We start from the raw sequence: 115,343 nt of genomic DNA, 5'->3' as shown, positions 1-115,343 counted from the left end.
GATGTGATGTTGTTTCATGGAGAGTAGAATGAAAAGCCCGTAGTAAACAATTTAGGGCGAAGTATAATTCCTCTTGTGAACAATTTTGTTCTTTTGTAGAAGTAGCTAAAATGAGGTCTTTTGTCAAAGATGAAAAATTGATGGTGGATTGTTTCATAGTTAACTCATCCTCTCGAAACTATTTTTATCATGTATATGCAGAATTGGACAAACTATGTTCTTTTTTATATGTAATTTCATGTACCGAAATGAAAGAACTTGCAATCATGCCGTTAAAATTGGTAAGATTGGGTATAATCAATAGATGGAGTATATTACATAAAGAGAGTTGAATGCTATGGGAGAAGTGCAACGTGAAAAAGTTGCTGTCATCATTGGACCAACAGCTGTTGGAAAGACGAAGTTAAGTATCGATCTTGCCAAAGCGTTGAACGGTGAAATTATTAGTGGTGATTCCATGCAAATCTATCGAACGATGGATATTGGGACTGCAAAGGTAACACAAGCAGAGATGGACGGAATTCCACATTATATGGTCGATATAAAAAATCCGGAAGATTCATTTTCTGTCGCGGAATTTCAAGAACGTGTTCGCAAACATATTCGAGAAATTACAGAACGTGGTAAATTACCAATTATAGTTGGTGGGACCGGTCTTTATATACAATCTGTTTTATTCGATTATCAGTTTACAGATGATGCTGGTGATGTGATATACCGAGAGCAAATGGAAAAGTTAGCTTTAGAACGCGGTGTGGAATATGTACATAAAAAATTGCAAGAAGTAGATCCGGAAAGTGCGGAGCGTATTCATGCAAATAATGTACGACGTGTCATTCGGGCGTTAGAAATTTTCCACACGACGGGTGAAAAAATGAGTGACCAAATTGAGAAACAAGAAAAAGAGTTACTCTATGATGTTTCATTAATTGGCTTGACAATGGATCGAGAAATGCTATACGATCGCATTAACTTACGAGTGGATTTGATGATGGAACAAGGCCTATTAGAGGAAGTAGAAGGTCTGTATAATAGAGGGATACGAGATTGTCAATCTATTCAAGCGATTGGCTATAAAGAAATCTATGATTATTTTGAGAATCGAGCCCCTTTAGAAGATGCGGTATCACAATTAAAGACGAATTCGCGTCGTTATGCAAAACGTCAATTAACGTGGTTCCGTAATAAAATGGATGTCACGTGGTTTGATGTTACAGACGGTGAAAAAACGTCAGAAATTTTACGATACATAGAAGGAAAGTTACAAGTAAAGTCGAATAATAGTAAGTAGAGAAAAAGAGGAGGATTCGACATGAAGCAATCAATCAATATTCAAGATCAGTTTTTAAATCAACTCCGTAAAGAAAATACGTTTGTTACGCTGTACTTATTAAATGGTTTCCAGCTTCGTGGACTAATTAAAGGATTTGATAATTTTACAGTCCTGCTGGAAACAGAAGGTAAGCAACAGCTTATTTATAAACATGCAATTTCTACATTTGTACCACAAAAAAATGTTTCAATTGAATTAGAATAGTAATGAATTATTGTACATAATAAAAAAAGAGCGAGTTTTGAAGTGACCCCTAAAAGTTAGACACGGTTATTTCATTAGGCAGCTTGATAAAAGTGAGTCCGGTATTGTACCGGGCTCATTTTTAATTTTGCCTTAATCCGTTTCGTATTATAATAATCTATATATTTTTCTAATTCTATTTTAAAGTGCTCTACATTTTCAAATTCTTTTATGTAGAGGAACTCCGACTTCATAATCCCAAAGAAATTTTCTATTACTGCGTTGTCGTAACAGTTGCCTTTTCGAGACATACTCTGGACGATAGCTCTTGATTCAAGTGTCCGGACGTACTGTCTCATTTGATAATGCCATCCTTGATCCGAATGCATCAGTAGCTGGTGGGTTTCAGGTAAACGTTCCAATGCTTTCTCTAACATGTCTGAAACAAGCGAATACGTCGGTCTAGAACCAATTGTATAGGTAATAATTTCACCATTATACAAATCTAATACAGGTGATACATACAGTTTTTCTCTCAAAACAATTTAAACTCTGTGATGTCTGTTACCCACTTTTGATTCGGTGCATCTGTATGAAAATTACGCTCTAAAATATTAAGTGCAATTCTACCGACTTTTCCTTTATAGGATTTATATTTCTTCATACGCACAACACACTTTAACCCAAGCTCTTTCATAATGCGCTGAACCTTCTTGTGGTTCACTTTCTGGCCACGATTCGTTAATTCATCACGAATGCGACGGTAACCATAACGACCTTCATTTTCCTCATAAATCGCTTTAATCTCAATTTTCAAATCGGCATCTACATCTGGACGATTCATTTTCTTTACTAAATCATAATACGTGCTTCGAGGAATAGTAGCTAGCTCCACGAGTGCCTTCACCGAATATTTATGCCTTAATTCATAGACTACTTGCGCTTTGTCTTGTTTTGTGATTTTTCCTTGTTTTGAACTAAGGCATTTAACTTTTTTAAGTACTCATTTTCCATCTCAAGCTGTTTAATGCGTGCTTCAAGTGCTTCGACTGACCCTTCAGCTAAAGGTTGTTTTAATTGTTTATTTGAATCTTTTTTCATGGATGGACGCCCCTTTTTCTTAGATTGAAGGGCATCAATTCCTTGTGTTTCGAGCTGTTTTTTCCAAACAGAAATCGTTGAAGGGGCAGGAATATTAAAGATAGCTGCCGTCTCAAATAAGGACATACCGTTTTCAATCATAAAGTTTAGTACGTCTAGTTTAAATTGTTGTGTGTAATTTGTACATCGTTTTAGAAAAGCTTCCAGACCATTCTGTTTATATTGGTTTACCCAATTCAAAATGATTGTGTCATTTATACCGAGCGATCTACCTATTTCTCGATAACTTTCATTTCCGTTCAAATAACGTAGAACGATTTGTATTTTTTCATTAGCTGTAAATTTAGCCATAGAAAAACTGCACCCCCAATTGTTAGACTGTGTCTAACAATTGGGGTGCAGTTCAGTTTCCTCGCTCTTTTTTTATTTGTCATAAACAATCTATGATGAAATTTAAGCGATTCTAAATACAGTAAGGCGGATGTTAGTATTTCCTGTCGCAGGGATCGTAATCTCATTAAGAGTAGATTGAACAGAAATTCTTGCACCAGCTGCTAATGTTTCGATTGTAGTAAATGAAAGTGAGTCGCCTATTAAATTTGAAGAGAAATTATCAGTTGCGACTGCTCCATTAATTGAAATTCCTACTCCGAGTGGAGCGCATCCTGGCGCAGTTGTAGAAATGGATACGCTAATTACATAAATACCACCGTTAATAACAGTAACTGTATCTGTGCCGTTGAAGATAATATTGTTTACGTTAATTGCAGTACTAAAAATAAAGTTATTAAATTGCAGTACTGTTTGCTGAATATTGTTTGTTACAACAATTGTTGCTATAGGGAAGCTAGGTCCAGTTGGCCCAGTAGGTCCGGTAGGTCCACCAGAAGGTCCAGTAGGTCCAGTAACTCCTATACCAGTAGCGCCGGTAGCACCCGTTGGTCCTTGAATGCCTTGAGGTCCGGTAGCACCCGTGTTACCTTGAACGCCTTGAGGTCCAGTGGCACCGGTAGCACCTGTGTTACCTTGAACACCTTGAGGTCCAGTGGCACCAGTAGCACCCGTGTTACCTTGAGCACCTTGAGGTCCAGTAGCGCCGGTAGCACCTGTGTTACCTTGAACGCCTTGAGGTCCAGTGGCACCAGTAGCACCTGTGTTACCTTGAGCACCTTGAGGTCCAGTAGCGCCGGTAGCACCAGTAGCACCCGTGTTACCTTGAGCACCTTGAGGTCCAGTGGCACCAGTAGCACCTGTGTTACCTTGAGCACCTTGAGGTCCAGTGGCACCAGTAGCACCTGTGTTACCTTGAACGCCTTGAGGTCCAGTAGCACCTGTGTTACCTTGAGCACCTTGAGGTCCAGTGGCACCAGTAGCACCTGTGTTACCTTGAGCACCTTGAGGTCCAGTAGCACCAGTAGCACCTGTGTTACCTTGAGCACCTTGAGGTCCAGTAGCACCAGTAGCACCTGTGTTACCTTGAACACCCTGAGGTCCAGTAGCGCCGGTAGCACCTGTGTTACCTTGAGGTCCCTGAGGTCCAGTAGGTCCAGGAGGCCCGCCAGAAGGTCCGGTAGGTCCGGTAACTCCTATACCAGTAGCGCCAGTGGCACCGGTAGCACCTGTGTTACCTTGAACACCTTGAGGTCCAGTAGCACCTTGAGGTCCAGTGGCACCAGTAGCACCTGTGTTACCTTGAACACCCTGAGGTCCAGTAGCGCCGGTAGCACCAGTAGCACCTGTGTTACCTTGAGCACCTTGAGGTCCAGTAGCGCCGGTAGCACCAGTAGCACCTGTGTTACCTTGAACGCCTTGAGGTCCAGTAGCACCTGTGTTACCTTGAGCACCTTGAGGTCCAGTAGCACCTGTGTTACCTTGAACGCCTTGAGGTCCAGTAGCGCCGGTAGCACCAGTAGCACCTGTGTTACCTTGAACGCCTTGAGGTCCAGTAGCACCTGTGTTACCTTGAACACCCTGAGGTCCAGTAGCGCCAGTAGCACCCGTGTTACCTTGAGCACCTTGAGGTCCAGTAGCACCTGTGTTACCTTGAACGCCTTGAGGTCCAGTAGCACCTGTGTTACCTTGAACACCCTGAGGTCCAGTAGCGCCAGTAGCACCCGTGTTACCTTGAGCACCTTGAGGTCCAGTAGCACCTGTGTTACCTTGAGCACCTTGAGGTCCGGTAGCACCAGTAGCACCTGTGTTACCTTGAGCACCTTGAGGTCCGGTAGCACCAGTAGCACCTGTGTTACCTTGAGCACCTTGAGGTCCGGTAGCACCAGTAGCACCTGTGTTACCTTGAGCACCTTGAGGTCCGGTAGCACCAGTAGCACCTGTGTTACCTTGAACGCCTTGAGGTCCAGTGGTACCGGTAGCGCCTGTGTTGCCTTGAACACCTTGAGGTCCAGTAGCACCTGTGTTACCTTGAGCACCTTGAGGTCCAGTAGCACCAGTAGCACCTGTGTTACCTTGAACGCCTTGAGGTCCAGTAGCGCCGGTAGCACCTGTGTTACCTTGAACACCTTGAGGTCCAGTAGCACCAGTAGCACCTGTGTTACCTTGAGCACCTTGAGGTCCGGTAGCACCAGTAGCACCTGTGTTACCTTGAGCACCTTGAGGTCCGGTAGCACCAGTAGCACCTGTGTTACCTTGAGCACCTTGAGGTCCGGTAGCACCAGTAGCACCTGTGTTACCTTGAACGCCTTGAGGTCCAGTGGTACCGGTAGCGCCTGTGTTGCCTTGAACACCTTGAGGTCCAGTAGCACCTGTGTTACCTTGAGCACCTTGAGGTCCAGTAGCACCAGTAGCACCTGTGTTACCTTGAACGCCTTGAGGTCCAGTAGCGCCGGTAGCACCTGTGTTACCTTGAACACCTTGAGGTCCAGTAGCACCAGTAGCACCTGTGTTACCTTGAACACCCTGAGGTCCAGTAGCGCCGGTAGCACCTGTGTTACCTTGAGGTCCCTGAGGTCCAGTAGGTCCAGGAGGCCCGCCAGAAGGTCCGGTAGGTCCGGTAACTCCTATACCAGTAGCACCGGTAGCACCTGTGTTACCTTGAATACCTTGAGGTCCAGTAGCACCAGTAGCACCTGTGTTACCTTGAGCACCTTGAGGTCCAGTGGCACCGGTAGCGCCAGTAGCACCCGTGTTACCTTGAGGTCCAGTGGCACCGGTAGCGCCAGTAGCGCCCGTGTTACCTTGAGGTCCGGTAGCGCCAGTAGCGCCCGTGTTACCTCGAGGTCCAGTAGCACCAGTAGCGCCAGTAGCACCCGTGTTACCTTGAGGTCCAGTAGCGCCGGTAGCGCCCGTGTTACCTCGAGGTCCAGTGGCACCGGTAGCGCCGGTAGCACCCGTGTTACCTTGAGGTCCAGTGGCACCGGTAGCGCCCGTGTTACCTCGAGGTCCGGTAGCGCCAGTAGCGCCCGTGTTACCTCGAGGTCCGGTAGCACCAGTAGCGCCTGCTGGTCCAGTAGGTCCGGTAGGTCCTTGAATGAACGAAGCAGAATTAACTAGAGCAGTTTGTAATGCTGCTATTAATTTAAGAAGCTCTTGAAGTGTGCAAGGGTCAATTCGGAATAATTTTGTAATGTATAGTAAATAGTTAATGAGATTTTGAAGCTCAATAAATACAGCGCTTGCTACAAAGGTTGGATTTCTTAATATAGTTATTAAGTTTTTAATAATAGCTAACCCTTGTGCTTTCAGGGAGGAAGTAGCGTCTAGTGAACAAATAAATTTACTTAGTAGGTTCAATGTATCGATTAGATCTTCAATATTTTGGGGAGATGGATTTGCAAAAAGTGTTGGGATTATTTTTGTTAAATCAATAATAATCGCACGAAATGTTCTAAGTTGAGCTTTAGTAATTGGGATTGATGGAGTATTTGGGATTCGTCCAGCGCTACTTGGAAAGCATGGTTTGGAGAATTTGTTTTGATTGTCGTTATAACGAGACATTAAATCTCTCCTTTCTCACGAAAATGTGAACGAAACTCATCATAGTAGATGCAGAAATTAGTTAAATGGTCATAGTAAAATCGTTTGTTTAAAGAAAAAATAGAAAAAACGCCTTACAATAAGGCGTTTTTTCTATTTTCTGCGTATTGATAATATCGCTTTAATGAAATTTTTGATTTGAATCCAGCGAGTTTTATAATTTCTGATTCAGGAGTTTCTTTTTTTATTAAGTTTAAAATATAGGTGTTACGAAAATGTTGTCCTGAAATTCCTTTACGTAAATTGGCTCTAGCCACTTCGAGGCGAATCATTTTTTGTATAGCAATTTCCGTTAATGCCTTTGGTGCATCATTTTCATATACCCACCTGTATGTTCCGCGGTTAAAATCAAATGCGACAAACAATGAATCATAACTATGATACTTAGGACGAACTGGTTCTGGGATACTTTTGTAATAATTATATAGTTGTTTTTTGTCTTCTTTTGCTAATGTAATTGTTCTTTCTACACCTGCGGTTGCTGGGATTGACAATGTGTTAGTTTCAAAGTGAACGTGATGCATTGTTAATGCTGTAAGTTCCTGTAAGGATAAACCGTAGTCGATCAATAGATTTAAAATAGCAATATTGCGATCCATTAATAAAGGGCGCACAGGAAGTTGTTTTTCTGAAAGTCCTTCTAATGAAGTGACTATATACTTTAATCTTTTTTCTTCATCAGGTGAAATGAAATCTTCGTTACGAAGTGTACGGTCTGGTTGAATAGATATTTCCATATTCTTCAATGGATTGGGAATGTTTAGAAAGTGATGCATTCTATTTAATACAGTAAATACACGATGCATCGTTTTTTCTGAGTAATGTCGATTCGTTTTTAAATCGGAAAAGTAATCTTCGTAGTCTTTTGTACAAAGTGTAGCCCATATATTACTGGAAGGGAGCTTTTTGTTTTTTTCTAACCAATGTCCGAAGTCTTCAACGTCATAAACATAACGTTTAATAGTTGAGGGTTTTCGGCCTTTATTCAATAAAAAAATAGAAAAGGCTTGTATTGTATCATGGAATTCCGTTGTCTCCATAGTCCCACCACCTTAATTATTTCTTATATTATAGCAAACTTTTCTGAAAATAGGCATTTACAAGGGGGACAGGAATAATAATATTTGGTGAGTGGATAAAGTGAAACTATAATCAGTGGGGATTTTGTTCATCCTCTGCGATTATTAGTTGAACCAATCGGGCATTTACGGGCGGTTATCTCCCGCTTAAATACCAAACGTTTGCTGAATGTCGAGGTGGGAGTCTTACTGCTCGCAAATAGCGGGATAAAATGAGGTGATTGTATGGAACAATCGATGCGAAAGAAAAACAACAATCAAATTAATATTGTGTTAAACCATCGAAAGAAAATTTCTTTGCCAGCCGCAGAAAATAAAACGGTAATTTCAAATGAAACTACAATTAAACATGAAATGCTGCAGAGAATTGAAGAAGAGATGGGGAAGCTTGTTGGGATGGATGATATAAAAAAGATAATAAAAGAAATATATGCTTGGATTTATGTGAATAAAAAAAGACAAGAGAAGGGATTGAAGTCTGAGAAGCAAGTGCTTCATATGCTGTTTAAAGGGAATCCGGGTACAGGGAAGACAACTGTTGCTAGAATGATAGGAAAATTGCTGTTTGAGATGAATATTCTATCGAAAGGCCACTTGGTTGAAGCTGAACGTGCTGATCTTGTAGGAGAGTACATCGGCCATACAGCTCAAAAAACAAGAGACTTAATAAAAAAAGCAATGGGAGGTATTTTGTTTATTGATGAGGCGTATTCTTTAGCTCGAGGAGGAGAGAAGGACTTTGGAAAAGAAGCAATTGATACGCTTGTAAAACATATGGAAGATAAACAACATGGTTTTGTATTGATTTTAGCTGGATATTCAAGAGAGATGAATCACTTTCTTTCATTAAATCCAGGGCTGCAATCTCGTTTTCCATTTATTATTGAATTTGCGGATTACTCGGTAAATCAGCTATTGGAAATTGGAAAGAGAATGTATGAAGATCGTGAATATCAGTTATCAAAAGAAGCTGAATGGAAATTTAGGGATCATTTACATGCGGTGAAGTATTCGTCGCAAATTACATCGTTTAGTAATGGGCGGTATGTACGGAATATTGTTGAAAAATCAATTCGTACACAGGCGATGCGGTTGTTGCAAGAAGATACGTATGATAAAAATGATTTAATTGGAATATCGAGTATGGATTTGATGCTCGAAGAGGAGACGCACAGTACATAAACTGTGCGTCTATTTTTGTGTATAAGTTCGTTTACTCTTTTTTTGCTTTTTCTTGGTGCGCTTTATGGAAGCGTTCCATTTTAGCGCTCTTTTCGTGTGCTGAATTAGGGTCGTGTCCAAATTGGTTTACTGAACTTTTTTGAGCTCCTTTATTAACGTGGTTTGTCATTTGTATTCACCTCACTTTAAAAATTAGTATAAACATTATATAAAGAAAAAATCGTTAGAAAAGAAAAACCTCTTTACGATATGTAAAGAGGTTAGATTGCTATTTATGCATTGAACGTTCTTTCGTTTCGATACGTCTGTGCGGTAAATGCCATTTGTAATGAATAGAAACCATGCGGAAGCAAACAATTAAAATGAATAAAATGTAAAGGGCCCAATCGCTAACAATAATTTGAGCGCCAATTAAGAAACCTGCTAAAATTGTCCAAAAGGCATATACTTCAGCTCGAAGAACGAGAGGTTTTCTGCGGGCTAAAAGGTCGCGAATGATACCGCCGCCGATACCAGTTAAAACAGCTGCCACGATTGTGGCACTAATTGGTAAATTTAATTTTTGAGCATATAATGCTCCTTGTACAGCAAATGCTGATAAGCCGATAGCGTCAGTGATATTTTCCCACTTTTTCCAATGTCTAATTAACTTATTTGGAAAAAGAAAAATAATAGTCATTGATAAAAGTGCGATTTGGAATAACATGTCTTGTTGCCAAAACGCGACAATCGGATAACCGATTAATAAATTACGAAGGGCACCTCCCCCAAATGCGGTTGCCATTCCTAAAATATACACCCCGAAAATATCATAATCCTCTTCCATTGCAACAATGGCTCCGCTTAGTGCGAAAGCGATTGTGCCTATGATGCTAAAAATCTCCCATGCCATGAATTTTCTCCCCCGCTAACTAGATGAAATGTGCTTCCTCTGCTATTATATTAGAAGGTTTAAATTTCGAAAAGGATGAGTGAACATATTTGATGGAAGAAAAAGAAAAAGTCATATTAGTAGGCTGTCAATTGCCGCAAGATGATGATGAAAAATTTATGCATTCCATGAAAGAGCTTGCATCACTAGCTAAGACTGCGAGAGCGGAAGTGTTAGTTTCAACAACGCAAAAACGACCAAAGTTTCATCCGGCAACTTACATAGGTAAAGGGAAATTAGAAGAGCTTACAATGCTAACTGAAGAATTAGAGCCGGATGTTATTATATTTAATAATGAATTAACGCCGAGTCAAATTCGGAATTTATCCTCAGTATTAGATGCGAGAGTAATTGATCGAACGCAACTAATACTAGATATTTTTGCGCAACGTGCGAAGTCGAGGGAAGGTAAGCTTCAAGTAGAATTAGCTCAGTTGCAATATACAATGCCACGTCTTATGGGGCAAGGGTTGTCCTTATCACGTCTTGGTGGTGGTATTGGAACGAGAGGACCGGGTGAGACGAAACTTGAGACGGATCGTCGTCATATTCGATCGCGTATTGATGAAATAAAGAAACAACTTGCAGTTGTTGTGGAACACCGAAAAAGATATCGTGAGAGAAGAAAAGACAATAAAGTATTTCAAATTTCATTAATAGGCTATACAAATGCAGGGAAATCGACACTGTTTAATAGATTAACGGAAGCTAATACGTTTGAAGAAAACCTTCTGTTTGCAACACTAGACCCAACGACGAGGAAGATGCCCTTACCTTCTGGTTATACAGTATTACTAACTGATACTGTTGGTTTTATACAAGATTTACCCACTTCATTAATTGCTGCTTTTCGTTCAACACTGGAAGAAGCGGGGGAAGCAGATGTTATTTTACATGTAGTTGATTCTGCGGATCCTAACTACATAGGGCATGAAAAAACAGTAAAACGATTATTATCAGAACTTGAAATTAATCATATTCCTATTATTACGTTATATAATAAAAAAGATGAATTACATCAAAACTTTATTCCGTTTCCGAAAAGTGATTTCTTAATGACTAGTGCTTTTGAAGAAAGTGATTTATTGCGTATAAAAGAAGCGATAGAAATGAAAATGAAGAAAGAAATGGATCGTTATCGAGTAGAAATCCCTCCGAGTGAAGGTAAGTTATTAACGCTTTTAAAGACGGAAACGCTATTAGCAAAGATGGAGTTTCTGGAAGATAAATTTGTATATGATTGTGCAGGGTATATTTTTACTCATTCATCGCTTAATGTGCAATTAAAGAGATTTTTAGTGGAAGAAGGAGAAAATAAAAATGTTTGATCGTTTGAAAAATGGAGAAAAAATTGCTCCAATCGTAAAAGAAGTAGAGAATCAGATTACAGAAGTACATAAACGTGCGGATGAAGTAATTGAAAGTAATCAGTTTCGTGTATTAGAAAGTTTTCGTAAACATAAAATTAGTGACTCGCATTTTATCCCGACGACAGGTTATGGTTATGATGATATTGGCCGTGATACGTTAGAAAAAGTGTATGCTGATGTATTTGGGGCGGAAGCTGGACTTGTTCGTCCACAAATTATTTCAGGTACTCACGCTATTTCTACAGCGTTATTCGGTATTTTACGTCCAGGAGATGAGTTATTGTACATTACTGGGAAACCGTATGATACGTTAGAGGAAATCGTTGGTGTGCGTGGGAAAGGTGTAGGTTCATTTAAAGAATATAATATTGGTTACAATGCAGTTCCGCTAACTGAAGGTGGGCTTGTTGATTTTGAAGCTGTTGCAGCAGCGATTCATAGTAATACGAAAATGATCGGTATTCAGCGCTCGAAAGGTTATGCTACTCGTCCATCGTTTACTATTTCTCAAATTAAAGAGATGATCGCGTTTGTTAAAGAAATTAAACCTGATGTTGTTGTGTTTGTAGATAATTGTTATGGGGAGTTTATTGAAGAGCAAGAGCCGTGTCATGTTGGTGCAGATTTAATGGCGGGTTCGCTTATTAAAAACCCAGGCGGGGGAATTGTAAAAACTGGTGGTTACATTGTCGGTAAAGAACAGTATGTTGAAGCGTGTGCATATCGTTTAACATCTCCGGGAATTGGTGCGGAAGCTGGAGCGTCTTTATACAGTCTGCAAGAAATGTATCAAGGGTTCTTCTTAGCGCCACATGTTGCAGGACAAGCGCTGAAAGGTGCAATTTTTACAGCTGCGTTTTTAGAAAAGTTAGGAATGAACACGTCACCAGCGTGGAATGCACCAAGAACAGACTTAATTCAATCTGTTCAATTTGATGATAAAGACCGTATGGTTGCCTTCTGTCAAGCGATTCAATATGCATCTCCAATTAATTCGCATTTTACTCCGTATGCAAACTATATGCCAGGTTATGAAGATGATGTAATTATGGCGGCGGGAACATTTATTCAAGGTGCAAGTATTGAATTGTCTGCTGATGGTCCGATTAGACCACCGTATGTTGCATATGTGCAAGGTGGATTAACGTATTCGCATGTTAAAATTGCGATTTGTTCTGCGATTGATGAATTGATTGAAAAGAATTTATTAACAATTTCTTAAAGGGGAGCTGTCGATATCGGCAGCTTTTTTCGTATAAAAGTAACGATTTATGCGATTAGAAAAAAGAATGAAAAAATTTATAAAAAAAACATGTAAGAAAAGCTAACATCTATTGACACTAAACATAACATGTTATAAAATGAGAAGCAGTTAAGGCGAAGGAGGAACTGAAAAATGAAAGAAGATAGACGTTCTGCCCCGCTGTTTCCAATTGGTATTGTTATGGATTTAACACAATTGTCTGCACGTCAAATTCGCTACTATGAAGAGCATAATCTTGTTTCTCCAACCCGTACAAAGGGGAATCGTAGATTATTTTCATTTAACGATGTAGATAAGTTGTTAGAGATTAAAGATTTGTTAGATCAAGGCTTGAATATGGCTGGTATTAAGCAAGTGTTACTAATGAAAGAAAATCAAACAGAAGCAGTGAAAGTAAAAGAAGAAACGAAAGAAATTTCAAAAACTGAGCTTCGCAAAATACTTCGAGATGAACTACAACATACAGGTAGATTCAATCGAACTTCATTGCGACAAGGTGACATTTCAAGATTTTTTCACTAAAGATAACTGATTCTGAAGGCGATTAGAGGGACTAAGGAGGAATTTATAATGTCTAGATACACAAAAGAAGATATTTTCCGTTTGGCGAAAGAAGAGAATGTAAAGTATATCCGTTTACAATTTACGGACCTTTTAGGGGTAATTAAAAACGTAGAGATTCCAGTGAGACAATTAACGAAAGCTCTTGATAACAAAATGATGTTTGATGGATCTTCGATTGAAGGTTTCGTACGTATTGAAGAATCTGATATGTATTTATATCCTGATTTAGACACTTGGGTAATTTTCCCTTGGACAGCTGAAAAAGGTAAAGTAGCTCGACTAATCTGTGATATTTACAATGCAGATGGCACTCCATTTGATGGAGACCCACGTAACAACTTAAAACGTGTGTTAAAAGAAATGGAAGCTTTAGGATTTTCAGACTTCAATCTTGGACCAGAGCCAGAATTCTTCCTATTTAAGGTTGATGAAAAAGGAAATCCAACATTAGAATTAAACGATAACGGTGGATACTTCGACCTTGCGCCGATGGATCTAGGGGAAAACTGTCGTCGTGATATCGTTCTTGAACTTGAAGAAATGGGATTTGAAATTGAAGCATCTCACCATGAGGTTGCTCCAGGGCAGCATGAAATTGACTTTAAATATGCAAATGCAATTCGCTCATGTGATGACATTCAAACATTCAAACTTGTTGTAAAAACAATTGCTCGTAAACATGGTTTACACGCAACATTTATGCCGAAACCACTATACGGTGTGAACGGTTCAGGTATGCACTGTAACTTATCATTATTTAAAAATGGTGAGAACGTATTCTTTGATGCAAACGGTGACTTACAACTAAGTGATGATGCTCGTCACTTCATCGCAGGTATTTTAAAACATGCACCAGCATTTACAGCGATAGCAAATCCAACTGTAAACTCATATAAACGTCTAGTACCTGGATATGAAGCGCCTTGTTACGTAGCATGGTCTGCACAAAACCGTAGCCCGTTAGTACGTATCCCTGCATCTCGTGGTATTAGTACACGCGTAGAAGTACGTAGTGTTGACCCAGCTGCAAACCCATATTTAGTAATGGCTACATTATTAGCTGCAGGTCTTGATGGAATTAAAAACAAATTAACTCCACCCGCTGCAGTAGACCGTAACATCTATGTAATGACAAAAGAAGAGCGCGAAGAAGCAGGTATCGTTGACTTACCAGCAACATTAGCGCAAGCGTTAGTTACATTACAATCTAATGAAGTAGTATGCGGTGCACTAGGAGAACACTTACTTGAGCACTTCATCGAAGCGAAAGAGATTGAGTGGGATATCTTTAGAACACAAGTTCACCAATGGGAACGCGATCAATATATGTCTCTATACTAAGAGGCTTGAACCCTTGATACAACTCGTATCAAGGGTTTTTTAATTCCCTATTATTACAATTTTATATGGTTGCAAAATGAAAAACAGCCACATAAAAGCCAATAATTAATAACAAGTAGTGATATCATAGAAAAATATTATCAGATAAATGTAAGTTTTATATAATTTGTGAAATGAAAAAGCCTTGATACTACGGTATCAGGGCTTTTTTAGTGAAGTTATTGGATATGTTAACTACTAGATAATGGATTGTTATTGGTTATTTTGAATCATGTTACTAAGAAAATCTTTTCAAAAGAATTGATCTTATCTTTTTTAATCACTTGTGCTATAACTTAATAATTCTTTACTGCCTTGTACAACGCGAGCGATGATTTTTATGTCCTCATCTGCAAGGCTATAAGTTTGTGGCTTGTGAATCAGATTATTACTCAATGATATTAACGTAATGATCTCAGTTATAACACAGTCTTATTCAGAATTTCGTTAGTTCATTTTCTAAATTTAGGGAATAAATATAGTTTAGTACCTTGCAATAAATAATACTAAATGGTATATTATGGATAAAACAGGTACCGTGTATTGAACAGTACTAAGATAGGAAAGGAGGATGACACTTGAACGTTCAGTTTAAAAAAGGTGTGCTTGAACTTTGTGTATTAGCACTTGTAAAACGTAAAGATAGTTACGGTTATGAACTTGTTCAGCAAATTTCTAATAAATTTTTAATATCGGAAGGGTCAGTATATCCTTTGTTACGTCGTTTGACGAAAGAAGGGTATTTTCAAACGTATTTAAAGGAATCTACGGAAGGGCCACCTCGTAAATATTATCAATTAACAGAGCAAGGGGAGACGCAATTTCATTTGTTAGTAACAGAATGGCGTGATTTTGCGAAAGGGGTACAAGAAATTATTGAAGGGGTGGAATGGGATGAGTAAAGAAGGGTTTCTTAAAGAATTATCAAGTTATCTTAGAAAGTTACCAGAGGAAGAGAGGCAAGATATTTTATTGGATTATGAAGAGCACTTTCAGTTTGGACTAGAAGAGGGGAAAACTGAATCAGAAATAATTCAGGGCCTTGGTTCTCCGAAAATAATCGCAAAAGAGTTACTTGCGATGTATCGCTTCGATGAAATGAAAAAAAATCCATCGACTTCAAATGTGACAAGAGCTGTTATGGCAGCGATTGGACTTAGTTTGTTTAATTTTATTATTGTGTTAGGCCCGTTAGTCGCAATTGTTGCTTTTATATTTTCTTTTTGGATTGGTGGTATTGCTAGTGTAGTAACACCATTTTTCGTTATTGGAAAAGTATTTATGGGTACTTTTATATGGTTGGATCTTTTCGTTAGTATAACGTTTGTTGGAGTAGGTTTATTGTTATGTATTATCGCTTTTTATAGTACAAAGTGGTTTAAGAGATTGTGTGTACGATATGTAATATGGAACTTCAAAATGATAAAAGGAGAGTAAATGATGAAAAAACTATTTTTAATCGCTATCGCTTGTATCATTATTGGAGTAATAGGAATTTCCCAAACATATGAAAAAGCAGTACAAACTGCTGAAAAAGGCGATAAAGAAGATGTAATTAAAAACGAAACATTAAAAAATATAGAAGTTAAGTTAGATGCCGGAGATATTGTTATCCAAAAATCTCCTGATTCTTCTTTTTATGTAAAGCAATCAGGAGATGTACGTAAACAAGAGATTCGTATTGCAGAAGATGGTGACACATTAAAAATTATTGGGGAAAGAGAAAAAGGTGCTTCATTTGATTTTTCTTTTTATGATTTTAGGTTTCAAACGTCTAAATTGACTCTCCTTGTGCCTGAACGCTCTTATCAAGATGTAAAAGTAAATTCATCTGCTGGACAAATCGAAATGAGTGATGTGAAAAGTGATAGCGTAAGTGTTAGAACACTTGCTGGAGAAGTAGAGTTGAAACAAGTAACGGCTAAGAATGTGGAAGGATCGACAAAAGCTGGTGAGGTGAACTTTAAGAAGGTATTAGGGAAAGTGACCGCAAAAACAACAAGTGGGGAAATAAATATTCAAGATCATGATTCCAAGTATAATCTAGAAGCAAGTTCAACTGCGGGAGATATAGATATTACTTTATCGGAAAAACCACAAGATGCGGTAATTACTGGGCAAAGTGCTGCCGGAGATGTAACAATTTTTAATGAAGAAAATAATAACGTAACAATTGGCAATGGTAGTAAAAAGATTAGCGGTAAAACGGCTGCGGGAGATGTGACGATTGAAACTCGTTAATAAGAAATAGAATGTATGGAAATCTATCAAAATACAAAAAAGAAGATAATTACCGTATATAAATAAGGTAATTATCTTCTTTTTATTATTTTTAATGTAAATCACGATATACGCCAATTACTTTCCCGATAACTGACACTTGTTTTAAAATGATAGGTTCTAATGAAGAGTTTTCTGGTTGTAGACGGAAATGGTCTTTTTCTTTATAGAAACGTTTAACAGTTGCTTCGTTATCTTCTGTTAAGGCGACTACAATTTCACCATTATATGCAGACTGTTGTTGGCGAACAACAACTAAATCTCCATCGAAAATACCAGCTTCAATCATACTATCTCCAGAAATACGTAACATGAACACTTGGTCTGCTCCAGCAACAATACTAGCTGGAAGTGGGAAATGTTCCTCTACGCTTTCAACCGCTGTAATTGGTAAACCGGCAGTAACTTTTCCGACAATTGGAACTTGAATAACAGATTGTGTTTCCGTATCCATTCGGTCTTCACCTAAAATTTCAATGGCACGTGGTTTTGTTGGATCGCGTCGAATGTATCCTTTTTCTTCTAATCGTGATAAATGTCCGTGCACTGTAGAACTAGAAGCGAGGCCGACTGCTTGACCAATTTCACGTACGGAAGGTGGATATCCTTTTTCTTGTACTTTTAGCTTAATAAAGTCGAGAATGTCTTGCTGGCGTTTCGTTAACTTTTCCATGTTTTCTAACACCTCGTTTTCTTTCATTTTTCTTATTAATAAGTATAACATGTGAAAAAACATTCTACAAACATAAGTTCGAACAAATGGCGGATTTATGTTACACTATAGGGAAATAATAGGGAGAAAGAGGGGTTCAAAATGAATGCAATTATTTATGCACGTGTGAGTACAACGAAAGAAGCGCAAGAAACATCATTATTACGTCAAAAAGATGAATTATTGCATTTAGCTGAGCGCTATCAAATGAATGTTACTAAGGTGATTGAAGAGCAGGCTAGTGGATATACAATTGAACGTGACGGTATATTAGAGGTGCTGGATACAATTCGAGACGAACAAATTGATGTGTTACTTATACAAGATGAAACGCGCCTTGGTAGAGGAAATGCGAAGATCGCATTAATGCATTGTTTACATAAAGAAGGCATAAAAGTATATACGCATACACATAATGGTGAATTACAATTGTCGGATTCTGATTCGATGGTATTAGATATTATTGGTATTGTTGAAGAATATCAAAGAAAGATTCATAATTTGAAAATTAAACGAGGTATGCAACGTGCAGTAGAAAAAGGTTATCGTCCAGAAAATAATTTAAAAAATCGTCATTTAAGTGTAGGAAGAGAGAAAAAAGAAGTGCCAATTGAGGAAATTGTACGTTTGCGAAAAAGTGAACTCACGTTTGAAGAAATTGCAGCAACATTACGTGGATTTGGTCATAATGTTTCAAAGGCGACTGTACATCGTAGATATGTAGAGTATACGAAGCAATTGCTTGATAAAGAAGAGTAACTATTGTATGATAATAATCAGTTTTGATTAGAAGGGGGATTCGAGATGATTAATCACGAACTCGTTGAACGCATTAACTTCTTAGCGAAAAAAGCAAAAGCTGAAGGTTTAACTGAAGAAGAGCAACGTGAGCGTCAATCGCTACGTGAACAATATTTAAAAGGATTTCGTCAAAATATGTTAAACGAACTTAAAGGAATTAAAGTTGTTAACGAAGAAGGTACAGATGTCACACCGACGAAATTAAAAGCTTTAAAAAAGCAAGATAATGCAAAATTAAATTAAAAGATGGGCGAAGCCCATCTTTTTTTATTTGTAAAAATCGTTATTTAATAACTTTCCAGTTGTTATTAACTGTTGCTTCTATCGTTTTATGTTCCAATATATAATTAGCGATAAGTTCAGACATATCTGTGGGTATATCTTTTACTACCGGTTTGTTTTGAAACATAAAGAAATTTCCCCCGCCACTTGCACGATAATTATTCATTACAACTTCATATTCTTCATTCATATTAAGAGGAGCACTGTTATGCTGTAAAGATTCTACTCTTTCACCAATTGGTTTTGAAATGTTTAATACATATGAAATCCCTTCCCACATATCATAATTATAATGTTGTGGTTTTGGTTCTATGTAGGTAGGACTTACGATGATGGATCCATCTGTTTTTAATGTGAAATAAGAAGCAGAGAGTTCAAGAGCGGCTTTTATATCAGCTCCAGTTATTCTAATTACTTTTAATGTGTTTGGATAAATATAATTAGAAACGATGTCACGCATTGTTACATGTTCCGGGAAACCTGGAGATGTATTATGGAACAAACTTGTACAAGAAATTGATACCTTAGCTATATCCATCTGTATTTTATTTATGAATTCGATAAAAGGATGATCGTGCAAACGAGTTTGCATAGCATCTGAAATTTGCATGTCCCCCTGAATGATTCCAATAGGTTGATCAAGCCACTTTTGTGTTTTCTCTTCGTAATCGGCTACCAATGAAAGTACATCTTGGTCCGCTTCAATTCCTTGTACAGATAATAATTCAGAAGAGCTCTCTTTTTTTACCCATTTACGTTTCGTTTTTTCGAATGTTACTTTTACTTTGCCGACTGAGTGTCCATTGCATCCGGTCTGTAAAATTGTTACACCGTTAGCCATTGTGTGAGAAATTTCTCGGTGTTGATGACCTGTTAGTAAAAGATCTATGCCTTCAATTTCATGGCACATTGCATATCCTTGGTTTTCACCTGTTAACACTTCAGTAGGTTCCCCGGTTTGTAAATCTTTTTCAAATCCACCGTGATAGGCTACGACTAATAAATCGGGTTTCTCATGTTCGCGAATATAAGAAACCCATTTTTTTGTAGTCTTTAATGCATCTTCAAATAGTAAATCTTTAATGTGATGGGCCTGTTCCCAATTTGGGATGTAATGTGTTGTTACCCCTAAAATAGCGATTTTTATATTGGATTCAATCTGTTTGATTAAATAAGGTTTTCCGAAATAAGGTTTGTTTATGTTTTTATCTAATATGTTTGCTGATAGGTACGGGAAGTTCGCAGTAGTCACAGCATTATTTAATATATTCATCCCGTAATTAAATTCATGATTGCCGATAATTGCAGCGTCATATTGTAAGTAATTCGCTAATAAGGACATTGGATTTTTTTTGTTTTTTTCGTATGTAACGTAATGATAAGTAAATGGTGTTCCTTGAATAAAGTCGCCATTATCAATTAAAAGAACGTTTGTATTTTGGGAACGTTCTTTTTTTATAAGAGTAGAAATTTTAGCTAAACCAAGTTCTGCTGGGGAGTTATCTTGGTAGTGAATAGGATAAACAGTGCCATGTATATCGCTTGTTAATAAGATGTTTAAAGTTACAGTTTGATTTTGTTCCAATATGACTCACCTTTTCTATTGTTATCTTCCAATTAATCATATCAAATATGTGAAGTGAATTTTGATGTGAATGTATAGAATGTGTAAAGATTCTGTAAATAACCAATTGTGTATCAAAATATGTGATATATTTCTTCATGTTTACGGAAGGTTATTTTATAACAAGAAAAATGGAGGCATTAATATGTTGAAAAAAGTTTTTGCAATGAGTACAACAGTTGTACTAGCGGCCGGATTATTAAGTGGCTGCGGGACGGAAGAGTCCAGTGCAAGTAAAAATGAAGATACGAAAAAAGGTTATGTACCAAAGACCTTAAATGTTCAATTTGTTCCTTCTCAAAATGCGGATACGTTAGAGGCAAAGGCAAAACCATTGGAAAAGCTATTAAGCGATAAATTAAATATTCCGGTAAAAGTTAGTATTTCAACGAACTACAATACAATTGTAGAAGCGATGGCATCTAAACAAGTAGATGTAGGATTTTTACCGCCAACAGCGTACGTATTAGCACATGAAAAGAAGGCTGCAAATGTAATTTTACAAGCACAACGTTTTGGAGTAGAGGATGAAACAGGAGCTCCTACAAAAGATTTAGTAGATTATTATAAATCTGAGTTTGTTGTTAAAAAAGACTCTAATATAAATAGTGTAAAAGATTTAAAAGGTAAAAAGATTGGTTATCAAGACGTAACATCATCAGCAGGGTATGTATGGCCTGCAGCTGTTCTATTAAAAGAGGGAATTGATCCGTTAAAAGATGTGAAACCTGTTACATTAAAAGGTCACGATCAGTCGCTTATTGCTCTTTTAAATGGTGACGTAGATGCAGCTGTTGTATTCCAAGATGCTCGTAATATTGTAAAAAAAGATTATCCGAATATATTCGAGCAAACGAAAATAGTGAAATTTACGGAGAAAATTCCAAACGATACGATTTCGGTACGTTCTGATTTAGATGAAGAGTGGAGCAAGAAATTACAGGATGCTTTCATTGAAATTGGAAAAAATGAGGAAGGCCGTAAAATCATTAAAGAAGTATATTCTCATGAAGGATATATTAAATCTGATGATAGTAAATTTGATATTGTTCGTGAATATGGAAAGACAGTGAAGACGCAATAATACATAGTGAAATGGCGGCTAGCTGGAAGGTGTGAGATTTCAGTTAGTTTGCCGTTTTTTAGTTATTGATAATACATTGAAAGTAGGTAAGCTGTGTGATAGAGTTTCGAAATGTTTCTAAAATGTATCCGAATGGCACAAGGGGATTGAATAATATAAATTTAAAGATTCAAAAAGGTGAGTTTATTGTAATGGTCGGATTATCCGGAGCTGGAAAATCTACACTTCTCAGATCCGTAAATCGTCTTCATGAGATTACAGAAGGAGAAATCATTATTGAAGGTGAGTCTATTACTTCTGCGAAAGGAAAAGGATTAAGGCGTATGCGCCGGGATATCGGTATGATCTTCCAAAGTTTTAACCTTGTAAAGCGATCAACAGTATTAAAAAATGTATTAGCTGGTCGTGTTGGATATCATTCCACATTACGTACAACGTTAGGTTTGTTTCCGAAAGAAGATGTGGAGCTCGCATTTCAAGCATTAAAAAGAGTGAATATTTTAGAAAAAGCATATGCGCGTGCTGATGAATTATCAGGAGGACAACAGCAACGTGTATCGATAGCTAGAGCATTGGCGCAAGAAGCAAAAATCATATTGGCAGATGAGCCTGTTGCATCGTTAGATCCACTTACGACAAAGCAAGTGCTAGATGATTTGAAAAAAATTAATGAAGATTTTGGAATCACGACAATTGTAAATTTACATTCTATTGATTTGGCTAGACAATATGCGACACGCATTATTGGATTACATGCAGGAGAAATTGTTTTTGACGGTTTAGTAGAAGAAGCAACGGATGAAAAATTTGCTGAAATTTATGGGGACGTTGCTCAGAAAAGCGAATTATTAGAGGTGGCAGTAAAATGAATGACGTGACGATATATTCAAATGAAATACCGAAGCCGCCGAGTAAATTGAAACATATGTTAACGTTTATTTTAGTTATTTTAATGCTGTGGAGTAGTAGTGTACAAGTAGATGCATCATTTTCAAAACTGGTAGACGGTTTTCCAAATATGGTAGATCTATTGAAAGAAATGGTGCCACCTGATTGGAGTTATTTTCAAGTTATTACAACAGCGATGTTAGATACAATACGTATGGCGATTATTGGGACGACCTTAGGAGCGATTTTAGCTATTCCACTTGCATTGTTTGCAGCAAGTAATGTGTTTACTAACACATTTTTATACAGTCTAGCTCGAATGATTTTAAATTTTATACGAACAATACCAGATTTATTATTGGCGGCTATTTTCGTAGCGATTTTTGGAATTGGGCCACTTCCAGGTATTTTGGCTCTTACTTTTTTTTCAATTGGACTTGTAGCGAAATTGTTGTATGAATCAATTGAATCAATTGACCCTGGCCCACTAGAAGCGATGACAGCTGTAGGGGCTACTAAGGTACAATGGATTGTTTATGGAGTCATTCCACAAGTAAAAGCACACTTTGTTTCCTATGTACTATATACATTTGAGGTGAATGTACGTGCAGCGGCTGTCCTAGGTTTAGTAGGAGCAGGTGGTATTGGACTATATTATGATCGTACACTTGGATTTTTACAATATCAACAAACTGCTTCTATAATTATCTATACCCTTATTGTTGTTTTGTTAATTGACTACATTAGTACATTGTTGCGGGAGAAACTATAATGAATAGAACGACGATGATTGTGCCAAAACCGAAGAAACCGAGTATATATCGCTGGATTATTTTAATAGCACTTACAGTTGTATATGTATGGGCCTTTTCAGGAGTACCATTAGAAGGGATAAAGGACACAGCAGGTGAAATCACGAAAGCAATTATGACAGGGATATTAAATCCAGACTGGTCGTATGTATCTTTGCCAGATGGTGAAGATTTATTACATGGATTAATTGATACGTTGGCAATTGCGATATTAGGTACATTTATTTCTGCATTTTTATCTGTTCCGTTTGCCTTTTGGGCGGCAACGAATATGAGTAGTGGAAAATTAACTTCAGGATCTGGGAAATTTGTACTTAGTTTTGTTCGTACGTTTCCTGAATTAGTTATGGCTCTTTTATTTATAAAAGCTGTTGGTCCAGGCTCTTTTGCAGGAGTATTAGCTTTAGGATTACATTCTATTGGAATGTTAGGGAAACTATATTCAGAAGGAATTGAAAACATAGATAAAGGACCGACGGAAGCGTTGCTAGCAACAGGAGCAAACCGTTTTCAAATACTTTGGTATGCAGTGTTACCACAAGTGTTACCAGATTTTCTATCGTATACGTTATACAGATTTGAAATTAATGTAAGATCCGCTGCGATTTTAGGGGTTATTGGAGCGGGAGGGATTGGTACACCTTTAATTTTTGCGCTGAGTTCACGGAATTGGTCTCGTGTTGGTATTATTTTATTAGGTATTATTTTAATGGTAATTATAATTGATTTGATTTCAAGTTCGATTCGGAAACGGATTGTTTAACTTATTTGAAAAGCATCGAAGTTAGATGCTTTTTTATGTTTTTAAAAACGTATTTAAAAAAGTAAGAATAGAAGAAAATTGTATAAATATACAGATAATTCTCTTTCTTTTTAAAATAAAAATAATGAAAAAGTATGTCATATTGAATGCCCATACATTCCCGGAAACATTGATTTTTTTATAAAAAATCAAAAAAATATCAACATATTTGTCGATACATGTTGTATAATCTTGCGTGGGAAGCTATCATATAAATGTATAAAACGTTTACTAATATAAGCGAAGGGAAGAATAGCATGTCACATTCAATCGAACAACTTTCTATCAACACGATTCGCACATTATCCATCGATGCGATTGAAAAAGCAAACTCTGGTCACCCAGGAATGCCAATGGGTGCAGCACCAATGGCTTATACATTATGGACTCAATTTATGAAACAAAATCCAAATAACCCAACGTGGTTTAACCGTGATCGTTTCGTATTATCTGCAGGTCATGGTTCAATGTTATTATACAGCCTACTTCACCTATCTGGTTATGATGTAACAATGGATGACTTAAAGAACTTCCGTCAATGGGGAAGCAAAACTCCAGGACATCCTGAGTACGGTCATACAGCTGGTGTAGATGCAACGACTGGTCCACTTGGACAAGGTATTGCAACTGCTGTAGGTATGGCAATGGCTGAAAGACATTTAGCTGCTAAATATAACCGTGATGCGTATAATGTAGTAGATCATTATACATACGCTATTTGTGGTGATGGAGATTTAATGGAAGGCGTTTCTGCTGAAGCATCTTCATTAGCTGCTCATTTACAATTAGGTCGCCTTGTTGTGCTTTATGATTCAAACGATATTTCATTAGATGGTGATTTAAATCGTTCATTCTCTGAAAGTGTAGAAGATCGTTACAAAGCATACGGATGGCAAGTAATCCGTGTTGAGGATGGAAACGATATTGAAGCAATCGCGAAAGCAATTGAAGAAGCGAAAGCTGACGAAAAACGCCCAACGCTAATTGAAGTAAGAACGACAATTGGTTTCGGTTCTCCAAACAAATCAGGAAAATCAGCCTCACATGGTTCTCCACTTGGTGTAGAAGAAACAAAATTAACGAAAGAAGCATATGCTTGGACTGCTGAGCAAGATTTCCACGTAGCAGAAGAGGTATACGACAACTTCCGTAAAACAGTACAAGATGTTGGTGAAACTACGCAAGCAGAGTGGAACACTATGCTAGGTGAATATGCACAAGCATACCCAGAATTAGCAAACGAATTCCAAGCAGCAATGAACGGTCAACTTCCAGAAGGTTGGGAGCAAAACTTACCAACTTATGAATTAGGATCAAAAGCAGCAACTCGTAATTCTTCTGGTGCTGTAATTAATGCAATTGCAGAGTCTGTACCATCATTCTTCGGTGGATCTGCTGACCTTGCTGGTTCTAACAAAACATACATGAATAACGAAAAAGACTTTACAAGAGATGATTACAGCGGTAAAAACATTTGGTACGGTGTACGTGAGTTCGCAATGGGTGCAGCAATGAACGGTATTGCATTACATGGCGGTTTAAAAACTTACGGTGGTACGTTCTTCGTATTCTCTGATTACTTACGTCCAGCAATTCGCCTTGCAGCATTAATGCAATTGCCAGTAACGTATGTATTCACACATGACAGTATCGCTGTTGGTGAAGATGGTCCAACACATGAACCAGTCGAGCAATTAGCAGCGCTTCGTGCAATGCCGAACGTTTCTGTTATCCGTCCAGCTGATGGTAACGAATCTGTTGCAGCTTGGAGACTGGCTTTAGAATCTACAAACAAACCAACTGCTTTAGTATTAACTCGTCAAGACCTTCCAACATTAGAAGGTGCAAAAGATGATACGTATGAAAAAGTAGCAAAAGGTGCATATGTAGTTTCTTCAAGCAAGAAAGAAACGGCTGATGTTATCTTACTTGCAACTGGATCTGAAGTAAGCCTAGCTGTTGAAGCTCAAAAAGCATTAGCAGCAGACGGTGTTGACGCAGCTGTTGTCAGCATGCCATCTATGGATCGTTTTGAAGCTCAAACTGCAGAGTACAAAGAATCTGTATTACCAAAAGCAGTAACAAAACGTTTCGCAATCGAAATGGGTGCTACATTCGGATGGCACCGTTACGTAGGTCTTGAAGGAGATGTGTTAGGTATCGATACATTCGGTGCTTCTGCTCCTGGTGAGAAGATTATGGAAGAGTATGGATTTACTGTAGAGAACGTTGTTCGTAAAGTAAAAGAAATGCTTTAATGATTTCAGAAAAATCTCTCCGGCATGGAGAGATTTTTCTATGTAAATGAGTTTTTTCGACAGAAAAAGTTTTTTATCTCTCCGCAGTCAGACAATCATTGCAAATTTTCTTATATATAATGAAGAGAAAAGGTTGTCCAGATTGGGAGGGGAAAAATGAAAACGTATGAATTGTATTTAATTCAAGAGGATATTGCGAAATCTTATTTTGGTCGTGAATATTTGTTTTTTGATTTATTTGCTCGATTTTCAGAATCTGGGTCCCTTTCGGAGAAAAAAGTGTTATATAAACAAATGATGTATATAACAAAACCATTACAAGTAATGAAAATTCATCATAAATTAGAACAAGCTTTGCGCGTTCTTGGTAAATATGATAGAACACATCATACACATACACTTTATACGGGAGCGGAGTACGGTGAAATAATGGTGAAACCGCACTATATTCGCATGAATACCTCTGGAAATGTCTCTATGGAAACGACTTTCTTTGAGGTGTTAAGAAAGTGTGAATTAACATTTTTAGCTATGGATTATGAAAATACAAAGTACGGATGGCTGAATCCTCTAAAACAAGTACGAACATATGTGTAAAAAATGTCGAATTGTATCTTGTCTTATTGAAAAGGTTTTAGTACACTGTAAGGTAGACAACATGAAGGAGGAAAATATATGCCAATTTGGTTAGGTATTCTAGTGGGCGTAGTAGCACTAGTAGCAGGCGTGGCGTTAGGATTTTTCATTGCCCGCAAATACATGATGAATTACTTACAAAAAAATCCACCAATTAACGAACAAATGTTAAAAATGATGATGATGCAAATGGGACAAAAACCTTCCCAAAAGAAAATCAATCAAATGATGAGCGCAATGAACAAGCAACAAATGAAATAAGCGCTAAAAGACACTCGCTAAGAGTGTCTTTCTTTTTGTTAGTTACAGTTTTTAAAACTTTTAAAAATTCTGTATTTTTGATAAACTGAAAACATCGCTCATTTTAAGGGAGGAGGAAAAAAATGAAAGTGTTTATGAATTTAGCGTGGTTTTTTAAACAAGAAAAACGAGCATACATAACCGGAATTATTTTATTATTTGGCGTTGCACTTTTAGAACTTGTAGCACCAAAAGTAATTGGAATCGTTGTAGATGAAATTAATGATGGAACATTGACGACCAATAAGTTACTAAATTGGGTTGTACTATTAGTAATTGTAGGTATTACGATGTACATATTACGTTACATATGGCGTATTATGATTTTCGGGTCTTCGTTAAAATTAGCTCGCCAATTACGAAAAAATTTATATGAACATTTTACAAAGATGAGTCCATCTTTCTATCAGTCAAATCGAACAGGTGATTTAATGGCACATGCGACCAATGATATTCAAGCGATCCAGCAAACTGCTGGAGCGGGTGTTTTAACGCTTGTTGATTCATTAGCTGTTGGGGGATGTGTACTCGTAGCGATGGGTTTTACAATTAGTTGGAAGTTAACATTGTTAAGTTTAATTCCGATGCCGATTGTAGCCATTTCGACAAATTATTATGGAACGTTATTACATAAAAGGTTTCATAAAGCACAGCAATCATTTTCGGAAATTAATGATAAAGTGCAAGAGAGTATGAGTGGAATGAAAGTGATTCGATCGCTTGGACAAGAGAAAGAAGATTTGCAGGCGTTTCGAAAAAAATCAGAAGATGTTGTGCATAAAAATGTGTTAGTTGCACGTATTGATTCGTTATTTGATCCGACAATCGCTCTTATCGTTGGATTTTCTTTTTTAATTGCAGTATGTTACGGATCGGTATTAGTTGTAAGAGGTGAATTAACAGTAGGTGATCTCGTTACATTTACGACATATTTAGGTACCCTCGTTTGGCCAATGTTAGCGTTTGGATGGTTGTTCAATATTATGGAGCGTGGGCGTGCTTCATATGACCGTGTAGAAAAAATTCTTTCACAAAAATCAGATGTAGTAAATAGAGAAAATGCTGTACATACGATAGCGAGCGGTAATGTTTCGTTTGCCGTTGATTCATTTTCGTATAAGAAAAATGAACTGTTACATTTAAACGATATTCACTTTGATTTGAAGAAGGGCGAAACGCTAGGAGTTGTAGGACGTACAGGTGCAGGGAAAACGACTTTATTAAAATGTTTAATCCGTGAGTATGATCATTTTAATGGTGAATTAAAAGTTGGGGAGCGAGATATTCGAGATTTAACACTTCATGGTGTCCGTTCTGCCATTTCATATGTGCCACAAGATCATTTTTTATTTTCAGCAAGTATTGGTGAGAATATCGCCTTTGGAAAGGCGGATGCTACATATAATGAAATTACCCAAGCTGCAGATATTGCTTGTATTCATAATGATATCCTCCAATTTTCAGAAGGATATGAAACATTAGTAGGGGAAAGAGGCGTTTCGTTATCTGGTGGTCAAAAACAGCGAATCTCTATTGCTCGTGCTTTATTAACAAATGCTGAAATTTTAATTTTGGACGATTGTTTATCAGCGGTAGATGCAAAAACAGAAGAGACAATTTTAAGTGCCTTAAAGAGGGAAAGAGCAGGGAAAACGACGATTATTACTGCACACCGATTAAGTGCAATTCAGCATGCCAATCTTATTCTTGTTGTTGATGAAGGTAGAATTGTACAAAGAGGTACACATGAGGAATTAATGAAGGAAAACGGCTGGTACAAGGAAATGTATGAAAGCCAGCAATTAGAAGCTTTAGTCGAGAAAGGAGGCGTATGATGGTAGAGAAGAAGCGAAGTGATTTAAGTAGATTGCTTTCTTATATGAAGCCATATAAAGGGTTGCTATCTTTAGCGTTTATCTTTTTAGTTGGTGCGACAGTAACGGAAATGATGGGGCCTTTTTTAATTAAACAATTCCTCGATGAACACCTAGTACCGCGGGATTTTGAACGATCAGCACTCGTTACTTTATTTGTAATTTACATAGTTGCTCATTTATTAAAAGTATTATTTACGTATTTAAATCTATTGTACTTTCAGAACATTGCTTTTAAGATTGTTCAAGATATGCGAGTTGAAGTATATGAACATGTTCAAAAGCTATCATTAAGTTTCTTTGATCGTACGCCAATTGGTACGCTCGTATCTCGTATAACGAATGATACGGAAGCGATTAAAGATTTTTATGTCAGTGTATTATCAACATTTGTGAAAAATGTAGTCTTTTTAGTAGGTATTTTAATAGCGATGTTTTTATTAGATGTAAAATTAGCGTTATTTTCTCTCGTATTAATTCCGATAATGTTCGCGATTATGGTATTATATCGCCGGAAAAGTGCAGCTTTTTATTTAGAAGTACGTAATCAACTAAGCGTGTTAAATGCAAAATTGAACGAGTCCATACAAGGAATGAATATTGTTCAAGTGTTCAGACAAGAAAAACGTATGAGAAAAGAGTTTGAAGAAGTGAATAATAAACATTATAGTGCAGGGCGACGTACATTGAAGTTAGACGCATTACTTTTACGACCAGCTACGGATTTAGTACATATTGTAGCTATTGCTTTAGTACTAGGTTTATTTGGGATTGATGCTTTAAAGAGCCCTGTTGAAGTAGGAGTTTTATATGCTTTTGTTAACTATATACATCGTTTCTTCCAACCTGTAAATGAGATGATGATGAAATTGTCCTTTTTCCAACAGGCACTTGTTTCGTCATCACGTGTATTTCATTTAATGGACGAGAAAGATTTAGCACCGGTTCAAAAAGGCAATGAGAATCCTCAAGTTGTGGATGGAGATATTGAATTTAAAAATGTTACTTTTTCGTATGATGGAAAGCGTGACGTTTTAAAAAATGTATCATTTCACGTGAAACAAGGGCAAATGGTTGCTTTTGTTGGGCATACTGGTAGCGGAAAAAGTACGATTATGAATTTGTTAATGCGATTTTATAATCTTAAGTCAGGAAATATTGTAATAGACGGTGTAGATTTAGAAAAATTTGAAGAACGAGAAATTAGAAAGAAAATAGGACTCGTATTGCAAGATGCATTTTTATTTGCTGGAAATGTAAAGCAAAATATTCGTATGTATAATGAAGAAATTACGGATGAAGAAGTAAAAGAAGCTGCTCGATTTGTGCAAGCGAATACGTTTATTGAAAAGTTACCAGAGCAGTATGAAACAGAAGTAGTAGAAAGAGGTGCAGCATTTTCAAGCGGTCAACGACAATTAATTGCTTTTGCTAGAACGATAGCAACGAATCCGAAAGTATTAGTATTAGATGAAGCAACAGCTAATATCGATACAGAAACAGAAGAGGCTATTCAAACAGCGTTGCAACAAATGCGAAAAGGTAGAACGACGATAGCCATTGCGCATAGGTTATCTACAATTCAAGATGCAGATCAAATTTTTGTGATGCATGATGGAGAGATAGTAGAAAGAGGAACACATCAAGAATTACTAAGTGAGCAAGGTTTGTATTATAATATGTACTTGTTACAAAATAAAGGGAGTTTGCAAAAGGCCTTGTAAATACAAGGTCTTTTTTATTTTGTATACAAAATATATTTACTCTTTGTTTCTATAGCATAAATGTCGTGTCCTCTTATGAAACTTGTACATATTGTATGTATACGAAGTAAAAAAATTGATAGGAGATTTTATATGCAAAACAGATCGAGTTCAAATGTTACGTTTATTGATGTGTCTCATTGGGAAGAGAATATTGATTGGAATGCAGTGAAGGCATCTGGAATTCCAGCAGCGTATGCAAAAGCGACAGAAGGTGTAAATTACATTGATCCTACTTTTACTAAAAATGTACAAGCAGCCCGAAGTGCGAATGTATTAATTGGTGCATACCATTTTGCACGTCCAGAACAAAATGATGCAATTTCAGAGGCGAAATATTTTGTGAGTATATTACAAAGTAACCAGACAGACTTAATGCCAGTTCTGGATTTAGAATCACCAAAAGATCCGAGTAATAGTAATTTAACTGGTAGCGCTATATCGAATTGGGCAAGAAGCTTCATAAATTATGTGAAACAGGCTACTGGAAAAGATGTAATGTTATATACAGGAGTTTGGTATATTAATGAGTTCGGAATTAGCGGATTAAGTGATATTCCACTTTGGATTGCTAAATACTCGAGTACACCGCCTGCTGATGCTGGTGGATGGACAGCGTGGACAGCATGGCAGTACACAGATTCTGGACAAATTTCAGGTGTAGGAAATTGTGATGTATCAGCTGCAGTTTCACTAGAAGCTTTACAAGGGAATGGAGCAAGTGGTGGAGGGAATGTTTCTCCGCCTAATAATGCAACTCCAGTGTACGGGGTTGCTATAATTAATGGAGATAATGTGAATTTGAGAAGTGGACCATCTTTGCAGTCTAGTGTAATTCGCCAATTGAATCGTGGCGAAACATATGAAGTTTGGGGAGAACAAGATGGATGGCTTTGTTTAGGGACAAATCAGTGGGTATATAATGATCCGAGTTATATTCAGTATAAACATTATGTGGCGACTATTACTGGTGATAATGTAAATTTACGTGACGCTCCATCATTAAAAGGAAATGTTATAAGACAGTTACATCATGGTGAATCGTATCGAGTATGGAGTAAGCAAGATGGATGGCTTTGCTTAGGGACAAATCAATGGATATACTACGATCCAAGTTATATTCAGTATGGTGTACAATAGAGTGAAAATAAAAGGTGCCCCGTCAGAGGTGCCTTTTATCCCGCATTAACTGGTGGTAAGACCCCCACCTCAAAATTCAGCGGAAGCAAAGAAGTTAGGGGGGATCAATTGCCAGTAAACGCCCGATTGGTTCAACTAATAATCAGTGGGGAAGGAACAAAACCCCCCACTGATTAAAGTTTCACTTTATTAAAAATATACAACTTTTACAAAGTCTATATCGAAACCATAGTATACTATAGTAGATATATTTTAAAAAAATAATAGAAAATGAAATAAAGGGGTAAAAATATGAATTATGTGCTAATAGGTGCGGTTTTAATATTATTAGCTGTAGTATTTGTGCTGTTTTATAAAAATAAACAGTTAGAATCAGAGAGTCAGCAAGTAGAATTTGAAAAGAAACAAGCAATTGAAACATATGAAAACGAAATTGCAGCTACGGTGATAGAGCATAAAGAACAACAAAATAATTTGAAAAATATGGAACAGAAAAAATACAATGATTTACAAGTAAGTGCAAATAGAGAAATTGAAAATATGCGTATGATGAAAAATCAATTAGCTATGCAACATAGTAAAGAACGTAGTGAAATACAAAATAAACATAATAACGAAATACATATGTTTCAAAAATTAATTGCAAATTTACGAGAATATACTAAAAACGGCGCTGAAATGAATACGTACGAAACATTACATTATATGAAGCGAGGATTCATAGAGCAAGGCATCATATTAGATGCTGAAATTGAAATCATGCCGAATGTTTTTATTAAAAATAATAGTGAAATAAACGATAATCGAATCCATCATCTCATCTTGTGCAAAACTGGTATTTATCTACTTGAGACGAAAGAATGGGAAGAGAAATTAATTCATGGTTTAACGAAAGAAAATGCTGGTATATATTCATTTATGATTGATGAAATGGGTAAGTATCAACAAGAAGTTGAAAAAGAAGAGACATTTGAATATATAGTAGGTAAAGATTCGTCAACTATGCAAGTGAAAAATGAAGGAAATCCAGTATATAAGGCGAAGAAACTATCTCAAATTTTATACAATTGTTTGAAAGAAATGCAGGCTAATAGTATAAAAGAAAAGGTAAAACCAGTTGTATATTTTTATAATGAAAATGGAAAAGAAATAATAGATCTTTCTAGTGAGGAAACACCTAGATTAAAAGATCGGGAGCAAATTGTAACGTTCTTCAGAAATGAAATCTTAGCAGGGAAAGTAGTATATACAGTGCAAGAATTAGAACAGATTCGAGAAATGATTAGCCGGATGAATTATATAGTGAGTTAAAAGGGGAGATCTCTCTGAACGCTATGCTACGTGGCATTTTGTATGTCTATTTTTGTTTGTATATAGTAATGTACATTCTATTTATATTCGTCATTGATATGGTCCATATACCCTTAAGTGTAAGGAGCATTTTTGTAGTATTCATACCATTTGTTTTATTAGTCATGATTCAAAGGGCTATTTTATATGTTTCTAAAAATCGTAATGAAGAAAAGAAGCAAATGTTGGGGGGGTAATAGTAGCACTCATACCATTAATAGTATGCACTGTACAACTAAGTGTAAATGAATATACATCAAAGTTTAATCAAAATAGATGGTTAAATCATGCAGATAAGCGGGTATATATGGTAGATGATCTATTACAAAAATATAAATTAATAGGGAAATCAAATGAAGAAATTATACAATTATTAGGGGCTCCAACGGAAACGAGAAGTGGGGAAGAAGGAGTTACCACTTTGTATTATCTTGGGACTGAACGTGGCTTTATTCCAATAGATAGCGAACAGCTTGTTTTCCAATTTGATAGAGGTGGAAAAGTCATGGAATATACGGTGCATAAAGATTAAAGAAACGTAGAGGGAAGCTATATGTTATAGCTTCTTTTTTATTTTTCAATATGTCACGGAAGGGGGAGAAGGTTTTTGAGTGGAATAAGGAATGAAAGCGGAGGTGATGCATATATATAGATGCATTGGGTGATTATTAGTCCGATTGGTGAGGGGTAATAATTAATAAGTACGGACAAAAACCCCACTCATTAAAGTTTCACTTTATCATATTGTATAAATGAAAAGGAGGTAAGACGGTGAAAGCAATCCCGACTGATGTCCTGAGTAAAGAATTGATGGAAAGAGAAGGAGTTATCTCTATTACAGTAAAGGAATTTGAAAAGATAGAAGTAGCTGGAGTGGTGGTCGCTGGTCCAGCAGTTATTTTGATTAATCAAGATTAAGTACATATCATTGAAATAAAAAGCATCCATCTAGGATGCTTTTTATTTGTATGTAAGGATAAATATGATGGATAATTGTGTTACTGGAGGGAAAGTCTGTGGCAATAATTATAACAATGTTAGTAATGGGTATTTTATTAGGATTTGTTGGAGCTGGAGGAGCTGGGTTTATTATCGCGATACTCACTTTAGTATTCCAAATCCCTATTCATGTTGCTCTTGCAACATCTTTAACTGCAATGGCATTTACGACATTATCAGGTGTTGTAAGTCATTACCGTGAAGGCAATGTTGCACTTATTATAGGCGGGATTGTTGGGGGATTTGGCGCAATTGGCTCTTATATTGGTTCTAAATTTGGTTCACTTATACCAGCACATCTTCTTCATTGGTTTACAGCTGGGATGTTATTTTTATCGGCAATTTTTATGTTTATTAAATTAATTATGTTCCAAAACAAAGAAAAGTCGTCTTTATATAAACATAAAGAGTTTTCCGTGAACTACTTGTTGAAATGTGTATGCCTTGGATTAGTTACTGGAATGATGGCTGGTTCATTTGGGATTGGTTCTGCACCGTTTATTCAACTTGGATTAATGGTTCTATTGGGACTTACGATTCAGCAATCTGTAGGGACAACAATGCTTGTTATATTACCGATTGCAATTGGAGGCGGGATAGGATATAGTTCGGAAGGATATTTAGATTATATATTGTTATTACAAGTATTGATTGGGACCATGTTAGGGGCATACATTGGCGCGAAGTTTACAAATTATGCACCGCGAACGCTTTTGAGGTTTTCGATGATTATGACACCGGTTTTAGCTGGTTGTATGCTATTGATGGAATAAAGTGAAATTATAATCAGTAGGGGGTTACTGCTTACAAATAGCAGGATAAAATTAATATAGCAAACTATTAATATATTTTACGAATGAATTATATAGGTAATTCATATTTCCCATATAAAAGGATTTGTTTTAATATTATGAGTGTAAAGTTCGAGTATTCGAAGTACTACTTGAATTATATCCCTATCCCTTTTCTAAAAATGCGAACAAGTTTTGCCCTATTCTATTCAATAGTTAATTGCATAGAAATATATTGTTCGATGACCATTATGGAACGTACATAATGGGAAAATCCCGATCCTTAAAGAGGATGCCCCTAATCTTCATGTGAAAATATGATCGGATATGAAAGCTGACCAATTTATGGTCAGCTTTCTTTTTGTTCGAAAATTATTTCTTCTTTAATTTCTGTTTGCAATAATACAGTTTTTCCGAAGCGACGTTTGCATTCCGCGCGCACTTTTTCAAGGGCTAGTAGCTGAGTAGTGGCGGGAACTGTGACAATAGCTTGGCGAGGTTTTCGATTTTCTTCACAAAAGACACATTCCACAACATAATTAGAAATCATATTTTCATCCTTCCAGTTTTAATTTCTAAGAAGGGATTGTCTATGAAGTTGATGTAATTTTTCGTCATTGTTTTATTATTTTCCTCTTTTTTTCAAGGGGAAAATAATAAAGAAGGCGAATTTTAGTAGGGGAGGGATGTTTATGGAGAGATGGATAGGTAGTGCAGCGGTATGTGTAAATGAAAAAAATGAAGTTTTAATGGTATTGCAGGGCAAAGAGGGAGAAGAAAAAAGGTGGTCTGTCCCAAGTGGAGGACTTGAAAAGGGAGAGACACTAGAAGAATGTTGTATCAGGGAAGTTTGGGAAGAAACAGGTTACAATGTGGAAGTTGTAAATAAAATATATGAAAAAGAGGGTATTACATACGGTGTTCCAGTGTATGTCCATTATTATTTTGTTAAACAAATAGGCGGTAATATGAAAATCCAAGATCCTGATGAGTTAATACATGAAATTGCTTGGAAAGGGATACATGAAGTTGAACAATTGTGTTTAGCTTTTCCAGAGGATTATGAATTGCTGTGCCAATATATAGATAAAGAAGCAAGTATGTAAATACTTGCTTCTTTAATGTATCCAAGATAAGAAAAGCGGAACGATAACTAAACTAGCGCCTGCTGTTAAAAGCATAGATAAACTTGCAATTGTTCCTTCCACAGGACCGATTTCGAATGCTTTTGATGTACCGGTTCCATTTGCGCTTGTTCCTAACATAATACCTTTTGCGATTGCTGTTTTAATACGGCAAATACGTATGAGAGAAGGGCCGAGCAATGCTCCTGTTAAGGCAGTTAAAACGACAAATACAGCAGTTAATTGTGACATACCACCAATCATTTCTGAAATAGCCATTGCGATTGGTGTTGTTACGATATGTGGCGCTAAACTATGTTCTAGTGATGAATCAATTTGAAAATAATTTGCTAGTAGTGCTGAAGTAATGACTGATAAAAACGAACCGACAATGACATTAAGTAAGATAGCCATTCCATGTTTCTTTAATAAATCAAAGTATTTATAGATTGGCCATGCAAAAGCAACTGTTGCGGGCTTTAATAATTCAGTTAACCAGTGACCACCAGATTCATATGTTTCATAAGGTGTATCTAATCCGAGCAATAAAGCAATTAAAATAATGGGACAGACGAGAAGAGGAGAAAGTAGACTCCAATTCCAACGTTGATACATTTTTTTTGATAGCCAATATGTGAATAGTGTTAATAGTAAACAAAGAAATCCGATCATTGCGTTGATCCTTTCCGCTTTAGTAGCAATTCTGTTAAAAGTCCTGTAACTAAGGTAACGCAAAGAGTGCTAATCATAATAATTAAAATGAGATCGATTCCATATTGTGTTAGTGTATCTCTGTAACGTATGACAGCGACTGCAGAAGGGATGAAAAATAAAATAAGTTCTTTTAATAAAAAATCTGCTCCGTCCTGTATCCATTCTTTTTTAACTAGGTTAAATTTTAATGAAATTAATAATAAAAAAATACCGATTATACTTCCTGGAACTGGGAGGTGTGCCTGTTTTGCAATCCATTCACCTGTCCAAGCGAAACAAAATAGTAATAAAATTTGTCCGCTTAACTTCCACCATTTCATACAGTAACCACCTCTTTCTTTTTTTACATAAAAATTGTAAAAAAGAATTAACAATTTCTACTATACGTTCATTCAAAATATTTGTCTAATATATAAATTATATGTTATTAATATATTAGACATATTAATCGAAAGTGAAAAGGGTGTCCAAAAATGGAATTACGGCATTTGCAATATTTTATTGTTGTGGCAGAAGAGTTACACTTTGGACGGGCGGCTGCTCGTTTACAAATGACACAACCACCACTTAGTCAACAAATACAGCAATTAGAAAAAGAAATGGGAGTTACATTATTTTCAAGAACGAAAAGAAAGGTTGAACTAACAGAAGCAGGAGAAATGTTTTTAAAAGAAGTAAAAAAGGCGTTTGAACAAATTGAAAAAGCAGTAGAAGTTGCACAAAGTGCGCAAAGGGGAGAAGTAGGATCACTTTCAATTGGTTTTGTAGGTGCGGCGATATATGATATTTTACCATCAATTGTTAGGGAATATAGAAAAAAATTTCCGAGAGTGTCTGTTGCATTACATGAATTGTCAACACCAGATCAAGTTCATGCACTTCATGATAACCGTATCGATATTGGCTTTTTACGTCCACCAATTCCAACGCAATTATTAGAATTAGAGCCAATTCAAAGGTTATCATGCACCTTATGTTTACCAAAGGCACATCCACTTGCAGAGAAAGATGAAATACATATAGAAGATTTACGAGATGAGCCGTTTGTATTTATTACGAGACCAGTATGGCCAGCTTTGTATGATACAATTTTATCTCTTTGCAGAGAAGTTGGATTTAGTCCGCGTATTGTACAAGAAGCAACAGAGTATCAAACAGTTATGGGGCTTGTAGCAGCAGGGATTGGAATTACAGTAATACCCGTGTCGGCAAATAAGTTATATAAAACAGAAGTTGTATATAAAGAGTTATATGATTCTAATTTTGTTGCAGAAATGTCAGTGGCTTACAAAAAAATGAATAGTAATCCAGAGCTGCTAGAGTTTTTAAAAATTGCAAGAGAGAAGAAAAGAATAGAAGTAGAAGATGAGCAATAGTAGTAACAGAATATGGATTTAATTCAAATCCATAAAAGTACACCTTATTAAACAATAAAGCGGAAATGCAACTTAAGTTGCATTTCCGCTTTATTGTTCTTTTTTTAGCTCGATACTAAATAGATAAACGTGTTCATTTTTTTTTAAGAGTAGATCAATACCTGTTTCTTCATCAATGGTAGGAACGCTTACAGTTTCTTTACTGGTTTGGATTACAGCAGCTAAAGTTGTTTTTTGATTGTATTTTAAATTTTTTATAGATTGGATTGTAGTAGTTGCAGAGCTATTTACGCTTGGTGGCGCTTCTTCAGGAACAAGTGTTGAACCACCTTCAATATTCAGATACCACTGCCTTTTTTCTTGTATATCTTTATCGAATTGGAAATGTGGTGGTAAAAAAGAAAGCTTTACTTTCTTTTTTGAAAAATGTGAGGTAGCTATATTAGCAATTTCTTTTGTTTTTTTACCATTGTTATAATAATCAATTGTAGCATTTATTTCATCTTTATCATTTTTAAGAGTAACGTTATAAAACATGCTATTTCCTTCTTGAAAAGGAGTCATTTGTAAAATAGAAGCTTGCTCTTTTGTTAATTTGTATGGCTCAACAATGGCAACTTCATTGTTTTTTATTTGGCTACAACTTGTGAGTAATAATAAACACAAGATTGATAGTAATTTTATACGCATGCAATCTCCTCCTTTTTACAATTATATTCTAAATGTGATTTTTTATCATTTCGTTTTCTAGGACTAAAGACTTAGAAGAAATTCCGATTGTAGTGCGATGTTTAAAATGTCATATTTTTATACACTAGTAGTATAGAATGCGTATGTAATAAGGTAGGGGAAGAATTTTATGTCTTTATGTCGGTTAGCGAGAAAAAATATTAGAACATTTGCTACCAAAAGGATGAAGCAATTTATGTGGATTGCTATGAGTACTATGATTTTGTTTTTTATGATATCGTTACAATTTAATGAAGGAGCTATTTTGAAAGTAGGGGATGCATTTGTATTTCAAATGTATTTTTACACACTGTTTATTGTACTAATTTTCATATGTATTTTTACTACATATAAAATGATGTACTCCCTTTTGCTAGTGAGGAGAGAGGAGTTTATATCTTATGTAGCAGAAAATATGAAAAGAAAAGAGGTACTATGTGTATTATGTCAGGAGCAATTATTCATTTATGGAGCAGCATTTGTTTTTGGATTAATTAATGGGATGCTATTTTTGAAATTATTCACGGTTATCTTTATGAAAATCGCAGGGATACAAGGAATAAATAGTGCGCCAATTACAATATATGCAGTTGTAATTATTAGTGTAATTATGGTGACTGTCGTTTTAATATCGATGATGCAATGTTATCGATTTGTTCGAAGTTTAAAAGATGAAAATTCGTTGCGGTTTAAAGAAAGGGCATGAGAAATCATGCTTTTTTCTATTTTACACGTAAAAATAATCATGTTACAGTGAAAAGACCTGACAAAGAATGGGAAGGAAAGGTTGTATAGAATGACAAATGAACAATCAATTGTAAAAGTCGATCGGTTAACGAAGCGAATCGGCTCAAAGACACTTGTACAAAATATTAGTTTTGAAGTGAAAAAAGGCGAGGTTGTCGGTTTACTCGGACCAAACGGTGCTGGAAAAACGACTTTAATGAGAATGATGGTTGGTATGATCCGTATGACAGAAGGTGAAGTATGGATTGATGGTCAATCTGTGAAACAGCAATTTGAAAAAACCGCTGCGAAAATTGGGGCGGTAATTGAGACACCCGAATTTTATCCGTTTTTGAGCGGGTATGAAAATTTAACATATTTCGGACGAATGAATGGTAATGTGACCGAAGGGCGTATCGATGAAGTAGTGAAATTGTTAGGAATGGGACAAGTAATTAATCGTAAAGTAAAGGCATATTCACTCGGCATGAGACAACGTTTAGGAATCGCTCAGGCGCTTATTCACGATCCGGATGTGTTGGTACTAGATGAACCGACGAATGGATTAGACCCTAGTGGAATACATGAAATGAGAATGTACATAAAAAAAATTGCACATGAACAAGGAAAAGCTGTACTTGTATCAAGTCACTTACTTTCAGAAGTTGAATTAATGTGTGACAGAGTTATCATTATTCAGCACGGGGAATATGTGGCTACGCAAAATATTCAGCATAGCCAAAGCGAAGAGATGGAGACGATCCGTATACGTGTAGATGATGCGAATAAAGCAGCGGAAATATTAGGGCATGATGTTTTAGTAAAAGATAATGAATTACTTATTAATGTAAAAGATGAAGAAATCCCAAATGTTATTCGTACATTGCTTGAGAAAAATATTCAAGTGTATCGTGTATATGAAGAAAGAAAAACGTTAGAAGAGCAATTTTTAGAATTAACAGGGGGAAAAGATATTGTTTAATTTAGTATATAACGAACTGTATAAAATATTTAAGCGGAAGCGAACGATTATTCCATTTGCGGTTATTGCAGTATTAATAATCGGATTAGGGTGGGTTACGGTAAAGTATTTTGAACCGGAAACAAAAGGATGGAAAGTAGATTATACAGAACGTACTGTAGAAATTGAGAAAAAGCTTGGCATGAAGAAAGAAGCTATTTTAGCAGAAAAATCAGGGGATGAGCTTGTAAAAGAATACCAGCTTAAGATGAAGCATTTAGATACAGATACAGCACCGGCAAGCAGTTCTCCACTTTCTTTCATGAGAGATACAGGTTTTATCGTATTTCCAATTTTGCTCCCATTTATCCTCGTGTATGCAAGTACAATTTTTGCGAATGAATATAGCTGGGGAACATATAAATTTTTAACGATACGACCAGCGAGTCGCTTTAAAATTTTAACAGCAAAATTTTTAGCAATCGTTATATTTGCAGCTTTATTATTTATATTTAATATGTTCTTCTCTGCTTTATATGGACTTGTTATTTATAAATTCCAACAGCCTGCATGGAGTGAGTTTATTTTCCAAGATGGAAATATAATAAAACAAAACATTTTTGTAGAAGCAAGTAAATATTATGTTTTATCGTGGTTACCAACGGTTGTGTACGCATCGTTTGCATTTATGATTTCTGTGTTAACGAGATCTAGTGGAGGTGCAATTGGTATTTCACTATTCCTTGCTTTATCAGGCAATATTGCGTTATTAGCAGCCACTAGATATAACTGGGCGAAATATTTATTGCCAGCAAACACAGATTTATATAGTATTTCAAAGAATGGAAGTTTTATTGATGGAGTAACATTCCCGTTTGCATCATGTATGTTGCTACTTTATTTGTTCGTATTTTTATGTATTTCATATACTGTGTTTTTAAAACGTGATTTAACTTAATAAGAAAAGCCGTTCAGGGTGCTGAGATGCACTTTGAACGGCTTTTTTTATGAGAATTGTTTAAGTGCTCTTTCGGCTAGTAAAGCAAAGTATTCTGCACTTATAGGCAATGCCTCTTCATTAATTGTAAAAGCAGGATGATGCCATTCATGTGTACCGCTCGTTCCCATAAAGACGAATGAACCTGGTATTTCCTGTTGGTAAAATGAGAAATCTTCTCCAGCCATTGACGGACTAGGCGAGATGATATTAAGATTCATCTTTGTGGCAACTTGAGTAGATAAGTCTGTAAGAGCTTTATCGTTGTGAACAGCAGGAGGACCTGAATAAAAACGGAATTTCGTTTTTACACCTAATGCATCAGATACACCTTTAATAATACGCTCCATGAGTGCTGGAATCTTTTCACGTGTTTCAGCTTGGAACGTGCGAATCGTTCCTTCTAACGTAGCTTTTTCAGGAATCACGTTCCACGTATTTCCTGCATGAATATTTGTAACACTAACAACCGCATTATGAGATGAACTTATATTTCGGCTTACAATTGTTTGCAGTGCCATCACAATTTGAGAGGATGCGACAATAGGATCTACGCCAGCATCTGGTACAGCCGCGTGTGTACCAACTCCGTGAATTTCAATTTCAAATCGATCAACTCCGGCCATCAGTGGACCATCTTTAATGCCAATTGTACCTACTGGTAAATCAGGTTTATTATGCATGCCGAAAATCGCTTGCACATTACGTAAATGTCCAGCATCAATAACTTTGCAAGCGCCATTACTACTTTCTTCAGCTGGTTGGAATATGAAGCGAATCGTTCCATTTAGGGAAGATTCTCTTTCTTTTAATAAGAAAGCAGTACCTAAAATAGCAGCTGTATGAAAATCGTGTCCACAAGCATGCATTTTCCCTCGTACTTTAGATGCATAGGACAAATGTGTTTCTTCTTGAATAGGAAGGGCATCAATATCAGCACGAACTGCTACAATTGGCCCGTTTTTATTACCAGACACTTCAGCGATAATTCCTGTTTCTAAATTGGAATCAATGATAGTAATGTTTTTTTCTTCTAACCAATTTTTTATTGCTTTTGTTGTTTCGAACTCTTCATATGATAGTTCTGGATACTCATGTAAATGTCGACGGATGGAAATAAGTTTTTCTTTTAGTTGATTTGAAATAGATACCATGTAGTATGCCTTCTTTCTTCAGCAAAATATTTACCATAAGTATACAACAATAAAAGAGAGGATTCTCAAATGAAAATCCTCTCTCGTTTATCCCATAAAAGCCCGATTGGTTCAACTAATTAAAGTTTCACTTTATGCTGCGACTTTTTTATGCGTATGATGTTTACGATAACGTCCACGCATTGCGTATGCAATTTGCGGGATTGCAATCCCAATTAATATAAGTGATACACCGAACCATTGTGAAGATAGTACAGCCTCTTTTAAAACGAATACGGACATAATTGTTGTAACTGGTAGTTCCGCTGCACCAAGAATAGTCGCTAAGCCAGAACCGATTTTTGGAATCCCGATTGTAAAGGCAATAGATGGAATGACGATACTAAATGTTCCTAATCCTAAACCGTATTTCCAAAGACCTTGAGAAATGGCACCATTAAAAATAAATGTTGGTGGGAATACAATCATGACTAAAGTTAAAGCACCAGTCATTAAGAGAACACCGCGCGGTAATGAAGGTACTTCAACAGCAACTTTTCCGCTCACGAAAATGTATGTTGCGAATGTAACAGCAGATAATAAACCTAAAATGATTCCAGTCGTATCGAAAGCACCTGCTGATTGTTCTAGTAAACCACTGGATAAAAATGTCCCTACAAGTAAGAAAATAACAGAAATAACTTTTTCTCTTGAAGGTAATGTTTTTGTTGCGACTGCTTCAATGATAATTCCGACCCAAACGAATTGGAATAAAAGAATAATTGCAATAGAAGCTGGTACAGTTTTTAATGAAGCATAATAAAAAATTCCGGTAAAACTTGCAGATGTTCCTGCAACGAATAAAAGTAATGCTTGCTTTAAAGGAACGCGATGTCTAGAAAATAGAAGTGTAATAGCAAGCAAAATAATCCAACCGAACAAATATTGGCTGCCAATTACCTCTCCAAGTGAAAATCCTTCTGCATATGCAAGCTTAACAAAAATAGCTAAAATTCCATAACTACACGCTCCTAATAAAACTAAAAGAGAATAACGAAGCATGAAAAATTCCTCCCATCTATATGAAGTTGTTCCGTATCGAAAATATATAACTAGAGGGAAGTATACAAAATTAGAAATAAAGGGTCAAATGAAAGAAAAGTATGACATTTTATAGAATAATAATAAAAGTATGATATTTATGCATAATCTTGAAATTATTAATAGTAGAAGTATTATAAAATCAACTTTGCATTGTATAGAGACAGCATTTGAAAAAAATATTTTTTAAACCAATATGTAAATAGGCGTACTAGTAGCGTGCTAATTATTTGAGAAACTATGTTACCTTTGTTATGTTAATAACAATTAAAGGAGTTTCATAATGCATTTGATTTTTTTCTATATAATAGAAGGAAATGAAAACGTTTTATTAGAAACTGTGAGGAAGTATGGTTTTTCTTATTACCACGTTGTAAAAGTGATTTCACGAATTGTTCATAGTATTTTTATGTGTTTTTGTTACAATATTTAGGGAGAGGAGTGGAATGATGCAAGATATTAGTATTTTTTTAGCGTTTGGCGCCGGGTTCTTATCATTTATTTCCCCATGTTGCTTACCGCTTTATCCGGCATTTTTATCGTACATAACAGGTATGTCGGTTTCTGAATTGAAAGAAGAAAATGCAATGCTTCGCAAAAGAAGTATGATACATACAGCGTTTTTCTTACTTGGATTTTCAATTATATTTATTGCAATTGGATTTGGTACAAGTTTTATTGGAGGAATCTTTACTGACTATAAAGATTTAATCAGACAGTTAGGTGGTATCTTTATCATCGTGTTCGGTTTAATTATTGTCGGGGTGTTTAAGCCGAAATTTTTAATGCAAGACCGTAAATTTACATTTAAAAATCGTCCAAGTGGCTATTTTGGATCAGTACTAATTGGATTAGCTTTTGCAGCAGGGTGGACGCCATGTACCGGACCAATTCTAGTGTCCGTAATTGGATTAGCAGCAACAAATCCAGAATCAGCAATGATATACATGATTGCTTACATACTTGGATTTGCTATCCCGTTTTTCGTACTGTCATTCTTTATTACGAAAATGTCTTGGATTAAAAGAAATAGTATGGCCTTCATGAAAGTCGGAGGATACATTATGATTGTTATGGGTGTCTTCCTATACTTTAACTGGATGACGAAAATTATCGTATATTTCTCAAGTTTATTTGGTGGTTTTACCGGTTTTTAGTATTATTCTGCGAAAATGTTGGAAATACTAACGGAAAAGCATATAATGAAAGTATATTTTGCATATAGCCACAAAAAAGGATGAGAAAATATGAACATAGTTGTTTTATCCAGTATCGTTGCTGTTTGTATGGCTGTCGGTGCGATGTTTATTCGTTTAAAAGCAGCTAAGAAACCTGCAACATTGAAAAAAATTATACTTCCACCATTTTTTATGAGTACGGGCGCATTGATGTATGTTTTTCCTGAATTTCGATTAACTCCAGCAGAAATGTTAGAAGCAATTGGTGTCGGTTTGATTTTCTCTATTTTTCTTATTAAAACATCTAAGTTTGAAATTAGAGGACAAGAGATTTATTTGAAGCGTTCAAAAGCCTTTGTTTTTATATTAATTGGATTACTTGTCGTGCGGATTGTATTTAAAACATACTTAAGCCAATCTCTTGATTTAGGACAACTTAGTGGCATGTTCTTCTTACTTGCGTTTGCGATGATTGTGTCATGGAGAATTGCAATGTATCGTTCCTTTACGAAATTACAGAAGGAAATGGAAAAAGAAGATGGTTTTTATAATGAAAAAGATATGAAGCTAACTTAAAAACTGTATATGTACTAAATAAAAAGACAGCGTTAAAGGCGCTGTCTTTTTTATCGAAAATAATATGGAGTTACTTTGCGAGTAAAGATTGATAGTTAGAATAATCAATCTTTTTTTCTTGTAGTTTTTTAATTAAAAATTTATGATCACGCTTTGGGGTGGCAATGATATATCCTTTAATAATTAAGTCTTGTGTAATTCGAGAGGCATTTTCTTGTAATGCAAGTTCCCCGATTTTTCCAGCGATCTTTGATTTTGCAACATCGCGAAATAGTTCTGGAACAGGGCTTACAAGCTCTTCTAACAATTGTTTTTGTTCGTCAGCCCATAAATGTCTCGTTTTATTTATGTAGTGTTCTTCCCAATCCAAAATGGACATGCCGTCTTCTTTTGGTAATCGTTTTAAAAATTTTCTGAACATAAAGTATCCACCGATAGACATAAGCCCTAATAAAATAACCGTCCATAATACAATGAACCAACTGAACCATCCTTCGAGCAAGCATATCCCCCCTTAATGATAGCGGTTTTCTTTTATTCATATTATATACAGTGAGATTCATAGAAAGCAAGAACGCTTGGTCATTTTGACCAAGCGTTATAGTTTAAACGAAGTATAGTTGTTCAACACATAAATTATTATTATCGTCTTCAACATACTCAATAATAAGTGTGCCAACTTTACGATCTTTATCTTCAGTTGTGAAAATAGAGTAAGAAGTAAAACGTGTTTTTGATAGGCCGCTTATATGTGTAGGTAAAGAAATGTAGTCGTTATCGCGGAAGAATTCCATCAGTTCAATATCCTCAAATTCTTTTCGGTCAACTTGTTTGTTTGTATAGCGGCGTTGAAGTTGTTTTAAAGACTCATTCCAAGAAATTGCTTTTGTGTCGTATACCATTGTTCTATCTCCTTACTGTATGTAATCATTAAGAACATACGTTCTAATTTAGTATACTCTTTTTATTCGAAAAGGGAAAGCAAAAAATAATGTAAGCTTGGATTTCCAAGCTTACATTATTGATGCGTCCGTCATAATCTCTATTTTTTATTATAAGTTAGATAGGAATAAGAAACAAGATGATATATATAATGTTGAGAGTTTTAAAAATTCTGTATATTATAGGTGTACTAAAGTGTAAGGGAATGAGAGGTATGGTATACGTAATTTCACTGCAAGGGCCGATGGCTAGCGGAAAAACAACATTGGCTAAAAGGTTAGAGAGATGTGGGCTTTCGGTTATATATGAAAATCCTTATCCAATTGTAGAAAAGCGAAAGCGATTAAATTTGGATATGAATTCAAAAGAAGGGTTTATCATAAATCAAAAAATGTTTATCGAAGCAAAAATTAAGGAGTTTCAAAATGTGAAAGGTTCAGTCGTAATTTTTGATCGCGGACCAGAAGACATTGAGTTTTTTACACTCTTTTATCCAACGATTATAGGGGAAGAGTGGGATATAGAAGCTGAATTGAAAGGTGAATTATATAAATTAAGAGAATGTCGTTCAGATGCCATTTTTTATTTAGATGTGACGAAAAAGAATGTATATGATAGAAAAAATAACGATAGGACAAGAAAACGAAGTACATTTGAGGAGCAATTTAAATTAGTAGAAACGGAAAAAGATTGGTATAAACAATTTCCTGTAACTTATTTGGATACGAATAGATTAACAGTGGACGATCTAGAGGTATATTTTATGTACTGGTTAAAGGAGAGAGGGCTATGAAAAAAATACTTTTATTTGTATACCCAACATTTGCAGAGTTTGAAATAACAGTAGCAACGGCATTGCTGAAAACGAAGTATGAAATCATAACAGCGGGCTTAACAAAAGAATTGATTATAAGTGAAACTGGGTTGCAAGTGCAGCCGCATATAGAAGTAAGTGAAGTATGTGTAGATGAGTATGAGGGGATACTTATTCCAGGTGGAGAAGAAGTACAGTTGGAAGATGCAAAATCTCTTTTTTCAATCATTCGTCAATTTCATGAACAAGAAAAATTAGTGGCGGCAATTTGCGCTGGACCGTATGCGCTAGCAAAAGCGGGCTTATTTAAGGGGATTTCTTATACTGCGACTATAGATTATCAAAAGTTCGATTGTTTTCCAATAGAAAATTTCGTGTATAAAGAAGTTGTGCAACACTCAAATATCATTACAGCACAAGGGCATGCATTTGTACCATTCGGAATAGCAATTGCCTCTTATTTTGGAGTGGCAGACGAACATAATACCAATTTTTATGGTGGTAAAGGCAATGTAGTAATGGAGAAACTTTTACGAGAAAACGTGTAAAAGCTAGCAAATGCTAGCTTTTTTCTTTTTGACATCGATAAATTGCTAACGTTTTCGGATCGCGCCATATACCGTTATGAAGTGATAATTCATTTTCTACTTCTTCTTTTAGCCATTCCTTCATTTCCGCGTGAAGATATGTATTATCAGGTATATTTAGCGACGGAAACATGCTAGAAATATAGTTTACTATTGGAGTAGCATGATGAAAAACGAGCGCATTATGAATAACTGTTTCTTCAACAGTTGGAAAAACGGATTGTAATATCTCTTTACCGTTTTCTAAACAAAATGGAGTGACTGATGATGTTGTTTTCGGTAAATCAAATGCGTCTAACATACGGTTACACATTTCAACTATACGAGGTAGTGTAACGCTAGAATTTGTTGTAGCTAAAAGTGAGCCGCCGGGACGAATTACTTTATGGAATCCTTGAATTGTTTTTTCAACATCTTTCATGTGATATAACATATGTCTTGCGATTATTAGGTCATAATAATTTGTTTCGAAAGGGAGTTTACTAGCATCCCCTCGTTTCCATTCTATTAAGTTATTTGTCTTAGCAGCCTCAGCAAGCATAGCTTCGGATTGATCCAATCCGGTTAATGGGCCTTTATGACCATTTGTTTGTAAAAGGGAAAGGAATTTTCCACTAGCACATCCAACCTCTAATATGTTTTCTTCCCCTTGAAGTTGTAAATGTTTAATGACAATCGTATCTAAATCTACGTGTTTTTCTTCGTAATGTGTATGTGTGTCGATGCGTGTTTGTAAATGGTTGCTAACGTTATATTGACGTTTTACATCATTCATTTTTTCACATTCCACCTTCGTGCAAAATTGCTGAATCGCATGTGTTAATACGTCGGTTTTCTTTAAACCTTCGTAATGGAGTGCAGTTTCAAACCTTGCAAGTAATTTTTCTTCAATTCGAAAATGAATATCTTTTCGCTTCGTCATTGAAATCTCGCCCCTTTGCCTCTGTTAGTGAGACTATAGCATGCTTGGAAAAATTGTGTAAATAATTTGTGTACACAAATGGAGGGGATGAAAAAATTGTTTGAATGTGAGTTTAAACTATTGACGATTTAACCGTTTGCATATATTCTTAAATTAAGTAATATTCAAATAATTCAAAAGAAATGAGAGAGTCACATGCTTCTTCAAGGAACACATCGAATTGGTCGTATGGCCATGCTGTTGGCACTTGCGGATGAAAATGAAAGTCCTGTATTATCCATTCCAAAAGGTTGGAAGTATTGTACGGGGAAAGTGGGTTCGATGAATTCGCAAAAGGTTGTCGCAGCAATGGAAACAGCGGCTAAGAGCAACCAAGTTATTGAAACAGACGTTTACAGAGAAACACATGCACTTTATCATGCAATTATGGAAGCTTTGTACGGAGTGACGAGAGGTCAAATTCAGTTAGCAGACGTTCTTCGTACAGTAGGACTTCGGTTTGCGATTGTGCGCGGTACACCATACGACGGAAAAAAAGAAGGCGAATGGGTTGCTGTTGCGCTTTATGGAACGATTGGTGCACCTGTAAAAGGATCTGAGCATGAGGCGATTGGTTTAGGAATTAATCACATATGATTTGCCCATAGTCTATTAGTTAGAAGGGGGCCTTACTTTTTTAGGACAGAAGTCTGTCTTAAAAAGATAAGGTCCCCTTTTGCCTTTTTAAGGAGGAAAAATGATGATTACGTTAACAGGACATACATTGACAGTTGAAGAAATGAAGAGGTTATTACTTGAAGGAGAAGGTGTAACAGCTTGTCCAACTAGTATGCAAAAGGTAGCAGAATGCCGCGAAGTAGTTGAGAAAATCGTAGAAGACGGAAAAGTCGTTTACGGTATTACAACTGGATTTGGAAAATTTAGTGATGTGCTTATCCAAAAAGATGATGTGAAGGCACTTCAGCATAATTTAATTCAGTCACATGCATGTGGGATAGGCGATCCATTCCCAGAAGAAGTATCACGCGGTATGTTAATTTTACGAGCGAACACGATGCTTAAAGGAGTATCTGGTGTTAGACCGCTCGTTGTAAATATGCTTCTTGAGTTTGTAAACCGTAAGATTCACCCAGTCGTTCCGCAACAAGGTTCACTTGGTGCGAGTGGAGATTTGGCACCTTTATCTCATCTTGCACTCGTATTATTAGGCGAAGGTGAAGTGTTCTATAAGGGGAAACGCGTTCATGCAATGGTTGCTCTTACAGAAGAAGGGCTTGAGCCAATTGAACTTGAAGCGAAAGAAGGTCTTGCATTAATTAATGGTACGCAGGCGATGACAGCGCAAGGAGTTCTTTCTTATATAGAAGCAGAAGCAACGGCGTATCAAGCTGAACTAATTGCTTCGATGACAATTGAAGGGTTACAAGGCATTATTGATGCATTTGATGAAAATGTTCATAAAGCACGTGGTTATAAAGAGCAAGTGGATGTAGCAAGCAGAATTCGTGACATTCTTCATGATAGTAAGTTAACAACAAAACAAGGAGAACTACGTGTACAGGATGCCTATTCACTTCGTTGTATCCCGCAAGTACACGGTGCTTCTTGGCAAGTTTTGAATTATGTGAAAGAAAAATTAGAAATTGAAATGAATGCCGCAACAGATAATCCGCTAATTTTTGATGGCGGGGAAAAAGTAATTTCAGGTGGTAACTTCCACGGTCAACCGATTGCGTTTGCGATGGACTTCTTAAAAGTAGGAATGGCGGAACTTGCAAATATTTCGGAGCGCCGTATTGAGCGCTTAGTAAACCCGCAATTAAATGATTTACCACCATTTTTAAGTCCAGAACCAGGACTACAGTCTGGTGCGATGATTATGCAGTATGCAGCAGCATCACTTGTTTCTGAAAATAAAACATTAGCACATCCAGCGAGTGTAGATTCAATCCCGTCGTCAGCTAACCAAGAAGATCACGTAAGTATGGGAACAATTGCTTCACGCCATGCACATCAAATTATTCAAAATGCAAGACGTGTTCTTTCAATTGAGATGATTTGTGCGATGCAAGCGGCAGAATATCGCGGGATTGAAAACATGAGTACAGTGACGAAGAGCTTCTACCATCAAGGGCGTCAGCAAGTACCATCTATTACAAATGATCGCATCTTCTCAACGGATATTGAAAATATTGCACATTGGTTAAAAACGAATTATTCGATAAAAGAAAGATTGGATGTAAACGCAGCACTATAAAACGAGAAAAGGGAGAGATTGAAATGGAAAAAGTAAAACAAACAATTCGTGCGCCAAGAGGTACTGAGTTACAAACGAAAGGGTGGGTTCAAGAGGCTGCACTTCGAATGTTAATGAACAATTTAGATCCTGAAGTTGCTGAAAAACCAGAAGAATTAGTTGTATATGGTGGAATTGGCCGTGCAGCTCGTAACTGGGAAAGCTATCAGGCGATTGTAGATTCATTAAAAACGTTGGAAAGTGATGAAACGTTACTTGTTCAATCAGGAAAACCAGTTGCAATTTTCAAATCACATGAAGATGCGCCTCGCGTACTGTTAGCGAACTCAAACTTAGTACCAAAATGGGCGAACTGGGATCACTTCCGTGAACTAGAGAAAAAAGGTCTTATGATGTACGGACAAATGACAGCAGGTAGCTGGATTTACATTGGAACACAAGGGATTTTACAAGGAACATATGAAACATTTGGCGAAGCAGCTCGTCAACATTTCGATGGTTCATTAAAAGGTACATTAACACTTACTGCTGGTTTAGGTGGTATGGGTGGTGCACAACCTCTTGCTGTAACGATGAATGGCGGTGTTGTAATTGCGATTGATGTAGATAAGCGTAGTATCGATCGTCGTATTGAAAAGAGATATTGTGATAAGTATACAGAATCATTAGAAGAAGCATTGGCTATTGCAAACGAGTATAAAGAGAAGAAAGAGCCTATTTCAATTGGATTATTAGGTAATGCAGCAGAAATTTTACCTGAGTTAGTAAATCGTAATATTATCCCTGACTTAGTTACGGATCAAACTTCAGCTCATGATCCATTAAACGGTTATATTCCAGTAGGTTATACGTTAGAAGAAGCAGCGAAACTTCGTGAAGAAGATCCAGAACGTTACGTACAATTATCAAAAGAAAGTATGACAAAACATGTAGAAGCAATGCTTGCAATGCAAGAAAAAGGCGCAATTACATTTGATTATGGAAATAACATTCGCCAAGTTGCTTTCGATGAAGGTTTGAAAAATGCTTTCGATTTCCCAGGATTCGTTCCAGCATTTATCCGTCCATTATTCTGTGAAGGAAAAGGACCGTTCCGCTGGGTAGCACTTTCTGGTGATCCAGAAGATATTTATAAAACAGACGAAGTAATTTTACGCGAGTTCGCTGATAATGAGCATTTATGTAACTGGATTCGTATGGCTCGTCAGCAAGTTGAATTTCAAGGTCTTCCATCACGTATTTGTTGGTTAGGTTACGGTGAGCGCGCGAAATTTGGTCGCATTATTAATGAAATGGTGGCAAATGGTGAATTATCAGCACCAATCGTAATCGGTCGTGACCATTTAGATTGCGGATCAGTAGCATCTCCAAACCGTGAAACAGAAGCGATGAAAGATGGTAGTGATGCAGTAGCGGACTGGCCAATTTTAAATGCATTAATTAACAGTGTAAACGGTGCAAGCTGGGTATCTGTTCACCACGGTGGCGGCGTTGGTATGGGTTATTCACTTCACGCTGGAATGGTTATCGTTGCAGATGGAACAGAAGCAGCAGCAAAACGTATTGAGCGCGTATTAACTTCTGACCCTGGTATGGGTGTTGTTCGTCACGTGGATGCTGGATATGACTTAGCTGTGGAAACTGCGAAAGAAAAAGGCGTTAACATTCCAATGATGAAATAAGGAGGAGAAAACATGCTGGACACTTTACTAATAAATATTGGTCAATTACTAACAATGGATCAAGAAGATGGCTTGTTAAGACGGGAAGCGATGAACACGCTTCCTGTTATCGAAAACGGTGCGGTTGGAATTGAAAACGATGTAATTACTTTCGTTGGAACAGCGGAAGAAGCGAAAGGATTACAAGCGAAAGAAGTTATTGATTGCGGCGGGAAAATGGTTTCTCCTGGTCTTGTTGACCCGCATACTCATCTTGTATTTGGTGGATCTCGTGAAAATGAAATCGCACTAAAATTACAAGGAGTTCCGTACTTAGAAATTTTAGAACAAGGCGGAGGCATTCTTTCGACTGTAAATGCAACGAAACAAGCATCGAAAGAAGAACTTGTTCAAAAAGCGAAATTCCATTTAGACCGTATGTTATCTTTCGGAGTTACAACTGTAGAAGCGAAGAGTGGTTACGGATTAGATGATGAGACGGAATGGAAACAATTAGAGGCAACTGCACAATTACAAAAAGAGCATCCGATCGATTTAGTTTCCACATTTTTAGGTGCTCATGCAGTTCCGAAAGAATATAAAGGTAGATCGAAAGAATTTTTACAATGGATGTTAGAACTACTACCAGAAATGAAAGAGAAGCAATTAGCGGAATTCGTTGATATTTTCTGTGAAACAGGTGTGTTCTCTGTCGAAGAGTCAAAAGAGTTTTTATTAAAAGCGAAAGAGCTTGGCTTTGATGTGAAAATTCATGCAGATGAAATCGACCCTCTTGGTGGTGCGGAAGCAGCGGCAGAAATCGATGCAGCATCAGCAGACCATTTAGTTGGCGCTTCTGATAAAGGAATTGAAATGCTTGCAAACTCTAATACAGTAGCCACTTTATTACCAGGAACAACTTTCTATTTAAATAAAGAAAGTTTTGCTCGCGGTCGTAAAATGATTGATGAAGGTGTTGCAGTTGCGTTAGCTACAGACTTTAACCCAGGTAGCTGTCCAACTGAAAATATTCAGCTTATTATGAGCATTGCGATGCTAAAACTGAAAATGACACCAGAAGAAGTTTGGAATGCTGTAACGGTTAACTCATCATATGCCATTAACCGTGGTGATGTAGCTGGGAAAATTAGAGTTGGTCGTAAGGCAGATTTAGTTTTATGGGATGCTTACAATTATGCTTACGTACCGTATCATTACGGCGTAAGTCATGTGAATACAGTATGGAAGAATGGTAATATTGCATATACAAGAGGTGAACAATCGTGGAGCACGGCCACTATTTAAAGAAAAATGCAAAGTTTATTGATCGTGAAGTGACAAAATGGAGTGAGATGATTAAAGATTGGGAGGAAGGCGTAGAAATATTCGGTGCTGCTTTAATTGGAGCACCCCTTTCTAAACCATCTATTAGTCATTCAGGAGCAAGTTTTGCTCCAAAAACAATTCGTGCGATGTTAGATGCATACAGCACATATGCAATTACAGAAGAACACGATATGAAAGAAAGTGTCTTATATGATTGCGGCGATATTACGATGCATGTGACGGATATAAAAGAAAGTCATAACCGAATTGCGAAAACAGTTGGTCATGTAACGAAAGTAAATCCGAACATGATACCAATCGTTCTTGGTGGTGACCACTCGATTAGTTTTCCGAGTATAACAGGCTTTGCAAACAGTAAAGGAAAGGTCGGGATTATTCAATTTGATGCTCATCATGATTTACGTAATTTAGATGATGGAGGCCCGTCAAATGGTACACCATTCCGTAGTTTACTAGAAAATGATGTCATTACAGGGAAACAACTTGTTCAAATTGGAATTCGTAATTTTTCTAACGCACGTACGTACCATGAATATGCAATAGAGCATGGCGTAACAGTGTATACAATGAAAGACGTACGAGAGCGAGAAATAAAAGATATTATCACGGAAAGTATTGAAGTGTTAAGAAAACAAGGTGTGACTTCTATTTATATTTCTCTTGATATGGATGTACTAGACCAAGCGTTTGCACCAGGTTGTCCAGCAATTGGGCCAGGTGGAATGGATAGTACGACTTTACTAGATGCGATTGAATTCCTTGGTAAAGAACCGCTCGTTCAAGGGATGGATATAGTAGAGATTGATCCAACTCTTGATTTCAGGGATATGACGAGTAGAGTAGCAGCGCAAGTGATTATGAGTTTTCTTTTAGCGAGGGAAATAGTTAGTAAGCAGGTTAGTATATAGACGGAAAAGTAGATCTTTATCTATGCCTTATCAAAAACACATTACTACTCAAATGTAGTAATGTGTTTTTATGTTAAAAGAGAATGAATGTGGGTGCAACCGTTAATAAAATTGCGGGTTTTTATAGTGTGTTATGTAAATTTAATTTCTTGCTTTTGAAGTATTGACGTGTAAAATAATTTTATGATAAAATAAAAATTTTGCTAAAAAACTAAAAGTGTGTTAAGCTTGAGAAGGTTACCATATATGGAGGTGGATTATTTGTTTCAAATTGGCGATAACATTGTTTATCCAATGCAGGGAGCAGGTATAATTAAAGCCATAGAAGAGAAGGAAGTCTCAGGAGAAAAACAACAGTATTATGTTATAAAAATGTCGGCTAGTAATATGGAACTAATGATTCCAGCAGGGAGAATATTGAATTCGAATATACGACCAGTGACGGATATAACCGCATTAGCACACATAATGGATATTTTTCAACATGGGGAATCAGATAGATTACTTACGTGGAAACAAAGGTATAAATTGAACACTGATAAAATAAAGACGGGTAAAATGCAAGAAGGTGCTGAAGTCGTGCGCGATTTAATGCGTATACAGAAAGAAAAAGCACTTAATGCAAGCGAAAAGAAGATGTTAGATAACGCATATGAATTTTTGATTAGTGAACTGGGATTAATTGAAGGTATCACAGAAAATCAGATAAAAAGCTTTTGTTAAGGTTCATTACAAATAATGTATTATATCCCAAAAAAGATCTTGAATTTTTTGGGAACATAATTATAGAAAATTTATCATTTCAAAGACATTCAACTCTTTCAAACCACTTTTAGAGCATTACCTCTATTGTTATTACTACAATCAAATCCATTTTTATTTTTTAATTTCATTTATGAATGTTCGAAGTTTAATTGAATACTTCGATAAAATAGTTACTTGATTTTTGCAATCCTGATTCACACTGGCACGGACGAGGAGCCGTAAGGATGAAAGAGAGGTAGGGCTTTCATTGTTTTAGGTATATAAGTTATTATTTTTAGAAGAATACTGAACCATATTCACTTCTATTGATAAGGTATTTTTTATATTAAAGAGATAAACGAATTGACAGCCATATATGGTCAACAAAAAAGGTTTCCTTCTAAGGAAACCTTTTTAATATTATTTATAGTATTTTATTTTTTTGATATTCGAATTTTTTATTGTAAAGTCGTAAAAATTGACGTTACTATCTAAAAGTAAGTATGATGCGATTATAGTAAGATTTTTTAGGGGGAAGAAAAATGACAAGTTCAAGTAATAAAGCAGCGAATATTTATGAAGGAACAAATGTAAACGCTGGTGGATCTTTTGAAAACGTTGAAGAAACAAAGTTGTTTGATCCAATTCAAATTGGAGCTTGGTCTCTTCGTAATCGTATAGCGATGGCACCGATGACAAGATGCTTTGCAGATAATGAAACTGGAGTAGTTGGTGCTGATGTAGTGGAGTACTACAGAAAACGTGCTGCGGATGGAATTGGACTAATTATTACAGAAGGAATTGTCATTAGTCCGAGAGCAAAAGGAAACCCAGGAGTACCAGGTATTTATACACAAGAACAAATCGATTCTTGGAAACCTGTTACAGAGGCAGTACATAAAGAAGGCGGGACGATTATTGCTCAAATATGGCATGTTGGGCGTATGAGTCATCATGAAATAATTGGTGGTCAAATGCCACAAGCACCGTCGGCTATCGCTGCAGAGGGAAATGTTCCACGCTTTCGTAAACCGTTTGATACGCCAGAAGCAATGACGTTAGAAGAAATACAAGAAGTGATCGGTCAATACGCACAAGCTGCGAAAAATGCGATCGAAGCTGGATTTGATGGAGTAGAAATTCACGGTGCACACGGATATTTAATCGATCAATTTACGTATGAGTTTGCGAATAAGCGAACAGATAAATATGGCGGTAATTTAAAACAAAGGTTAACGTTTATGAAAGAAGTAACGGCGGCTGTAATAGAAGCTGTTGGAGCTAATAAAACACTTCTTCGCTTCTCTGCTTTCAAAGGCGATAATCCTACTTATATGTGGGAAAACCCTGAGCTTGCAATTGAAACGTTCGTAAATATGTTCAAAGAAGTTGGATTAACGATGATCCATCCTTCAACGATGAATTATACGCAAGAGATTGCTGACGGAAAGAATTTTCATCAACTAGTAAGAAAATATTGGGATGGTACGATTGTTGGGGTTGGTAATTTAAATCCGAAAGAGGCCGAAGAAGCGTTGCAAGAAGGAACAATTGATGTAGTGGCATTCGGCAGACCGTTAATTGCTAATCCAGACTTTGTTCATCGAATTAAACATGCTGAAAGTTTAGTTGAATATGACGCGAAAGAGCATCTTGCTACGTTAGTATGAATAAAGATAAAAGGAGAGCACACCGAGTGTTCTCCTTTTATTATGGGATTTCATAGGGGGAAGCGGGATGAGTGAAACGCTACTCGTTATTATTAGTATATTACTATTTTTAATGTTGCTTTTAATCATCTTTTTTATCATTACATTTTTTATAAAAAAACGAACACATCATTCTATTTTAAAGTTACATCCGTACTTAGGAAGAATGCGCTACTTACTGGAAAAGATAGGGCCTGAATTTCGACAATATTGGTTTGATCATGATACGGATGGAAAGCCTTTCTCACGTTATGATTTTCAAAGTGTTATGTTTTTAGCGAAATATCGCTCTGAAATACTTGGTTTTGGATCAAAACGAGATTTTGAAGCTTCTGGCTATTATATTGCTAATACATTATTTCCGATATTAACTGAGGAATTAAGTGTGAATCTTTCGCAAGAGCGGGAAGGTAAAAAGTACATGATTCATAAAGAAGGATTATTTTCAAGAAGAGAAAAATTGACAGCGGATACAACGAATCTTTGGCTGTACGAAGAAGATGATGCAATTATAGTCGGTGAAAACCGTAAATATCCGTGGAAACTACATGGCATGTTTGGAGCATCTGCGACTTCTTACGGCGCGATTGGAGAAAATTATATTTTAGCGAGTGGTTTTGGAGCGAAAATGGCAGGCGGATCGTGGATTAATACTGGTGAAGGTGGCGTTATTCCAGAACATTTACATACAGGAGCGAATATCGTTGCGCAAATTGGTCCAGGGTTATTTGGGTACCGTGATGAGGACGGTAATTTTTCAATGGGAAAATTCATGGAGAAAGCGAAAGAAAGTAATATTAGAGCATTCGAATTGAAATTTGGGCAAGGTGCTAAAATACGTGGTGGTCATCTAGAGGGACAAAAAGTAAATGAGAAAATTGCTTTTGTTCGCAACGTCCGAAAGGGAGAGACGATTAATTCACCGAATCGATTTTCATTTTTAAAGAATGCAGTGGATACACTTTGTTTTATTCAACAGTTGCAAGAAAGCGGCGGTAAACCAGTTGGAATGAAAATTGTAATTGGTCAGCAGGAGCCTTTGGAAGATTTAATAAAAACAATGAAAGAACTAAATATTTACCCAGATTTTATTACAATAGACGGTTCAGAAGGCGGATCAGGGGCAACGTATAAATCGATGGCAGATTGTACGGGACTGCCGCTTATTCCAGCATTACTTACATTTATCGATACAGCAAATTATTATGGTGTCCGTAACAAGTTTAAAGTATTTGCATCGGGTAAATTAATCACACCAGATAAAGTGGCGATTGCTTTAGCGATTGGAGCGGATGCTGTAAGTTCAGCCCGCGGATTTATGATGGCAAGCGGTTGTATTATGGCCCTTCAATGTAATTCTGGCCAATGTCCATCTGGTGTAGCCACGACGAATCCGCATTATCAAAAAGCGTTAGATCCGTATGAGAAGAAGTGGCGAGTCATGAATTATATTATTAGTATGAGATATAGTTTGTTTTCATTAGCAGCGGCAGCGGGAGTGAAGAGCCCGCGCCATTTAACTAGAGAGCATATTGTGTTTAAAGACGAGGTGGGGAGAGTAGTTCCTCTTTCGGAATTGTTTCCTATAGTAAATCAAACCTAAAAGTATATTTGATATGTAAGATTTTTTAAAGGAATAATCATATTTTTGGAAAAATTAGGAGTATAATAGGGAAGTATTTTTAAAAATGACTATTTTTAGGGAGAGATTCACTTGCAGCAAGGTTCTTACAGTATTACAATTTTTTTACTCGTCATAGGGCTCGTTATATTTAGACGCATGCGCTCTATGAATCGACCAATTAATAATAAAGGAAGACGACTACTATTGCCATTATTTTTCTTATTACCAGGTTTTTCTTTATATGCTGCACCGATACAACTTGCTGATTGGCAAATTGGTATAGCTGCTGGGATCGGACTGTTATTGTCAATTCCACTTATTATTTTAAGTGGGTATGAAGTCAGAGAAGATGGTCAAATTTATGCAAAAAAAAGTATCGCTTTTATTGCTACATTTTTAGTTATCGTTCTTTTACGTGCTTATTTTAGAAGACATTTACAAGGTTTAGATCCAAAGTCAATCGGCATTCTTTTCTATACTCTTGCGGTTTGTTATATAGTACCTTGGCGTATTGGATGCTATATGAAATTTCGTAAAGTATATGTAGAGAAAGCGAAAATTGAGACGTCAATAAGCTAAAAGTCATACATTTGTATGGCTTTTTCTTTTAAAATTTATCGGGTAAACGAATAAAAATAAGGTGTGAAAAAACACTGTTTAATTTTCTGAATATTATTACTTTAATTTCTTAAAAAATCATTGTAATCCACTGGGATAAAGGCGTTTATAAAGGTTTTCAAATGTAATGAAAAGTGCTCGTTCACTTGAAAGAACAAAAAATGTTTGTTAAGGTAGGAAACCATAAGCGAAAACAAGAAAATAGAAAAAGTCATTTTTCGAAATTTTGAATGGCTTATGGAATAAGGGAGAGATTTGGTGAAGATTGAAATTATGGTTTCGCTTGCTATTTATATGGCAGGTATGTTGTATATCGGATATTGGTCTTATAAGAAGACATCCGATTTATCAGATTATATGTTAGGTGGAAGGGGACTCGGTCCAGCAGTTACAGCTTTATCAGCTGGTGCTTCTGACATGAGTGGTTGGATGCTAATGGGATTACCTGGTGCGATGTATGCAACAGGATTATCAAGTGTATGGATTGCGATAGGTTTATTAATAGGTGCTTATGTAAACTATTTAATCATTGCCCCACGTTTACGAACGTATACAGAAGTGGCAAATGATTCAATTACGATTCCAGACTTTTTAGAGAATCGGTTTAAAGATCGTACGAAAATACTTCGTTTTGTCTCCGCTATCGTCATTTTAGTATTTTTCACATTCTATGCGTCGGCTGGTTTAGTTTCAGGTGGACGTTTGTTTGAAAATTCTTTCAACCTAGATTATAAAATTGGTTTATTTGTAACAGTGGGTGTCGTTGTTGCGTATACACTATTCGGTGGCTTTCTAGCCGTAAGCTGGACGGACTTTGTACAAGGTTGTATTATGTTTATTGCGCTTGTACTAGTGCCAATTGTTGCTTTTACGGATGTCGGTGGTGTAACAGAAACATTTAATACGATTAAACAAGTCGATGCATCGCATTTAGATATGTTTAAAGGGACCACAATACTTGGCATTATTTCATTTTTAGCATGGGGACTTGGGTATTTTGGTCAACCGCATATTATTGTCCGTTTTATGGCAATCACCTCTATTAAAGATTTAAAGACTTCTCGTAGAATCGGTGTCGGTTGGATGACAATTTCAATTATAGGTGCAATGCTTACTGGTCTAATTGGTATCGCTTATTATGCTAAAAATAATGCGACATTGCAAGACCCAGAAATGGTCTTTGTAACATTCTCCAATATTTTATTCCATCCGTACATTACAGGATTTTTATTATCAGCTATTTTGGCTTCGATTATGAGTAGTATTTCCTCACAATTACTTGTTATTTCAAGTGCAGTAACGGAAGACTTCTATAAAACATTTTTCCGTCGTAATGCAAGTGACAAAGAACTTGTATTTATCGGTAGATTGTCAGTATTAGTAGTAGCTATGATCGCAGTTGTTTTAGCGTATCATCCAAGTGATACAATTTTAACACTTGTAGGTTATGCCTGGGCTGGATTTGGTTCAGCGTTCGGACCAGCCATTTTATTAAGTTTATATTGGAAAAGGACGAATAAATGGGGCGTTCTTGCAGGTATGATTGTTGGTGCAGTAGTTGTTATAGCATGGGTACAAATTCCAAGTTTAAAAGCAATTATGTATGAAATGGTACCTGGATTCTTCTGTAGTTTATTAACTGTTATCGTTGTAAGTTTATTAACGAAAGAACCCGTTAAGGCAGTTCATCGTGAATTTAATGAGATGGAAGCAATATTGGAAGAAGAAACGAAATGATTAGCGAAGAGAGTAAATGAAACTGGAGTTTACTCTCTTTTTATTTAAAATGAAAATAAGGAACTTATTGACAACTAAAAGTAAGTAACTTATAATAAATTTGAGTTCAAGTTAATTTGTACTTTGAGTAAAGATTTTAAATGGAGTAAATATTTTTTAAAAACTATCTCGAATTTGAGATGAATTGACAAGCTGGAAGTTAATGTGTATTTTTATAATCAATATCTCGAATTCGAGATAAAATTATAATGACGGATTTTACTTTGTAGCATGGACAAAATGAATAATGAATTTAAATGTAAAAGAATTTTTATAATGAAATAAAAAAGGAGTGGAAGAAATGGAAAAGAAAACAATGGGAATCCATCACATTACAGCGATTGTAGGGCATCCACAAGAAAATGTAGACTTTTATGCTGGTGTATTAGGGTTACGTTTAGTGAAACAAACAGTGAATTTTGATGATCCAGGTACGTACCATCTTTATTTTGGAAATGAAGGAGGAAAACCTGGAACAATTATTACGTTTTTCCCATGGGCAGGTGCTCGTCAAGGTATTATTGGGGATGGTCAAGTAGGAATTACGTCTTACGTTGTACCAAAAGGTGCAATGGAGTTTTGGGAAAATAGATTAGAAAAATTCGATGTTTCGTATACGAAAATGACTCGTTTTGGAGAGCAGTATTTAGAATTTGATGATCCGCATGGTTTGCATATAGAATTAGTTGAAAGAGAAGCAGGCGAATTAAATAATTGGAGTTTTGGAGAAGTTACACCAGAAGTAGCAATTAAAGGGTTTGGAGGTGCTGTTCTTTTATCTGCACAGCCTCAAAAAACAGCTGAATTGTTAGAACATATTATGGGTCTTGAGAAAATTGGAGAAGAGGGTGAATTTGTTCGATTCCGTTCTTCTGCTGATATTGGAAATATTATTGATTTGAAATTATCAACAATCGGTCGTGGCCAAATGGGCGTTGGTACAGTTCATCATATAGCTTGGAGAGCGATTGACGATGCTGATCAGCTAGACTGGAAAGAGCATGTGTCGCGTTTTGGATATCACGTAACTCCTGTACAAGATCGAAATTATTTTAACGCGATTTATTTTAGAGAACACGGTGAAATCTTATTTGAAATTGCAACAGATCCTCCTGGTTTCGCTCATGATGAATCGTTAGAGACGATGGGTGAGGAATTAAAGTTACCGGAACAATATGAACAACATAGAAAACAGATTGAACAAACGCTTTTACCATTTGAAGTGAGAAATTTAGATTAAAGTGATTGAAGGGGGAACAGGATTATGATGAAACATGTTTTTCAAAAAGGAAAAGATACGTCAAAACCAGTGTTGTTATTACTTCATGGCACAGGTGGTAATGAATTAGATTTACTACCACTTGCAGAAATAATTGATCCGGAAGCGTCGGTATTAAGCGTTAGGGGAAATGTGTTAGAGAATGGGATGCCGCGTTTCTTCCGCCGATTAGCAGAGGGCATTTTTGATGAAGAGGATTTAATTTTCCGTACGAAGGAATTAAATGAATTTTTAGATGAATCGGCTAAAGAATATAAATTCGATAGAAATAACATTGTAGCTATCGGTTATTCGAATGGGGCAAATATCGCAGCAAGCTTATTATTACATTACGAAAATGCATTAAAAGGTGCTGTGCTTCATCACCCAATGGTACCAAGAAGAGGAATGCAATTAGCAAATTTAGCAGGGAAATCTGTGTTTATTGCTGCTGGGACAAATGACCCAATTTGTTCATCAGCAGAGTCAGAGGAATTGAAGGTACTATTAGAAAATGCAAATGCGAAGGTAACAATGCATTGGGAAAATCGAGGGCATCAATTAACGATGGGTGAAGTAGAAAAAGCAAAAGAGTGGTATGACAAAGCATTTTAAAAAAGAAGCATCTGCTAACGATTAGCAGATGCTTCTTTTTTATTTAAGACTGGATTGCAAGATGAGATGAAGAAAGTGGTAGCTCAATATCAACAATCGTACCTTTATTTAATTCGCTTGAAATGTGTAATCTACCATGATGTTCTTCAATTATTTTGTAACACATCATTAATCCTAGTCCTGTGCCTTTTTCTTTTAAACTATAAAAAGGTTCGCCTAGACGGGAGATACGATCTTCAGGAATGCCGCAACCTTCATCGATAATTCGTATTAAGATGAAATTATCCTCTAATGGTTTTGTTTGGATGAAAATATTTCCGCCATTTGGCATTGCTTCTATCGCATTTTTTAATATGTTTATAAACACTTGTTTTAATTGGTTACCGTCACATTGAATATCATATACGTAATCAAAATGATCCATGATGATATGAACGCTATGCATAATTGCAGTCGGTAAAATAAATGTAACTACCTCTTCAATTAAAGTTTGTATGTTACAAGTTTGGATAGATAATACTTGTGGCTTAGACATCGCCATAAATTGACTCGTGATGGATTCCATTTGTGAAATCTCACTTAACATAACATCGATATACCATTTCTGCTCCTCACTTATTTCAGGGAGGAGCAACGTTAGAAAACCTTTTAGAGAAGTGAGTGGATTTCGAATTTCATGGGCAATTCCAGCTGTCAGTTGTCCGACTACTGCGAGCTTCTCTGATTTTCGTAGTAACTTTTCAGTTTCTTTTAGCTCAGTAACATCTCTCCCCATCACGATAAGACCTTTGCGAGAACCATCAGGATGATAAAGCGGAACTTTTGATATACTTAAGATTAGATCGAAATCATCTCTATGTATAATAAATTCCTCGCCATGAAGAATTTGTCTTTGTTGCCATGCTAGTTCATCGATTTCTTCACAATGTAAAAAAGCTTCTCGGTATGCTTCATTATATTGAATGAGTTCGCTATCTTTTTTCCCGTGGTAAGGTACATGATGGAAATTGAAGCAAGAAAGTGCGTAGTCATTTGCCTCAAGCCAGCGCCCTTCATGATCTTTAAAAATAACAAACGCAGGCATGGAGTTTACTAATGTACGTAATCTCTTCTCACTTTCTTTTAGCATATTCTCAATTCTTTCTGATTTTTCAAGCGGCTTCATAATAGCATATACGCCAGTAAGACGATTTTGAACAAAAATAGGAACTAGTTTTGTCACAACATCTAATAAGAATCCATTTTTATGATAAATAGATAAGATATACTCTTGTTGATTATCCGCTTCAGTATTCTTTATATTTTGCAATACTTGCTCAGAAATATGGGCTTCTAAAATAGAGGTAATATTTTTCTGTTCTAATTCTAAAGAAGTGTAACCTAATATTCTTTCGGCAGAAGGATTTATATGTAGAATAACTCCTTCTAAATTTAATGAAATAATACTATCAGGATTGTGTTCGAACAGAGATGCGTACATTTCTGTTAATGAACGATCTTGTATATGGTTTCGCAAACGTCTAGAAATGTTCGGATGACGTTTTTTTTGAGTTGGTGAATATTTTTTACGACTCATAACAGTTCCTCCGTACAAATAGCATCTAAAAAGATTTGTCTATTCATAACTATAATATAGATGTAATGTGTATTTCTATAAAAAATGGAAGTTATAGAATAAATTTTGTTTTTTTATTTTTTGCAAGGTGAATGCAGGATGGTAATAAGGGGAGCTTATATTGTTTTATAAACCTTTTGTAAGTTACAGACGGCTGTTTTCCGTATAACATTAGGGTAGAGGAGGGGGAGAGAAAATGAAAAATTATATTCAAGGGATTGATCACGTGCAAGTAGCTGCACCTGTAGGGTGTGAAGAAGAGGCGCGTGATTTTTATGGGAATACGATTGGTATGGAAGAAATTCCAAAGCCAGAAGAGTTGAAAAAACGAGGTGGATGTTGGTTTAAATGCGGAAATCAAGAAATCCATATTGGTGTCGAGCGGAACTTTACACCAGCTAAAAAGGCTCATCCAGCTTTTTATGTGAATGAAATTAATGAATTTAAGCAAACACTTATAGAGCAAGGTGTTAAAGTGATTGATGATTATGCACGGCCAGATGTAATTCGATTTTACGTGTCAGATCCATTTGGAAACCGAATTGAATTTATGCAAAATAAAGACTAGGTGGATTCCCACCTAGTCTTTAACTTCTTCTGAAAAGTCCTAACACTTCTACAGTTTCTGTAATATTAACGAAAGCATTCGGGTCGATTTCAGAAATTGTTAGTTTCATACTTGCTAATTCTTCACGAGAAACGACGGTCATAAGTACACGCTTTTTCTCGCTTGAATAAGCACCTTCGCCATCAAGTAACGTTATTCCACGTACAACAGTTGAAAGAAGTTGTTTTTTCATTTTTTCTGCTTCATTTGTTACAATCATAAGTGTAACTTTACGATGTTTTGTATGAACAGCATCAATTACTTTACCAGTTACATAAATTGAAAGTAAGCTTGTAAGTGCAACATCCCAGGTGAAGAAGAATCCTGCGATTATTACAACGACTGCATTTAAAATAATAAGGAATCCGCCAAGTTTAATGTCTCGCTTGCGGGATAAAAGCATACCGATAATATCAAATCCACCAGTGGATCCATTACAGTTAAAAACAAGACCAATACCAGCTCCGGCGATTACACCTCCGAAGATAGAAGATAACAATGGATCTGTTGCTACGACTTTTACTGGAACGTAATATAATGCAACAGATAATACAACTACAGAGACAACTGTGTTAAAAATTACTTTTTTTCCAAGACCTATGTACCCTAAAATAAGGATAGGTAAGTTTAATACAAAGTTAATAATGCCTGTGTTTACAGGGGTTACAATCCCTAAAATAATAGCAATTCCGCCAATTCCACTACTTAAAATTTTGTGGGGGATAAGGAAAAGATTAAAGGCAACCGCAATAATAATAGAACCGATAATAACACCAAGGAATCTGACCATTTCTTTCCCGTCCTTCACTGAAAAATTCATATTATTTCAAGATTATATATGATATTGAAAGTTTTGGGTAAAAACAGTTTATTTAGGTAAATTAGATTAATCAAAAGAATTTGAGTATTTTATCATTTGAAAGGGGATACAGTTGTGAAGATAAAAACATATCAACAGAAAAGCCCGTTGAAGCAAGAATGTGAGGATTCTTATTTTTGTAATAAAGAAAAAAAGATTTATGGTGTATGTGACGGTGCAACACCACTTGTCCCGTTTCGTGATGAAAAGGGACATAATGGAGCATACATCGCTTCGCATTTATTTGCAAGTTATTTTACTGCATTACGAGAGAATCATAGTTTACAATTTGCAGTTGCCAAAGCAAATGAAGCATTGCAAAGCAAAATGTTAGAATATGAAGTAGACACGAGAAAAAAAGAGCATTTGTGGTGCACATGTATCGCGGCAGTCCAAATAGTTGGTGAGAAAATTGAATATGCGCAGCTTGGGGACTGTATGATTGTCGCAACTTTTCAAAATGGAACGATGCAAGTATTAACGAAAGACACAGTTGAAGGAATTAGTAAACGAGCAAAAAAGAAGAGAGAAGAAGATCGTAAAAAAGGGTTATCTGTACCAGAAGAATATGTTTTTCAAGATGTTCGAGAACAGTTAAAATACAATCGTTATCTTGCAAATATGCCAAATGGTTATTCAGTTGCAAATGGAATGAAAGAAGCGATACATTATTTACAACATGGTGAATTACATACAGATGAAGTGAGTGGGATTTTTATTTGTTCAGACGGGTTATTTCACCCAGATTGGTCATTAGAACAAACTGTTGCATATATAAGAAAGAATGGTATAAACGAATATATAGCAATTATTGAAGAGCTAGAAGCGGAAAAGAGAATAAGGCCAGATGATAAAACGATTATTATGATTGATTTTTAAGAGGAGGCAGTTCAAATGGAAATTAAACGTGTCAATCTAACATTTCAAGATGAATTAGTTCCTTTAGAAAAAGTAAACAAACTGATTATTCACCATACAGCTGAAGATGGATGGGACGTGTATAAAACGCATGAATTTCATCAAACTGTAAGGGGGTGGAGCGGAATTGGTTACAACTATTTTATCGAAAAGGATGGAACTGTAGTGGAAGGACGAGGTTTACATATTGGAGCGCACGCGAAAGACCATAACCGCCATACAATTGGAATATGTATGACGGGAAATTTCGATAAATACGATCCAACTCCTGCACAAGTGAATGCATTATATTCTTTATGTAAACTGTTTATGAAGCAATTTGCTATAAAGAAAGAAAATATACTCGGTCATAGAGAGTTAGAAGGAGTTACAAAAAGCTGTCCTGGTAATCGTTTTTCTATGGTAGAGTTAAGGAAGATACTATCTTAAATATAGAGGAGTAACAACGATGATGAATATAAAAATACCAAATGATAAAAAAGAAGAACTTGTAGCACAAATTCAGCAATTTTTTATGGAAGAAGATTTAGATGAAATTGGACGTTTCCAAGCAGAGCGTTTAATAGAAGAAATGATTAAATTAGTTGGACCGTTTGCATATAATCAAGCAATTGGAGATGCAAGAAAGCTTGTAAGTGAGAAATTAACGAATATCGAAGAAGATTTATACGTGTTAGAGAAGAATGAAGGAAAATAAAAAAAGAGCCGATGGGCTCTTTTTTTTATTTGATTGATAGCAAAAAAACATGGAGAAAACACGGAAAGGACATTGAAAATACACCTTTTATTTTTAGAATATTCTTAGTTTTAAAATACTTCAGAAAGGAAGATTGTAATGAGATTAACGCCAAGAGAAATTGATAAACTGCTAGTAGTTGTTGCGGCTGATTTAGCTTATCGACGAAAGGAGAGGGGGCTTAAGTTAAACTATCCAGAAAGTATCGCTATTATTACGTATGAAATTTTGGAAGGAGCAAGAGATGGTAAAAATGTAGCGGAATTAATGGAGCTTGGAAAAACCATTTTAAGTGCTGAAGATGTTATGGATGGTATTGCAGACATGATATCAGATATTCAAGTTGAGGCAACTTTTCCTGATGGAACAAAATTAGTAACTATTCATCAACCAATTCATTAAAGGAAGTGAATGTTATGATTCCAGGGCAATATATCCTTGCGAAAGAAGACATAGTATGTAATGGAAATAAAAAAGCAACGAAAGTCAAAGTGCTAAATCAGGGAGATAGACCTATTCAAATTGGATCTCATTACCACTTTTATGAAGTGAATGAGGCGTTAAAATTCAATCGAAGTGTAGCAATTGGACGACATTTAAATATTCCAGCGGGTACAGCGGTAAGATTTGAGCCTGGAGATGAAAAAACGATTGAATTAGTTCCATATTCAGGGGAACAAGAAGTATATGGATTTAAAAATAAAGTGGATGGCGATATTCAATCTTACACAAAAAGAGGGAGATAGCATGAGTTTTAAGATGTCACGTAAACAATATGCTGATTTATATGGTCCAACTACAGGAGATTCTATTCGTTTAGCGGATACACAATTGTTCGCACATGTTGATCGAAATGCCACTGTATATGGTGATGAAGCTGTCTTTGGTGGAGGAAAATCAATTAGGGATGGTATGGGACAAAATTCACAACTTACAAGAGAACAGGGGGTTGTGGATGTTGTTATTACCAATGCAATTATTATTGATTATACAGGAATATATAAAGCGGATGTTGGTATAAAAGATGGAAAGATTTCAGCAATAGGTAAGAGTGGTAATCCTTCAGTTATGGATAACATTGATATCATCATTGGAACATCAACGGAAGTAATTTCTGGTGAGCGGAAAATCGTTACAGCTGGAGGTATTGATACACATGTGCATTTCATATCCCCACAACAAATTGATACAGCATTAGCTTCAGGTATAACAACTTTAATTGGTGGGGGAACAGGACCGGCAGAAGGGACTAAGGCAACTACAATAACACCTGGATCTTGGAACTTAAGAAAAATGCTAGAAGCAGCAGAAGCTTTTCCTGTAAACCTTGGGTTTTTAGGGAAAGGAAATAGTTCAAGTCTACCTGCCCTGGAAGAACAAATATTTGCAGGGGCTATCGGATTGAAAATCCATGAAGATTGGGGAGCGACTTCTTCAGCAATTAATCACTCGTTACAGATTGCTGATAAATATGATATTCAAGTCGCTATTCATACGGATACTTTAAATGAATGTGGTTTTGTGGAAGAAACGATAAAAGCTATTGATAATCGTGTTATTCATACGTACCACACTGAAGGAGCTGGAGGTGGGCATGCACCAGATATTATAAAGATTGCTGCGCTGAATAATATTTTACCATCTTCAACGAACCCGACCTTGCCATATACAGTGAATACGCTGGATGAACATTTAGATATGCTCATGGTATGTCATCATTTAAAAGCGAATATTCCAGAAGATGTAATGTTTGCAGATTCAAGGATTCGAAAAGAAACAATCGCGGCAGAGGATATTTTGCAAGATCTAGGGGTTTTCAGCATGATTAGCTCTGACTCACAGGCGATGGGAAGGGTTGGCGAGGTTATTATTCGCAATTGGCAAACTGCTGATAAAATGAAAAAGCAGATTGGTAGTTTAGAGGGAGATAAAGAATATAACGATAATAATAGAATTCAACGTTATATAGCTAAGTATACAATTAATCCAGCTATTACACATGGGATTTCAGAATATGTTGGCTCTATTGAAGTAGGAAAGTATGCAGACCTTGTAATATGGGATCCACAATTTTTCGGTGTTAAGCCAGATATGGTTTTGAAAAACGGGATGGTAGTGATGGCATTAATGGGAGACGAGAATGCTTCGATTCCTACCCCACAACCATATTATGAAAAAAAGATGTTTGGTGCATATGGAAAAGCAGTACAGTCAAGTTCGATTACATTTGTATCGAAAGTAGCTTATGAGAATAATATTAAAGAAAAATTAGGTTTAAATAAAGTTGTATTACCTGTTAAAAATACGAGAGAGATTTCGAAGCGAGATATGAAACTAAATAATGCAACACCAAAAATTGAAGTAGATCCGCAGACATATGAAGTTAAAGTTGATGAACAAGTAATCACGTGTGAAGCAGTAGATATACTACCTATGGCTCAAAGATATTTTTTATTTTGATATAACGGGGGAGATAAAATGATTATTGAAAAAATTAATAACAACGTATGTAATATGAATGATTTCTCAAATACAAAAAAGCATCTTGATAAAATATCGATTTCTAGTGAGCTTTTACTGAAGAGGGTTCAGAAATTATATTCAGAATCTGGTTTTGAAATTGGGGTGTCTTTAGATAGTGGAGGAACATTAAAGAACGGTGATATTTTATATGAAGATGAAAATCGAATTGTATATATTGAAGTATTACCAGAAGAGGTGATTGTAATTACTCCAACATCAATAAAAGAAATGGGAATTATTGCTCATAACTTAGGAAATAGACATTTACCGGCACAATTCGATGAAGGGTGCATGATTTTGGCAAATGACTACTTAGTAGAAGATTTACTTAAAAAGGAAGGTGTTCCTTATCAAAAAGAAAATAGAGTATTACCAAAACCATTCAAGCATGCTTCACACAAACATATTTAACTTACTTAACCTACTCCAAATTAGTGATTCGAACTTCCCAACAGGAAGTTTTAGTCACTCTTTTGGATTAGAAACGTTTATTCAAGAGGGACAAGTTACAAATAAAGCCGAATTTTTCAAATGGGTTAATCGATATATAAAAGTCCAATTAACATACACGGATGGCTTAATTTGCAAATATACTTACGAAGCAATTAAGACTAATGAGAGAGAACAAATTACATTTTTAGATGATTTAATAACAGCACAAACACTGCCTTTTGAATGTAGAAAAGCAAATAGAATGATTAGTAAAAGTACTTCTAAATTATTGTGTGAATTGTTCTCATTTGTAAATTTAAATATATATAAAGAAAATATTATGGGTAATAAATTACAAGGTCATCCGAGTATCGTATACGGAATATTAGGGGCGGAATTGAAAATGACAATAGAAGAAACGCTCTTAGTTTTCTTATACTCAAGTGTTGGAAGTATAATTCAAAACGGTGTGAGAGCCATTCCTCTTGGACAAACAGATGGTCAAAAACTATTACAAGAATGCCATGAATTAATCTGTGAATCTATTGATAGAATTCAAATACTTTCATTAGAGGATTTTGGATTGAATGATCCTGAATTCGAAATAAATCAAATGCAACATGAAGATGTAAATGTAAGGGTCTTCATGTCATAGGGAGGAAAAAATAAAATGATAAAGCCTATTAGAATTGGTATCGGTGGCCCAGTAGGTGCTGGGAAAACAATGTTAGTTGAAAAGTTAACAAAACATCTAAATACAGATTATGAAATTGCAGCAATTACAAACGATATTTATACGAAAGAAGATGCAAAAATTTTATTGAAAACAGGTGTTTTACCAGAAGATAGAATTATTGGTGTAGAGACAGGAGGGTGCCCGCATACAGCAATTCGAGAGGACGCTTCTATGAATTTTGAAGCAATTGAAGAACTTATGATGAGACATAATAATTTAGATATTATTTTTATTGAAAGTGGGGGTGATAATTTAGCTGCCACATTTAGTCCGGAGCTAGTGGATTTTTCAATTTATATTATTGATGTGGCACAGGGAGAAAAGATTCCGCGTAAAGGTGGACAAGGAATGATCAAATCTGATGTATTTGTGATTAATAAAACGGATTTGGCACCTTATGTAGGGGCTGATCTTGGAGTTATGGAGCAGGATACGAAAAATTACCGACATAATAAACCATACTTTTTTACAAATTTGAAGGATGAGGAAGGTTTACAAGAATTAATAAATTGGATGCGACAAAACATTATGTTAGAAGGATTGAAAAAATGAAATCCCCTACAGGTGTCTTAAATATTGATGTGATGGAAAAGAGACATAAAACCGTACCTATTAAGGTTTATCATAAAGATGCCTTAAAAGTAACGCAGCCAATATATTTGGACGAGTATGGTAGAGCATATTACTATATTATGAATTCTGGTGGAGGCTATTTAAAAGGAGATTTCTATTCTATAAATATAAATGTTGGTAAAGATGCGAAAATATATATAACAAGCCAATCGGCAACGAAAGTGTACAAGACTCCAAATAGTTATGCTTTGCAAGAATTGAATTTTTATATTGGTGAGAATGCTGTTATGGAATATCTACCAGACCCGTTAATTATGTACAAGGATGCAGCATATAAGCAAAAAACAAATATATATATGCAAAATAATTCTACATTGATTTTATGCGATTCAGTTACGCCTGGTTGGTCGCCAAATATGGAGAAGTTCACATACCAATATTTTGATTCGTTAACAAAAATATATATGGAAAATAAACTTGTAGTATACGATCATCTATTGTTAAACCCTTTCAAAGAGTCGTTAGATCAAATGGGAATATTAAATCAATATTCCCATTATGGTACTTTCATAGTTATTAATGAGAACATTACAAATGATTTAATTGCAGCATTGAAAACATCACTATCTAACACTAACAATATGAAAATTGGAATATCTTCTACACCATGTAAAGGCTTTGTCATACGCATACTTAGCCATAATACAGAGGATATCGAGTCTATATTTTTTCAGTGTCATCGTTTTGTTAGAGAGAATTGTCTACATGAAGAACTAACATCCTATCGAAAATATTAAGTAAGGGAAGGGGATGCTATGACTAATGTGGGATTATTGTTTGTCGGTGCAGTTCTATTTATGAATTCACTAGCAGCTTTTAAACTCATTGATAGCAAAAGTGTAGGATACTTTAATTTATTTGTAGGGGCATTACAAACTTTGACACCATTATATTTATTATTTACAGGAAGTCAATCCGATGAGTGGACTATCCTATCTAATGGAACTATTTTTTTATTTGGTTTTACTTATTTATATGTTGGTCTTACGAATATATTAAAACTTGATTCTTCAGGTGTAGGTTACTATTCTCTTTGGGTTGCTATCATTGCAACGGTTATGGGAATAGTGAATCAATTACATGAGAGTGGAAGTCTGCAAAGTACAATAATTTGGTTCTTTTGGGCATTCCTTTGGTTTTTATTTTTCCTACAAGATGGATTGAAAAAGAAGATTCATATTTATGTAGGTATTGTTTGCTTCGTTGAATCCTGGATTACTGCAACAGTACCAGCTCTGTTAACACTTACAAATCATACAGACGTGTTAAATAATTTTGTAATTATTTTAGTGACTATTATAACGATTGTAGTTTTTATTATGGCACTTTTCTTTTTCAAAAGTATTCAATTTAAAGTAGAAAGGGCTAGTAACTATGTGGAAAAGTGAACTGAAAAAGGCAACTAACTTTTTTGTTATTATTATATTTCTTCATGTGCTTGGAATTCTCTTATTATTACCAGCACTGTATAAAGGTAATAGCATAATCGGAATGGCTATTATTGCATATTCTTTAGGATTGCGTCATGCGTTTGATAGTGATCATATTGTCGCAATTGATAATACTGTTCGGAAATTAATTGAAAAAGGTAAAAACTCACAGGGGGTGGGATTTTACTTCTCATTAGGACACTCTACGGTAGTATTTGTGATGATTGTATTAATTGCTTTAATTGGAAAAACTGCAAAACATGGAATGGAGAGCTTCTCAACTATAGGCGGTATTATTGGTACAATCGTTTCTAGTACATTCCTTATCATTATCGGTCTTACCAATTTGTTGTACCTTATTAAAGTGTTACGAAGTCAAGAGGACAAACAGCCAGAAAACCTGGGATTTATATACCGTTTCACGCAGCGCTTATTTACGTTTATTGATAGTCAGAAGCAATTGTATATGATCGGTTTTTTATTTGGGCTTGGTTTTGATACAGCGAGTGAAATTGGATTAATTGCTCTTTCTACAGTAACTGCAACAAGTCAATCTATTCCACTTGTCAGTATATTTGCTTTTCCCATTTTGTTTGCTGCAGGAATGTCATTGATGGATACATTAGATAGTACATTCATGAATACGAATTATAAGTGGGCAATGGAAAATAGTCGAATAAGAAATTCATATAATGTATTAATTACCTCAATATCTGTTATAACGGCTTTTTTAATAGGGGGGTATCAACTATTATCTTTGCTTATTGAAAGCTATAATTTACAGGGACCGTTTTGGAATCTCATACAGGTAGTTAATTTTGATTATCTGGGTATATGTCTTGTTTTATTCTTTATTATTTCTCTTATTATTTTTGCCGTATGGAATAGAAATGTCTTTAAAGAACCACTTACAAAGAGTATAGAGAAATAAAAAAATATCGTATGTTATTTGGTTCATTATATATCAAGTAAAATAAAAAACACGTTAGATGAAAATGCATCTAACGTGTTTTTTGTTATTTATGTTCCTTATATTCATGTACTTTTTCTTTCACATTACCAACTGTATCTTTAGCAGTGCCTTTCACCTTATCCCATTTTCCTTCAGCTTGTAATTTCTTATTGTCAGTTACTTTCCCAACAACTTCTTTTACTTCACCTTTTACCTTATCAATGGCACCTTCTACTTTTTCTTTTAAACCATGATCATGTTTAGTCATACATTTCTCCTCCTTGTAGTTTGATTAGAATTCTCTTTTCATATTGCAAGTTGAATGATGTATCTAGTAATATCGTAACAAATCTAGTTTGAATATTCAAATGATTAATAGGATAGAAAAGGATTTGTCATAAAATGTTTAAAAATGTAACGGAAGGAGAAATAAAGTAAATTATATGTCTTTTGCGGTCCATATTGATTTTGTATAAGCAATTTTCATGTGGGCACGTTCCATGTTATTTTGACTGCCGCTACCGAACCTTGCTTGTCCAACTATTAAATTACAATTGGATTCAATAGCTGTTTCAATTCGCTTTTGAATTAATGCAGTATGACAGCCTTTACGCTGAAATTCTGGCAAAGTAGCAGAAGCAGCTAATGAAGCAATCCCATTATTTATGTACAGGACACCAATGCCTGCAGGAGTATTTTGAACTTCGGCTATGAAAAAATGCCATCCTGGTTTATCGTAAAGAATTTCGTTATTTTGGCGCACTCCATCTTTTGTAAAGGATGGCATATTAAATCCACGTACATATATGTCTGCCAAAATATGAAATTCATTTTCTTTCAGTTGGCGTACTGAAATGTTAGCAGGAAGCAGGGATGGATCTACTCTCGGTATACTATATAAAGCGGTATGGAAGCTGGATTGGTAAAATCCTTTTTGAGACAAGTATTGAAATAATTCAGCTGTCCCTTGAGCTGGTGTAATTTCAAAACGGCAAGGAATTTGTAGTGATTCATAATAAGAAATGATTGCATCAAGCGCATCTGCATTTGTAATACCTTTTACCGTATTAAAAGCAGGACCGGCAATTATTTTTGATGAAAAGGTAGTGGCACTACCGAACTTTTTCATTTGCACTTGCATTGGATTTCCACTCATTGCTTGTAGTCCCTCTAATCTAGAAGAGAGCATATCAATTTCTGCATTTTCAATTTCTGTTGCTATATCGAGTGTAATAACAGTAGTCATAAAATTTCTCCGTTAATAAATATATTTTATAGTACATATACGATTTTTGTTTTGAGATTCCTGTTGTAATGTAGGGGAATAAGAAGTTTTTTGGAAGGGAAATGGAATTGAACTGTCGAAGGGAGTAGAAACAGATTAAAGGTGGTGCTCTCATGAAACAAAAAGCCGTGCAGACATGCTCTAATTGTGGTTCTCAAAACATAGGAGAAGGTGAGTTTGTCGGATATGCACAAATACGGAAAAAGGAAACGATGTTCACATCTTCACCGGTGGATGCTTATATTTGTACAGACTGCGGAAATATCCTTTCATTAAAAGTACGACATTATGAAAAGTTTAAGCAGAAGCCGTTATGATTATTGAGTAGTGGTTTTATTAGGGTAGTTAATAAGAGTAATATTTTACATATATATGAGTATGCCTCAGATAAAGAGATGAAAACATATACTGTACATAGTTCGTTATATGACACATAAAAATATATAGAAGAAATTGTGAGGTAGTAGGAGGAAGAAAAAACAGCTCCTCTTGGAATATTTCATATTTAAAACTCCTTTAATGAATAAAGGAGTTTTTTGATTTTTTATAACAATAATTACCTTTAATTGTTATAATTGGTTATTGGGAGAGGGTGGTTTATTAACGCCATAATCATAGAAGAATAATAGCTAAATCGTATACAAAACCGCTATATAACACAATAGCAACCGTAAGTTGACAAAGTGCAACCGCAGGAAGATAGAGGTAAGAGCAATGTTTACATACAATTTAGTTAAGAAAACGAAGGGGGACACACATATGGGATTTGGTGAGAAGCTTTTTAAATTAAGAAAAGAAAAGGGTCTTTCTCAAGAAGCATTAGCCGAGAAATTAAACACAACAAGGCAAGCGGTTAGTAAATGGGAAAACGGTCAAGGTTTTCCTGAAACTGAAAAGTTAATAATGATTGGAAATGTATTTGAAGTATCACTTGACTATTTATTAAAAGAAACTGCTGAGCAAAGTAACGAAAAGGAAAATGGTTATTATGTAAGTAAGGAAATGGCAGAAGGGTATATAGTGTATGGACAAAAAATTTCTAAATATATTGCATTAGGATTTAGCTTGCTTATTTTATCTACAATACCGTACTTATTATTTAAAGAAAATGCAACAATGTCTACGTTTCTTGTCATTATCATTGCAGTGCTTGGGATCGGAGCAATGATGGCACCTGTAACGATAGAAGAGAGTCGATACAATGTATTGAAAAAGGAAGAACTACTATTTGATCAAAACTTTCTAAAAGAATTGACAAAAAGATATGCGATTATTAAGAAGAAGTATGCCGCAGTGATGATTGTTGGATTTTGTTTTATTGCCGCAGGCGCAATACCGTTTTTGTTTGAGGAAAAGCATATCACTTCAGGAGAATTAGTGCAGTATTATCCGTACTGTGTTGTACTTATTGCTATTGGAGTTTATCTTTTTGTTCGTGTTATAGGAGTGTGGGAGATGTATCGAATTTTAGTAGAAAATAAAGAATATAGCAATCGTATTATTTTCAAACTAAAAAAGAAAGTGAGAGAAAAAGTGGATAATTTTTAATAGGAGCAAACATACTTTTATGAAAAGTTAAGATAGGAGTGAAATGATGTCAAACATTCTAGAAATTAAAAATTTAAGTAAATCATTTGGAAACAAAATTGTTTTAAAAGATGTTACATTCAATGTGCCATCAGGGTCAATAGTGGGATTCATTGGTGACAATGGGGCAGGTAAATCAACAACATTTAAAACAGTACTAGAATTAATTTCTAAAGATAGTGGTACAGTGAAAATATTTGGTGAAGAAAATATAAATAAAGATGCCAAGAATAAGGGGAAGATTGGAGTCGTATTTGATGCTATGAATCTCCCGGCTCATCTTACAATAAAACAACTAAATAAGGTTTTTGAAAAGATGTTTGAATCTTGGGACAGAGAAAGTTTTTACCGATTAGTTCATTCTTTCTCTTTACCTACTAATCAAACAGTAGGTAGGTTTTCCCGTGGAATGTCGATGAAACTATCTATAGCTGTTGCATTGTCGCATAATGCCAAATTATTAATCCTAGATGAAGCGACGGGAGGTCTTGATCCTTCATCTAGGGAGGAGGTATTAGAGGAATTAAAAAGTTTTGTGAATAAAAGTAACGGTGGTATATTACTTTCTTCACATATTATGAGTGATGTAGAAAAAATAGCTAGTCACCTTATTGTGATAAAAGATGGAGAAATTTTATTGAATGAAGAAAAGGATAAAGTTTTGGACAATTATGCCATTGTAGATGTTGATGAGGAACAACTAACTTTAATCAACAAAGATATAGTTGTGGTGAAAAGGAATAATGGTTCTTATTTCAATGTACTTGTATCAGATGTGCATAAACTACCAAATGGGATTGCTCATAGAACCATTTCACTAGAAGAAATAAGTGTTTTATTAACAAGGAGTGAAAAATAAATGAAAGGTTTATTATTGACAAACTACTATCTAGTGTATCGAACTTTCTTTATGTTCATGGGAATGGCGATATTAGGATCGGGATTTGTTTTTTATTTTGGTAATGCTTCAATGTACCGTTTAATTGCTACATTCATTATCTTATTTGCTGCGATTCCTGCACTTGAAGTTATTAAGTATGAGAGTAAGTCGGGTTATGAAAAATATGTACTTACTTTACCGGTTACTAGAAATAACATTGTACAAAGTCACTACCTTTTCTATTTTTTAGTTGTAATTATTGGTACTTTATTATCGTATGGCATATTTTATGTACATGGTTTAGTATCAGATACACCAATTGATGATGATATATTTAAGAGTGTTTCTTTAGGGACGTTCATCATTCTTAATGCCGGAGCAATAGCCTATCCACTTCTCTATGTTTTTGGAGCAGAAAAATCTGATGCTATTACAATTGGAGGCGCATGCGGGGGGCTTGTTACTTATTTTGGATTACAAAGTGTTATTGGTTATCTAATAGAACAATTTCCAATATCAAATTTAAATTCATCTGTATACGTTTCAATGCTATATACAATATTTGGTGTTATCATATATATCTTTTCTTTTGTTATTTCGGTATTTATATATCGTAAGAAAGAATTTTAATATGTTTTCACTTGGTATTTTCTGAATTATTTCCAAAGGAATAATTCAGAAAATACAGAAAAATATCGTAATCATTTGTAGAAGTCTGTTATAATAAACGGAAAATGAAAACGTTTTAAAGGGGGACATAACCAATATGATGATGAATGTACCGCTAACAATTAGTTCTATGATGGAAAGAGCAGAGAAACTGTTTTCGAAGAAAGAAATTGTTTCACGGACGCATGATACAGTTACAACGTTAACGTATAAGCAGTTAGGGGAAAGGACGAGAAGACTTTCCAGTGCGTTGAAAAAGCTTGGAATTAAAGAAGGTGAACGTGTAGGAACATTAGCGTGGAACCATCATCGGCATGTGGAAGCGTATTTTGCTATTCCAGGTATTGCTTCTGTTTTGCACACAATTAATATTCGTTTATCTCCTCAACATATTTCATACATTATTCAGCATGCAGAAGATCGAATTTTACTTATTGATGAAGATATCGTACCACTCGTTGAAAGTATTCAATCCGAATTATCAACTGTACAAGCCTACATTGTTATGACTGATAAAGATGAGCTCCCAAAAACTACACTTCAGCCTGTATATCATTATGAGAAACTTTTAGAAGAAGGCAACCCAAATTTCCAATTTGTAAAAGATATTGATGAAAATACACCTGCTGGTATGTGTTATACGTCAGCGACTACAGGAAATCCAAAAGGTGTTGTATATACGCATCGTAGTACTGTATTACACTGTATGGCACTCGGTTTAGCTGATACAGCTGCTTTATCGGAAAGTGATGCAGCAATGGCAATCGTCCCGATGTTTCATGTGAACGCTTGGGGACTTCCTTTTGCGGCTACTTGGTTTGGATCAAAACAAGTTCTTCCTGGACCGATGTTTACTCCGAAAATTTTATTAGAGATGATTCAATCAGAAAAAGTGACGTTAGCTGCGGGTGTGCCGACAATTTGGCTCGGCGTATTACAAGAGTTAGAAAATAATAGTTATGATTTATCTAGTATGACGAGAATACTATGCGGAGGTGCAGCTGCGCCGAAAAGTGTTATTAAAGCATTTGAACAGAAACATAATGTTCCGTTCATACATGCATATGGTATGACTGAAACGAGTCCACTCGTAACACTTGCACGTTTAAAAAGTTATGAAACGGAATTATCGTATGAAGAGCAACTAGAAATTCGCTCCAAACAAGGATATCTTGTACCTGGTGTCGAGATGAAAGTAGTCGGTACAAATGGTGAAGTGAAGTGGGATGGTACTGAGATGGGAGAATTATGTTTACGAGCACCTTGGATCGCTGAAAGCTATTATAACGATGATCGTACTGTCGAAGGTTTTCGCGATGGATGGTTATATACTGGTGATGTTGTTACAGTGGATGAGGAAGGTTGCGTGAAAATTGTTGACCGTACGAAGGATGTTATTAAAAGCGGGGGAGAATGGATTTCTTCGGTCGATCTTGAAAATGCTTTAATGGCACATGATGCTATATTTGAAGCGGCTGTCGTTGCAGTTCCTCACCCTCAGTGGCAAGAGCGACCAATTGCCTGCGTTGTTCAAAAGAAAAATAGTACGGTTACAAAAGAAGAAATATATGAGTTTTTAAAACCACAGTTTGCGAAGTGGTGGTTGCCAGACGATATTGTCTTTATGGAAGAAATACCGAAAACATCTGTTGGGAAGTTTTTAAAACAGGCGCTTCGGAAAGAACTGGAGCATTTGCATAGAGAGAAATAAGTGAACTTCTATTTGTAAACTCTAATACATTAACGGTTGACAAAAGAGGGGTGGAAAGATAATATAATTTTTGTGATATGTTATCTAAAAACAATTTTAAGTTTACAAATAGGAGAAGCAAATATGAATACAAAAAATTTAGTTTTCGTCGCTTTATTTAGTTCTATTATGGGAGTGTTAGGGTTAATACCTCCGATTGCTCTTTCTATTACACCAGTTCCAATTACATTGCAATCACTCGGTGTTATGCTTGCGGGTGGGTTGTTAGGATCACGTTTAGGTGCGTTAAGTCAGCTTATTTTCTTACTTATTGTAGGAGTTGGAGCACCATTACTTGCTGGTGGACGCGGTGGCCTTGGTGTATTTGTTGGACCAAGTGCAGGATATTTACTTGGTTACATCATTGGGGCGTTTGTTATTGGTTATTTAATTGAGCGTTTACGTGAAGTTTCTATTATAAAAGTATTATGTATTAATATAATTGGTGGTATTTTCGTAGTTTATGTATTTGGTATTACTGTACAAGCGTTCTTAATGGATGTTTCTGTATGGGAGACAATGAAAGTGAGTGCTGTGTTTTTACCAGGGGATTGTATAAAAGCAATTATTGCGGCAGTTCTCGTAACAAAATTACATCGTTCATTGAAACATATTATTACGCCCGCTTTAAAGAATGGAAAATATACAAATGCGGGATGATAAAGGGAAGAAACACGTTAATTGCGTGTTTCTTTTTATTATTTTTGTAAAGAAAGGACGTCTCATATGGGGATTACAAAAGAATATAAAAAGCATGCCTCTTTACAACCAAATAAAATAGCGATAAAGGAAAATGATAGAGTTTTAACATATAAAGAGTGGTTCGAATCAGTTTGTAAAGTAGCAAGCTGGTTAAATGAAAAAAAATCGAAGAATAAAACGATAGCAATCCTATTAGAAAATCGTATAGAGTTTTTACAACTATTTTCTGGTGCCGCTATGGCCGGGTGGGTTTGTGTTCCGTTAGATATAAAGTGGAAACAAGATGAGCTCAGAGAAAGAATTGAAATTAGTAATCCGGATATGATTGTGACAGAAACATATAAGGTGAATGATCTATTGGATGAAGAAGGAAGAGTAATTGAAATTGATGAGTGGAAAAGAATGATAGAGAAATATCTTCCTACATATTCCACTGTAGAAAGTGTACAACATGCTCCTTTTTATATGGGATTTACATCAGGATCAACAGGAACAGCAAAAGCATTTTTACGTGCACAACAATCGTGGGTTCATAGTTTTGATTGTAATGTACATGACTTTCATATGAAAAGGGAGGATTCGATTTTAATAGCTGGGACGCTCGTTCATTCTCTTTTCTTATACGGGGCAATAAGTGCATTATATGTAGGACAAAAAGTGCACATTATGAGAAAGTTCTTTCCAAATCAAGTATTAGATAAGTTAGAAACTGAAAATATATCAGTTATGTATACAGTTCCGACAATGCTTGAATCTTTATATAAAGAAAGTAGATTAATAGAAAATAAAGTGAAAATTATTTCGTCAGGAGCGAAATGGGAAGCTGAAGCGAAAGAAAAAATAAAGAATATATTTCCTTATGCGAAAAGATATGAATTTTATGGTGCATCAGAGTTAAGTTTTGTAACAGCACTAGTCGATGCAGAAAGCGAAAGAAGGCCAAATTCAGTAGGAAAACCTTGTCATAATGTGCAAGTTCGAATATGTAATGAAGCAGGCGAAGAAGTACAAAAAGGTGAAATAGGAATTGTTTATGTGAAAAGTGATCAGTTTTTTATGGGATACATAATAGATGGGGTTTTAACACGGGAGTTGAATGCAGAAGGCTGGATGACAGTGCGAGATGTAGGCTATGAAGATGAAGAAGGCTTTATATATATTGTTGGTAGAGAGAAGAATATGATTTTATTTGGAGGAATCAATATTTATCCAGAAGAAATAGAAAGTGTATTACATGAACACCCAGCTGTTGATGAAATAGTTGTAATTGGTGTGAAAGATAGTTACTGGGGTGAAAAGCCCGTCGCGATCGTAAAAGGAAGTGCTACGAAACAACAATTAAAGAGTTTTTGCTTACAGAGATTATCCTCTTTTAAAATACCGAAAGAATGGCATTTTGTAGATGGAATACCTTATACAAATAGTGGGAAAATCGCTCGTATGGAAGCAAAAAGTATGATTGAAAACCGGGAGGAAATATATGAATAGAGCAGTCATTGTAGAGGCGAAAAGAACACCTATTGGTAAGAAGAATGGGATGTTAAAAGAGTATGAAGTTCAGCAATTAACAACGCCGCTTCTTACGTTTTTAAGTAAAGGGATTGAGAGGGAAATAGATGATGTCATATTAGGTAATGTTGTTGGGCCAGGAGGGAATGTTGCGAGACTATCTGCTTTAGAGGCGGGACTTGGCTATCATATTCCTGGTGTAACGATTGATCGGCAATGTGGTGCTGGTTTAGAAGCGATTCGAACTGCGTGTCATCTCATTCAAGGCGGGGCAGGTAAGTGTTATATCGCCGGGGGAGTAGAGAGTACAAGTACGTCACCTTTTCAAAAAAGAGCACGATTTTCACCTGAAACAATTGGTGATCCTGACATGGGAGTAGCGGCTGAATATGTTGCGGAGCGTTATAATATAACGAGAGAAATGCAAGACGAGTATGCTTGTCTTAGTTATAAGCGGACACTGCAAGCGTTAGAAAAAGGATATATACATGATGAAATATTTTCTTTTAATGGATTATTAGATGAATCTATAAAGCCAGAAATGAATTATGAACGAATCATTAAAAGAACAAAGCCCGCATTTTTACAAAATGGAACAGTGACGGCAGGTAATTCATGTGGTGTAAATGATGGGGCATGTGCTGTTCTTGTAATGGAAGAGGGACAAGCCCGAAAGTTAGGTTATAAACCTGTCCTTCGTTTCGTTCGTAGTGCTGTAGTGGGAGTGGATCCCAAGCTTCCAGGGACTGGTCCGATATTTGCGGTGAACAAATTATTAAACGAAATGAATGTAAAAGTAGAGGACATCGATTATTTTGAAATAAATGAAGCATTCGCCTCAAAAGTTGTTGCTTGCGCAAAAGAGTTACAACTTCCGTACGAAAAAGTAAATGTAAATGGTGGAGCAATTGCGCTCGGTCATCCGTACGGTGCATCTGGTGCTATGCTTGTAACACGTTTGTTTTATCAGGCACAAAGAGAGTCTATGAAATATGGAATTGCTACATTAGGAATTGGAGGCGGGATAGGGATTGCGCTATTATTTGAGAAAGTAGAAGACTAGCGAGGTAACTAGTTTTCTACTTTTTGAGGAACATAAATATTGCTACCAGGCTTCGCTTTCATTTCGTTCCAAGCAGCAATCGCATCAGCTTTTGCTTTCCCTTTATTATTTGGATCTTCGAAAAAGTCACGAGTAAAGCGATTGTATTCAAATTGTGTACCGATAGTTGTTTTGTATGTAGGGTCTTTTTTTCGTTCGTTTTCTTCATGCCAAAAAGCTATCGCGTTTTCATATGTTTTTCCAACATTCTCTTTGAAAAATTTTTGAAGAGCTACTGTAAAGCGGAAGTTTGTTCCGATTTTTTCTTTGAAAAAAGCACGAACATCTTCGCTACAGCGGTGATTGTTAGTAATAATCGTTTGAAGAGAAAGGTCTTTATAGGATAGGGAAGCTTTACTCACCTTTTGAACAGAGCTGTTTTTTAATATTTTACCAGTAGTTAAATAATGTGAGATACGCTCGGTTATTTCGATCTTAGAGCCACTAGCTGGCAACCTATTCTCACGACAAAATGTTTGGAGTTCTGCTTTTAACCAATAATAGTTTTGGAAATCTTCAAGTGATATAGACTTTGTTAAAGGTGGACGCATGAATGTAACAACTACTTTCTTCCATAATTTTCTTCAATTATAAAACGTATGTTCTTTTTATGGAAGGGTTAATTTGTAAATATAATGGGAAGAGGAGATTGCATATGGAAAATGTAATGCAAGTTCGTGTTACAGGAATTTTAATTGAAGATGAAAAGGTATTGCTAGTAAAGCAAAAAGTGGCTAATCGAAATTGGTCTTTACCTGGAGGAAGAGCAGAGAATGGCGAAACGTTAGAGGAAGCAATGATTCGAGAAATGAGAGAAGAGACAGGGTTAGAAGTTAACATTCAGAAGCTACTCTATGTTTGTGATAAACCAGATGCTTGCCCGTCTTTATTACATATAACGTTTTTGCTTAAAAGGATTGAAGGTGAAATTATGCTACCTTCTAACGAGTTTGATCATAATCCAATTCATGATGTGCAAATGGTGCCGATTAAAGATTTAAGTCATTATGGTTTTTCGGAAACTTTTATCAATCTTATAAGTGAAGGTTTTGTAAATGCAGGGAGTTATCAAGGTTTGAAACAAAATATAGGTATGTAAATATAGGTATGTAAATATAGGGGAAGGATAGCCGTTCGCTATCCTTCATAACATGTTTTAAACTGCTGACTGTAAAGAAGAAACAAGCTGATTTAAAAATTCATCTCCGCTCATAATTGCTTTCCCGCCACCGCGAGCACTCTTCTTATTTCCGCCACCTTTTCCTTCGATTGTAGGAAGAGCGTCTTTTAAAAGAGCATTCATATCGAGTGATACTGATTTTCCGCAAGCGAGAATACATTGTAGTTTGTCATCATTTTCGATGACGAAATACGTAATTGCATGCTCTTGTTGTTCTGTAATAATAGCGGAAAGCTTTGCGATTTCTTGCATAGAACGATTTGTAAATACTTTAGAAATAAGTATGTCAGCATGAATTTTTATAGGCTGTAGAAGTAGTTCATTTGCCTCTGCAAATAATAATTTTTCATTCATTGTTTGTATTGCTTTTTCGTTTTCTTTTTGAGAAGTAAGCAGTTGCGCCACTTTTGCTGGAATATCAGTTTCGCTACTGTTTAATTGTTTAGAAACATCTTTCATAATTTGTTGCTGTTGTCCCATTAATTTAAGTGTACGCCAACCAGCGATAAACGTTAAGCGTATACCACCTTTATTGCGCTCCCATCCTAGTACTTGAATAGGACCAACTTCACCAGTTCGTTTCGGATGCGTTCCACCACAGCCGTTGTAGTCAAAGTTTTCGATAATAACAACCCGTATATTTTCTGTCATAGTCGGTTCTTTACGAAGGGGCAACGTTTTCGCTTCTTCTAAGTTCATCCACTGGATGCGGATTGGACGGTTTTCAAAAACAATTTTGTTTGCAATTTGTATTGCTTTTTCAACCGTTTCTGCATGAAGATTTTCTGTTTCTAAATCAATTGTTACTGTTTCTTTACCAAGATGGAATCCAATTGTAGGCATGTTAAAATGGTCCCAAAAAGCAGCAGATAAAATGTGCTGAGCTGCATGTTGTTGCATATGATCAAAACGGCGCTCCCAATTGATTTTACCTTCTACGTCTTCTGTATGTAATTGTTCTGCAATGTAGTGACGAATTTCTCCGTTTATCTCTTCTACATTGATTACATTGACATCATTTAATGTACCAGTATCATATGGTTGTCCGCCACCTGTCGGATAAAATGCTGTTTCATTCAAAACAACGTATAAGTTACCGTCTTTATCATAATCTTGCTTTATAATTTTAGTAGTAAAGTCTTGCTTATAAGCGTCAGTGTAATATAATTTGTGCTCCAATTTTCTTTCTCCTCTCGCATTAACTAGTTTCATTGTAATGCAATTGAAATTAGTTTCCTAATATTTCAGAAGAAAGAAACTATTTTTAGAATTTTCTTGCTATAATAAGGGAAAGAAAATGCGGGGGTGGAATAAATATGTTATATGAAAACGGCGTAGATAAACTGCTTAGTTTAAGTAGAAATATTTCCGAATTATATCGAGAATTAAACGAAATGACCCGGATTTTAACGGATTGTAATCGAGAAAGTGTGAAGTTTGATCGATTATATGTAAAAGAGTTACTTTGGAAGAAAGAAGATGTAATAGAGAAATATGACCAGCTACTTGTACAACTTTGTATTAACGAATGCTTTGATCTAAAAAGTGTCATTACAGGGGAATATAAGTATACATATGAAGAAGTAGAAAACATAGTTTTACAATTTAATGAAAAGCATAATGTCGCAATCTTAATTAAAGATGTGTGTAAAGAATTACAGTTCACATATGGAATTGATATGGACATAACGAGAACAACTCGGGTATCAACAGCTCAAGTATAGAAAAAGGAAAAGAAAGCAGATCCTTTGCTTTCTTTTTTTGTGAAAATAGAGAGAGTAGGTTTAACGATGAAGGGGAAGTTACAGCATATTCATCCGCTTGGAATGAGTATTATTTTAGGGACATTGTTTGCTAGGTTTGCAACTTCAATGAGTATCCCTTTTTTAGCGATTTATTTAACGACTGTTAAAGGTGTATCAGCTGGAATGACTGGTGCTATTATCGGAACGAGTGCACTTGTTGGTGTTTTTGCTAGTTTTATCGGAGGGAATTTATCAGATCGATTTGGCCGGAAAACGATTATGCTCTGGTCCATGATCGTTTGGGTTTTTGTGTTTATAGGTTTTTCACTTGCGGATCATGTTTTAAGTTTCTTTTTATTAAACGCTTTAAATGGATTATGTAGGTCGTTTTTTGAGCCAACATCAAGAGCATTATTATCAGATTTAACAAAGCCTGAGTATCGGTTACTCGTCTATAACTTACGATACGGTGCAATAAATGTTGGAGTTGCAATTGGACCAATTGTTGGATTACAGATTGGAAGTGCAAAATCAACAATTCCTTTTTTAGTAGCAGCTGGGGTATATATTCTATATACAGTTATATTAGCGTTCCAATTTAAGAAGTATCCAATGGAAAAAAAGAAAGTGAGTACAGAAAAACCTGTTACAATGCTAAATGCAATACGTATATTGCGAAAAGATATAGTATTTTTAGTTGCTTTAGTCGGTATTATTTTGAGTAATTGCGGTTTTTCACATTTAACGACGACAGTATCTCAATATTTTGCAAATGCACATATATTTGAGGATGGGGTGAAGCTATTCTCATATATGCTCGCTTTAAATGCAATTGTTGTAGTGATTATCCAATACCCTGTTATTCAAATGTGCAAAAAGTATACACCGTTAACATCAATTATGGTTGGGACTTTATTTGTGAGCGGGGGATTATTTGGCTTTGGAATAGTAGAATCTATGCTAGGTGCTGCCGTTTGTACAATTATTTTTACAATTGGAGAAGTCTTAATGTTTTCGATGACGGATGTATTTATTGATGATATTGCTGTTGCGCATCTAAAAGGAACATACTTCGGTGCGATGGGCTTTTCGGGAATTGGAGCAGTAATAGGTCCATGGTTCGGAGGAGTACTTCTCGATTACTACGGGTACCAAAATGGGTTTGCGGTATTTTCAGCACTAGCTATATTTTCAACTGTGGCATTTCCTGTGCTTTTAGTTACAAAAGGTTTATCGAAAAAAAGATATGATAGAAATTCTAATATAGAAATGCATGCGAAATAACATAAGCCCCAGTAACCAACTGGGGCTTAGTTTGAATTATATTAACTCTTAATTTGAAAAAAGAACTTTTTTTTCATGCTTATCAGCAACTTCATTTTTGGAAATATGAATGGCTAAAAATCCGTTTTCTAAGCAGGCTAGCATCTTTTTATAAATGATAGTAGTAGGTAAAGGGATTGTTCGTTGTAAGGAAATGTTTTTATGAAGTATGCATATAGCTAGGCCTGTCTCTAACTTTTTAATGAGTACATTTTGTTCCGTGACATTTTGTACATCTGTTTCCAAAATATATTCTTCTTCGGTTTCGCAAAGATCGATGTGAATTTGATTTGGAAAGCTAAAGTTACTATAAGAATCGGAACAAAATTGATCCATCCATTCTTCGAAACCATCAACATGAAAAAGACAATTCTTCTTTTTCTTGCCCATGTAAGACACCCTCCGTAAAATATCAATTCATATCATGTTATGCATGAATGAAACAGAGGTGAAGAATAAATGATGAAATACAAACATTTTATGTTGAATGTGCACCGTATGTGAATGTTTTTATTACATATCATGATGTGAATGTTTTTTTTGGCGTGAATGGTTACGGTTTTTTACTTTATGAGATCCGCTTAATGGCTCAGGTTGTCCTTGTTTTTCTTTTGATTCACGGTTGTTTTTACCCATTGTATATGACACCTCCTCTTTCTTTTTAGAATGAGAGAAGTTGACGATTTTATACGAGAATGTTTTTAGAAAAAAAGGTAAAGATAAAGGGGACTAACAATTATAGAAAGGGGATTATATAATGCCATATCATAAAGATAAGCAACAAGCCTTTCAAGCGGCACAGCAAGGAGTTACACAAGCAGAAAATGCATTTAATAATATTGTGAAAAATGACCCTAACTACGGTCATGATTTAAAAGAGTTACGTCAAGAGGTTCAGGAAGCATATGAACAAATTCAAAATGCACTAGAGGTAGCTTCAGAAACACAACGTCCACAACTTGAGCAATATGAAAATAATCTCCAAAATATTATGCAGAATGTAGATCGATTAGAAAAGTAAATAAGGTTGTTGTGTATTCGACAACCTTGTTGCTTTCATGAACGTTATGTTAAAACAGAAGATTTTTTTAATCGTTTTTTCTTTATTATGCGCAGTACATATATTTCAAGTGGAAAAAGTGGAAGCGAAAATGTTGCTCAGAAAAGAGCTAGAACCAACCGGTTATGTAACATGGGAAGTACCTAATAATGAAAAAATTATTGCAATTACATTTGATGATGGACCAGATCCAACGTATACACCACAAGTTTTAAATTTATTACGTCAATATAAGGCTGAAGCGACATTTTTTATGATTGGATTTCGAGTTCAGCGTAATCCATACTTAGTAAAGCAAGTTTTAAAAGATGGGCATGAAATTGGAAATCATACGATGAATCATTTGTATGCAAATAACTCATCAGATGAAAAATTGAAAAATGACATTCTGGATGGAAAGAAATATTTTGAAAAATGGGTGAAAGAGCCTTTGCTATTCCGTCCTCCAGGCGGATATATTAACGATGCTGTATTTAAAACAGCTAAAGAAGCCGGTTATCAAACCGTTCTATGGTCGTGGCATCAAGACCCACGTGATTGGGCAAATCCAGGGGTTGAATCCATTGTCAATCATGTAGTGAAAAATGCTAAAAGTGGCGATATTGTATTGTTACATGATGGTGGAAATGATCGTAGTCAAACAGTAGCAGCGCTAGCAAAAATTTTGCCTGAGCTGAAAAAGCAGGGCTATCGATTTGTAACGGTTTCGGAATTACTACGTTATAAACATTAGAAAAAATCCCAAAAGGAAAATAGACCTTTTGGGATTTTTCGTTACTGGTTCTTTTTGCGTTTCTTATTATTTTGTCGCTCTGCAGGAGTTAAATTCTCATTTGCAAATTCTTCGTTATAACCAGCACCTTGTCCTTGTGCGGATGCAGCATTCATTCCTGAAATAGTATGATTTGCTTTTCGTTTACCCATTTTATTTCACCTCTATAACATTTTTTGTATGTTGCATGATGAGCAGTTCATAGTATGTATGAACTGTAAGTAAACTGCTGATACAGCACTTTACTTTATGATAATAGTATTCATAAGGAGCATGAAAGCTATTCAAATTTAGAAACATAAAGAAAACTTATGATAATCTATAAGTTTCTTATTATTTACTTATTTAGAAAGTTGTAATAAGATATTATCGTAAGGTATTGAAAAGTTTGTCTACATTTTATATTCAGACAACTTAGTCACGTTTAACAGGGGGGAAACATAATGGTCAAACATAATCCATTTCAATCACGTGCAACTTTTGAAGTAGATGGAAAAACGTATCATTATTATGATTTGAAAGCGCTTGAAAATGCAGGGGTTGGCAACGTATCTCAATTACCATATTCCGTGAAAGTTTTACTTGAATCAGTACTTCGTCAAGTAGACGGACGTGTAATCACAGAAGAGCATGTTACAAATTTAGCGAAATGGGGAACGAAAGATGTGCAAGATATCGATGTTCCATTTAAACCATCTCGTGTAATTTTACAAGATTTCACTGGTGTTCCAGCTGTTGTTGATTTGGCTTCGCTTCGTAAAGCAATGGCAGACATGGGTGGGGATCCTGACAAAATTAATCCTGAAATTACTGTAGACCTTGTAATTGACCACTCTGTACAGGTTGATAGAGCGGGTACGGCAGACGCGCTTGCATTCAACATGGACTTAGAGTTTAAACGTAATGAAGAACGTTATAAATTTTTAAGCTGGGCACAAAAATCATTTGATAACTACCGTGCAGTTCCACCAGCTACAGGCATTGTACACCAAGTAAACCTTGAATATTTAGCACCAGTTGTTCATGCTGTGAAAAATGCTGAAGGTGACTTAGTTGCATACCCAGATTCATTAGTTGGAACAGACTCACATACAACAATGATTAACGGTATCGGCGTTCTTGGATGGGGCGTTGGTGGTATTGAAGCAGAAGCAGGAATGCTTGGACAGCCTTCATACTTCCCAGTACCTGAAGTAATCGGTGTGAAATTAACTGGCACACTTCCAAGTGGTACTACAGCAACAGACGTTGCATTAAAAGTAACACAAGTATTACGTCAAAAAGGTGTAGTTGGTAAATTTGTTGAGTTCTTCGGTAATGGACTAAAGAGCATGCCTTTAGCTGACCGTGCAACAATTTCAAATATGGCACCAGAATACGGCGCAACTTGTGGATTCTTCCCAATCGATGATATTTCATTAGAATACTTACGTTTAACAGGTAGAGATGAAGAGCAAATTCGTATTGTTGAAGAATACTGTAAAGCGAACGGTTTATTCTATACAGCAGACAGTAAAGATCCAATCTACACTGATCTGGTTGAAATTGATTTAAATACAATTGAATCTAACCTTTCTGGACCGAAACGCCCACAAGATTTAATTCCACTTTCAGATATGAAAGATGCGTTCCACAAAGCTGTTGTAGCACCAGTTGGAACACAAGGACTTGGATTTAATGAGCAAGAGTTCGATAAAGAAGTGAAGGTTACATTAGAAGATAAAGAAGTAACGATGAAAACAGGTGCAATTGCAATCGCTGCAATTACAAGCTGTACAAATACATCAAACCCATACGTATTAATTGGGGCAGGTCTAGTTGCGAAGAAAGCAATTGAAAAAGGACTTGTAGTACCTGAGTACGTAAAAACATCATTAGCACCAGGATCTAAAGTTGTTACAGAGTACTTAGATAAGTCTGGTTTAACAACATATTTAGATCAATTAGGTTTCCAAACAGTTGGTTACGGCTGTACGACTTGTATCGGTAACTCTGGTCCATTAGCGCCAGAATTAGAAGAAGCAATCGCAGCAAACGACTTATTAGTAACATCTGTTTTATCTGGTAACCGTAACTTTGAAGGTCGTATTCATCCACTTGTAAAAGCAAACTACTTAGCATCACCACCACTTGTTGTGGCATATGCACTTGCAGGTACTGTTGATATTGACCTGAAAAATGATGAAATCGGTAAGGATGCAAATGGTAATGCTGTTTACTTCAACGATATTTGGCCATCAGCTAAAGAAATTGAAGATGTAGTTCAAAGCGTTGTTACATCTGAACTATTCAAGAAAGAATATGCACAAGTATTTAATAGCAATGAGCGTTGGAATGAAATCCAAACTTCAAACGAAGCTTTATATACTTGGGATAATGATTCAACATACATTCAAAACCCACCATTCTTTGAAGGGTTATCTAAAGAGCCAGGTGAAGTTGAAACGTTATCAGGTTTACGCATAGTTGGTAAATTTGGTGATTCTGTAACGACAGACCACATTTCACCAGCAGGTTCAATTGGTAAGCACACACCAGCTGGACGCTACTTATTAGAAAACGGCGTACAACCAGTTGACTTTAACTCTTACGGTTCTCGTCGTGGTAACCATGAAGTTATGATGCGTGGTACATTTGCAAACATCCGTATTAAAAACCAAATCGCACCAGGAACAGAGGGCGGATATACAACATATTGGCCAACTGGTGAAGTAACATCAATCTATGATGCTGCTATGAAATATAAAGAAGATGGAACAGGTCTTCTAGTTGTTGCTGGTAAAGATTACGGTATGGGAAGTTCACGTGACTGGGCTGCGAAAGGTACTAACTTATTAGGTATTAAAGCAGTAATCGCAGAAAGCTTCGAACGTATTCACCGCAGTAACTTAGTATTAATGGGTGTATTACCACTTCAATTTAAAGATGGCGAAAGTGCTGAAACGTTAGGTCTTGTTGGTAACGAGTCATTTGAAATTCAAATCGACAAAACAGTTAGACCACGCGATCTTGTAAAAGTAGTTGCAACCGATTTAGATGGCAACGAAAAACAATTTGAAGTAGTAGCTCGTTTCGATAGTGAAGTTGAAATTGACTACTACCGTCACGGTGGTATTCTGCAAATGGTTCTTCGTGAGAAAATCGAAGAGTCTAAAGTGTCAAACTAAATAATTGAAATGAACGATAAGGAAGCTGGCAATTGTTAGCTTCCTTATTTTATGGAAAGGGATGAAACCATATGGTTTCATCCCTTTCTTTTTATTATAAAAAATGGGGGGAACGTCATGAAAGAATATAAAAGAATATTGTTACCGTTACAGAAAGAAAAATTATTAGTAATAGCAGCTGTATGCAGTGGACTCTTTGCGGCTATTTTAAACTTATCCCGTCCACTATTCATGGGATTAATTGTAGATAATCTTATTCAACGAGAGCTAAAGGGACCGTATCTTTACATTACTTTGTTTGCAGCAAGTCGCTTGTTGATGTGGATAAATAATCTTTCATTTGATTATGTAAGCTCCAAAGCAAGTCAGCGAATATTACGAGAGAAGCGTATAGATGTATTACGTCATTTTTTCTTATTACCGTTTGAAGAGAGTGAGAAAATTAAACAAGGAGAGTTAGAGACGTTAGTTGTGTCTGATATTCCAAACTGGGTCAGATTATATGGTTCTATATTAATAGAATATATACACGCCGTTGCGCAATTTGTAGGTGCGTTCATAGCACTACAACATATAGATATACAGTTCATATTGTGGGTAACTCCGTTTTTATTTTTAAGTGCAACGGTTCCAATGCTTTTGGGGAAGAAGGTAAGAAATATTGCCAGTATTGCTCAAAAAAATCAATCAACTGTTGTAGAGATGGTGTCACAGTTTGTAAAAGGAGCACAAGATTTACGTAGTTTGCAAAAAGAAAAATGGGCCATTCGCTTATTTAAGGGAGTAACGGCACAATCTTATAAATCGGAAGTAAAGAAGACGATGATGCAACATTGCATTGGAGTAGTTGGAACGATGATTGAAACAGGAGCATATATCGTTGTTCTCATTGTAGGTGCACAAAAAATAATGAAAGGGGAAATGGAAGTTGGTTCACTCATTGCAGTGTTAGCTACAATTGAAATGCTCTTTTTCCCAGTCCGTTACGTGGGCGATTTATTAATGATGACACAAGTTGCAGTCGCTTCGGCAAATAGAGTTTTTTCCTTTTTAGATAAAAGAGTGGCAGATAGTAATGTAGAAAGAGCGATGGGGATGATAATAACAAATGTTTCATTTCAGGAGAGTGAAGAAGAGAAATGTAGAATTAATAATATTGATTTGCAAATTAATCCTGGTGAATTCGTTATCATTGTCGGAGAAAGTGGTGCAGGAAAAACAACGCTTTTAAAATTAATGACAGGTTTGTATAAACCATCTAACGGTAGTGTTGTTTATTATGGTCAAAAGGCTCGAATGACTACAGTGTGGCAAGAACCACGTTTTTTCCGAACGACGGTAACAGAGAATATGTATTTCGGGGAAGAGGGTTTAGAAAATCAGTTAGAAAAAAATAGTGAACTTATAAATGCAACGCCGATTATTAGAGGGTTACCTGAAGGGAGTCAAACTGTGCTACATAAAAGCGGTGAAGAGTTTTCAGGAGGCGAAAGAAAACGTCTTGCATTATTACGAGCAATTGGTTCAAATCCGAATCTTATTATTTTAGATGAACCGACTGCGGGGTTAGATCCGAGTAATCAAGAAACTGTTTGGAATATGATTGAAGGACTAGGAAGAGATGTAACGAGAATTGTGGCAACACATGATGTAGAGAAAGTGATACTAGCGGATCGTGTTGTCATAATGAGAGAAGGAAGTATTGTTGCATGTGGAAGTCCTGAAAAATTAATAAATAGTCATTCATTTTGAAAGAGATGTGAATAAAGATAAGAGCAGTGCCCTTATCTTTATTCAACATCATTTATTTGATATTGGATAGATTCTGAATGATTTAGATCTACGTTAAAAGTAGCAGTCATAAGGAAAGTTGCAATTCCAAGGATTAAGAAAAGGACGAATGAGACTAGAGAGATGTAAAGACAAATACGCCCTACTTTCTTTTTTTCAAGATCGTTACTAAAGAGTGAAATGATCCATGTAATAATACCGATTGGATATAAAAGAAAACTAAGAATATATAATGTTATTTTTTCGAATGAATTCATAAAAAATCCCCCTTTTGTTGAAGTTTATATAAGTACGAAAGTAAAAAGGTGAATGGGCCCATAAGAAGATAAACAACACTTCATCTGTTTTTCTAATTATATGATAAAAAGGAAAAAATTACACTTTAAATAAGAATATTCTAATTATTTCGACTCTGAATATTTCCAAGCTTGTCCGTATAAGCTAAAATAAGGTATATAGTATTTTGATGAATGTGTTAAAAGAAGATAATACGTTAGGGTGATATAAAATGTGGCGGAAGCTTACGATTATTGTAGTGTTACTTTGTTTAGCGGGATATGCAGCTTATGAACAGTTTGGTAATAAAGAGCAGGCGGTAAAAGTGAAGCAAGAAAAAAGTGAAGCTGCGATGAAAGAGATTATCGCAAGGAATGGTATTGAAATAGGGAAGAGTGCACCAGACTTTGAGTTAACTAAGTTAGATGGGACAAATGTAAAGTTATCGGATTTAAAAGGAAAGAAAGTAATTTTAAACTTTTGGGCTACGTGGTGTGGACCATGTCAGCAAGAAATGCCTGATATGGAGGCTTTCTATAAAGAACATAAAGAAAACGTAGAAATTTTAGCAATCAACTATACGCCTTCAGAAAAAGGTGGGGGGGAAGAAAAGGTAAGTAATTTTGCTAAAGAAAAAGGAATTACTTTTCCTATTTTATTGGACAAGAACATTGATGTGACAACAGCTTATAAAGTAATTACGATTCCAACTTCGTATTTTATAGATACAAAAGGTGTCATTCAAGATAAGTTTATTGGGCCGATGACGCAAAAAGAGATGGAGAAAAGGGTTGCTAAATTAAAATAATGGTGAAAAGGTAGAGGTGGAGAGTTCCCATTTCTGCCTTTTCTTTTTCAAGTAGTAATAACTTCATGATATGATGTAAGAAATATAATCGTTTAGAGATAAAGGAGTGTATGGAGTGGGGAATGTATCCTTACCGTTAGATTATGTTGTAATTGATTTTGAAACAACAGGATTTAACCCTTATAATGATAAAATTATTCAAGTTGCAGCGGTGAAATATCGTAATCATGAACTCGTAGATCAATTTGTTTCATACGTGAATCCAGAGCGGCCAATTCCGGACCGAATAACGAGTTTAACCGGTATTACCAATTATCGTGTTTCAGATGCACCGACGATTGAAGAGGTATTACCTTTATTTTTAGCATTTTTACATACAAATGTTATTGTGGCCCATAATGCTTCTTTTGATATGCGCTTTTTGAAAAGTAATGTAAATATGCTAGGGCTACCTGAACCTAAAAATAAAGTAATTGATACTGTATTTTTAGCGAAGAAATACATGAAGCATGCGCCTAATCATAAACTTGAAACGTTAAAGCGAATGCTTGGAATTCGTTTAAGCTCTCATAATGCATTTGACGATTGCATTACGTGTGCTGCTGTTTATCAAAAGTGTGCAGCTATTGAAGAAGAAGGGAAACGAAAAGTAAATAAGGTTATGCTTGATGAAACTGCGGTATATGAAGCGGTGAAAGAAATACTTGCATGTAATAAACGTAATGTAGAATGGCTACGTTGTATGAACGTAGGAAGTTATTTAGATATAAAAGCTTTTTATCCAGTTATGAGAGTAAAGGTAAAAGGGCGAAAGAAATATGTATTAACAGAGATATTAGAAGAAGATGTGAAAGAAATATGTACAAGCTTAAAATGTGAACCAGCGTTAAAAAGTGAAGTTGGTAATACGAGAATTATGCTTAATAGCTTAGAGGATGTTATGAGATTAGAAAGTTATATTTTAGAGCAGTATGATTTTGTATTACAGGCGCTTCATGATTATAAAGAAAATGAAATGAATGCAGATGAAAAGTTGAAAGAGTATTTAAATATTATGGTATAAAAAACTCCGTGTGCAATATATTGTACACGGAGTTTTTTTAGGAGTACTAAAACATAAAATTTTCTTACAAATCTGATTAAAGAGTTTTTCGTTTGCTCATACTATGTAATAAGAAAGCGAAGGAGAGAGGGTGAACAACATGAGAAGAAGTCGCCGTAAATCGTTTGAAGAACTTGTAAATGAAAATAAACAACAATTATTAAGCGATCGTGATGCAATTGATCGCATTGAAGAGCGCATTGAAAAACGTTATGAAATGAAACTTTTTAAGCAAGCTGAATAATTCTTAACACTAGTACGATACTAGTGTTAAGGAGGCGATAGTAATGGGTAATCCGAAAAAAAATTCAAAAGACTTTGCACCAAATCATATTGGAACACAATCGAAAAAAGCTGGTGGAAATAAAGGAAAGCAAATGCAAGATCAAACAGGTAAACAACCGATTGTTGATAACGGTTAAAAAGGAGAATGTTATCATTCTTCTTTTTTGTGAGGAAATGAAAGATGAGTTTTTAGCAGTAATATGAAAAAAGGGCTGACTTTTGTCAGCCCTTTTTCGTAATCGTGAAATTTTCAACGAGTAAACGCCAATTTTGCGGGAATGGTAAACCGATTTTCCAGTAACTAATACCACCTATACCTTGTTCTTTCATTAAATTGAATTTACTTTGAACAGACCGTGAATCTTCAAACCAAACTTCGTGTTGCACGCCGTTTTCATCAAAATAATTAAAATGAGGAGCTTGGGCTGTGAAATCATAACGAATAGGAACATTATATTTACGAGCTAGTGCAACAGCTGCGACAGAGCTAATTGCTTTTGCGGGTGGATTTCCTTGTTTAAATGGAAGCTTCCAATCAAACCCGTATAAATTTTGCCCCATCATAATTTTTTGTGGAGGCATTTGAGATTTTGCATATTGAAGTACTTCTTTCACTGGACCGATAGGAGAAATCGCCATCGGTGGACCGCCTTGCCATCCCCAGTCATATGTCATAATGACGACGAAATCAACAATTTGCCCTTGCGCTTTATAATCGTGAGCTTCGAAAAATTTTCCCTTTTGATTTGAACTTGTTTTCGGTACGAGAGTTGTGCTCAATGTGTACCCGCTAGGTAAGCGTGTTTTTACATTTCGTAAAAAGCGATTATACGCCTCGCGGTCTTCAGGTGCTACACTCTCGAAATCGAAATGAATGTCTCGCATGCCATATTTTTCAGCTGTTTGCAAAATGTTAGTAATAAATTTGTTTTGAATCGTTGCGTCGCGTAAAATAACTGATGTTAGATCGGCACTGAAATTACCATTTTCAATATTTGTAATAACGAGCATAGGGATTGTTTTACCTTGCGTTGCAATATTAGCGATTTTAGCTGTTTCAGTAGGTTCTTTTAATGTGCCATCTCTTTTTGCCTCAAAACTAAAATAAGCTAAGTATGTTAAGAATGGATTGATGGCACGTGTAGCATTAACTAAACTCTCTTTAATCGGTATAGTTGAAGGTTGTAAATAAGCGATGGATTCTACAGCTCGTTTTGTACCTTTTGGTACGTATAATTGTTGTCCGACATGGAGAATAGATTTTAAAGATAAATTATTCACTTTAGCTAAACTAGCGAGGGGGACATTATATGTTTGAGAAATTCGATATAGGCTGTCACCAGGCTGTACATAATAATTATTCCCTTTCGTATTAACGATAAGTGCCTGACCAACAACGAGTGTTTCAGCTGGATTTAATCCATTGTCTTTTACTATTTCGTCAGGTGTTGATCCATATTTTGATGCCAAGCTATATACGCTATCACCACTACGAACAGTTACAATTTGAATCATATGCTGGCTCCTTTCGGGAAAAGATTCACTATTTTTATTTTATTTTTGATGTCACTGTATTATGATTAAATGTATGCAAGGTAGCAGAAGTGAAAGAAGGCGAATACATATGTTTGTAGCAGAACATGAAGTTGAAATCCGTTATGCGGAAACAGATCAAATGGGTGTTGTTTACCATTCAAACTACTTAGTGTGGCTTGAGTTAGGTCGCACGAAACTTATACAAGATTTAGGTTTTTCATATGTTGAAATGGAGAAAGAAGGAATTATTTCTCCTGTGTTAGATTTACAAATTTCATACCGTAAAGCGATGCGTTACGGAGAAAAAGCAATCGTAAAAACATGGGTAGATACTGTGAGCCCACTTCGCGTTGTATATGGATATGAAATATATAATGGTGATGGTGAACTTTGTATTACTGCAAGTACGACGAATATTTGTGCGAAAAAAGAAGGGTTCCGCCCTGTATCATTTAAAAAGTTATATCCTGAGTGGTATGCGAAATATGAGGAAATTAAGAAAAAATAAAAAAGCGTGGCAGAAGCCGCGCTTTTTTATTTTTCATAATTAAATTGTGGGAAGTCGTCACCTTCATGAAGTGTAACAGATAAATTATGTCCATCGAAGAACCATTCATCATCGCCTTCAATAAAGAAGTTAATACCTTCTTCTTGAATTTGAACAGCAGGGTGTGCAGGATCATCTTTACGAATACCTAAAGAAAGTCCTTTTTGCACAGTACTGCAACCACCGTATTGTACGAAAAAGCGTAGTGTTTCATTTGATTGTAAGTTTAATTCATTTTTATACCATTGTGCTGCTTCTTTTGTTACGGAAAGATTCATGTATAGTTCCTCCAAATTATGTTGCTTTTTCTTTAGTATAAAAAATAACGCAAAAAGACGCTATTAATATGCTTCACGTTTTCTTTTTGCGTTATGTGGGTTACGATCTTATTTTTGCTTTTTTGAAAAGTTTGCTTTTGGTTCAGTTTTATTTATAATTCGTCCGATATTTGCACGGTGTTTATAAATAACCATACCTGCTAATAAACACATCGCAATAATGAAGATTTTATCCCCGCTAACAATGGATGCAATAACAGCAACAACTGCTGTTACCATAGAAGAAAGTGATACGTATCTTGTTGTAAATAAAAGGGTGAAAAATACAACAGCCAATATTGCAAAAACAACTGGTGAATAGCATAATAGCACCCCAGCAGAAGTTGCAACTGCTTTACCACCACGGAATTTCGCGAAGATCGGGTAGACATGTCCAAGAACAGCCGCTAACCCGAACCATAGTGGGTGAATATCTAATCCGAAAATCATTGGTAGACTTGTTGCTAATGTCCCTTTTAAAATGTCAGCAATTGTAACGGTAAAACCTGCTTTTTTCCCTAATGTACGGAATGTGTTTGTTCCGCCTAGATTACCGCTCCCGTGCTCACGAATATCGATTCCGTAGCCAATTTTTCCAACAACTAGTGCAAATGGAATCGAGCCAAGCAAGTAGGCAACGATAAATAAAAGATATGTAGTAACCATAAGTTCAGTCTCCTTTATTCAAATGTGTTGATAAAGGGTAAAAAGAGTTTTTCCCGTATATTGTACCATACATTTGTAAAGAGCACATTTCTTTTTTGTAAATGAAAAATTCATTATTTCGTGAAAAAAATTTCACAGTAATGTTACATTTCTCACAGAAACAGCAAGACTATATGTAGTAACATTTTAATCAAAAGACAACAACATATTGGTGGAGGGTTATAAATGTTACAAAATAATACACGTGGAGAAGAATTAATGAAAGTGTTCGAGACGATAGTCCACGGCAATGAACAAGATTTAATGCAAGAAAATGCAAATGTAGACGGCCGCTCTCCAATGGGTGTAATGGGAACGTTCGCATCTGAGAGTGCAAAATATTATGCTGTTGAGAATTTATTGTCAGATCAAGTGAAAAAAGCGATAAATGAAAATATATTATATCCACATGATTTAGATTTTTATGCGACAGGAACGACGACTTGTTCGCAAATTCCGTTAGCGCAAATGCTTGCTAACGGTTTTCATACTGGACATGGACATATGAGACAACCGCAAGACATTAAAAGTGCATTGGCTCTTTCGTCTATTATTTTTCAAGCGAATCAAAATATGCAGCATGGTGGTCAATCGTTTGCACTCTTTGATATTGATTTAGCACCTTATGTACGAAAAACAATTGAGAGACATAAAAAACGATTACAATCATATCCGCTTACGAAAGAACAAATAGAAGAATTTGCATGGAAAGAAACGGAAAATGATACGTATCAAGCGTGTGAGGCTTTCGTTCATAATTCGAATAGTATGCATAGTAGGGGCGGAGGACAAGTACCGTTTATTTCTATTAATTACGGAACAGATACATCAAAAGAAGGAAGAATGTTAATTAAACAACTTTTAAAAGCGACACAAGCTGGACTTGGTAAAGGAGAGACACCGATTTTTCCGATTCAAATTTTCAAGATGAAAAAAGGTGTGAATTTTGAAGAAAGTGATCCGAACTACGATTTATTTGAATTAGCATTAGAGACAACGGCAGAGCGATTATTCCCTAACTTTTCATTTTTAGATGCTCCGTTTAATGCAGTGCATTATGATGGAAGACCAGAAAGTGAAGTATGTTACATGGGATGTCGTACCCGTGTTATGTCTAATATACATGGAGAAGAAACAGCGATTGGTAGAGGGAATTTATCATTTACGTCTATCAATTTAGTGAAATTAGCGTTAATTAGTGGTTCAAAAGAAGCGTTTTTTGAAGCGCTAAACTATTATTTAGATTTAGGAATTAAGCAGCTATTAGAAAGATTTGCGTATCAATGTACGAAGCGAGCAAGAGATTTTCAGTTTTTATATTCACAAGGTGTATGGCGTGGTGGAGAAACGTTGCATCCTGAAGACTCCGTAGCCTCGATTTTAAAACAAGGGACGTTAAGTATTGGTTTTATCGGTCTTGCGGAATGTTTAGTAGCTTTAACAGGAAAGCATCATGGGGAAGATGAAGAATCATGGAAACTTGGGTATGAAATTATTTCCTTTATGAGAGATAGAATGGATAAAGCGACAGAAGAACATCAACTGAATTTTTCAGTAATTGCAACTCCAGCAGAAGGATTATCAGGGAAGTTTGTGAAAAAAGATAGAGAAGAATTTGGCGTGATTAGCGGTATAACGAACCATAATTACTATACGAATTCATTCCATATTCCAGTTTATTATAACATTCAAGCGATAAATAAAATCCGTTTAGAAGGTCCGTTCCATGCTCTATGTAACGGGGGACATATTACTTATATTGAACTAGACGGAGCAGCAATGCATAACAAAAAGGCATTAAAACAAATTGTACAAGCCATGGCAGAATATGGCGTTGGATACGGTTCAATTAATCATCCTGTTGACCGTTGTAAGTGCTGTAGTTATCACGGGGTTATTGGGAATGAATGTCCAAGTTGCGGGAATGAAGATGAGGCTAATATAGAAAGAATTCGCCGTATAACAGGCTATCTTGTAGGAGATATGTCAAAGTGGAATAGTGCGAAACGTAGTGAAGAGATAGATCGGGTGAAACATAAATGAAAGTGATGAATATTATTCATGATAGTGTAGTAGATGGAGAAGGATTGCGGACAGTCGTGTTTTTTGCGGGCTGTCCGCATCGTTGCGTTGGTTGCCACAATCCGAAATCGTGGAATATTTGCAACGGAACGGAAATGACAGTAGAAGAAATTGTGAAAGAGATTGCAAGTAATCCATTAACTGATGTAACATTTTCAGGTGGAGATCCATTTTTTCAAGCTGCTGAAGTGAAAAAGGTAGCAAAAATCGTGAAAGATTTGAAAAAAAACCTATGGATGTATACAGGTTATACGTTAGAAGAGATACAGAGTTCTCAAAATAATGATATGATAGAGTTGTTACATTATGGGGATGTTTTAGTCGATGGAAGGTTTGAAATTGAGGAAAAAGATTTAACACTTCCATTTCGCGGAAGCTCCAATCAACGTATTATTCGATTGAAAGAGTAAAAAGGCGGGATAGATTATATGAACAAAACAGTATTGCTTGTTGAAGATGAAAGAAGATTACGTGAAATTGTTAGTGATTATTTTCGTAATGAAGGCTTTGAAGTAATCGAAGCAGAAGATGGGAAAAAAGCGTTAGAGTTATTTGCAGAGCATGAAATTGATTTAATTATGTTAGATATTATGTTACCGGAAATAGATGGATGGTCTGTTTGTAGACGAATTCGAAAAGAATCAGCAGTACCAATTATTATGTTGACAGCGCGTTCGGATGAGGATGATACATTGCTAGGTTTCGAATTAGGTGCAGACGAGTATGTAACGAAACCATTTAGCCCGAAAGTGTTAGTAGCTCGTGCAAAGACGTTATTGAAACGTGCGGATGGTGCGGTAGGTGTAGCGGAAGAAAATGCTATGTCTTTAGCTGGAATTGAAGTGAATCGTCTATCTAGAACTGTTTTAGTAGATGGAGAAGAAATTATATTGACACATAAAGAATTTGAACTTCTCGTTTATTTAATGGAGAACAAAGGAATCGTTTTATCACGTCAACATTTATTAGACCAGTTATGGGGATATGACTATTACGGTGATGACCGAACAGTTGATACTCATATTAAAAAACTTCGAAATAAGTTAGGAGATAAAGCGAAGCATATCGGTACTGTTATTCGAGTTGGTTATAAATTTGAAGAATAATCTAGAACGATTTGTGTAATTTAGTCTAGGAAAATGGCGATTTTATACTCTCTTTTGAAGGTAAAATGTACAAAAAATACTTTTCTTGTCTACAATGTTAGATAGGAGTATTTTTTTAATTGGATTTCACGATGAGTTCACAAGAAGGACACAAAACGTGACTATACTGAAAATACGAATTCACCAGAGAGGGGAAATAAAACATGGGATATTACGACGGACCAAATTTAAATGAAGAGCATAGTGAAACGAGAGAAGTGAGAAAATCAGGTAGTAAAAAAGGCTATTTCTTCACAGGTTTAGTGGGAGCTGTAGTCGGAGCGGTTTCGATTAGTTTTGCAGCACCATATATGCCATGGGCTCAAAATAATGGAGCACCAGTATCATCATTTAGTTCGGATTCAAAAGTAGAAGGTACTGTAGTTCCTGTTGTAAATAAAGCGAAAAATGAAACTGATTTACCTGGTATGATTGAAGGAGCGAAAGACGTTGTTGTAGGTGTTATTAATATGCAGCAAAGTGTTGATCCATTTGCAATGCAACCGACAGGTCAAGAACAACAAGCTGGTTCAGGATCAGGTGTTATTTATAAAAAAGCAGGAAATAAAGCATATATTGTAACAAACAACCACGTAGTAGATGGTGCAAATAAACTTGCTGTAAAACTAAGTGATGGTAAAAAGGTAGATGCAAAGTTAGTAGGGAAAGATCCTTGGTTAGATTTAGCTGTTGTTGAAATTGACGGCTCTAATGTGAATAAAGTTGCAACTTTAGGTGACTCAAGTAAAATCCGTGCGGGTGAAAAAGCAATTGCAATCGGGAACCCACTAGGATTTGATGGAAGTGTAACGGAAGGCATTATTAGTAGTAAAGAACGTGAAATTCCAGTTGATATTGATGGCGATAAACGACCAGATTGGCAAGCACAAGTTATTCAAACAGATGCAGCGATTAACCCTGGTAATAGTGGTGGTGCATTATTTAACCAAAATGGTGAAATAATTGGGATTAATTCAAGTAAAATTGCACAGCAAGAAGTTGAAGGAATTGGATTTGCTATTCCAATTAATATCGCAAAGCCAGTTATTGAATCACTTGAAAAAGACGGAGTAGTAAAACGTCCAGCTCTTGGAGTAGGTGTCGTTTCGTTAGAAGATGTGCAAGCTTATGCAGTCAATCAATTGAAAGTACCGAAAGAAGTAACAAACGGTGTTGTATTAGGTAAAATTTACCCAATATCACCGGCAGAAAAAGCTGGTTTAGAGCAATATGATATTGTAGTAGCATTAGATGATCAAAAAGTAGAAAACTCACTTCAATTCCGTAAATATTTATATGAAAAGAAAAAAGTAGGCGAGAAAGTAGAAGTTACATTCTACCGTAACGGTCAAAAAATGACGAAATCGGCTACTTTAGCAGATAATTCAGCTACAAAGAATCAATAATCGAAATAAAAGAAAGTCTCTTTCATATTGAAAGAGACTTTCTTTATCGGCTATACTAAAGGAATAGGAGGGATTAATTATGACAATTGAAAACCCAACTCGTACGGAAATTGGTGAAGTGTTAAAGAAAAGCAAAACAATTGCGGTTGTTGGATTATCAGATAAGCCAGAACGTACATCGTATATGGTTTCAAAAGCAATGCAAGATGCTGGATACCGTATTATTCCAGTTAATCCAACAGTAGATGAGGTGCTTGGAGAAAAGGCAGTTTCTTCACTAAAGGATATTAAGGAACACGTTGACATAGTAAATGTATTTCGTCGCTCAGAGTTTTTAATGGATGTTGCAAAAGAATTTGTAGAGATTGATGCAGATGTTTTTTGGGCACAATTAGGAGTACAAGATGAAGATACATATAAACTTTTAAAAGAAAAAGACTATACTGTAATAATGGATCGTTGTATTAAAGTAGAACATGCGATGACAAAATAGTATAGATTTAAAAGTAGAAAGATTGATTCAGCCCTCATTATAGATAAGTAGGGCCGATGAACGAGGTGTTCATCATGAGATTTTTTAAAGGCTGTTTTTGGGGATTGTTATTTGTAATCCCATTTTGGATCTTGATCATTTGGATCATAATAAAGGTTTGGAATGTGTAATCTTGGAATACATATCCATTTCTCGTTGACAAACGATTATTTTTCTGAAATAGTAGCCTAGAGGAATCCTTGTGAGAAAACAAGGATTTTTCTATTGAAGATGGTATATAAAAGAGATAAGATAACTTGCCAAAACTATAGTCGAGGCGTTATTCTATAATAGAAACATATGTTCTGATTTTGGATTAGGAAAGGGGCAAGGAGTTTGGCGAAGCATCAGTTCCAATATAATGAAGATGCGATTCAAGTGTTAGAAGGACTTGAAGCCGTTCGAAAACGCCCGGGTATGTATATCGGGAGTACGGATAGCCGTGGATTGCATCATTTAGTATATGAAATAGTAGATAACTCCGTTGACGAAGCGTTAGCGGGATTTGGCGACGAAATTTCAGTCGTAATACATAAAGATAATAGTATTAGCGTTATAGATAAAGGGCGAGGAATGCCTACGGGAATGCATAAACTTGGGAAACCTACACCTGAAGTTATTTTAACTGTACTTCATGCAGGTGGTAAGTTTGGTCAAGGTGGCTATAAAACGAGTGGTGGTTTACACGGTGTTGGTGCATCAGTTGTAAACGCTTTGTCAGAATGGTTAGTAGTAACAATTAAACGTGATGGTAACATTTATGAACAACGCTTTGAAAATGGTGGCGTTCCTGCAACGACGTTAGAGAAAATCGGGAAAACAAAAGAGTCTGGTACGACAATGCACTTCAAACCAGATACAACGATTTTCAGCACGACAAATTACAATTATGAAACATTATGTGAGAGATTACGTGAATCTGCATTCTTATTAAAAGGAATGAAAATCTCGATAAAAGACGAACGTAATGATTTAGAAGATATTTTTCATTATGAAACAGGAATCGAAGCTTTCGTTTCATATTTAAACGAAGAAAAAGATTCAATTCACCCGGTTGTATATTTCACTGGTGAACAAAACGGGATTGAAGCAGAACTAGCATTCCAGTTTAATGATGGTTACTCAGAAAATATTCTTTCGTTTGTAAATAACGTACGTACAAAAGATGGTGGAACACACGAAGCTGGATTTAAAACAGCAATGACGCGTGTGTTCAATGAGTATGCTCGTAAAGTTTCATTATTAAAAGAAAAAGATAAAAATTTAGAAGGTACAGATATTCGTGAAGGTGTAGCGGCTATCGTTTCTGTACGTGTACCAGAAGAAGTACTTCAGTTTGAAGGACAAACGAAAGGGAAACTTGGTACAAGTGAAGCTCGTTCTTCTATTGATGCCATTGTATCAGAGCATTTAGCTTACTTTTTAGAGGAAAACCCGGATGTAGCTACACTTCTTGTGAGAAAGGCAGTTAAAGCAGCGCAAGCACGTGAGGCTGCTCGTAAAGCGAGAGAAGAAGCACGTAGTGGTAAGAAGAAGAAAAAATCAGAAGGTACGTTAAGCGGGAAGTTAACACCTGCACAATCACGTAATCCTCAGAAAAACGAATTGTATTTAGTAGAGGGTGACTCTGCTGGTGGTTCAGCGAAACAAGGACGAGACCGTCGTTTCCAGGCCGTATTACCATTACGTGGTAAAGTAATTAATACAGAGAAAGCAAAGCTTGCTGATATCTTTAAAAATGAAGAGATTAATACAATCATTTATGCGATTGGCGGCGGTGTAGGAAATGAATTTGATGTTGAAGATATTAACTACGATAAAGTTGTAATTATGACCGATGCCGATACGGATGGAGCTCATATTCAAGTATTGTTATTAACGTTCTTCTACAGATATATGAAGCCACTTATCGAAGCGGGTAAAGTGTTTATCGCACTCCCTCCTTTATACAAAGTAAGTAAAGGAAAAGGTAAGAGTGAAGTAATTGAATACGCTTGGTCAGATGAGGAATTAGACGGTGTAACGAAAAAAGTTGGAAAAGGCTATATGTTACAACGTTATAAAGGGCTTGGTGAAATGAATGCGGATCAATTATGGGAAACAACAATGAATCCTGAAACGCGTACATTAATTCGCGTGAAAATTGATGATGCAGCAAGAGCAGAGCGTCGCGTTACAACATTAATGGGCGATAAAGTAGAACCGCGCCGTAAATGGATTGAACGTAATGTACAGTTTGGTATGCAAGAAGAAGGAAATATTTTAGAAAATGAAATGATTATGGAGACGGAGGTGGAATAACATGCAAGCAGAGAAGTTTCATGACCTCCCGCTTGAAGACGTGTTAGGTGATCGCTTTGCACGTTATAGTAAATATATTATTCAAGATCGTGCACTTCCAGATGCACGTGATGGCTTAAAGCCAGTACAAAGACGTATTTTATATTCTATGTATGTAGAAGGTAATGTACATGATAAAGCGTTTCGTAAATCAGCTAAAACAGTAGGTAATGTTATCGGTAATTATCATCCACATGGAGATTCCTCTGTATATGAAGCAATGGTACGCTTAAGCCAAACTTGGAAAGTACGTAATGTTTTAGTTGAAATGCATGGTAATAACGGTAGTGTTGATGGGGACCCAGCGGCAGCAATGCGTTATACGGAAGCTCGTTTATCACCAATCGCATCTGAATTATTACGTGATCTTGATAAAGAAACAGTTGAATTCGTGTCAAACTTTGATGATACGAGTGAAGAACCAGTTGTATTACCAGCAGCGTTCCCGAATTTATTAGTGAACGGATCTACAGGGATTTCCGCTGGTTATGCAACAGAAATTCCTCCGCATCATCTTGGAGAAGTTATTGATGCTACAATGATGCGTATTGATAAGCCAAATAGTACTGTTGATGATTTATTAACAGTTATGAAAGGACCAGATTTCCCAACAGGCGGTATTATTCAAGGGATTGATGGTATTAAAAAGGCGTATGAAACAGGTAAAGGTAAAATTATTATTCGCGGAAAAGCAGAAGTTGAAACAGTGCGCGGTGGGAAACAACAAATTGTAATCACTGAAATTCCTTACGAAGTGAATAAGGCAAACCTTGTAAAGAAAATGGATGAATTACGTCTAGATAAAAAGTTAGATGGTATTGCTGAAGTGCGTGATGAGACAGATCGTACTGGTTTACGAATTGTTGTTGAATTAAAGAAAGAAGCAAACGCCGAAGGTATTTTAAATTATTTATATAAAAATACAGATTTACAAATTCCATATAACTTTAATATGGTAGCGATTAATAATCGTCGTCCAACACTTATGACATTACCAAAAATTTTGGATGCTTATATTGGACATCAAAAAGAGGTTATTACGAGACGTTCGCAATATGAATTAAGAAAAGCAGAAAATCGTCAACATATTGTAGAAGGTTTAAAGAAAGCATTATCGATTTTAGATCAAGTAATCGAGACAATTCGAGCTTCAAAAGATAAACGTAATGCGAAAGATAATTTAAGTGCAAAATTTGGCTTTACAGAAGCACAGGCGGAAGCAATTGTTTCCTTGCAATTATATCGCTTAACGAATACAGACATTACGGCGTTACAAGAAGAAGCAGATGAGCTTAATAAGAAAATTCTAGAGCTACAGTCAATTTTACAAAGTGAAAAAAGATTACTTCAAGTCATTAAAACTGATTTGAAGAGAGTTAAGAAAACATATAGTGATGATCGCCGTGCTATTATTGAAGAACAAATTGAAGAAATTAAAATAGACGTAGAAGTGATGATTCCACAAGAAGATGTCATCGTTACTGTAACGAAAGAAGGATATGTGAAACGTACTGGATGGCGCTCACATAATGCATCAAACGGCAAAGACTTCGGTATGAAAGAGGGTGACATCTTACTTGAACGATTCGATACGAATACGACTGAAACAGTTCTTTTATTCACAAGTAAAGGGAACTATATATATCTTCCAGTATACGAAATGCCAGATATTCGTTGGAAAGATTTAGGTCAGCACGTTGCAAATATCGTTTCACTCGACCGAGATGAAACGATCATTTGGGCAACGGTTGTACCGAACTTTGAGGAAGAAAAACGATTTATCGTATTTGTAACACGAAATGGTATGATAAAGAAAACAGAATTAAATCAATATAAAGTTCAGCGTTATTCAAGGGCATTCGTTGCTGTAAACTTGAAAAAAGATGATGAAGTTGTCGATATATTTGCGACAGATGGAACGAGTGATATCGTTCTTGCTACACATGGTGCATATGCACTTATTTTCCATGAAGATGAAGTAAGTCCAGTCGGTGTAAGAGCTGCTGGTGTGAAAGCAATTAATTTAAAAGAAGATGACTATGTCGCTTCTGGTAAACCGTTAAATGGTGATAAAGATCAACTTATTCTCGTAACGCAGCGTGGTGCTGTAAAACGTCTAAAAGCATCAGAAATTGAAAAATCAACGAGGGCGAAGCGAGGTCTTGTTATTTTCAAAGAGTTAAAACGTAATCCGTACCGCATTGTCGGTATTGAAATTGTTCGGGACGATGAATTAGTTTACATGAAGACAGAGAAAAACATTGTAGAAGAGATTGATCCGAAAGCGTATCGAAATAAAGACCGGTATAGTAATGGTAGCCTAGTGCTAGATGTAAATGATACTGGTGAAGTAGTAGAAACGTGGACGAAGAAAAGACCAGAATAAAGAGGGCATCTTGCTATGAATAGTAGCAAGATGCTTTTTTCTAGGCAATTTATTATGTAAATAATAATAATCTTGTTATAATAACTGAATGAAATCGTTCTCATAAAGTGAAACTTTAATCAATGGGGATTTTCTTCATCCTCACTGATTATTAGTTGAACCAATCGGGCTTTAACGAACAGTTGATTCCTCACCTAATTTCTTAGCTTTCGCTAAATTTTGAGTTAGGAATCTTACTGCCCGTTAAAGCGGCACAAATGGAGGGGCAACATGAAAAAAATAGGTGTAGGGATTGTAGGATTTGGTTTTTCTAGTACGACATTTCATATCCCACTATTACAAACAATAGAAGAATATGATATTCGAGCTGTATTATCCTCAAAAGAAGAGGTAGTAAAAGAAACATTACCAAACGCTAATGTTGTTAGTACAATTGATGAATTGGTGAAGCGAGCTGATGTTGACTTAGTTGTTATTACATCACCTAATACAACTCATTTTCCATATGTAAAAGAAGCAATTTTAAACGGTAAGCATGTTGTTGTAGAAAAACCATTTGTTGTTTCAATTGAAGAAGGGGAAGAGCTTATTACATTAGCAGAGCAGTATAATGTAATGTTAAGCGTATATCATAATCGGCGTTTTGATAATGATTTCTTAACGATTAAGAAATTGTTAGAAGAAAACAGAGTAGGGAATGTATACGCATATGAATCGAATTTTGATCGTTTCCGTCCACATGTGCGTGATCGATGGAGAGAAAAAAATCTACCAGGTTCCGGTATATTATACGATTTAGGATCGCATTTAATTGACCAAGCGTTATCAATATTCGGGAAACCAGATGCGATAAGTGCAGATGTAATAAAACAACGACCAGGTGCAGAGGTGGATGATTATTTCCACATAGTACTTCATTACGGAGCAAAACGTGTCATTTTACGTAGTAGCAGTTATGTGAAAAAAGCTGGACCACATTTTATAGTGCATGGAGAGAAAGGTTCTATCGTGAAGTACGGTATGGATTCACAGGAAGAGCAATTAAAAAATGGAATGAAGCCAGGGGATAACGGTTATGGAGTAGACGATGAAGAGAATTTTGCTACTTTAGAAACAGAAGAAAGCTTAGAGCGTATTCCAACAGAAGTCGGTTGTTATGACAATTATTATAAAGGTGTACGAGATAGTATATTAAATGGTGAGGAACTACCTGTAACAGCAAAAGAAGGTTTAGATGTTATTAAACTGATTCAATTAGCGATTGAAAGCAGTGAAAAGGGTAGAGTCATTTCTATAAAATAAAAAGACACGAATTTCGTGTCTTTTTTATTAGGAATATGTGAATATGATTAATTAATTAGTTTAGTCGTTTATCATACATTAATTGGATTTGTATGCCATAAGGATCTTCAATAATACCATATGCTTCACTAAATATATTTTTTTCTAGCTGAGAGATTATTTTCACATGCTTATCGGAAATTAAATTATTATAAAACCTTTGTATTTCTTCTAAATTAGCGCTTTGAATGCAAAGTGACATGTTATTTCCAACGTTATAACGTTCATTAGTATTCATTGTATCTTCTGCTATCATTAGCTTTGTATTCCCAATTTGTAAAACAGAGTGAGCAATATGATCTTTATTTTCACTTGTAATTTTAAAAGAACTATCTCTTTTCGCCAGTTCTTCATACGTAACAATCATTAACTTTTTAGCTTCTAAATTACGTATATAAAAATTAATCGCCTCCTTTGCTTGCCCATTCATTGAAAGAAAAATAGCTATTTCTAATGTCATAAATATATAACTCCTTTATTAGTTGATAATTATAATATAGATTAAAAGGGTTTCAATACATGACACCTTTTTGGGAGGGAAATATGAAAAAAACGGAACGAATAAATGATATGCTTATTTTCTTAAAGAATAAAAGATATTTTAATTTAAAAGATTTAATGGCTAGATATGATATTTCTAAAAGTACCGCGTTGCGAGATATTCAATCATTGGAAGAAATAGGTGTACCCATATATTCTGAACTGGGTAGAAATGGAAGTTATAAAATTATAGAAAATAATGTGTTATCACCAATTTATTTTAGTGTGGATGAAATGTATGCGTTATACTTTTCAATTCTTACGCTAAATGGATACAAGACAAAACCATTTAATGTAGAAAGTATTGCGCTTGAAAATAAATTTAAACATGTATTACCTGATAATGTGAGTAAAAATATTTCAATCATGGAACTAACGCTTTCCTTTGAAGTAACAAATCATAGTAATTTTAGTCCGTTCTTAAAAGAAATTTTACAGGGGATTTTTGCTGAGCGAGTTTATCATTTAACATATTTAAAAAAAGGTGAGGAGAAAGCATTGGTTGTCCAATTTATTCGAATAGAATCTAAATTTGGCCAGTGGTATGCTAAAATCTTTAATTTTGAGACAAATCATGTTCAAATAATTAGATGTGATAAAATTCTCTCTATTGTGGAAACAAGCAATGTTCATCCAAAAAATCTTGAAGAATTATTAAGTTATCTTACTACTTTTCACAGGAAGCCTGATGCAATTGATTTTAGCGTCATTGTTAATCAAAAAGGAAAAGACATTTTTGATAAAGAGAATTACCCTTCCATGAGGTTGCAAAAGGAAAATGAAAATTACATTATAACAGGCTATTTTAACAAGCAAGAATCTGATTTTATTTCAAATTATTTTCTGAATTTCGGTGAAACGATTATTTCGATTCAGCCTGTTATGCTAAAAGAGTTAATCTATAATAAGGTGTTATCTATAAAGCAGCATTTAACTTCTTTAAGATAAAGTTAGTTTTAGCTATTTATTTGATATGAGAAAGCCCTTGAGATTTAAATATCCAAAGGGCTTTTTGGTGATTCTATTTGTTCTTTAGAAAAATTATTTTTTTGGGACGGACAGTCCATAAAAGAACATCGTAACGATATCTTGTATATGTTTTTCACGATCTCCTTCAAGAAGTTGTGCCCCAAAATCATCACCTAATTTAGTAAACATTTGAATGTAAAGTAACATCATTTCTTTAGTAAGGTGTGGATTAATTTCGTTTTTGCGCTGAGCTCGTTCTAATATTTCCAAATACCAGGGCAGGATTTTTTCATTTTGATAACTATAAATAAACTTACGGAGTTCTTCGTCCCTTTGCATCATTTGCAGTAACATATCAGGTTGAAATAACCCGCCAGTATTCATTTTTCTTACAATCATTTTTTGCATCATATCATGAAAAGGTAATTTTTCTTCTGCAAGCTCTTTATAATATTGAAATTCAGATATGATAAATTCTTGTATAAGCTCCCTAAATAACGCATCTTTACTTCCGAAATGATTATAAATTGTAACTTGAGAAACGTTTGCTTCTTTTGCGATATGTTCTATTTTCACTTCATTAAATCCACGTTCTGAAAATAATACGAATGCTGCTTCTTTAATGGCACGCTTTTTCTTTTCTTTTACTCTTTCAAAGCCGTTCAATGCAATCACCTCACTTAAAATATACAAGAAAAAATAATGGAAAACAATAATTTTGAAATATGGACTAATAAATATTTCAAAAAGTTGTTGCGAATATGGAAGATGAGGAGTACAATAATTTTGAAATATCACATATTCAATATTTCAAAAAATGAGGTGGAATTATGATTTCAGTTCAAGATGTCACAAAACAGTTTTCGAATGGAAAAGGTTTGTTTCATATTACATTTGATGTAAAAGAGGGAGAAGTATTTGGTTATTTAGGACCGAATGGTGCCGGAAAATCAACGACGATTCGTAATTTAATGGGATTTATAAAACCGACAGCTGGTAAAGCGACAATTTTTGGATTAGATTGTTGGAATGAAGCAGCGAAAATTCAAAGGGAAGTTGGTTATTTACCGGGTGAAATTTCTTTTATTGAAGGAATGAACGGATTAGAGTTTTTAAAATTAATGCAGGGAATGCGTGGATTAAAGGATACGAAAAGACGAGATGAACTGATAGAGCGTCTGCAATTTGATGTGAAAACACCGATTCGCAAAATGTCTAAAGGAATGAAGCAAAAAGTAGGGATAGTCGCTGCATTTATGCACGATCCAGAGGTGTTAATTTTAGATGAACCAACATCTGGACTTGATCCACTTATGCAACAAGTGTTTATAGATTTAATATTAGAGGAAAAGCAAAGAGGAAAAACAATCCTAATGTCATCACATATTTTTACTGAAATTGAGAGAACTTGTGACAGAGTAGCTATTATTAAAGATGGTCGACTCGTAACGGTTGAAAATATTCACGATTTACAAAGTATGAGAAGACAGGTGATAGATGTAACAGTATCATCACAAGAAGAGATTGAGTCCCTTATAAAGTGTAATTTGCAATTTGAAGCGGTAAAAGGTAGAGAGGCATCTATCATTGTACAAGGAAACTATCAAACTGTTTTACAAACACTTTCAAACTATAATGTAACGGCACTTCAAACGAGAGCGATGGATTTAGAACATTTATTTATGCATTATTACGATAAGAAAGAAGGGGTAACGCATGAATAAGCAATTGTTTTTAGCTAGTTTGAAAGAAACACAAAAAAGTATTTTGAGTTATGCGTGTGGTGCGGCTTTATATTTGTGGTTATTAATTTGGATATTCCCGTCAATGGTATCAGCGAAAGGGCTAAATGAATTAATAGCTGCCATGCCTGATAGTGTGAAAAAAATC

The 115,343-nt window shown here is 35.7% G+C and carries 122 protein-coding genes and 2 pseudogenes (2 of these 124 running past the window's edge); 92 read left to right on the top strand and 32 right to left on the bottom strand.

The features are described from left to right. On the bottom strand, positions 1 to 157 hold the 5' portion of the coding sequence (locus QCI81_RS05515) for a hypothetical protein (RefSeq protein ID WP_000814431.1). Its footprint begins 89 nt before the window's first position; the window shows 157 of its 246 coding nt (coding positions 1-157); the start codon lies at positions 155 to 157; its stop codon lies beyond the left edge, outside the window. A gap of 180 nt (positions 158 to 337) precedes the next feature. Here QCI81_RS05515 and miaA point away from each other — a divergent pair, with 180 nt between their 5' ends. Further along, positions 338 to 1,291: a tRNA (adenosine(37)-N6)-dimethylallyltransferase MiaA gene (miaA, locus tag QCI81_RS05510; protein WP_000504953.1), complete on the top strand. Its 954-nt coding sequence runs from the start codon at positions 338 to 340 to the stop codon at positions 1,289 to 1,291. Positions 1,292 to 1,312: 21 nt separating this feature from the next. After that, positions 1,313 to 1,537: an RNA chaperone Hfq gene (hfq, locus tag QCI81_RS05505; RefSeq protein WP_000813896.1), complete on the top strand. Its 225-nt coding sequence runs from the start codon at positions 1,313 to 1,315 to the stop codon at positions 1,535 to 1,537. Positions 1,538 to 1,611: 74 nt separating this feature from the next. Here the strand turns inward: hfq and QCI81_RS05500 are convergent. The 3 genes and pseudogenes from QCI81_RS05500 to QCI81_RS05490 all read right to left on the bottom strand — a co-directional run bounded on the left by QCI81_RS05500 (position 1,612) and on the right by QCI81_RS05490 (position 7,650). Continuing rightward, positions 1,612 to 2,968, bottom strand: a pseudogene (locus tag QCI81_RS05500) (IS3 family transposase). 102 nt (positions 2,969 to 3,070) lie between these two features. Then, the gene (locus tag QCI81_RS05495) at positions 3,071 to 6,571 is read right to left on the bottom strand and encodes a Gly-Xaa-Xaa repeat protein (protein ID WP_353810632.1); all 3,501 of its coding nucleotides are present in this window, start codon (positions 6,569 to 6,571) and stop codon (positions 3,071 to 3,073) included. A gap of 113 nt (positions 6,572 to 6,684) precedes the next feature. Continuing rightward, the gene (locus QCI81_RS05490) at positions 6,685 to 7,650 is read right to left on the bottom strand and encodes a tyrosine-type recombinase/integrase (RefSeq protein ID WP_098852930.1); all 966 of its coding nucleotides are present in this window, start codon (positions 7,648 to 7,650) and stop codon (positions 6,685 to 6,687) included. 264 nt (positions 7,651 to 7,914) lie between these two features. On the opposite strand from QCI81_RS05490, the gene spoVK reads away from it, so the two are divergent. After that, the gene (gene spoVK, locus QCI81_RS05485; RefSeq protein WP_000438177.1) at positions 7,915 to 8,871 is read left to right on the top strand and encodes a stage V sporulation protein K; all 957 of its coding nucleotides are present in this window, start codon (positions 7,915 to 7,917) and stop codon (positions 8,869 to 8,871) included. Positions 8,872 to 8,902: 31 nt separating this feature from the next. Here spoVK and QCI81_RS05480 read toward each other — a convergent pair whose 3' ends face one another. Next, a complete protein-coding gene (locus QCI81_RS05480) occupies positions 8,903 to 9,040 on the bottom strand; it encodes a hypothetical protein (protein ID WP_000181505.1) in 138 nt (45 codons plus the stop codon). A 99-nt stretch (positions 9,041 to 9,139) separates the two neighbouring features. Continuing rightward, positions 9,140 to 9,763 (bottom strand): trimeric intracellular cation channel family protein, encoded by a 624-nt coding sequence (locus QCI81_RS05475; protein WP_000312267.1) that lies wholly within the window; start codon positions 9,761 to 9,763, stop codon positions 9,140 to 9,142. Positions 9,764 to 9,855: 92 nt separating this feature from the next. Between QCI81_RS05475 and hflX the strand changes: the two genes are divergently transcribed. The 7 genes from hflX (at position 9,856) to QCI81_RS05440 (ending at position 16,621) form a co-directional block, all read left to right on the top strand. After that, positions 9,856 to 11,130 carry a GTPase HflX gene (gene hflX / locus QCI81_RS05470; RefSeq protein WP_043924696.1) on the top strand — a complete coding sequence of 425 codons (1,275 nt, stop codon included), beginning with the start codon at positions 9,856 to 9,858 and terminating at the stop codon, positions 11,128 to 11,130. Then, positions 11,123 to 12,394: a methionine gamma-lyase family protein gene (locus tag QCI81_RS05465; RefSeq protein ID WP_000460282.1), complete on the top strand. Its 1,272-nt coding sequence runs from the start codon at positions 11,123 to 11,125 to the stop codon at positions 12,392 to 12,394. Before hflX ends, QCI81_RS05465 begins: the two co-directional genes overlap by 8 nt. 174 nt (positions 12,395 to 12,568) lie before the next feature. Continuing rightward, positions 12,569 to 12,958: a transcriptional repressor GlnR gene (gene glnR / locus QCI81_RS05460; RefSeq protein WP_000656783.1), complete on the top strand. Its 390-nt coding sequence runs from the start codon at positions 12,569 to 12,571 to the stop codon at positions 12,956 to 12,958. A 48-nt stretch (positions 12,959 to 13,006) separates the two neighbouring features. Next, complete coding sequence (glnA, locus tag QCI81_RS05455) at positions 13,007 to 14,341, top strand: type I glutamate--ammonia ligase (RefSeq protein WP_000092763.1); 1,335 nt, start codon at positions 13,007 to 13,009, stop codon at positions 14,339 to 14,341. 617 nt (positions 14,342 to 14,958) lie between these two features. Continuing rightward, complete coding sequence (locus QCI81_RS05450) at positions 14,959 to 15,282, top strand: PadR family transcriptional regulator (RefSeq protein WP_001102628.1); 324 nt, start codon at positions 14,959 to 14,961, stop codon at positions 15,280 to 15,282. Continuing rightward, positions 15,275 to 15,817 carry a DUF1700 domain-containing protein gene (locus tag QCI81_RS05445; RefSeq protein WP_353810631.1) on the top strand — a complete coding sequence of 181 codons (543 nt, stop codon included), beginning with the start codon at positions 15,275 to 15,277 and terminating at the stop codon, positions 15,815 to 15,817. The genes QCI81_RS05450 and QCI81_RS05445 overlap by 8 nt, the downstream gene beginning before the upstream one ends. Further along, positions 15,818 to 16,621, top strand: a complete 804-nt coding sequence (locus QCI81_RS05440) for a DUF4097 family beta strand repeat-containing protein (RefSeq protein WP_001986547.1) — start codon at positions 15,818 to 15,820, stop codon at positions 16,619 to 16,621. It abuts the gene before it with no gap. A 91-nt stretch (positions 16,622 to 16,712) separates the two neighbouring features. On the opposite strand, the gene lexA is transcribed toward QCI81_RS05440, so the two are convergent. Next, positions 16,713 to 17,333, bottom strand: coding sequence for a transcriptional repressor LexA (gene lexA / locus QCI81_RS05435; RefSeq protein ID WP_000413738.1), 621 nt, complete (start codon positions 17,331 to 17,333; stop codon positions 16,713 to 16,715). A 141-nt stretch (positions 17,334 to 17,474) separates the two neighbouring features. On the opposite strand from lexA, the gene QCI81_RS05430 reads away from it, so the two are divergent. Both QCI81_RS05430 and QCI81_RS05425 read left to right on the top strand, forming a co-directional pair. Then, positions 17,475 to 18,131, top strand: coding sequence for a YneB family resolvase-like protein (locus QCI81_RS05430; RefSeq protein WP_000991471.1), 657 nt, complete (start codon positions 17,475 to 17,477; stop codon positions 18,129 to 18,131). 45 nt (positions 18,132 to 18,176) lie between these two features. After that, positions 18,177 to 18,416, top strand: a complete 240-nt coding sequence (locus QCI81_RS05425) for a DUF896 domain-containing protein (protein ID WP_000607015.1) — start codon at positions 18,177 to 18,179, stop codon at positions 18,414 to 18,416. Positions 18,417 to 18,456: 40 nt separating this feature from the next. Here the strand turns inward: QCI81_RS05425 and QCI81_RS05420 are convergent, their stop codons facing one another. Then, positions 18,457 to 20,040 (bottom strand): bifunctional metallophosphatase/5'-nucleotidase, encoded by a 1,584-nt coding sequence (locus tag QCI81_RS05420; protein ID WP_071731665.1) that lies wholly within the window; start codon positions 20,038 to 20,040, stop codon positions 18,457 to 18,459. 184 nt (positions 20,041 to 20,224) lie between these two features. Here QCI81_RS05420 and QCI81_RS05415 point away from each other — a divergent pair, with 184 nt between their 5' ends. The 14 genes and pseudogenes from QCI81_RS05415 to QCI81_RS05350 all read left to right on the top strand — a co-directional run bounded on the left by QCI81_RS05415 (position 20,225) and on the right by QCI81_RS05350 (position 34,758). After that, a complete protein-coding gene (locus QCI81_RS05415) occupies positions 20,225 to 21,163 on the top strand; it encodes a phosphate/phosphite/phosphonate ABC transporter substrate-binding protein (protein WP_353810630.1) in 939 nt (312 codons plus the stop codon). 95 nt (positions 21,164 to 21,258) lie between these two features. Then, positions 21,259 to 22,032, top strand: coding sequence for a phosphonate ABC transporter ATP-binding protein (phnC, locus tag QCI81_RS05410; protein ID WP_000569234.1), 774 nt, complete (start codon positions 21,259 to 21,261; stop codon positions 22,030 to 22,032). Continuing rightward, on the top strand, positions 22,029 to 22,823 hold the full coding sequence (gene phnE / locus QCI81_RS05405; protein ID WP_001000774.1) for a phosphonate ABC transporter, permease protein PhnE: 795 nt from the start codon (positions 22,029 to 22,031) through the stop codon (positions 22,821 to 22,823). Before phnC ends, phnE (QCI81_RS05405) begins: the two co-directional genes overlap by 4 nt. Next, positions 22,823 to 23,626, top strand: coding sequence for a phosphonate ABC transporter, permease protein PhnE (gene phnE, locus QCI81_RS05400; protein ID WP_001082388.1), 804 nt, complete (start codon positions 22,823 to 22,825; stop codon positions 23,624 to 23,626). Before phnE (QCI81_RS05405) ends, phnE (QCI81_RS05400) begins: the two co-directional genes overlap by 1 nt. Before the next feature lie 296 nt (positions 23,627 to 23,922). Further along, complete coding sequence (tkt, locus tag QCI81_RS05395) at positions 23,923 to 25,923, top strand: transketolase (RefSeq protein ID WP_353810629.1); 2,001 nt, start codon at positions 23,923 to 23,925, stop codon at positions 25,921 to 25,923. Between the two features lie 156 nt (positions 25,924 to 26,079). Beyond that, positions 26,080 to 26,520 (top strand): sporulation inhibitor of replication protein SirA, encoded by a 441-nt coding sequence (sirA, locus tag QCI81_RS05390; protein WP_000860652.1) that lies wholly within the window; start codon positions 26,080 to 26,082, stop codon positions 26,518 to 26,520. Positions 26,521 to 26,598: 78 nt separating this feature from the next. Then, positions 26,599 to 26,820 (top strand): YneF family protein, encoded by a 222-nt coding sequence (locus tag QCI81_RS05385; protein WP_001123317.1) that lies wholly within the window; start codon positions 26,599 to 26,601, stop codon positions 26,818 to 26,820. 122 nt (positions 26,821 to 26,942) lie between these two features. After that, the gene (locus tag QCI81_RS05380) at positions 26,943 to 28,694 is read left to right on the top strand and encodes an ABC transporter ATP-binding protein (RefSeq protein WP_353810628.1); all 1,752 of its coding nucleotides are present in this window, start codon (positions 26,943 to 26,945) and stop codon (positions 28,692 to 28,694) included. After that, positions 28,694 to 30,457, top strand: a complete 1,764-nt coding sequence (locus QCI81_RS05375; RefSeq protein WP_353810627.1) for an ABC transporter ATP-binding protein — start codon at positions 28,694 to 28,696, stop codon at positions 30,455 to 30,457. Before QCI81_RS05380 ends, QCI81_RS05375 begins: the two co-directional genes overlap by 1 nt. A 132-nt stretch (positions 30,458 to 30,589) precedes the next feature. After that, positions 30,590 to 31,636: a GH25 family lysozyme gene (locus tag QCI81_RS05370; protein WP_071731662.1), complete on the top strand. Its 1,047-nt coding sequence runs from the start codon at positions 30,590 to 30,592 to the stop codon at positions 31,634 to 31,636. Positions 31,637 to 31,927: 291 nt separating this feature from the next. After that, positions 31,928 to 32,947 carry an NERD domain-containing protein gene (locus tag QCI81_RS05365; RefSeq protein ID WP_063548385.1) on the top strand — a complete coding sequence of 340 codons (1,020 nt, stop codon included), beginning with the start codon at positions 31,928 to 31,930 and terminating at the stop codon, positions 32,945 to 32,947. Between the two features lie 23 nt (positions 32,948 to 32,970). Continuing rightward, positions 32,971 to 33,518, top strand: a pseudogene (locus QCI81_RS05360) (hypothetical protein). A gap of 239 nt (positions 33,519 to 33,757) precedes the next feature. Further along, positions 33,758 to 33,904, top strand: coding sequence for a BC1881 family protein (locus QCI81_RS05355; RefSeq protein ID WP_000644411.1), 147 nt, complete (start codon positions 33,758 to 33,760; stop codon positions 33,902 to 33,904). 98 nt (positions 33,905 to 34,002) lie between these two features. Further along, positions 34,003 to 34,758 carry a sulfite exporter TauE/SafE family protein gene (locus QCI81_RS05350; RefSeq protein ID WP_000974667.1) on the top strand — a complete coding sequence of 252 codons (756 nt, stop codon included), beginning with the start codon at positions 34,003 to 34,005 and terminating at the stop codon, positions 34,756 to 34,758. A 367-nt stretch (positions 34,759 to 35,125) separates the two neighbouring features. Here QCI81_RS05350 and QCI81_RS05345 read toward each other — a convergent pair whose 3' ends face one another. After that, complete coding sequence (locus QCI81_RS05345; protein WP_000625226.1) at positions 35,126 to 35,326, bottom strand: DUF3903 domain-containing protein; 201 nt, start codon at positions 35,324 to 35,326, stop codon at positions 35,126 to 35,128. Positions 35,327 to 35,468: 142 nt separating this feature from the next. On the opposite strand from QCI81_RS05345, the gene QCI81_RS05340 reads away from it, so the two are divergent. Next, positions 35,469 to 35,882 carry an NUDIX hydrolase gene (locus QCI81_RS05340; protein ID WP_000442975.1) on the top strand — a complete coding sequence of 138 codons (414 nt, stop codon included), beginning with the start codon at positions 35,469 to 35,471 and terminating at the stop codon, positions 35,880 to 35,882. A 12-nt stretch (positions 35,883 to 35,894) separates the two neighbouring features. Here the strand turns inward: QCI81_RS05340 and QCI81_RS05335 are convergent, their stop codons facing one another. Together QCI81_RS05335 and QCI81_RS05330 are read right to left on the bottom strand one after the other, a co-directional pair. Beyond that, positions 35,895 to 36,572, bottom strand: a complete 678-nt coding sequence (locus QCI81_RS05335) for an LrgB family protein (protein WP_000578965.1) — start codon at positions 36,570 to 36,572, stop codon at positions 35,895 to 35,897. Then, positions 36,569 to 36,934, bottom strand: a complete 366-nt coding sequence (locus QCI81_RS05330) for a CidA/LrgA family holin-like protein (RefSeq protein ID WP_000872365.1) — start codon at positions 36,932 to 36,934, stop codon at positions 36,569 to 36,571. The genes QCI81_RS05335 and QCI81_RS05330 overlap by 4 nt, the downstream gene beginning before the upstream one ends. 153 nt (positions 36,935 to 37,087) lie before the next feature. Here QCI81_RS05330 and alsR point away from each other — a divergent pair, with 153 nt between their 5' ends. Beyond that, entirely contained in the window at positions 37,088 to 37,990 is a 903-nt protein-coding gene (alsR, locus tag QCI81_RS05325; protein ID WP_098852927.1) for an acetoin biosynthesis transcriptional regulator AlsR, read from the top strand. A gap of 90 nt (positions 37,991 to 38,080) precedes the next feature. On the opposite strand, the gene QCI81_RS05320 is transcribed toward alsR, so the two are convergent. After that, a complete protein-coding gene (locus tag QCI81_RS05320; RefSeq protein WP_071731659.1) occupies positions 38,081 to 38,680 on the bottom strand; it encodes a histidine kinase in 600 nt (199 codons plus the stop codon). 169 nt (positions 38,681 to 38,849) lie between these two features. On the opposite strand from QCI81_RS05320, the gene QCI81_RS05315 reads away from it, so the two are divergent. From QCI81_RS05315 to QCI81_RS05305, 3 genes are all read left to right on the top strand, one after another. Beyond that, positions 38,850 to 39,425, top strand: a complete 576-nt coding sequence (locus QCI81_RS05315) for an FtsX-like permease family protein (RefSeq protein WP_071731658.1) — start codon at positions 38,850 to 38,852, stop codon at positions 39,423 to 39,425. 90 nt (positions 39,426 to 39,515) lie between these two features. Continuing rightward, positions 39,516 to 40,427 carry an ABC transporter ATP-binding protein gene (locus QCI81_RS05310; RefSeq protein WP_071731657.1) on the top strand — a complete coding sequence of 304 codons (912 nt, stop codon included), beginning with the start codon at positions 39,516 to 39,518 and terminating at the stop codon, positions 40,425 to 40,427. Beyond that, on the top strand, positions 40,420 to 41,364 hold the full coding sequence (locus QCI81_RS05305; RefSeq protein ID WP_071731656.1) for an ABC transporter permease: 945 nt from the start codon (positions 40,420 to 40,422) through the stop codon (positions 41,362 to 41,364). The genes QCI81_RS05310 and QCI81_RS05305 overlap by 8 nt, the downstream gene beginning before the upstream one ends. A 47-nt stretch (positions 41,365 to 41,411) precedes the next feature. On the opposite strand, the gene QCI81_RS05300 is transcribed toward QCI81_RS05305, so the two are convergent. Together QCI81_RS05300 and QCI81_RS05295 are read right to left on the bottom strand one after the other, a co-directional pair. Next, entirely contained in the window at positions 41,412 to 42,557 is a 1,146-nt protein-coding gene (locus QCI81_RS05300; protein WP_071731655.1) for a M20 peptidase aminoacylase family protein, read from the bottom strand. 132 nt (positions 42,558 to 42,689) lie between these two features. After that, positions 42,690 to 43,598 (bottom strand): EamA family transporter, encoded by a 909-nt coding sequence (locus QCI81_RS05295; RefSeq protein ID WP_000947043.1) that lies wholly within the window; start codon positions 43,596 to 43,598, stop codon positions 42,690 to 42,692. A gap of 322 nt (positions 43,599 to 43,920) precedes the next feature. Between QCI81_RS05295 and QCI81_RS05290 the strand changes: the two genes are divergently transcribed. The 3 genes from QCI81_RS05290 (at position 43,921) to QCI81_RS05280 (ending at position 45,391) form a co-directional block, all read left to right on the top strand. Continuing rightward, positions 43,921 to 44,070, top strand: a complete 150-nt coding sequence (locus QCI81_RS05290) for a peptidase T (RefSeq protein WP_071731654.1) — start codon at positions 43,921 to 43,923, stop codon at positions 44,068 to 44,070. A 16-nt stretch (positions 44,071 to 44,086) separates the two neighbouring features. Next, complete coding sequence (ccdA, locus tag QCI81_RS05285; protein ID WP_001152676.1) at positions 44,087 to 44,794, top strand: cytochrome c-type biogenesis protein CcdA; 708 nt, start codon at positions 44,087 to 44,089, stop codon at positions 44,792 to 44,794. Between the two features lie 90 nt (positions 44,795 to 44,884). Beyond that, complete coding sequence (locus tag QCI81_RS05280; protein WP_001028640.1) at positions 44,885 to 45,391, top strand: CcdC family protein; 507 nt, start codon at positions 44,885 to 44,887, stop codon at positions 45,389 to 45,391. Positions 45,392 to 45,461: 70 nt separating this feature from the next. On the opposite strand, the gene QCI81_RS05275 is transcribed toward QCI81_RS05280, so the two are convergent. Both QCI81_RS05275 and QCI81_RS05270 read right to left on the bottom strand, forming a co-directional pair. Next, positions 45,462 to 45,893 (bottom strand): DUF2621 domain-containing protein, encoded by a 432-nt coding sequence (locus tag QCI81_RS05275; RefSeq protein ID WP_000889378.1) that lies wholly within the window; start codon positions 45,891 to 45,893, stop codon positions 45,462 to 45,464. A 103-nt stretch (positions 45,894 to 45,996) separates the two neighbouring features. Next, positions 45,997 to 46,293 (bottom strand): hypothetical protein, encoded by a 297-nt coding sequence (locus QCI81_RS05270; protein ID WP_000262400.1) that lies wholly within the window; start codon positions 46,291 to 46,293, stop codon positions 45,997 to 45,999. A 245-nt stretch (positions 46,294 to 46,538) separates the two neighbouring features. Between QCI81_RS05270 and QCI81_RS05265 the strand changes: the two genes are divergently transcribed. Together QCI81_RS05265 and QCI81_RS05260 are read left to right on the top strand one after the other, a co-directional pair. After that, positions 46,539 to 47,126 (top strand): AAA family ATPase, encoded by a 588-nt coding sequence (locus tag QCI81_RS05265; protein WP_140157222.1) that lies wholly within the window; start codon positions 46,539 to 46,541, stop codon positions 47,124 to 47,126. After that, positions 47,123 to 47,695, top strand: a complete 573-nt coding sequence (locus tag QCI81_RS05260) for a DJ-1/PfpI family protein (RefSeq protein WP_071731653.1) — start codon at positions 47,123 to 47,125, stop codon at positions 47,693 to 47,695. Before QCI81_RS05265 ends, QCI81_RS05260 begins: the two co-directional genes overlap by 4 nt. A 13-nt stretch (positions 47,696 to 47,708) precedes the next feature. On the opposite strand, the gene QCI81_RS05255 is transcribed toward QCI81_RS05260, so the two are convergent. Next, complete coding sequence (locus tag QCI81_RS05255) at positions 47,709 to 48,656, bottom strand: class I SAM-dependent methyltransferase (RefSeq protein ID WP_071731652.1); 948 nt, start codon at positions 48,654 to 48,656, stop codon at positions 47,709 to 47,711. 195 nt (positions 48,657 to 48,851) lie between these two features. Between QCI81_RS05255 and hutP the strand changes: the two genes are divergently transcribed. The 12 genes from hutP to QCI81_RS05195 all read left to right on the top strand — a co-directional run bounded on the left by hutP (position 48,852) and on the right by QCI81_RS05195 (position 63,173). Then, the gene (gene hutP / locus QCI81_RS05250; protein ID WP_000926516.1) at positions 48,852 to 49,292 is read left to right on the top strand and encodes a histidine utilization transcription antiterminator HutP; all 441 of its coding nucleotides are present in this window, start codon (positions 48,852 to 48,854) and stop codon (positions 49,290 to 49,292) included. Between the two features lie 103 nt (positions 49,293 to 49,395). Further along, positions 49,396 to 50,913: a histidine ammonia-lyase gene (gene hutH / locus QCI81_RS05245; RefSeq protein ID WP_000631871.1), complete on the top strand. Its 1,518-nt coding sequence runs from the start codon at positions 49,396 to 49,398 to the stop codon at positions 50,911 to 50,913. A gap of 23 nt (positions 50,914 to 50,936) precedes the next feature. After that, positions 50,937 to 52,595: a urocanate hydratase gene (gene hutU, locus QCI81_RS05240; protein ID WP_071731651.1), complete on the top strand. Its 1,659-nt coding sequence runs from the start codon at positions 50,937 to 50,939 to the stop codon at positions 52,593 to 52,595. A gap of 12 nt (positions 52,596 to 52,607) precedes the next feature. Then, positions 52,608 to 53,879 (top strand): imidazolonepropionase, encoded by a 1,272-nt coding sequence (hutI, locus tag QCI81_RS05235; RefSeq protein WP_071731650.1) that lies wholly within the window; start codon positions 52,608 to 52,610, stop codon positions 53,877 to 53,879. Beyond that, a complete protein-coding gene (gene hutG / locus QCI81_RS05230; protein ID WP_016512447.1) occupies positions 53,858 to 54,829 on the top strand; it encodes a formimidoylglutamase in 972 nt (323 codons plus the stop codon). The genes hutI and hutG overlap by 22 nt, the downstream gene beginning before the upstream one ends. A gap of 261 nt (positions 54,830 to 55,090) precedes the next feature. Continuing rightward, complete coding sequence (locus tag QCI81_RS05225; RefSeq protein ID WP_014482101.1) at positions 55,091 to 55,552, top strand: CarD family transcriptional regulator; 462 nt, start codon at positions 55,091 to 55,093, stop codon at positions 55,550 to 55,552. A 563-nt stretch (positions 55,553 to 56,115) separates the two neighbouring features. Further along, positions 56,116 to 57,243 (top strand): alkene reductase, encoded by a 1,128-nt coding sequence (locus QCI81_RS05220; protein ID WP_071731649.1) that lies wholly within the window; start codon positions 56,116 to 56,118, stop codon positions 57,241 to 57,243. Between the two features lie 67 nt (positions 57,244 to 57,310). Beyond that, on the top strand, positions 57,311 to 58,885 hold the full coding sequence (locus tag QCI81_RS05215; protein WP_071731648.1) for an FMN-binding glutamate synthase family protein: 1,575 nt from the start codon (positions 57,311 to 57,313) through the stop codon (positions 58,883 to 58,885). Between the two features lie 111 nt (positions 58,886 to 58,996). Next, a complete protein-coding gene (locus QCI81_RS05210; RefSeq protein ID WP_043936438.1) occupies positions 58,997 to 59,485 on the top strand; it encodes a cytochrome c biogenesis protein CcdC in 489 nt (162 codons plus the stop codon). 297 nt (positions 59,486 to 59,782) lie between these two features. Further along, positions 59,783 to 61,261: a sodium/proline symporter PutP gene (putP, locus tag QCI81_RS05205; RefSeq protein ID WP_071731647.1), complete on the top strand. Its 1,479-nt coding sequence runs from the start codon at positions 59,783 to 59,785 to the stop codon at positions 61,259 to 61,261. Between the two features lie 340 nt (positions 61,262 to 61,601). Further along, entirely contained in the window at positions 61,602 to 62,540 is a 939-nt protein-coding gene (locus QCI81_RS05200) for a ring-cleaving dioxygenase (RefSeq protein ID WP_000412727.1), read from the top strand. A 24-nt stretch (positions 62,541 to 62,564) separates the two neighbouring features. Continuing rightward, the gene (locus tag QCI81_RS05195) at positions 62,565 to 63,173 is read left to right on the top strand and encodes an alpha/beta hydrolase (protein ID WP_071731646.1); all 609 of its coding nucleotides are present in this window, start codon (positions 62,565 to 62,567) and stop codon (positions 63,171 to 63,173) included. A 43-nt stretch (positions 63,174 to 63,216) separates the two neighbouring features. Here QCI81_RS05195 and QCI81_RS05190 read toward each other — a convergent pair whose 3' ends face one another. Next, complete coding sequence (locus tag QCI81_RS05190; RefSeq protein WP_000087652.1) at positions 63,217 to 64,749, bottom strand: BA3702 family sensor histidine kinase; 1,533 nt, start codon at positions 64,747 to 64,749, stop codon at positions 63,217 to 63,219. Between the two features lie 235 nt (positions 64,750 to 64,984). Between QCI81_RS05190 and QCI81_RS05185 the strand changes: the two genes are divergently transcribed. Next, the gene (locus QCI81_RS05185) at positions 64,985 to 65,356 is read left to right on the top strand and encodes a VOC family protein (RefSeq protein ID WP_000800772.1); all 372 of its coding nucleotides are present in this window, start codon (positions 64,985 to 64,987) and stop codon (positions 65,354 to 65,356) included. Positions 65,357 to 65,375: 19 nt separating this feature from the next. On the opposite strand, the gene QCI81_RS05180 is transcribed toward QCI81_RS05185, so the two are convergent. Then, positions 65,376 to 66,185 (bottom strand): YitT family protein, encoded by an 810-nt coding sequence (locus tag QCI81_RS05180; RefSeq protein WP_000251344.1) that lies wholly within the window; start codon positions 66,183 to 66,185, stop codon positions 65,376 to 65,378. Positions 66,186 to 66,311: 126 nt separating this feature from the next. Here QCI81_RS05180 and QCI81_RS05175 point away from each other — a divergent pair, with 126 nt between their 5' ends. From QCI81_RS05175 to QCI81_RS05120, 12 genes are all read left to right on the top strand, one after another. Further along, positions 66,312 to 67,133 (top strand): protein phosphatase 2C domain-containing protein, encoded by an 822-nt coding sequence (locus QCI81_RS05175; RefSeq protein WP_144465632.1) that lies wholly within the window; start codon positions 66,312 to 66,314, stop codon positions 67,131 to 67,133. A gap of 15 nt (positions 67,134 to 67,148) precedes the next feature. Beyond that, entirely contained in the window at positions 67,149 to 67,601 is a 453-nt protein-coding gene (locus tag QCI81_RS05170) for a peptidoglycan recognition protein family protein (RefSeq protein ID WP_000403999.1), read from the top strand. A gap of 19 nt (positions 67,602 to 67,620) precedes the next feature. Next, positions 67,621 to 67,869 carry a DUF2164 domain-containing protein gene (locus QCI81_RS05165; RefSeq protein ID WP_000981064.1) on the top strand — a complete coding sequence of 83 codons (249 nt, stop codon included), beginning with the start codon at positions 67,621 to 67,623 and terminating at the stop codon, positions 67,867 to 67,869. A 138-nt stretch (positions 67,870 to 68,007) separates the two neighbouring features. Then, on the top strand, positions 68,008 to 68,310 hold the full coding sequence (locus QCI81_RS05160; protein WP_001241328.1) for an urease subunit gamma: 303 nt from the start codon (positions 68,008 to 68,010) through the stop codon (positions 68,308 to 68,310). A 14-nt stretch (positions 68,311 to 68,324) separates the two neighbouring features. Next, the gene (locus tag QCI81_RS05155; protein ID WP_016080650.1) at positions 68,325 to 68,654 is read left to right on the top strand and encodes an urease subunit beta; all 330 of its coding nucleotides are present in this window, start codon (positions 68,325 to 68,327) and stop codon (positions 68,652 to 68,654) included. Between the two features lies 1 nt (position 68,655). Continuing rightward, complete coding sequence (ureC, locus tag QCI81_RS05150) at positions 68,656 to 70,368, top strand: urease subunit alpha (protein WP_071731643.1); 1,713 nt, start codon at positions 68,656 to 68,658, stop codon at positions 70,366 to 70,368. Between the two features lie 18 nt (positions 70,369 to 70,386). Continuing rightward, entirely contained in the window at positions 70,387 to 70,842 is a 456-nt protein-coding gene (locus QCI81_RS05145) for an urease accessory protein UreE (protein ID WP_071731642.1), read from the top strand. Further along, positions 70,820 to 71,518 (top strand): urease accessory protein UreF, encoded by a 699-nt coding sequence (locus QCI81_RS05140; protein ID WP_048655781.1) that lies wholly within the window; start codon positions 70,820 to 70,822, stop codon positions 71,516 to 71,518. The genes QCI81_RS05145 and QCI81_RS05140 overlap by 23 nt, the downstream gene beginning before the upstream one ends. 15 nt (positions 71,519 to 71,533) lie before the next feature. Then, entirely contained in the window at positions 71,534 to 72,151 is a 618-nt protein-coding gene (ureG, locus tag QCI81_RS05135; protein ID WP_016080654.1) for an urease accessory protein UreG, read from the top strand. Next, positions 72,148 to 72,969: an urease accessory protein UreD gene (locus tag QCI81_RS05130; RefSeq protein ID WP_071731641.1), complete on the top strand. Its 822-nt coding sequence runs from the start codon at positions 72,148 to 72,150 to the stop codon at positions 72,967 to 72,969. Before ureG ends, QCI81_RS05130 begins: the two co-directional genes overlap by 4 nt. An 18-nt stretch (positions 72,970 to 72,987) precedes the next feature. After that, positions 72,988 to 73,620 (top strand): AmiS/UreI family transporter, encoded by a 633-nt coding sequence (locus tag QCI81_RS05125; RefSeq protein WP_048655778.1) that lies wholly within the window; start codon positions 72,988 to 72,990, stop codon positions 73,618 to 73,620. Next, a complete protein-coding gene (locus QCI81_RS05120; RefSeq protein ID WP_071731640.1) occupies positions 73,607 to 74,593 on the top strand; it encodes a HoxN/HupN/NixA family nickel/cobalt transporter in 987 nt (328 codons plus the stop codon). The genes QCI81_RS05125 and QCI81_RS05120 overlap by 14 nt, the downstream gene beginning before the upstream one ends. Positions 74,594 to 74,678: 85 nt before the next feature. Here QCI81_RS05120 and QCI81_RS05115 read toward each other — a convergent pair whose 3' ends face one another. Then, entirely contained in the window at positions 74,679 to 74,882 is a 204-nt protein-coding gene (locus tag QCI81_RS05115) for a CsbD family protein (RefSeq protein ID WP_000160408.1), read from the bottom strand. 171 nt (positions 74,883 to 75,053) lie between these two features. Next, the gene (locus QCI81_RS05110) at positions 75,054 to 75,860 is read right to left on the bottom strand and encodes a GNAT family N-acetyltransferase (RefSeq protein WP_071731639.1); all 807 of its coding nucleotides are present in this window, start codon (positions 75,858 to 75,860) and stop codon (positions 75,054 to 75,056) included. A 152-nt stretch (positions 75,861 to 76,012) separates the two neighbouring features. On the opposite strand from QCI81_RS05110, the gene QCI81_RS05105 reads away from it, so the two are divergent. The 8 genes from QCI81_RS05105 (at position 76,013) to QCI81_RS05070 (ending at position 84,059) form a co-directional block, all read left to right on the top strand. Next, on the top strand, positions 76,013 to 76,216 hold the full coding sequence (locus QCI81_RS05105; protein ID WP_000810194.1) for a hypothetical protein: 204 nt from the start codon (positions 76,013 to 76,015) through the stop codon (positions 76,214 to 76,216). Between the two features lie 442 nt (positions 76,217 to 76,658). After that, a complete protein-coding gene (locus QCI81_RS05100; protein ID WP_071731638.1) occupies positions 76,659 to 77,447 on the top strand; it encodes a helix-turn-helix domain-containing protein in 789 nt (262 codons plus the stop codon). Positions 77,448 to 77,493: 46 nt separating this feature from the next. Further along, positions 77,494 to 78,345: an ABC transporter ATP-binding protein gene (locus QCI81_RS05095; protein WP_071731637.1), complete on the top strand. Its 852-nt coding sequence runs from the start codon at positions 77,494 to 77,496 to the stop codon at positions 78,343 to 78,345. Beyond that, a complete protein-coding gene (locus QCI81_RS05090; RefSeq protein ID WP_065224097.1) occupies positions 78,346 to 78,996 on the top strand; it encodes an ABC-2 transporter permease in 651 nt (216 codons plus the stop codon). Positions 78,997 to 79,132: 136 nt separating this feature from the next. Next, the gene (locus QCI81_RS05085; RefSeq protein WP_071731636.1) at positions 79,133 to 80,746 is read left to right on the top strand and encodes a long-chain fatty acid--CoA ligase; all 1,614 of its coding nucleotides are present in this window, start codon (positions 79,133 to 79,135) and stop codon (positions 80,744 to 80,746) included. A gap of 123 nt (positions 80,747 to 80,869) precedes the next feature. Beyond that, positions 80,870 to 81,445, top strand: a complete 576-nt coding sequence (locus QCI81_RS05080; RefSeq protein WP_001093334.1) for a biotin transporter BioY — start codon at positions 80,870 to 80,872, stop codon at positions 81,443 to 81,445. 66 nt (positions 81,446 to 81,511) lie between these two features. Next, complete coding sequence (locus QCI81_RS05075) at positions 81,512 to 82,975, top strand: acyl-CoA synthetase (RefSeq protein WP_071731635.1); 1,464 nt, start codon at positions 81,512 to 81,514, stop codon at positions 82,973 to 82,975. Beyond that, positions 82,968 to 84,059, top strand: a complete 1,092-nt coding sequence (locus QCI81_RS05070; RefSeq protein ID WP_071731634.1) for an acetyl-CoA C-acyltransferase — start codon at positions 82,968 to 82,970, stop codon at positions 84,057 to 84,059. Before QCI81_RS05075 ends, QCI81_RS05070 begins: the two co-directional genes overlap by 8 nt. Positions 84,060 to 84,067: 8 nt before the next feature. Here the strand turns inward: QCI81_RS05070 and QCI81_RS05065 are convergent, their stop codons facing one another. Beyond that, the gene (locus QCI81_RS05065; RefSeq protein WP_071731633.1) at positions 84,068 to 84,649 is read right to left on the bottom strand and encodes a DUF6434 domain-containing protein; all 582 of its coding nucleotides are present in this window, start codon (positions 84,647 to 84,649) and stop codon (positions 84,068 to 84,070) included. A 104-nt stretch (positions 84,650 to 84,753) separates the two neighbouring features. Here QCI81_RS05065 and QCI81_RS05060 point away from each other — a divergent pair, with 104 nt between their 5' ends. Next, entirely contained in the window at positions 84,754 to 85,197 is a 444-nt protein-coding gene (locus QCI81_RS05060) for an NUDIX hydrolase (RefSeq protein ID WP_071731632.1), read from the top strand. A gap of 57 nt (positions 85,198 to 85,254) precedes the next feature. Here the strand turns inward: QCI81_RS05060 and QCI81_RS05055 are convergent, their stop codons facing one another. Then, entirely contained in the window at positions 85,255 to 86,457 is a 1,203-nt protein-coding gene (locus tag QCI81_RS05055) for an alanyl-tRNA editing protein (RefSeq protein WP_186803776.1), read from the bottom strand. Positions 86,458 to 86,594: 137 nt separating this feature from the next. Between QCI81_RS05055 and QCI81_RS05050 the strand changes: the two genes are divergently transcribed. Further along, a complete protein-coding gene (locus QCI81_RS05050; protein ID WP_071731630.1) occupies positions 86,595 to 87,002 on the top strand; it encodes a hypothetical protein in 408 nt (135 codons plus the stop codon). Positions 87,003 to 87,068: 66 nt separating this feature from the next. Next, on the top strand, positions 87,069 to 88,307 hold the full coding sequence (locus QCI81_RS05045; RefSeq protein WP_071731644.1) for an MDR family MFS transporter: 1,239 nt from the start codon (positions 87,069 to 87,071) through the stop codon (positions 88,305 to 88,307). 48 nt (positions 88,308 to 88,355) lie between these two features. Here QCI81_RS05045 and QCI81_RS05040 read toward each other — a convergent pair whose 3' ends face one another. Further along, a complete protein-coding gene (locus tag QCI81_RS05040; protein ID WP_000516758.1) occupies positions 88,356 to 88,736 on the bottom strand; it encodes an Hsp20/alpha crystallin family protein in 381 nt (126 codons plus the stop codon). Between the two features lie 123 nt (positions 88,737 to 88,859). Next, entirely contained in the window at positions 88,860 to 88,982 is a 123-nt protein-coding gene (locus QCI81_RS05035) for a small acid-soluble spore protein P (RefSeq protein WP_000517654.1), read from the bottom strand. 121 nt (positions 88,983 to 89,103) lie between these two features. Between QCI81_RS05035 and QCI81_RS05030 the strand changes: the two genes are divergently transcribed. Both QCI81_RS05030 and pdaB read left to right on the top strand, forming a co-directional pair. Continuing rightward, entirely contained in the window at positions 89,104 to 89,367 is a 264-nt protein-coding gene (locus QCI81_RS05030) for a hypothetical protein (protein WP_023522728.1), read from the top strand. A gap of 46 nt (positions 89,368 to 89,413) precedes the next feature. Next, positions 89,414 to 90,139: a polysaccharide deacetylase family sporulation protein PdaB gene (gene pdaB, locus QCI81_RS05025; protein WP_109737209.1), complete on the top strand. Its 726-nt coding sequence runs from the start codon at positions 89,414 to 89,416 to the stop codon at positions 90,137 to 90,139. A 41-nt stretch (positions 90,140 to 90,180) separates the two neighbouring features. Here pdaB and sspO read toward each other — a convergent pair whose 3' ends face one another. Next, positions 90,181 to 90,330 carry an acid-soluble spore protein SspO gene (gene sspO / locus QCI81_RS05020; RefSeq protein ID WP_000518052.1) on the bottom strand — a complete coding sequence of 50 codons (150 nt, stop codon included), beginning with the start codon at positions 90,328 to 90,330 and terminating at the stop codon, positions 90,181 to 90,183. A 291-nt stretch (positions 90,331 to 90,621) separates the two neighbouring features. On the opposite strand from sspO, the gene acnA reads away from it, so the two are divergent. Further along, positions 90,622 to 93,345, top strand: coding sequence for an aconitate hydratase AcnA (acnA, locus tag QCI81_RS05015; protein ID WP_063246457.1), 2,724 nt, complete (start codon positions 90,622 to 90,624; stop codon positions 93,343 to 93,345). A gap of 51 nt (positions 93,346 to 93,396) precedes the next feature. Further along, positions 93,397 to 95,097 carry an ABC transporter ATP-binding protein gene (locus QCI81_RS05010; RefSeq protein ID WP_146632307.1) on the top strand — a complete coding sequence of 567 codons (1,701 nt, stop codon included), beginning with the start codon at positions 93,397 to 93,399 and terminating at the stop codon, positions 95,095 to 95,097. Positions 95,098 to 95,135: 38 nt separating this feature from the next. Here the strand turns inward: QCI81_RS05010 and QCI81_RS05005 are convergent, their stop codons facing one another. Then, complete coding sequence (locus QCI81_RS05005; RefSeq protein WP_001083876.1) at positions 95,136 to 95,393, bottom strand: hypothetical protein; 258 nt, start codon at positions 95,391 to 95,393, stop codon at positions 95,136 to 95,138. Between the two features lie 251 nt (positions 95,394 to 95,644). On the opposite strand from QCI81_RS05005, the gene QCI81_RS05000 reads away from it, so the two are divergent. From QCI81_RS05000 to sspN, 4 genes are all read left to right on the top strand, one after another. Further along, positions 95,645 to 96,220, top strand: a complete 576-nt coding sequence (locus QCI81_RS05000) for a redoxin domain-containing protein (protein WP_000269083.1) — start codon at positions 95,645 to 95,647, stop codon at positions 96,218 to 96,220. A gap of 115 nt (positions 96,221 to 96,335) precedes the next feature. After that, positions 96,336 to 97,283, top strand: a complete 948-nt coding sequence (locus QCI81_RS04995; protein WP_061457590.1) for a 3'-5' exonuclease — start codon at positions 96,336 to 96,338, stop codon at positions 97,281 to 97,283. A 139-nt stretch (positions 97,284 to 97,422) separates the two neighbouring features. Continuing rightward, positions 97,423 to 97,566, top strand: coding sequence for an FbpB family small basic protein (locus QCI81_RS04990; RefSeq protein WP_001254699.1), 144 nt, complete (start codon positions 97,423 to 97,425; stop codon positions 97,564 to 97,566). A gap of 43 nt (positions 97,567 to 97,609) precedes the next feature. Further along, positions 97,610 to 97,744: an acid-soluble spore protein SspN gene (sspN, locus tag QCI81_RS04985; RefSeq protein WP_000527987.1), complete on the top strand. Its 135-nt coding sequence runs from the start codon at positions 97,610 to 97,612 to the stop codon at positions 97,742 to 97,744. Positions 97,745 to 97,829: 85 nt separating this feature from the next. Here the strand turns inward: sspN and QCI81_RS04980 are convergent, their stop codons facing one another. After that, positions 97,830 to 99,122, bottom strand: coding sequence for a glycoside hydrolase family 18 protein (locus tag QCI81_RS04980; protein WP_000614855.1), 1,293 nt, complete (start codon positions 99,120 to 99,122; stop codon positions 97,830 to 97,832). Between the two features lie 109 nt (positions 99,123 to 99,231). Here QCI81_RS04980 and QCI81_RS04975 point away from each other — a divergent pair, with 109 nt between their 5' ends. Continuing rightward, positions 99,232 to 99,651, top strand: a complete 420-nt coding sequence (locus QCI81_RS04975; RefSeq protein WP_000495812.1) for an acyl-CoA thioesterase — start codon at positions 99,232 to 99,234, stop codon at positions 99,649 to 99,651. 26 nt (positions 99,652 to 99,677) lie between these two features. Here the strand turns inward: QCI81_RS04975 and QCI81_RS04970 are convergent, their stop codons facing one another. Both QCI81_RS04970 and plsY read right to left on the bottom strand, forming a co-directional pair. Next, positions 99,678 to 99,968, bottom strand: a complete 291-nt coding sequence (locus QCI81_RS04970; RefSeq protein WP_001054452.1) for a HesB/YadR/YfhF family protein — start codon at positions 99,966 to 99,968, stop codon at positions 99,678 to 99,680. Positions 99,969 to 100,076: 108 nt separating this feature from the next. Further along, positions 100,077 to 100,673 carry a glycerol-3-phosphate 1-O-acyltransferase PlsY gene (gene plsY, locus QCI81_RS04965; RefSeq protein WP_000258974.1) on the bottom strand — a complete coding sequence of 199 codons (597 nt, stop codon included), beginning with the start codon at positions 100,671 to 100,673 and terminating at the stop codon, positions 100,077 to 100,079. Between the two features lie 225 nt (positions 100,674 to 100,898). On the opposite strand from plsY, the gene QCI81_RS04960 reads away from it, so the two are divergent. The 8 genes from QCI81_RS04960 to QCI81_RS04925 all read left to right on the top strand — a co-directional run bounded on the left by QCI81_RS04960 (position 100,899) and on the right by QCI81_RS04925 (position 111,905). Beyond that, complete coding sequence (locus tag QCI81_RS04960) at positions 100,899 to 102,755, top strand: anaerobic ribonucleoside triphosphate reductase (protein WP_071731628.1); 1,857 nt, start codon at positions 100,899 to 100,901, stop codon at positions 102,753 to 102,755. Then, on the top strand, positions 102,752 to 103,204 hold the full coding sequence (nrdG, locus tag QCI81_RS04955) for an anaerobic ribonucleoside-triphosphate reductase activating protein (protein ID WP_000867076.1): 453 nt from the start codon (positions 102,752 to 102,754) through the stop codon (positions 103,202 to 103,204). The genes QCI81_RS04960 and nrdG overlap by 4 nt, the downstream gene beginning before the upstream one ends. Positions 103,205 to 103,222: 18 nt before the next feature. Then, positions 103,223 to 103,900, top strand: a complete 678-nt coding sequence (locus QCI81_RS04950; protein WP_001044679.1) for a response regulator transcription factor — start codon at positions 103,223 to 103,225, stop codon at positions 103,898 to 103,900. Positions 103,901 to 104,103: 203 nt separating this feature from the next. After that, positions 104,104 to 105,345, top strand: a complete 1,242-nt coding sequence (locus tag QCI81_RS04945) for a S1C family serine protease (protein ID WP_000542643.1) — start codon at positions 104,104 to 104,106, stop codon at positions 105,343 to 105,345. 79 nt (positions 105,346 to 105,424) lie between these two features. Then, on the top strand, positions 105,425 to 105,838 hold the full coding sequence (locus QCI81_RS04940) for a CoA-binding protein (protein WP_000151390.1): 414 nt from the start codon (positions 105,425 to 105,427) through the stop codon (positions 105,836 to 105,838). Between the two features lie 375 nt (positions 105,839 to 106,213). After that, a complete protein-coding gene (gene parE / locus QCI81_RS04935; RefSeq protein WP_001062197.1) occupies positions 106,214 to 108,178 on the top strand; it encodes a DNA topoisomerase IV subunit B in 1,965 nt (654 codons plus the stop codon). 1 nt (position 108,179) lies between these two features. After that, positions 108,180 to 110,603: a DNA topoisomerase IV subunit A gene (gene parC / locus QCI81_RS04930; RefSeq protein ID WP_001147467.1), complete on the top strand. Its 2,424-nt coding sequence runs from the start codon at positions 108,180 to 108,182 to the stop codon at positions 110,601 to 110,603. 270 nt (positions 110,604 to 110,873) lie between these two features. Further along, complete coding sequence (locus QCI81_RS04925) at positions 110,874 to 111,905, top strand: oxidoreductase (RefSeq protein ID WP_071731627.1); 1,032 nt, start codon at positions 110,874 to 110,876, stop codon at positions 111,903 to 111,905. Positions 111,906 to 111,960: 55 nt separating this feature from the next. Here QCI81_RS04925 and QCI81_RS04920 read toward each other — a convergent pair whose 3' ends face one another. After that, positions 111,961 to 112,404, bottom strand: coding sequence for a VOC family protein (locus QCI81_RS04920; RefSeq protein WP_000171338.1), 444 nt, complete (start codon positions 112,402 to 112,404; stop codon positions 111,961 to 111,963). 59 nt (positions 112,405 to 112,463) lie between these two features. On the opposite strand from QCI81_RS04920, the gene QCI81_RS04915 reads away from it, so the two are divergent. After that, positions 112,464 to 113,432, top strand: coding sequence for a helix-turn-helix transcriptional regulator (locus QCI81_RS04915; RefSeq protein ID WP_071731626.1), 969 nt, complete (start codon positions 112,464 to 112,466; stop codon positions 113,430 to 113,432). Positions 113,433 to 113,525: 93 nt separating this feature from the next. Here QCI81_RS04915 and QCI81_RS04910 read toward each other — a convergent pair whose 3' ends face one another. Beyond that, on the bottom strand, positions 113,526 to 114,128 hold the full coding sequence (locus QCI81_RS04910; RefSeq protein ID WP_146632306.1) for a TetR/AcrR family transcriptional regulator: 603 nt from the start codon (positions 114,126 to 114,128) through the stop codon (positions 113,526 to 113,528). 155 nt (positions 114,129 to 114,283) lie between these two features. Between QCI81_RS04910 and QCI81_RS04905 the strand changes: the two genes are divergently transcribed. Both QCI81_RS04905 and QCI81_RS04900 read left to right on the top strand, forming a co-directional pair. Next, positions 114,284 to 115,177: an ABC transporter ATP-binding protein gene (locus tag QCI81_RS04905; protein WP_023522720.1), complete on the top strand. Its 894-nt coding sequence runs from the start codon at positions 114,284 to 114,286 to the stop codon at positions 115,175 to 115,177. Next, positions 115,170 to 115,343 carry the beginning of an ABC transporter permease subunit gene (locus QCI81_RS04900; RefSeq protein ID WP_071731624.1) on the top strand. Its footprint extends 633 nt past the window's final position, so the window shows 174 of its 807 coding nt (coding positions 1-174); the start codon lies at positions 115,170 to 115,172; the stop codon falls past the right edge of the window. The genes QCI81_RS04905 and QCI81_RS04900 overlap by 8 nt, the downstream gene beginning before the upstream one ends.

Origin of the sequence: Bacillus cereus group sp. MG20 (assembly GCF_040459885.1) — a bacterium.
In the GTDB taxonomy this organism is placed as follows: domain Bacteria; phylum Bacillota; class Bacilli; order Bacillales; family Bacillaceae_G; genus Bacillus_A; species Bacillus_A cereus.
The sequence above is the reverse complement of the archived record's forward strand: the minus strand, read 5'-3'. Positions and strand labels throughout refer to the sequence as shown.

Excerpts from the sequence above, each read along its gene's own strand:
- hutP (WP_000926516.1), top strand. The coding sequence starts at position 48,852 with ATGCTTCTTCAAGGAACACATCGAATTGGTCGTATGGCCATGCTGTTG.
- QCI81_RS05330 (WP_000872365.1), bottom strand. The coding sequence starts at position 36,934 with ATGAAATGGTGGAAGTTAAGCGGACAAATTTTATTACTATTTTGTTTC.
- QCI81_RS05425 (WP_000607015.1), top strand. The coding sequence starts at position 18,177 with ATGATTAATCACGAACTCGTTGAACGCATTAACTTCTTAGCGAAAAAA.
- QCI81_RS05045 (WP_071731644.1), top strand. The coding sequence starts at position 87,069 with ATGAAGGGGAAGTTACAGCATATTCATCCGCTTGGAATGAGTATTATT.
- QCI81_RS05185 (WP_000800772.1), top strand. The coding sequence starts at position 64,985 with ATGAAAAATTATATTCAAGGGATTGATCACGTGCAAGTAGCTGCACCT.
- QCI81_RS05215 (WP_071731648.1), top strand. The coding sequence starts at position 57,311 with ATGAGTGAAACGCTACTCGTTATTATTAGTATATTACTATTTTTAATG.
- hutI (WP_071731650.1), top strand. The coding sequence starts at position 52,608 with ATGCTGGACACTTTACTAATAAATATTGGTCAATTACTAACAATGGAT.
- QCI81_RS05265 (WP_140157222.1), top strand. The coding sequence starts at position 46,539 with ATGAGAGGTATGGTATACGTAATTTCACTGCAAGGGCCGATGGCTAGC.
- ureC (WP_071731643.1), top strand. The coding sequence starts at position 68,656 with ATGAGTTTTAAGATGTCACGTAAACAATATGCTGATTTATATGGTCCA.
- QCI81_RS04905 (WP_023522720.1), top strand. The coding sequence starts at position 114,284 with ATGATTTCAGTTCAAGATGTCACAAAACAGTTTTCGAATGGAAAAGGT.
- QCI81_RS05270 (WP_000262400.1), bottom strand. The coding sequence starts at position 46,293 with ATGGTATACGACACAAAAGCAATTTCTTGGAATGAGTCTTTAAAACAA.
- sirA (WP_000860652.1), top strand. The coding sequence starts at position 26,080 with ATGAAAACGTATGAATTGTATTTAATTCAAGAGGATATTGCGAAATCT.
- QCI81_RS05280 (WP_001028640.1), top strand. The coding sequence starts at position 44,885 with ATGAACATAGTTGTTTTATCCAGTATCGTTGCTGTTTGTATGGCTGTC.
- ureG (WP_016080654.1), top strand. The coding sequence starts at position 71,534 with ATGATAAAGCCTATTAGAATTGGTATCGGTGGCCCAGTAGGTGCTGGG.
- QCI81_RS05380 (WP_353810628.1), top strand. The coding sequence starts at position 26,943 with ATGAAAGTGTTTATGAATTTAGCGTGGTTTTTTAAACAAGAAAAACGA.
- QCI81_RS04975 (WP_000495812.1), top strand. The coding sequence starts at position 99,232 with ATGTTTGTAGCAGAACATGAAGTTGAAATCCGTTATGCGGAAACAGAT.
- sspO (WP_000518052.1), bottom strand. The coding sequence starts at position 90,330 with ATGGGTAAACGAAAAGCAAATCATACTATTTCAGGAATGAATGCTGCA.
- QCI81_RS05110 (WP_071731639.1), bottom strand. The coding sequence starts at position 75,860 with ATGACTACTGTTATTACACTCGATATAGCAACAGAAATTGAAAATGCA.
- QCI81_RS05220 (WP_071731649.1), top strand. The coding sequence starts at position 56,116 with ATGACAAGTTCAAGTAATAAAGCAGCGAATATTTATGAAGGAACAAAT.
- QCI81_RS05490 (WP_098852930.1), bottom strand. The coding sequence starts at position 7,650 with ATGGAGACAACGGAATTCCATGATACAATACAAGCCTTTTCTATTTTT.
- alsR (WP_098852927.1), top strand. The coding sequence starts at position 37,088 with ATGGAATTACGGCATTTGCAATATTTTATTGTTGTGGCAGAAGAGTTA.
- QCI81_RS05040 (WP_000516758.1), bottom strand. The coding sequence starts at position 88,736 with ATGGGCAAGAAAAAGAAGAATTGTCTTTTTCATGTTGATGGTTTCGAA.
- QCI81_RS04945 (WP_000542643.1), top strand. The coding sequence starts at position 104,104 with ATGGGATATTACGACGGACCAAATTTAAATGAAGAGCATAGTGAAACG.
- QCI81_RS04915 (WP_071731626.1), top strand. The coding sequence starts at position 112,464 with ATGACACCTTTTTGGGAGGGAAATATGAAAAAAACGGAACGAATAAAT.
- QCI81_RS05475 (WP_000312267.1), bottom strand. The coding sequence starts at position 9,763 with ATGGCATGGGAGATTTTTAGCATCATAGGCACAATCGCTTTCGCACTA.
- glnA (WP_000092763.1), top strand. The coding sequence starts at position 13,007 with ATGTCTAGATACACAAAAGAAGATATTTTCCGTTTGGCGAAAGAAGAG.
- QCI81_RS04990 (WP_001254699.1), top strand. The coding sequence starts at position 97,423 with ATGAGAAGAAGTCGCCGTAAATCGTTTGAAGAACTTGTAAATGAAAAT.
- QCI81_RS05180 (WP_000251344.1), bottom strand. The coding sequence starts at position 66,185 with ATGGTCAGATTCCTTGGTGTTATTATCGGTTCTATTATTATTGCGGTT.
- QCI81_RS05060 (WP_071731632.1), top strand. The coding sequence starts at position 84,754 with ATGGAAAATGTAATGCAAGTTCGTGTTACAGGAATTTTAATTGAAGAT.
- QCI81_RS05085 (WP_071731636.1), top strand. The coding sequence starts at position 79,133 with ATGATGATGAATGTACCGCTAACAATTAGTTCTATGATGGAAAGAGCA.
- QCI81_RS05415 (WP_353810630.1), top strand. The coding sequence starts at position 20,225 with ATGTTGAAAAAAGTTTTTGCAATGAGTACAACAGTTGTACTAGCGGCC.
- QCI81_RS05160 (WP_001241328.1), top strand. The coding sequence starts at position 68,008 with ATGAGATTAACGCCAAGAGAAATTGATAAACTGCTAGTAGTTGTTGCG.
- pdaB (WP_109737209.1), top strand. The coding sequence starts at position 89,414 with ATGTTAAAACAGAAGATTTTTTTAATCGTTTTTTCTTTATTATGCGCA.
- QCI81_RS05335 (WP_000578965.1), bottom strand. The coding sequence starts at position 36,572 with ATGATCGGATTTCTTTGTTTACTATTAACACTATTCACATATTGGCTA.
- QCI81_RS05315 (WP_071731658.1), top strand. The coding sequence starts at position 38,850 with ATGTCTTTATGTCGGTTAGCGAGAAAAAATATTAGAACATTTGCTACC.
- glnR (WP_000656783.1), top strand. The coding sequence starts at position 12,569 with ATGAAAGAAGATAGACGTTCTGCCCCGCTGTTTCCAATTGGTATTGTT.
- QCI81_RS05070 (WP_071731634.1), top strand. The coding sequence starts at position 82,968 with ATGAATAGAGCAGTCATTGTAGAGGCGAAAAGAACACCTATTGGTAAG.
- QCI81_RS05365 (WP_063548385.1), top strand. The coding sequence starts at position 31,928 with ATGAATTATGTGCTAATAGGTGCGGTTTTAATATTATTAGCTGTAGTA.
- QCI81_RS05105 (WP_000810194.1), top strand. The coding sequence starts at position 76,013 with ATGAAACAAAAAGCCGTGCAGACATGCTCTAATTGTGGTTCTCAAAAC.
- QCI81_RS04960 (WP_071731628.1), top strand. The coding sequence starts at position 100,899 with ATGTTACAAAATAATACACGTGGAGAAGAATTAATGAAAGTGTTCGAG.
- parC (WP_001147467.1), top strand. The coding sequence starts at position 108,180 with ATGCAAGCAGAGAAGTTTCATGACCTCCCGCTTGAAGACGTGTTAGGT.
- QCI81_RS05005 (WP_001083876.1), bottom strand. The coding sequence starts at position 95,393 with ATGAATTCATTCGAAAAAATAACATTATATATTCTTAGTTTTCTTTTA.
- QCI81_RS04980 (WP_000614855.1), bottom strand. The coding sequence starts at position 99,122 with ATGATTCAAATTGTAACTGTTCGTAGTGGTGATAGCGTATATAGCTTG.
- hfq (WP_000813896.1), top strand. The coding sequence starts at position 1,313 with ATGAAGCAATCAATCAATATTCAAGATCAGTTTTTAAATCAACTCCGT.
- QCI81_RS05165 (WP_000981064.1), top strand. The coding sequence starts at position 67,621 with ATGATGAATATAAAAATACCAAATGATAAAAAAGAAGAACTTGTAGCA.
- QCI81_RS05120 (WP_071731640.1), top strand. The coding sequence starts at position 73,607 with ATGTGGAAAAGTGAACTGAAAAAGGCAACTAACTTTTTTGTTATTATT.
- QCI81_RS05190 (WP_000087652.1), bottom strand. The coding sequence starts at position 64,749 with ATGAGTCGTAAAAAATATTCACCAACTCAAAAAAAACGTCATCCGAAC.
- QCI81_RS05100 (WP_071731638.1), top strand. The coding sequence starts at position 76,659 with ATGGGATTTGGTGAGAAGCTTTTTAAATTAAGAAAAGAAAAGGGTCTT.
- QCI81_RS04940 (WP_000151390.1), top strand. The coding sequence starts at position 105,425 with ATGACAATTGAAAACCCAACTCGTACGGAAATTGGTGAAGTGTTAAAG.
- QCI81_RS05440 (WP_001986547.1), top strand. The coding sequence starts at position 15,818 with ATGATGAAAAAACTATTTTTAATCGCTATCGCTTGTATCATTATTGGA.
- QCI81_RS04925 (WP_071731627.1), top strand. The coding sequence starts at position 110,874 with ATGAAAAAAATAGGTGTAGGGATTGTAGGATTTGGTTTTTCTAGTACG.
- nrdG (WP_000867076.1), top strand. The coding sequence starts at position 102,752 with ATGAAAGTGATGAATATTATTCATGATAGTGTAGTAGATGGAGAAGGA.
- plsY (WP_000258974.1), bottom strand. The coding sequence starts at position 100,673 with ATGGTTACTACATATCTTTTATTTATCGTTGCCTACTTGCTTGGCTCG.
- QCI81_RS05310 (WP_071731657.1), top strand. The coding sequence starts at position 39,516 with ATGACAAATGAACAATCAATTGTAAAAGTCGATCGGTTAACGAAGCGA.
- QCI81_RS05260 (WP_071731653.1), top strand. The coding sequence starts at position 47,123 with ATGAAAAAAATACTTTTATTTGTATACCCAACATTTGCAGAGTTTGAA.
- QCI81_RS05370 (WP_071731662.1), top strand. The coding sequence starts at position 30,590 with ATGCAAAACAGATCGAGTTCAAATGTTACGTTTATTGATGTGTCTCAT.
- QCI81_RS05095 (WP_071731637.1), top strand. The coding sequence starts at position 77,494 with ATGTCAAACATTCTAGAAATTAAAAATTTAAGTAAATCATTTGGAAAC.
- QCI81_RS05300 (WP_071731655.1), bottom strand. The coding sequence starts at position 42,557 with ATGGTATCTATTTCAAATCAACTAAAAGAAAAACTTATTTCCATCCGT.
- QCI81_RS05075 (WP_071731635.1), top strand. The coding sequence starts at position 81,512 with ATGGGGATTACAAAAGAATATAAAAAGCATGCCTCTTTACAACCAAAT.
- QCI81_RS05290 (WP_071731654.1), top strand. The coding sequence starts at position 43,921 with ATGCATTTGATTTTTTTCTATATAATAGAAGGAAATGAAAACGTTTTA.
- QCI81_RS05445 (WP_353810631.1), top strand. The coding sequence starts at position 15,275 with ATGAGTAAAGAAGGGTTTCTTAAAGAATTATCAAGTTATCTTAGAAAG.
- hutH (WP_000631871.1), top strand. The coding sequence starts at position 49,396 with ATGATTACGTTAACAGGACATACATTGACAGTTGAAGAAATGAAGAGG.
- QCI81_RS05155 (WP_016080650.1), top strand. The coding sequence starts at position 68,325 with ATGATTCCAGGGCAATATATCCTTGCGAAAGAAGACATAGTATGTAAT.
- QCI81_RS05255 (WP_071731652.1), bottom strand. The coding sequence starts at position 48,656 with ATGACGAAGCGAAAAGATATTCATTTTCGAATTGAAGAAAAATTACTT.
- QCI81_RS05375 (WP_353810627.1), top strand. The coding sequence starts at position 28,694 with ATGGTAGAGAAGAAGCGAAGTGATTTAAGTAGATTGCTTTCTTATATG.
- QCI81_RS05170 (WP_000403999.1), top strand. The coding sequence starts at position 67,149 with ATGGAAATTAAACGTGTCAATCTAACATTTCAAGATGAATTAGTTCCT.
- QCI81_RS05200 (WP_000412727.1), top strand. The coding sequence starts at position 61,602 with ATGGAAAAGAAAACAATGGGAATCCATCACATTACAGCGATTGTAGGG.
- spoVK (WP_000438177.1), top strand. The coding sequence starts at position 7,915 with ATGGAACAATCGATGCGAAAGAAAAACAACAATCAAATTAATATTGTG.
- acnA (WP_063246457.1), top strand. The coding sequence starts at position 90,622 with ATGGTCAAACATAATCCATTTCAATCACGTGCAACTTTTGAAGTAGAT.
- QCI81_RS05065 (WP_071731633.1), bottom strand. The coding sequence starts at position 84,649 with ATGCGTCCACCTTTAACAAAGTCTATATCACTTGAAGATTTCCAAAAC.
- QCI81_RS05125 (WP_048655778.1), top strand. The coding sequence starts at position 72,988 with ATGACTAATGTGGGATTATTGTTTGTCGGTGCAGTTCTATTTATGAAT.
- QCI81_RS05140 (WP_048655781.1), top strand. The coding sequence starts at position 70,820 with ATGCTTCACACAAACATATTTAACTTACTTAACCTACTCCAAATTAGT.
- QCI81_RS05080 (WP_001093334.1), top strand. The coding sequence starts at position 80,870 with ATGAATACAAAAAATTTAGTTTTCGTCGCTTTATTTAGTTCTATTATG.
- QCI81_RS05010 (WP_146632307.1), top strand. The coding sequence starts at position 93,397 with ATGGAAAGGGATGAAACCATATGGTTTCATCCCTTTCTTTTTATTATA.
- QCI81_RS05000 (WP_000269083.1), top strand. The coding sequence starts at position 95,645 with ATGTGGCGGAAGCTTACGATTATTGTAGTGTTACTTTGTTTAGCGGGA.
- QCI81_RS05345 (WP_000625226.1), bottom strand. The coding sequence starts at position 35,326 with ATGATTTCTAATTATGTTGTGGAATGTGTCTTTTGTGAAGAAAATCGA.
- QCI81_RS05430 (WP_000991471.1), top strand. The coding sequence starts at position 17,475 with ATGAATGCAATTATTTATGCACGTGTGAGTACAACGAAAGAAGCGCAA.
- QCI81_RS05385 (WP_001123317.1), top strand. The coding sequence starts at position 26,599 with ATGCCAATTTGGTTAGGTATTCTAGTGGGCGTAGTAGCACTAGTAGCA.
- QCI81_RS05030 (WP_023522728.1), top strand. The coding sequence starts at position 89,104 with ATGCCATATCATAAAGATAAGCAACAAGCCTTTCAAGCGGCACAGCAA.
- ccdA (WP_001152676.1), top strand. The coding sequence starts at position 44,087 with ATGCAAGATATTAGTATTTTTTTAGCGTTTGGCGCCGGGTTCTTATCA.
- QCI81_RS04920 (WP_000171338.1), bottom strand. The coding sequence starts at position 112,404 with ATGACATTAGAAATAGCTATTTTTCTTTCAATGAATGGGCAAGCAAAG.
- QCI81_RS05495 (WP_353810632.1), bottom strand. The coding sequence starts at position 6,571 with ATGTCTCGTTATAACGACAATCAAAACAAATTCTCCAAACCATGCTTT.
- sspN (WP_000527987.1), top strand. The coding sequence starts at position 97,610 with ATGGGTAATCCGAAAAAAAATTCAAAAGACTTTGCACCAAATCATATT.
- lexA (WP_000413738.1), bottom strand. The coding sequence starts at position 17,333 with ATGGAAAAGTTAACGAAACGCCAGCAAGACATTCTCGACTTTATTAAG.
- QCI81_RS05050 (WP_071731630.1), top strand. The coding sequence starts at position 86,595 with ATGTTATATGAAAACGGCGTAGATAAACTGCTTAGTTTAAGTAGAAAT.
- QCI81_RS05295 (WP_000947043.1), bottom strand. The coding sequence starts at position 43,598 with ATGCTTCGTTATTCTCTTTTAGTTTTATTAGGAGCGTGTAGTTATGGA.
- QCI81_RS05090 (WP_065224097.1), top strand. The coding sequence starts at position 78,346 with ATGAAAGGTTTATTATTGACAAACTACTATCTAGTGTATCGAACTTTC.
- QCI81_RS05035 (WP_000517654.1), bottom strand. The coding sequence starts at position 88,982 with ATGGGTAAAAACAACCGTGAATCAAAAGAAAAACAAGGACAACCTGAG.
- hutU (WP_071731651.1), top strand. The coding sequence starts at position 50,937 with ATGGAAAAAGTAAAACAAACAATTCGTGCGCCAAGAGGTACTGAGTTA.
- QCI81_RS05320 (WP_071731659.1), bottom strand. The coding sequence starts at position 38,680 with ATGCGTATAAAATTACTATCAATCTTGTGTTTATTATTACTCACAAGT.
- QCI81_RS04950 (WP_001044679.1), top strand. The coding sequence starts at position 103,223 with ATGAACAAAACAGTATTGCTTGTTGAAGATGAAAGAAGATTACGTGAA.
- phnE (WP_001000774.1), top strand. The coding sequence starts at position 22,029 with ATGAATGACGTGACGATATATTCAAATGAAATACCGAAGCCGCCGAGT.
- QCI81_RS05340 (WP_000442975.1), top strand. The coding sequence starts at position 35,469 with ATGGAGAGATGGATAGGTAGTGCAGCGGTATGTGTAAATGAAAAAAAT.
- QCI81_RS05465 (WP_000460282.1), top strand. The coding sequence starts at position 11,123 with ATGTTTGATCGTTTGAAAAATGGAGAAAAAATTGCTCCAATCGTAAAA.
- QCI81_RS05480 (WP_000181505.1), bottom strand. The coding sequence starts at position 9,040 with ATGACAAACCACGTTAATAAAGGAGCTCAAAAAAGTTCAGTAAACCAA.
- hflX (WP_043924696.1), top strand. The coding sequence starts at position 9,856 with ATGGAAGAAAAAGAAAAAGTCATATTAGTAGGCTGTCAATTGCCGCAA.
- QCI81_RS05130 (WP_071731641.1), top strand. The coding sequence starts at position 72,148 with ATGAAATCCCCTACAGGTGTCTTAAATATTGATGTGATGGAAAAGAGA.
- phnE (WP_001082388.1), top strand. The coding sequence starts at position 22,823 with ATGAATAGAACGACGATGATTGTGCCAAAACCGAAGAAACCGAGTATA.
- QCI81_RS04970 (WP_001054452.1), bottom strand. The coding sequence starts at position 99,968 with ATGAATCTTTCCGTAACAAAAGAAGCAGCACAATGGTATAAAAATGAA.
- miaA (WP_000504953.1), top strand. The coding sequence starts at position 338 with ATGGGAGAAGTGCAACGTGAAAAAGTTGCTGTCATCATTGGACCAACA.
- tkt (WP_353810629.1), top strand. The coding sequence starts at position 23,923 with ATGTCACATTCAATCGAACAACTTTCTATCAACACGATTCGCACATTA.
- QCI81_RS05115 (WP_000160408.1), bottom strand. The coding sequence starts at position 74,882 with ATGACTAAACATGATCATGGTTTAAAAGAAAAAGTAGAAGGTGCCATT.
- QCI81_RS05195 (WP_071731646.1), top strand. The coding sequence starts at position 62,565 with ATGATGAAACATGTTTTTCAAAAAGGAAAAGATACGTCAAAACCAGTG.
- QCI81_RS05145 (WP_071731642.1), top strand. The coding sequence starts at position 70,387 with ATGATTATTGAAAAAATTAATAACAACGTATGTAATATGAATGATTTC.